Source organism: Vagococcus allomyrinae, from assembly GCF_017829975.1.
Taxonomy (GTDB): Bacteria; Bacillota; Bacilli; order Lactobacillales; family Vagococcaceae; genus Vagococcus_D; species Vagococcus_D allomyrinae.
Map to the genome: position 1 here is coordinate 115,343 of NZ_JAEEGA010000006.1, position 115,343 is coordinate 230,685.

Genomic DNA, 115,343 nt, shown 5'->3' on the forward strand with positions numbered 1-115,343 from the left:
CCTTTCAAGCGAACTGTGGTCCGTGGCTAAAACGAATTGAAATGGATGTTGCTTATTGGCAAGTAGTGTTGGCAGGAAATAATACTGAGCTGAAAAGGAAAGCGAAAGAGTTGGCCGACTATCCTCATCGCTTAGGAACAGATCTGGTTCAAAAGTACGTGGAGTATTGGCAGCTATTGGCAGAATGATGAACTAAGCTAGACAGCGATTAGAATAGAGAACCCGTTTTATCCTTTCCTATATAGCAAAAAAGAGCAGCGTGATATCTGCTCTTTTTTGCTATTACTGAAGATCACATGATGGATGAGTTTGGGAGAAAAAAGGATTAGGATGTGTAGAAAACTTGATATGACGCTTATTAGAAGTGATTACCTATAATCTGTAGATAAAATTCAATGGTTTATTTCTTATTTTTATAGCGCTTTATTCGTATACTGAGTATGTGAAATTGATTCATTGAGTTTGGTTTAGGAGTAAACGTTTAGCGAGTTTGGTCGAAAGAAGGGCTCCTATCGCAGTCCTTTAGCTTTTTAATCTTCACTGGGTTTAATGTTAAGTTTAGACAGTGACGTTTTAGAACTAAAGGTGAACAAGTGAAGGTTGAACCAATAGGTAAGAGGAGGAATTATATGAAGAAGTTAAAGAAAGCGATGAAGCATAAAGCCCTGTTATTAATGGCTTTGCCAGGGACAATCTGGTTGATTGTTTTTTTCTACATTCCAGTCCTAGGAAATGTAGTGGCTTTCAAAAATTTTAAAATTTCTGAAGGAGGCTTTATTAAAAGTTTAATCGACAGTCCTTGGGTTGGGTTTAAGAACTTTGAGTTCTTATTTAAATCTTCTAATGCTTATATTATCACGCGTAACACCGTGCTTTATAATGTGACATTTATCGTCTTAAATCTGATTGTGGCAGTGATATTTGCGGTTATTTTAAGTCAGCTGCGCTCGAAAAGGTCGATTAAAGTGATTCAAACATCGATGTTGTTACCCTATTTCTTGTCGTGGGTTATCATCAATTTCTTTGTTAATTCATTTTTGAATCCGGAAAAAGGCTTGTTTAATGCCATAATTACGGGAAATGGTGGCGAAGCGATTAGTTGGTATAATGAACCGAAATATTGGCCTTTCATCATCATCTTTATGGGTGTTTGGAAGGGGATTGGCTATAACAGTATCATTTACTTTGCTTCCATTATGGGAATTGACCCAACTTATTATGAGGCGGCAGAAGTTGATGGTGCTAGCAAGTGGCAACAAATTATTCATGTGACAATTCCTCAATTGATTCCCTTGATGACTGTGCTAACAATCTTAGCTGTCGGCAATATTTTTAGAGCAGATTTTGGTCTCTTTTATCAATTGCCTCGTGAATCAGGTGCCTTGTTCGATGTAACCAATGTTTTGGATACTTATATTTTTAGGGGCTTGATGAAGAGTGGGGATATTGGCATGGCTTCAGCGGCCGGCCTATATCAATCGGTAGTCGGGTGTATTTTAGTCGTTGTGACGAATCTAATTGCTAGAAAATACGATGAAAACTCAGCGTTATTCTAAGAGGGGAGACGAACATGAAAAAGAAAAAACAAATTGACTCTGTTAACATCAAAGGGTTTAGTAAGCCAGTGAACATCTTGTTTACGGCGTTAATGGCAATTGTGGCAATTGGATGTGTCTTTCCTTTTCTCTTTGTTATTATCATCTCTTTTACGAGTGAGCAGTCGATTGTCCAAAATGGCTATCAGCTAATACCTTCTGGTTGGAGCTTAGATGGCTATCGCTACTTGTTTGAAATGAAGGAGCAGATTTTACAAGCGCTATTTATCACGGTCTTTGTCACGGTGTTTGGTACCATTGTGAATGTCATCTTTACGTCAACTTATGCGTATGCAATCTCCAGACAGAATTTTCCCTACCGCCGCTTTTTCACCATGTTGGCCTTAGCGTCCATGTTGTTTAGCGCTGGGATGGTTCCAAACTATATTGTGATGACGAATTTGCTGGGATTAAAGGACACGATTTGGGCGTTGATTTTGCCAATGGCCTTGTCGCCTTTTAATATCATTGTCATGCGAACCTTTTATCGACGTTCTGTTCCAGATGCGATTATCGAGGCTGCTCGAATCGATGGGGCAGGTGAGTTAAGAACTTTCTTGCAAATCGTATTACCACTCTCTGTTCCAGGGATTGCTACAATTAGTTTATTTGCAGCCTTGGCTTATTGGAATGATTGGTTTAACGCCTTACTTTATATTCAAAGTGATAATTTAGTTCCCTTGCAATACTTGTTAATGAAGATCCAAGCTAATATTGATTTTATGATGCAAAATACGGCATTAGGTGCTCAAGTAACAGGTGGTATTGGGATTCCGAAAGAAGCGACACGGATGGCCATGGTAGTTATTTCCACATTACCAATTGCGGCTACTTATCCATTTTTCCAAAAGTACTTTGTTGGTGGCTTAACGATCGGCGGAGTCAAAGAATAGGTTATCTGACGACCAGTGTGATAGGAGCGTTTAGCTTCCTATCATGCTCTAGTCTGGTATAATAAAAATCTGAATTAGAAAATCGGAGGGAATGAACGTGAAAAAAACGTTTAAAAAGTTGGTGTTAGCGAGCATGAGTTTGGCTTTAGTTGGTACTTTAGCGGCTTGTGGCGGACTGACCGGGGATAAGCAAAAATCAAAAAAAAGCGACAAAGCGAGTGGTGACACGACGACGTTAACGATGTACCGTGTCGGAGAAAAACCTAAGAATTATGATGAATTGATGGAAGTTGTTAATAAACGCATGAAGGATGAAATTGGTGCTGAGTTAAACATTCAATATATTGGCTGGGGTGATTACCAAAACAAAATGTCGGTGATTACGTCTTCTGGTGAAGATTATGACATCGCTTTCGCTGATAGTTACGTCAGTACGGCGCAAAAGGGTGCTTATAAAGATTTAACGGAACTTGCACCTAAATATGCGAAAGAAACCTATGATAATTTGAACCCAACCTACATTGAAGGGAATAAAGTTGACGGTAAATTATACGCAATTCCGGTTAATGCTAATGTGTTTGCCCAACGAGTGATGACCTTTGATAAAGAATTAGTTGATAAATATGACTTGGATATTTCCAAAGTTAAAACGATTGCTGATTTAGAACCATTATTAAAAGTAATCAAGGAAAATGAGCCGAATGTTTCACCTTTCCCAGCTGGTAAAGATATTCGCATGGGAAATTTTGATTATGTCTACGATGTCAATGTGCCGTTAGGCATTGATCTGGAAGGGGATAAGACTAAAATCATTAACCCTTATGCAGATTCGCCGAGGATGAAACGTGATTTGGCAGATATGCATACATTGTTTGCTAAAAAGTATATCCCACAAGATGCTGCAACCAGTGACGAACTTTATCGTTTAGATGACAAAACATGGTTTGTCCGCGTTGAAACACAAGGACCTTACGATTATGGCGATACGATCTTAACACGAGCCGCTGGTCGCGAATTGGTTTCAGTGCCATTGACAACGCCATTGAAGGACAATGGTCAAATGTTTGTTGCTAACTGGGTGATTTCTAATACTTCTAAAAATGCTGAAAAAGCGTTAGAAGCGATTAATTTGATTAATACGGATCAGGATCTATTGGCTACAATGGTCTTTGGTAAAGAAGGCGAAGGCTGGGAAAAAGTAGGCGATGACCACATGAAGACCTTGCCTGGCTATGATGCAAGTAATAAAGTTATCGGTGGTGCTTGGATGACAGGCGATAACAACAAGATTTTCCTTGATGAAAAGATTACTGATGAGATGGTAGCCGAGCGTGATGAAAAAATTGAAGCGGCTGAACAGTCACCATTACTTGGTTTTAATTTTAACGCAGAAAATGTTAAAACGGAAATCACTAACTTGTCAAACGTAACGGGTCAATACAAAGCTGGCCTAAGTACTGGTACCCTCGATCCAGATAAAGCAATTCCAGAATTTAATGCAAAACTTGAAGAAGCAGGTTTGAAAAAAGTTCAAGAAGAAATGCAAAAACAATTCGATGAGTTTATGAAAGATAAATAATTAGGTCGAATGTGGGCAGAGGCGAATTTCTTTATGAGATTTGCCTTTGTTCTATTCATATTTTTCTGAAATTAATCATGAAAAATGTTATCATACTAAGGGAAAGCAGAGGTGAAATCCTTGATAGAAAGCGGGATTACAGAAGGGATAAACAAATTCTTTTTTATCTTAAAATTAAGTGTTTATTTTTGGGGGATGAGTTTAGTTGGTGTCGTATTTTTAGGTGTTGGCCCAGCTTTTTTAGCGATTATGTCCATCTATCAAGAATTTGGTTGGGACTATAAAGAGATTACTTGGCAAAGGTTATGGCGCCGTTTTAAGGATAATTTTGTATTGGGTAATAAACTGCTGTACACCTATGGAGGGGTTAGCTTATTTCTTTTCTTAAGTCTCTATACGTCAAGCCAATTGACTGGGATGATTTTTTTGATGATTGATTTTATGTTAGTCGCATTACTACTGATGGTACTAGTAGGGGCATTTTTTGCCTTTGCGCTGGTGTCCGTTTACGATATTTCGTTTCAAAATCTGTTGAAGCTATCGTTTATTTTGGTTTTTAAAGAGCTAAAGGCCACATTTTCAATTATTGTGTTTATGGTGTTGCTTATCGTGGTTGGTTATAAAGCGCCTGCCTTACTTTTTTTCGCAGGAATAGGAATAGTGGCTTTCTTTTTAAGTCGTTTAGGGAAAAAATTGGATGAAGGCTTAGTATTTGAGTAGTCTGTAAGCTTTACTGGGGAGTTAGTTATGAAAATAAAAGGAAATTTGATGTACCGTTTACTAAAAATATACTCGATGACCTTGTTGATTATCATCACTATTTTTGCTGTTGGCGTAAGTTGGATTAATAATCGAGAAAGTTCTAAACGGGCGGAACGTTTGGCTCAGAACTCTTTGCTCAGAGTATCAACTTTTGTGGAAGAAAATCAGCAAAAGGCCGTTGAATTGGCGGGAAATATTAGCAACAGTGAGATAGAGTACCAAGGGTTAACGCGTTACTTTGCCATGACAGATGCGGAGTATTTGGACTATACCTTGAACCATAACTATGCTAAAAGCAATTTTACCCATGTTATTCAACAGTTATACCCGACAAATGATGAGATTATTTCTGTTTCTGTGGATTTACTTAGTAATAAAGAACGTTATTTGTCAGATGTTGACAGTCGATATGGGCGTAAAGTAGAACAGTTACCACCAAACGAAGAGATCATGTTTAATGCGCCTTTAAAAGATGTTTGGGCTAAACTAATTGGCAACGTCTATATGACGGTCAATAAGGAACCTTTGACGGAGATGTTAAAGCAGTTGTCAGCGGAATATACCGCCGATGTTTTTTTGATATCGGAACGAAATCAGTTGGTTTACACGAATTCAAAAAATAAAACACTAGTCAGTGAGTTGGAAGAGAAACTTGAAAAAGGCTCAGAGATTGATACCAGCCAATATGAAGGGGAGAACATTGTAGCAGAAACCCAAGTCACTGTCCAAAAATATCACATATTGTCCTTGGTTAATAAAGAACAAGTCAACCAAAGCTCGCGCTTATTTATGTTTTGGATGCTCTTTTTTAGTCTGATGATTGATGGGGTTTTGTTGCTGTTGCTTTATCGGTTATTTAATGGCTACGTCTTTCAGATTGGTGATATATTGGTGACGATCAAACAAGTCTCATCTGGCAATCGTGCCACGAGAATTCCGATTGAGAACAAAAAGGCCGAATTAAAAGATATTTCCCTTGGCATCAATGAAATGTTAGAGAGTCTGGATAATTTTATCAGGGAAAATTATGAGTTAGAGCTACGTCAAAAAGATGCTGATTTCCGAGCACTACAAGCTCAGATCAATCCTCATTTTATGTACAACACTTTAGAATATATTCGGATGTATGCCTTAAGTGAAGGGATGGAGGAGTTATCAGAAGTGGTCTTTTCTTTCGCGTCTATTTTAAGGAATAATATTTCGCAGAAAAAGATGATCACACTTGAAAATGAACTTAAATTTGTCGAGCAGTATGTTTATCTGTATCAGATGCGTTACCCAAAAAGTATTGCGTATTCCTTTAAAATCGATCAGAGCTTAACGGGCTTTGAAATTCCCAAATTTTGTTTACAGCCTCTTGTGGAAAATTATTTTGCCCACGGCATCGATTACACACGATTGGATAATGTCATCAGCGTATATGCCCGTGAAATTGAGACGGGGATTGAAATTGAAATTCGTGATAATGGTCGGGGGATGGATTCGCAGACCTTACAAAAAATTAATGATTATTTGGTTGACCACCAACCTTATGAAAGTCAGTCGATTGGGATTCAAAATGTCAACGAACGCTTAAAAATTATTTTTGGTGAGGACTACTCGATGGTTTATGAAGAGACACCTGGTGGTGGGACGACTGTTCGCATCAGAATTCGACGAAGTTAAGGAAGATCAGGAGGAGGAGACAAGATGTGCAAAGTTTTATTAGTCGATGATGAATACATGATTTTAGCAGGACTAAAGCATTTGATCCCTTGGGAGGAATTGGGAATCGAATTAGTCGGGACCGCGACTAATGGTAAAGAAGCGCTGGATTTTGTCTTGCAAGAACAGGTTGACATTGTCTTGTCTGATATTACGATGCCGCTATTATCAGGCATAGATTTTTTAAGAGAAGCGAAGAAACAGCAGGTAAATATCAAGACGATTTTTTTGTCAGGCTATCAGGAGTTTGAGTTTGTTAAAGAAGGGATGTCTTTGGGTGCGGTCGATTATTTGGTTAAACCTGTGGACCGAAATGAATTGATAGTGGCGCTGAAGAAGGCGATTGCGTTCGTGCAAGAAGAGTCAAATAAACATGATTTTGAGCGCTTGAAATTCGAACAGCGTTTAAAAGATTGGGTTTTTGGCGAAGCGGAGCCGGAGTTGGTAGCGGAATTGGCTCTAAATAAGCGCCAGACTGTCAATGTGTTTGTGGGCCAGTACGAGGAAGGGGAGTTTGAAGCTTATTTGGACAAGCTTGAAAACTGTTATTATTTTTCAGAAGGAGACAAGCAAATTGTCGGTATTTTGCTGGATTATAACAAACAGGAGTTAGAGCAGTTATACCGTCAAATGGCAGAAATATTTCCCAAAGATGTGTTTGTGTTTGCTGGAACATTAAAAGAAACGTACGTGGAAATTAAGAAAAGTTACAATGTGGCAATCTCCTTAAAAGACAGTTACTATTTTTATAATTTGGTACAGGATGGTTGTATTTGGCTGGAATTAACCAATCAATTGGAAGAAATATACTACAATAGTACCGATGATTTGCCTTTTATTTCTAAGAGTGCCCCAGAGTTTAGTTTGCATGAAAAAATCTTGCAGATTATCCATTATTTTCAACGAACGCCAATACCGCCCAATCATGCTAGATACTTTATGTTATTAATTCTATCAGATGCAAGAGCCCATTATGACTTGGAGTTAAAGGGAAGTTATCAGGAAGAAATTGATCAAATTCGTAATATTAATAATATTGATGAAATTACCGCCACCTTTCTTCAGCTTGAAGAAGAAATCAAACATTTACTTTCCCAGCGATCTTACAGTGAGCTAACTCAAAAAGCCATTAATTTGGTTCATCGGGACTATCAACATGATCTGATGCTAAAAGAAATTGCAGAAGCGTTGTATGTTAACCCGATGTATTTGGGACAATTAATTCGCAAAGAGACAGGCCAAACATTTGCTCAATATTTGAATAGTTATCGTATTAAAAAAGCGGAAGAAATGCTGATTAAGTCAGCCAAAACGGTCAATGAAATTGCTTATGCGGTTGGGTATTCGAGCACTGGTTATTTTCATAAAAATTTTAAAGAAGTTTATGGCATTACGCCAAAAGATTTTCGGGAGAAAAACTTATCAATCTAAAAAGAGGACTAGCACGAGCTGGTCCTCTTTTTCTTGAGGAGGAAAGCCGCTAACTTGCTCGCGACTTTAATAGGTATCAAGCTGAGCTGAGTGCTACTATTTTTGGTCGTAGGCAATCTTATGAATGATCGGATACAAAGGAAAGTGCTGCTACCTTGACCAGTATGTTTTGCCTTGTGGAAAGTCAAGGTCTCCCCAAGCGATAGCCGTGCTTTTTAAAGCGGCTTGAAGGTCGGTTAAAATAGCATCGTAGGCGGGTTGTTGTGAAAGGTCAGTCATTTCAAATGGGTCAGTTTGAAGATCGAATAGCTGAGTGTGATTTCCCGATTGTGTGCGATAGTCGATCAATTTATAGCGATCGTTTTTGTAACTACGAATCTTGTCTGTGAAGGCACTGAAAAGGCCATCTCTTACAGGGAGTTGTTTTTGGATGACTGGCATCAGGGATTGCCCCTCAAGGGAGTCAGGGACAGGGAGGCCTACTAGTTCGCAGATTGTAGGGAAAATATCCATCAAATAGACATATTGTTGCCGCTTTTCGCCTTTCGGAAGCCCTGGTCCAGCCATGATTAAAGGAACTCGAATGCTGTGGTCATATAGATTTTGTTTGCCCATTAGCCCGTGTTGTCCGATCGCGATGCCGTTATCACCACAAAAGATAATGATGGTTTCTTCATAAAGCTTTTCGGCTTTTAAGGTCGCGATAATCTTGCCAATGGCATCATCTAAATGACTTATCATGGCGTAATAGTCAGCAAGATGCTGCTGAATCGCTTGTTTCTGTCGCGGATATTTTTCCAGTGATTCATCTCGTTGTTCCCGAACATCAAACTCGAAGGGGTGCTCAGGTAAAAAATTATCGGGCAGAGAGAGGGTTTCGCGTTGATACATCTGTTGATACTTTTCTGGCATTGTTCGTGGATCATGAGGTGCCAGAAAAGAAGTGTACATAAAAAAAGGTTGCTTCTTATTAAGGGAGTGCTTTAAAAAATGAATGGTTTCATCTGCAAATAAATCTGTAGAGTGCTTGCCCAGCTCAATTTGTTCAGCGGGAATCTCGATCACTGTATTGGTGGAGAAAGGATCTTGAGTAAATTTATGCGTGTCGCGATACGCACCTGTTTTGTCGTAACGGTAAGTCGGCACATTCCAGTGATCCCACATGCCACCAAAAAAAATCTGATTGCCATTGGAAAAGCTACGGGCGTATGAGTCTGTTCCATTGTGCCACTTGCCGATGCCACAGGTTTGATACCCTGCATTTTTTAGGGTTTCTCCAAGTAAGGGATGGTTATCTGGGATCGTTTCACCACAATTTTTGAGCTTAAAAAGACTTTGAGAACTGTGAATCATGGCTCTAGAAGGCATACAAACTGCCCCGCTGGTCCCCCCAGGAATATGGGCTTGCTCAAAACTGATGCCTGAAGCGACTAATTCGTCTAAATGAGGGGTTTGAATCTCTTGATTTCCTAAGGCGTGGATGGTGTCAAATCGTTGATCGTCTGTAAGAATAAATAACACATTTTTATTCGTCATATTAGATCTCCTTTAATCGTGATAGGGTAAGCTGATAGGTTTATTTTAGGCCTTAATGGCTTGTTGGGAAAGGTTAAAACTATAGTAGAAATAGCACGAACTATAGATAGAGTTGTATTTTTCTATAAAAGGTAGGAAAAGACCTATAGTTTATTGAATAAAAGTGATAGCGTTTGCTAGTATAATGGTAGTGTGAAGGAGACAATTAAGGGAAAGGAAAGGGACTTGATGACAAAACAACCTAATATTTTATTTATTTTAACGGATCAACAACGGAAAGATACTTTGACTGCTTACGGCGATTTGATCTGCGAAACTCCTGTCTTAGATCAACTGGGAGAGGAGAGTGTGGTATTTGATAATGCTTATGCTAGTTGCCCGATTTGTGCGCCAGCTCGTGCCACGATACAAACAGGGCTATATCCCATGCATCATGGCATGTTAACCAACTCTTATAATTATGGCAACATGATTCAAGAACTACCTAATTCAAGTGAGTTGTTGAGCCACCGGTTAAAGGCCTCGGGGTATCAATTGGGGTATACTGGAAAATGGCATCTTGGGTCAGGAGTGGCTAACTTTAAGGCAGACAGTTATCTTCAGAAGTATCTGGGAGAGATGAATTTTCCTGAAATTACCTTTGATTATTCTGCTACACCTGAAGAAATTGGTTACCAGGGCGATTATTTTCCTGGCCATGGCTTTGGTGGGCATCACTATCCAGAATTTAAGGACTATCTGAAGGAGCGAGGACTGACTCATCAAATTGAGGGGATAATCACAGGGAATTATGGCGGACATCAAGCAGGTGAAGTGACTTCAGGTATTGAATCCACCATTGAGCATTTTTTAGTCGAACGGACAAAAGAGTTACTCTCAGGATTTTCTGAGAAGGAGCCCTGGTATTTTCAATTGAATTTCTGGGGTCCCCATGAGCCTTATTTTGCTCCTACTGAGTTTCTGGATCGATACCGGCAGCGCGACATTCCTCAATGGCAAAACTATCAGGGGGACAGCGATAATAAACCGCGTATTCATGACTTAAAAAGAGCGAATGATCCGACGTGGTCAGTGATGGAACCTTATATTCAACATTATTTTGCAAATACCAGTCACATTGATTATCAGATCGGTCGTTTGCTGACCTATCTTAAAGAGCAAGGGATTTATGACAACACGATTATTATTTTTAGTAGTGACCATGGCGAATCTTTGGGAATTCATAATGGCTTGTGTGATAAGGCAATTTTTATGTATGAAGAAACCTGTAGCATTCCATTGTTGATTAAAGGTGTGGACCAGCACCAGAGTCATCATGTGAAAGAACTGGTCAGCAGTTGTGATTTGTACGCCACGATATTGGAATACAGTGGCTGGGATAGAGGGACGGTTCAGCGAGATGGGTTGTCTCTAGTGCCATTAGTAGCCAATGAACCATGTTTTTGGCGCGAAACAGTTGTGACTGAATGCTCAGGCATTGGGAGTGTCATGTTTTCCCAACGAATGATCCGCAAAGGTGACATTAAATATGTGTTTAATTGTGGCGATATTGATGAGTTATATGATTTGGCCCAAGATCCCTATGAGAAAATTAACCTAATTGATCATGATGAGTTTCAAGGACTATTGACTGAGATGAAGGAGGCTTTAGAAAGCTGGATGTTAGCTCATGATGATAATTTAATTTTTGATTTCCGTTATTTACGGATGAGAGAGTCTTGAAAATAGTAGGAAAAGGCTGGAAATTTTTCCAGCCTTTTTAGCTGTCTGCTCTCAGATCTCATGGGGATAGGCAGAAGAGGGGCAGCCAGTGAACTAACTCCGTCTTAGTCTAATTTATTACTTATTGCTGAATCAGTCATTTAAACTAATGAAAAGACCTGTTATACTGGAAATATCGTGAAAGGAGCATCTTTGTGCCGCATTTATTTCAAGTTAAAGATCTTGCTTATGAAGTAGCAGATAAGGAGATTCTAAAAGATATTCAGTTAATCGTTAATCAGGGGGAGGACGTTGTTATTTCTGGCCCTTCAGGAAGCGGAAAAAGTACGTTGTTAAAACTGCTAGGTTCTTTATTAACACCAACCGCAGGTCAGTTGACTTTCGAGGGGCGGCCTATCAAGGACATCGAACCGACGGAATATCGGAAAGCTGTTTCTTATTGCTTTCAAAATCCTCAACTGTTTGGCGAAACGGTGAAGGACAATTTGGTGTTTCCTTATGAGATTCGTCAACAAACATTCGATGAAGAACGTAGCCTGCTACTATTGGAACAAATTGGACTGTCAGCTGATTTTTTGACTCAACCAATTAATGGTCTTTCAGGTGGTGAAAAGCAACGGGTCGGCTTGATTCGACATCTGCAAATAATGCCTAAAGTCTTATTGTTAGACGAGGTGACCAGCGCTCTGGATCGCCAAAGCAGTCTTGTGGTTAGAGCATTTTTAAAAAAGATTCAAAAGGACCATCAATTAACCTTAATTCGAGTAACCCATGTTCAGGAAGAGATTGAGCAGGCGACTCGTTTGGTGAAGGTTGTCTCTGGGAGGATTGTTGAATGAACACATTGGCGATAAATAATATGACATTAGTTTTGGCGGCTTCTCTGGTGGTCATCTCGTTATTTTTGTCTTATAAGGAGCAGCTAAAATTAGAAAAATCGATTATTGTCAGCGTTGTTCGTGCGGTAGTTCAGTTGACTGTCATAGGCTATGTTTTAAAATATGTGTTTCAAAGTAGTCAATTAGTGCTTGTAATTGCCATGTTTTTGGTGATTTGCTTTAATGCGTCATACAATGCGGCTAAAAAGAATCCCGGGATTCCTAATATATTTCGGACCTCACTGATCGCTATTACCAGTGGCACCTTGGTTACTTTGGCTATTTTGGTTGCCAGTGGCTCCATTCAATTAGTTGCGTCCCAAGTGGTACCAATTACTGGGATGATTGCCAGTAATTCAATGGTAGCCATTGGTTTGTGTTATCGTCATATGACCACCGCTTTTAAAGATCGGCGTCAGCAAGTTCAAGAGCGTTTGGCTTTAGGCGCAAATTTGAAGCAGGCTTCCCGAATTATTGTGCGAGAGAGCATTCGAACAGGAATTACACCTACCTTAGATTCAACTAAAACCATGGGCATTGTCAGTTTGCCGGGGATGATGAGCGGATTGATCTTTGCTGGTGTTGACCCGGTACATGCGATAAAGTACCAGATAATGGTGGTCTTTATGTTGATGTCTACCACTGCGATTGCCTCTGTGATCGCTTGCTACGGTAGTTATCGCGGTTATTTTAATGAGTATGATCAGTTAGTTTAAGAATTGTCGGAGAGATTCAGCTGTCAATGCTTTCTTCTCGCTGTTCTTCATGATATACTAACAAATGGTTAAAATTTTTCTACTATGGTAATAACATAGGGAGAAATCATAAGGAGTCGTCCAATGTAAATATACACATCTTATAAAATAATCCGAATAGCTAGTTAAACCAAAAGATAAATTGATGAAGAGAAGAAGGAGATTAGTGATGAGTCAAACACAACGTGAAGCCGTTGATAGTCGGCGAACATTTGCCATTATATCCCATCCAGATGCGGGGAAAACCACCATTACAGAGCAATTATTGCTTTTTGGAGGGGCCATTCGCCAAGCTGGGACGGTAAAAGGAAAAAAAACAGGTAACTTTGCAAAATCCGATTGGATGGAAATAGAGAAACAAAGAGGCATTTCTGTAACCAGTTCAGTCATGCAATTTGATTACGATAACAAGCGAGTGAATATTTTAGATACGCCGGGTCATGAGGATTTCTCAGAAGATACCTATCGTACCTTAATGGCAGTTGATGCAGCTGTCATGGTAGTAGATAGTGGTAAAGGGATTGAAGCCCAGACCAAGAAATTATTTCAAGTCTGTCGCATGCGCGGCATTCCAATTTTTACGTTTATGAATAAATTAGACCGAGATGGCCGCGAGCCTTTGGATTTGCTAGCGGAATTGGAAGAAGTTTTGGAGATTGAGTCTTATCCAATGAACTGGCCAATTGGCATGGGGAAAGGTCTTGAAGGTCTTTATGATGTTTATCATCAACGGGTGGAGCTTCATCGCCCAGAAAACTACGATGGCGAACGCTTTATTCCTTTAGTCGAGGGGGATATTCCGGCAGATCATCGCTTGCATCAGGACGCTGTTTACAATCAGGCATTGGAAGATGTGGAGTTGTTAGTAGAAGCAGGTAATGAGTTTTCAGAAGAAAAAATCGCTGCCGGTAAATTGACACCTGTCTTTTTTGGTTCAGCTTTGACGAACTTTGGGGTTCAAACGTTTCTGGAGACGTTTTTGCAATTCGCTCCTAAACCCTCGTCTCATGTGACGAAAGATGAGCAGGAAGTTAGTCCTTATGAAGAAGATTTTTCTGGCTTTGTCTTTAAAATTCAAGCGAATATGAATCCAGCTCATCGTGATCGGATCGCCTTTATTCGCATTTGTTCTGGCACCTTTGAGCGTGGCATGGATGTTTTCTTAGAACGAACTGGCAAGAAATTTAAACTAAGTAATTCAACCCAGTTTATGGCAGATACTCGTGAAACAGTAGAAGAAGCGGTGGCTGGTGATATTATTGGGTTATATGATACGGGGAATTATCAAATTGGTGACACGATTTACTCTGGCAAATTGAAGGTTGCTTATGAGGAATTGCCACAGTTCACGCCTGAATTATTTATGAAAGTAACGGCTAAAAATGTTATGAAACAAAAATCATTCCACAAAGGAATGGCTCAGTTAGTTCAAGAGGGGGCAATTCAGCTGTATAAGACAATTGTGACCGAGGATTATATCATTGGTGCAGTTGGACAGTTACAATTTGAAGTGTTCCAACATCGAATGTTAAATGAATACAACACAGAAGTGATTATGACGCCAATGGGAACTAAAACCGCTCGCTGGATTGATCCGAAAGATTTAGATGAGAGCATGAGTTCAAGTCGAAATATTTTAGTGAAAGATCGTTTTGACAATCCTTTATTCTTATTTGAAAATCAGTTTGCCATGCGTTGGTTCTCAGATAAGTATCCCGATGTGGAGTTAAAGGCCTTGCTGTAGGTCGACTAACCGAAGGACCTGATCTTAGTCGTACACCCACCTCAGCTTTTAGAGAGAAAGATGAGTGTGTCTATAGATATGATGTGAAACATGCTTATCAAATGAGCATGTTTCTTTTAATTTTATGTCAAATGTAGATTCAGATAGACCGATTACCAATTTTGACTAAAACCTAGGCAAAATGCATCTGGTTAAAGAGTAATAAGTTGTTTTGTGATTTAGACAATGAGGATTATTTCTTTTTATAGGCTAAAGCAAAGAGCAGGAATACGAGGGAGACAAAATAGTCTGAGAGACCTGTAAAAAAATCTTTATAGAAAGTATCTATTGTTGCGGAGGCAAAGAAACTAATGCTTGCTAAATAGAGGAATAGTCTAGGGAAAGTTGTTTTTTTCATGAGATTCTCCTTTTTCTTTCATTGATACAGATAGATTGCGTCTTAACTTAAACAAGGAGTTATGTTAATCGTTAGGTAAAAAGTAAATACCCCTGCACAACGAATGTAGGGGTAAGATAAAAAATATTGAATAGGAACCTTTAGTTTAACATAGGGAAGAAAAGAGATGATGAAATTATCGTATATGAATAATACCCGTTTTTCGTACGACCGATAATACTATAATCATGGATTAATTGATTAAAACCACATGTATACAGATAGAAAGCAAGGCTCCAATGTATTTTTTTTTTTAGAGTTCACGTTAAGGACAGAACTTAGAATGTGAGTTTGAAACATTCTTTGGAGAATGAGCATCTCGCAATTGGTAGTAGATTTAGTGAGAATAAAGGATTAGTAAACGATAAACAAAATGGCAAGGAATGTTTTTTCTCGCTGGGAGTAAAATAATACCACTAGGTATAGGGGCCTAGTGGTACGGTTTGTAAGTGACAGCCTAGTGTACAGAAATCTTTAAGGGATAGCGTAGTTCAATCTCTATTTATGACAATTGGAGGATTCACATGAAATAGAGTTGGGGTTATTGAACTACAGGTTTAAGATGGCTGTCATCTACTAACCTTTTACCATTATAACAAAAAGCACCCATTAAGTGAACAAGGAGCGAAAATATCGTCTTACTAGATTCCTAGATAATAAATGCTTATGGCCATTAATTTCATAGTTTTGTTCATTTTGAGAAATAAAATCACCATTTCATGGTAAGCTATCATTAGGAAGCGTTGCTGGACTAATCAGCAAGGAACTTTTGATCGATCCAGGTGAGAGAAACTATGTTAAGGAGTTTTGGATATGTCAGAATCAACTATTACAAAAACGGCTTTGAGCGAGTCAGTGATTGAGCTTTGTCAACACAAGCGTTTTGAGAAAATTAGTATTAGCGACATTACTGAAAAATGTGGCTTAAATCGTCAGACCTTTTATTATCATTTTACTGATAAGTACGACTTATTAGCTTGGATCTATCAAGAACGAACATTTAAAGACTTGCGTGGAGATGTTCGGTTAGATAATTGGGAGGCGCAAGTTTGTTTGATGCTTGACAGCATTCAAACCCATCACAACTTTTATCGAAATACTGTCACTGCAGATCCCAATACTTTTGCCGTTGTATTTGGACGTGTGACGACTGCTTTGTTTTTGGAGTTGTTTGCTCGGTTGGATAAGAATGGCTTAGTAAGCATGGCAGATCGTCGATTTTATGCTAAATTCTTTTCTTATGGTTGTAGTGGCGTCGTGATAGAGTGGATACAAGATGGGGCTAGAGTGAGTGCAGACAGTATTGGCCATCAATTGTTTCGCTTAGCGAAAGACACTGAACGTCTAGCGAATGCACGGTTTGAAGAAGAATTGGCTGAAGGGCTTTTCTCAAGGGAATAGGATTAGGCGGGATTCCCTTTTTAGACAATTAGCCGATTTTGTCGTAAGTTTAGACAGTTAGCACCCCTTGTATAGAGACAGTTCCCCCTTTCCTCAGTATAGTAAGAGTATCAAATCAAGGAAAGAGGTAACCACATGAAACACACTAAATGGAAATACCTTACTTTAGGGGCTGCGTCAGCTGGTGCAGCTGTATATTCTGTCAAAAAGGCCTCAGAAAAACAGGTAATCAAGCGTCAGATAAAGGCTGAAGAAGAAGTTAAGACGCGCTATTATGGTGATCGCCAAGTGTACTTTATCGGGGGTGGGTTAGGGAGTCTCGCCGGAGCGGCTTATTTAATTCGTGATGCAAACTTTGATGGTAAACATATTCATATTCTTGAAGGAATGGATATTTTAGGTGGTAGTAATGATGGGTCTGGTACGATGACAGATGGCTTTTTATGTCGTGGTGGTCGGATGTTAAATGAAGAGACCTATGAAAATTTTTGGGATATTTTTGCTTCAATACCATCACTTGAGTTTCCAAATCAAAGTGTGACGGAAGAAATTTTGAATTTTGATCACTTGCATCCGACTCATGCTCAGGCTCGTTTAGTGGATGCCGATGGAAATATTTTAGCGGCTCATTCGCTGGGATTTGACAACAACGATCGTCTTAAGATGACCAAATTGCTGGCTACACCTGAAGAAAAGTTAGATGGTATGCGAATTAATGACTGGTTTGATGAGCATTTCTTTGAGACTAACTTTTGGTATATGTGGCAGACAACGTTTGCTTTTCAAAAATGGAGTAGTCTGTTTGAACTACGTCGCTACATGAATCGCATGATTTTAGAGTTTAGCCGGATTGATACCCTGGAAGGGGTGACGCGAACCCGTTACAATCAGTATGAAAGTTTGATTTTGCCGATTAAGGCCTTTTTAGAAAAGCATCAAGTAAACTTTGAAACGAATGCAACAGTGGATGATATAGCGTTTAAAGATGGTAAAGGAATTACTGCCACAAAATTATTTTTTAAAGATGGTCGCGAGCTTGAATTAGCAAAGGACGATGTGGTCATGATGACCAACGCCTGTATGACAGATAGTACAACGGAAGGGGACTGGTCAACACCAGCACCAAAACCAGAAGAACGTCCGATTTCTGGCGAGTTGTGGTATAAAATTTCCAAGAAAAAAGATAATCTGGGAAATCCAGAGCCTTTCTTTGGTCATGAAGACGAAACGAATTGGCAGAGTTTTACTGTTACTTGCCGTGGCGACAGACTACTCAAGAAGATCGAAGCGTTCTCTGGCAATATTCCAGGGAGTGGCGCGTTGATGACTTTGCGAGATTCAAATTGGTTGATGAGCACTGTGGTGGCGGCGCAACCCCATTTTAAAACTCAAACATTGGATACGACTATTTTCTGGGGATACGGTTTGTATCCAGATAAAATTGGCGATTATGTTAAAAAGCCAATGAAAGAATGTACAGGTGAGGAGATTCTTTATGAGTGGGTCTGTCAAATGCATTGGCAGGAAGAATGGGATGAGCTTAAGAAGGATATCGTCAATGTGATTCCTTGCTACATGCCTTATATCGATGCCCAATTCCAACCGCGAGCTATGGTAGATCGTCCTCAAGTTGTACCTGAAGGAAGTACTAATTTTGCGATGATTAGTCAATTTGTGGAAATCCCTAAGGACATGGTCTTTACAGAAGAATATTCTGTGAGAGCAGCGCGGATAGCTGTTTATGAATTGTTCAATATCGATAAAGAAATCTGCCCAGTGACACCTTACAATCGAGACCCAAAAGTCTTGGCGAAAGCAGCTGAAACTATGTTTAGATAAGTTAAAAGCCCTTGCGATTTTGGCAAGGGCTTTTTGATGGTCAGAAGCATTTAGAGCAGGGCTCCAGCCCCCTACTTAAGGCTTGTTCCATAGAGGCTTGTGTGTAAGTGCCATTGCCACATTTTCTTGCATGATATTTTGCGCCAGTCGGTGTGACATACACCATTTCCGTGATGCCACTACCTTCTTGAGTGCCACCAGTTTCTGCTAAAGAGCTAATCTGGGCCTCTGCTTGAGCTTGACGTGCGACTTCTTGCTCAGCTGCTAGAATGGTTGCATTGACATTATCTAAACGTGTAGCAAGGTTGCCAGTTTCATCAGGGACAGCAGCAATGGCAAGTTTAGCTGCTTCATAATGATTTTTTGTTGGTTGACTTTCAGCAACAGCCAGAGCAGTTTCGGCTTCTTTGGTTTTTTCCGCTTTTTCTGTCGCCAATTGAATGGTTTGTTTAACTTTTTCCAACCGCTTTTCAAAGTCACTTTTTTCAGATGTGAGAGATTGAACAAGGGTGAAGGCTTTGTCATAATTTTCTTGAACAGGTGTTGTCTCAGCCATTACCACGGCTGTTTCGGCTGCGGCTATTTCTTTGGCTCTTTTTTCTTTTTCAGCCTGTTCTTTTGCTTCGGAGGCTAATCGTTTTTCTTCCTTAGCAAGGTGCTTAACAAAAGCTTGGGACGGTTTAATTGTGACTGTTTTGCTTTGTTTTTCATTTTTATACTGAGTGGTAAGAATGATTTTTTTGGCGATATCTTCAGTCAGTTGCACATCGTAACTAAAGCGGCCCTTATCAGTTGGAATAATCGAGCCATCGATGGTCAGCTCTGCTTGATTGTTAACTTTACCTTCAATCAGAGCTAAACCGGCTTCATTTGTTTCGACTGTGTCATCAGTGATGCTGAGAGTAGCGGTGCCACAGGCAGTTAAGAAAATCACGCTTGCGCCAATCAGCAGAGTGCTAAGAATTTTTTGGGTTTTAGAACGGTTATTGCCAATAGTGTCACCAATTATCCGAATTACCCCTAGAATAAAGTGTATAACAGGAATCTTTTTCATTAAATCTCCTCCAATATGTTAGTTAGTGATACATATTGGTTGATTATATACTTTATTCTTGGTAAAAGGAAGAAATTATACTATAGTTGTGTTTATCATGCTTTTTAACTCGTTAAAAAAACTATAACTAATTTATCTAATAAGGGACGTTCGTTATTTTATTGTTCAAGAAAAGAAGAGATTTTCTGCATGTTTAATAAGCTAGTTTTAAGTTCTGGAAGTCTGTTAAGAGGTGCTCCATTTTTTGTGGCTAGTCAAACAAATATGGCGAATATTTTCGTACTCAATTTTTTCATTGTTGACATAAATCCCCAGAGAGTCATATCCACAAATTTTGCCAGCAATATCTGGCTTGTAGTGGCCTTCTTGGTCGACTTCTTCTTTTTGAATAGAGATAGGCAAGTCTTTGATAATCGCTGTTTCTATTAGTTGACTGATTATCTCTGGCGACTGAGGTTCTTTTTGGGGAATCGTCTGGATTTCCGTTAATTTCAGTTTTTCCATAATGGCGGTGTGTTCTGATAAATAAAAGCCAGCCCACTTTTTCATGCCGCGATCATGATAGTTATCAAAAAAATGCTCGTTCATTGTAGCCCCTCCAATCCGCCGGCATGGCCGCCGACTAAACTGCTGCGGGCGACAGCGGTCCCACCGGGTAATAATGAGTTAGCGTGAAGTAACGCAGTGTAACCGTATCTTTGACGGATAGTGTCGACTAAGGAATCTAATCGCTGATTACCAAGTTGCTCTTCAGGCTCATGAAAAAGGTCCAGCTGAATATCAGTATGATAGACTAATTTTGAATAGGAAAGCCCTAAATGGCGAAGTGTTTGACCACGCCAGTGCTTATGAAATAAAATCAGGCAATAATTTGCCAATTCGAGACTTTGATTTGTCATGGGGATCTTCATTTGTCGTGAAAAATGTCGTTGCCCATCTGGGTCTTCCTGAGCAAAACCAACAAAAAGATGAATGCATTCTGTTTGGCAATGGTGCTTTCTTAAACGAGCTGCGACTTGGTCTGCCATTTCACGAATGACAACTTCAATGTCTTCTCGGTTAGTGTAATCTTCCATTAGCACTTGGGAGTTATTATAAGATTTTTCAATCGGGTTGTATCGCTCTGATAAGCGACTGCGATCGACTCCCCAGGCATGTGCCCATAATTGTTCGCCTAGCATCCCGAGTCGCTCTTTCATTCGGGACTGCTCCGTTTTGGCTAGTTCATAAACTGAGGTAATCCCCATTTTATGTAGAGTTTTAGCTGTCCGCTGTCCGATTCCCCACATATCGGTCATCGGGGAAATTTTCCAAAGGGTTTCCGGCACGTCTTCGTAGCGCCATGTGGCGATAAAGTCTAGATTGTGCTTGGCTTCGATGTCTAAAGCAACTTTAGCCAACAAGGGATTGTCGCCAATACCGATGGTGCAATAAAGTTGTGTTTCTGATAAAATCGTTTCTTTTATTAGCTTTGCGACATCGTACACAGTTTTACCAAAAAGATGGTAACTTTCAGTAATATCAATAAAAAATTCATCAACTGAATAACAATAAAAATCTTCATCGGCAGCAAAGCGGCGAATGATTTCTGCTATTTCCATGTTCTTTTTTATGTAGAGTGCCATCCGTGGTGGGACAATCAGTAAATCAGAGTGATTAGGGACATCAAATTTTCGTGTGACATTGGATATCCCTAAACGTTCCTTGGCAGCTGGAGAGGAGGCTAAAACAAGCCCTCCTGTATTTTCAGCATTACTCATGACGACTAACATGGTGTCAAGTGGTGGTAAGTGACGCTCGACACATTCAATCGAGGCGTAAAAGCTTTTCATGTCAATACATAGGATATCTCGTCGAGGTTCTTTATCGTAGCGTTGATCATTCATTTGTTTACCTCCAATTTATACTCATCTGTCTCTATTATACGAACGTATGTTCCAGAAGTAAAGTGATAATCTCTTTATTTTTTTTGCGAGGAGACTTTAAAATATGGTAAACTCAGTTAAAGAAGCGTGAAAGGGTGACTGTGGTGAGACAAGAACGAAGTAAATTCTCGGAACAGCGATGGTAAATGGGCAAAGCTGACCCGAGTAAGAACATTTTGTCCAGTCGTTGTTCCATTCTATTTTATTGAATAAAATTGAAGGGAATGAAACAGATGCTGTCAAAAGAACACGCGATAAACAGGTGGCAACTAGAAGAAAAGCAGGGCTTTACAGGATGGGACTTTTCTCATTTAAATGGACGTTGGGAAGTGAGTGAAACGCCTTGGAACGTGGCTGAAATAGTGAAAGGCTCTCTCCGGCCGACAGATGAGTTGTTGGATATGGGGACAGGTGGTGGAGAATTTTTATTGAGTTTGGCACATCCCTTTAATCAAACGGCCGTGACGGAAGGCTGGTTGCCGAATTATGAGTTACTTCGGAGACGTCTTGTTCCTTTAGGGGTTCAAGTACAACTGGTTGGGGAAGATGATCAGTTACATTTTCCAGATGCTAAATTTGATCTGGTGTTTAATCGTCACGAGTCATTTGATGAAAGAGAGGTTTGGCGGGTATTAAAGCCAGGGGGGCTGTTTATTACTCAACAAGTCGGAGCGGGTAATAATCGACGCTTACGTCAATTGATCAATTCGAATAAGACCATGATGTTTTCTGAGGTTAATTTAACTCATATGAGTGAAGCTCTTTGTCAACAAGGTTTTGAGTTACTGATGTCTGAGAAAGTGACCTTACCTTTTGCTTTTTTGGATGTAGGGGCTTTTGTTTATTATGCTAAAGTGATACCATGGGAGTTTCCTAATTTTACAGTTGAAACTCATGTTGAGATTTTGTGGCAATTGGAACGAGAAGTTAGAGAAACCGGTAAAATAGCCAGTTCAGAGGAGCGTTTTTTGCTGGTGGCTAAAAAGAAAAAATAAGTCAATAAAAGACGAGAAATAGTTGATTTCTCGTCTTTTGTTGACTCATCAAAATTGATGATTTATGCTTCTGCCACTTTTTCAGCTTTTGAAGGTATTGGGATGGATATCTCAACAATGCCATCTAGCTTGATAATACTTAAAGAATCTTTGTCATTAGGATCCTTGACTAAACGTCTCAGAACGGTTTCTACTTCATCTTTTTTTATGTTGCGTTGTTTATTTGTAATCAGAATTTCTTTATGAGTAGGGGCTTCTGTATAGATGACGGAGGATTTCCCAAGGGTAAATACTTTAATAAAATTCGCATCGGTATTTTCTAATTGTTTATTAACTAAATCGGGATAGCTGTTGGTTACGTCAATCAGTTTCATGTCTCTCACCTCACATATTCAATTTACAATCGGAACACTTAAGGTTAAGCTTTCTGATTCTATTAAGATTGTCTTAAAGATAGTATAACGCTTTTGTGACAATAATTCAAAGATATCTGCCTCTTTTTTTTACGAAAAAAGCGCTTTTTTTATTGTTAAAATGGAATTTAAGAGAATTAATCGTAATATCGAAATAACTTGTGAGGCTAGCGGCTTGCCATGAGTTGATTATCTAACGATTTCCTGGAGAACTTCACAAATTAAGACGTTATCAAAAAAAGTGGCAACTACAAGCCCCTAGGTGTTTGCAGTTGCCACTTTATTGAGTGGTGACGATTAGCCAGTGACGTCTTCCGTAATGATGATGGTTTCTTCTTGAAGAACGGCGATATTTCCCTCATCGTCAATGACGGCTTGTAGCTCTTTAACCGTTGGATTGTCTAGATAGAACTCGGCGATATTGTCTTCCAGTTGTTCTTGAATGACCCGACGAAGTGGGCGGGCACCCATAGCAGGATCATAGCCTAAATCAACTAGTTTCTCTTTAACCGCTTGGGTTACATTGATGTGGAGATGTTGGTCGGCTAACATTCTGTTAACTTCATTTAACATTAAATCAACAATGGTTAAGAGACTTTCTTTTGTAAGGGACTGGAATTCAATAATTCCGTCAAAACGGTTAAGGAATTCTGGTTTGAAATATTGATCTAAACGATCTAGTATGGCCGTGGATTTGTCTTCACGACTTGCACCAAAGCCGACGTTTGCTTCAACATTACTGGTGCCAGCATTGCTGGTCATGATGATCAAAGTGTCTTTAAAGCTGACTGTCCGACCTTGAGAATCAGTTAGCCGGCCATCTTCGAGAATTTGTAGGAACATGTGTAGCACATCGGGATGAGCTTTTTCGACTTCATCTAAGAGAATTAAACTATAAGGGTTCCGGCGAACTTGCTCGGTAAGCTGTCCAGCTTCATCGTAACCGACATAACCTGGAGGGGCACCGATTAGTTTTGCCACGCTGTGTTTTTCCATAAATTCACTCATATCAAATCGAATCATGGTCTCAGCAGAACCAAACATTTCCAGCGCTAATTGTTTAGCCAATTCTGTTTTACCGACTCCAGTTGGTCCGACGAATAGGAAGGAACCGATTGGTCGATTCTTTTTGTTGAGACCAACACGATTGCGGCGAATCGCTTTGGCAACTTTGTCAACGGCTTCGTTCTGGCCGATAACATGTTGACGCAAATCTTCAGCTAAGCTCTTCAACTGAGTTTGTTCTTTTTCTTTTAATTCACCGACTGGAATGCCCGTTTGCATTTCAACCACTTTTTCCATATCTTTTTCTGTAACGATTGGCATGTCTTCGTCACTGACTTGTTTTTCTTTCAGAGCCGTTAACTTAGCAACTTGATCACGATAGTAAGCAGCTTTTTCGTAGTCTTCTTCGACTGAAGCCACTTGTTTTTGTTTTTCTGCTTCTTGGAGTCGTTCTTCAATAACTTTTGGATCCATGGTCTGGATTGTTAAATTCTTTTTAGAACCAGTTTCATCCAATAAGTCGATGGCCTTGTCTGGCAAGAAGCGATCTTGGATGTAGCGGCTTGATAACGTGACGGCGCTATTAATGGCTTCGTCGGTATATTTGACATGGTGATAATCTTCGTAACGTTTCTGAATGCCTTGTAAAATTTTAATGGTTTCTTCTTGCGTCGGTTCGCTGACTTGAACGGGTTGTAAACGGCGTTCCAAAGCAGCGTCTTTTTCGATAATGCGGTATTCGTTGAGTGTTGTTGCGCCAACCATCTGCAGCTCACCACGGGCAAGGGCGGGTTTTAAGATATTACCAGCATCCATGTTGCCATCTCCGGCACTACCTGCACCAACTAATTCATGTACTTCATCGATAAAGAGAATGATTCGTTTATCATTTTGAACCTCGGCCATCAATTGTTGCATCCGTTCTTCAAATTGGCCACGTATTCCCGTTCCTTGAACTAAGGAAACCACATCGAGTTGAATCACTTCTTTGTCAGCTAGTTTTTGCGGAATATCACCACTGGCAATCATCAAAGCTAAGCCCTCGGCAACAGCGGTTTTACCTACACCAGGCTCACCGATTAATACCGGATTGTTTTTTGTCCGGCGGTTAAGAATTTCAATGACGCGAGTAATTTCTTTATCGCGACCAATAACAGGGTCTATTTTCCCGGCTCTCGCTTGTTCTGTCAGGTTTAAACCATATTCATCTAAGAGCGTTCGTTTGCCACCTTGAGGTCCTCTTGGCGGCATGCCAGCACCGCCTTGTTGAGGCGTTAATCGGCTTGTTTCTTGTGCTCCCATTTGTTGAGAGAGGGCGCGGAACCAGTCATCGATTGAACTAAATCCGTAGGGATCCTGGTTGGCTGCCATTTTATGTTGACCTTGTTGTTGTGCTTTTAGTTCTTGGTAACAACTTTGGCAGTAATCTAATTGTTTGCGTTCGCCACCAACATTTGCATAGAGATGAATGGAGGCTTCATTTTTTTGACATTTTTGGCATAACATATCTTGCTCACATCCTTTGAGTAGTTGTCTGACTAAAGTTGACTTTAAATTAATTAGCCCCTAACTAGTCAGTAATAGTTAGTGAAAATAAGGTTGACCTATTTTGACCTTTGTTTTATTATAACATTTTTTAGAGGACAATCAAGAAATGTGATTGGATATCTGTCAAAAAAATGGTTGAACTCACTTTTTCAGAAAATGCGAGGAGGTAAAGGGAAGCTGAAATCATTATTCTGGGGAATAATGCTAAATTTTGATTATAAAATAACCATATATGTGCTAAACTAAGAGGTGTAACGGGGGAGATATTGCTTTTGTCTAAACGAACAATTGGCAATAGGGATTTAGGCGCAAAGTTAAGCGATGTAACAGTTTTTTTATCAGGAGGTGAAAAATATGATTGTAAATCCTTATGAAGAACAGTTGAAGCAGCTGGTTCTTGGTGACCTTCAGGAGGTAATTGTGGAGCAGGCAGATTTTCTTGTTTTTCGTGAGGCGTGGTTGGCTCATCCACAGAGAAAAGAGATTGTTGGAGAAGCGGGATTAAACGGTCGAATTGTTTACAGATTTCTGAAAGAAATGTAAAAATATGAAAATATTACGTGAAACTTAGTCAAAGAATATAAAAATGTTGTAACTATGCCAAAAAAATGGTAATCTTTACAATTGAAAGGGTAAATAATTAAAGTTCTAATTTTAGTCCATGAAAGACTTTAAGTAAAACCCTCGATTAAACAAAAACATACTCAAAGGAGAACGATTCTTATGGAAAAAAAAGATTTTCACATTGTAGCTGATACAGGGATTCACGCGCGTCCTGCAACTTTACTGGTTCAAACTGCTAGCAAATTTAACTCTGATATTAACTTGGAGTATAAAGGCAAATCAGTAAACTTAAAATCAATTATGGGTGTTATGTCTCTTGGTGTAGGCCAAGGTGCTGACGTCACTATTTCAATCGAAGGTGCTGATGAAACAGAAGCTTTAGCAGCTATCGTTGAAACAATGACAAAAGAAGGCTTGTCTGAATAATGGCGATGCTAAAAGGGATTGCGGCAAGTGATGGTGTTGCGATTGCAAAAGCATATTTGTTGATGCAGCCTGATTTGTCATTTTCCAAAAAGACAGTTGAAGATTCTGATGGGGAATTAGCTCGTTTAAACGATGCTTTAGCTAAATCAACGGAAGAATTGCAAGCAATTCGTAATAAAGCAGCTGAAACATTAGGTGAAGAAGAAGCACAAGTCTTTGACGCTCACTTAATGGTGTTGTCTGATCCAGAAATGATCGGCAGCATTGAAACAAGTATTCGCGATAAAAAAACGAATGCTGAGGCTGGTTTAACAGAAGTTACAGATATGTTCATTGGGATGTTTGAAGCCATGGAAGATAATCCTTACATGCAAGAACGTGCCGCAGACATTAAAGACGTCACTAAACGTGTTTTAAGCCACTTGTTGGGTGTGAAATTACCAAACCCGTCAATGATTGATGAAGAAGTTGTTGTCGTCGCTCATGACTTAACACCAAGTGATACAGCACAATTAGATCGTCGTTTTGTGAAAGCATTTGTTACCGATATTGGTGGACGTACGTCTCACTCAGCTATCATGGCTCGTTCTCTTGAAATTCCAGCGATTGTTGGAACCATGGATATTACGGCTAAGGTTGCTGAAGGGGATATCCTTGCTGTAAATGGTATCGATGGCGAAGTTTTTATTCATCCAACAGATGAACAAAAACAAGCTGTTGACGCGAAAGGCGCTGAGTTTGCTGCACAAAAAGCAGAATGGGAAAAGCTGAAACATGCTGAAACTGTCACTACTGATGGCAAACACATTGAACTTGCGGCCAACATCGGCACACCAAAAGATCTTGACGGTGTAAGAAATAATGGTGCGGAGGCGATCGGTTTATACCGGACAGAATTCCTATACATGGACTCACCAGATTTCCCAACGGAAGAAGATCAGTACAAAGCCTACAAAGCAGTTTTAGAAGGCATGGATGGTAAACCTGTTGTCGTTCGGACAATGGACATCGGTGGCGACAAAGAATTGCCTTACTTAACATTACCACACGAAATGAACCCATTCTTGGGCTACCGTGCGATTCGTATTTGTTTGGCTGAAGATGAAATGTTCCGTACGCAGTTACGGGCGCTTTTACGTGCCTCAGTACATGGACCGCTTCGCATCATGTTCCCAATGATTGCCACGTTGCAAGAGTTTAGAGAAGCGAAAGCTCTCTTGGAAGATGAAAAAGCTAAATTAACGGCAGAAGGCATTGCTGTATCAGATGAAATTCAAGTCGGTATCATGATCGAGATTCCAGCTGCGGCTGTGATTGCAGACAAATTCGCTAAAGAAGTTGACTTCTTCAGCGTTGGTACTAACGATTTGATTCAATACACAATGGCTGCTGACCGAATGAATGAGCGCGTTTCTTACTTGTACCAACCATACAACCCGGCTATCTTGCGTTTACTTAAAAACGTCATTGATGCAGCTCACGCTGAAGGCAAATGGGCTGGTATGTGTGGTGAAATGGCTGGGGATCAAACAGCTGTGCCACTGCTAGTTGGTTTAGGTCTAGATGAGTTTTCAATGAGTGCCACAAGCATCTTGAAAACACGTAGCTTAATGAAACGTTTAGATACAACTAAAATGGCGGAATTGGCTGAAAAAGCAATCAACGATTGTGATACGGCAGATGAAGTTGTTGCTCTAGTTGAACAGTATACTAAATAATATAACTGAAACCCCCAGTGATTGCGATCGCTGGGGGTTTTTGCTTAGATGGAGGAATTAGCATCGAACTGAAGGTATTGTATTTAGAAGATGATGTAACCATCGCAAGTGTCACGATGGAATACATGAAGATGAAAGGGTATCTTGTGACTCACGCGAGTGATGGGGAGGGGGCTTTAACCCTATTGAAAGAATCAGAGTTTGATCTGGCAATATTGGACATTATGGTGCCAGGAATCAGCGGCTTGGAGATATTGGCTTATCTTCATCAACAAGAGTTTTCGCCCCCGGTTATTATGCTCTCTGCTTTAGAAGATGAAGGAACTCAGATCAACGCCTTTAATTTGTTCGCAGATGATTACATTACGAAGCCTTTTTCACCGATTTTATTATTAAAGCGGATGGAAGCTGTTCTACGGCGAAAGCAAGTGCCTAAAGAGCGTGGGACAACGAAAGGGATCGAACTTCGAGAGTTGTCTTATGAGGTTTGGTTTAATGATCAATCGTTGCAGTTTACGGTAACAGAATATTTACTTTTTCAATTATTGTATCAGCATCCGACTCAAGTTTTTACAAGAGAGCAGTTGTTGACCCAGGTTTTTGCAGATGATTATTATCCAAATGATCGAATTATTGACGCTCATATTAAAAATATTCGCAAAAAGCTACCAGAAAATCTGATAAAAACGGTCATTGGTTTAGGTTATCAATATGACCCTCGTTGATTCATCTGAAATTCACGAACGATTCATGGAGTAAGTGTATATTTGTTATGAGGAAGGTGAGGTATGACTATTAGGAAACGCTTATTTTTTTATAGTTTTGGCGTAGTTGGTTTAGCAGCGTTGCTAATCCTGCTCTATTTTATGTTGATGTTGTCTCAGCTGTATGCAAAACAGATTGAAACAGATCGAGTGAATACATTGAAGTCAATTCAAGTGTTGCAATTATCTGGTGATGATCAGCAGATTAGTCAGGCTCTCAATCAATTTGAAACCCCGAATAGCATTGCAAGTATGACATTGATAGAAGGTTCGTCTAAAATCGTCATTAATCTCGCCTATTCGACGATTGAGTTGGATGTCACTGATCCTGATTTGCAAGGATTGGTCAAAGAGTTGTACGACTTGATAGCTGACATACAAAATCTAACGGAAAAAGAACTTGATGCTCAGGTGGCTGACTTGATTGAACGAGGCAAAGCATTGCTGACTCAAAAGGAGTTGCTACAAAAATGGGATTCAGACTTAATCACGCTTAAGGTCAAGGATACGAATCAGAACTATCAAGAGGTGTTTCAAGTAGAGGGAGGAGCTAACGTTCATCGAGTAACAGATCAACAATTCATTGTGGAGGCCAAGGTCTCTGATAATCATAATAGGTATTCGACTTATCTTGGCTTAACGAGTGAGCAGAAAAAGCTTCACCTTGTGATGGCGGCCGCCATGACGCCTAAAATGACGCAATTAAATCAGGTGATTTATGGGAGTTTGCCGATGATTGTGACCGTACTTTTGGTAATTATTAGTTTAGCCACAGGGATTCTTGCTTATCTCCTAATTAGGCCTTTAAAGAAAGTTTCCAATCTGATGGAGGACATGAAGAAGGGCCGTTATGAGTTGACTGAGGTAAGCGAAGGTGTTCGGGATGAGTATCAACAACTGGAAGCTGATTTAGTGGCTCTATATGCCACCTTGGAACATCAAAAGAGCCAGTTGGCTACGCAGAATCAGCGCCAAGGAGTATTTTTAAAAGCCTCGTCGCATCAATTAAAAACGCCCGTGACGGGAGCGTTATTACTTGTGGAAGGGATGATTGGAGAAGTCGGTAAGTATCGAGAAACCGCGCGCTATTTGCCTGAGGTTAAAGAGACGTTACGTTCGATGGAGCAGATTATCAACGAAATTTTGCTGATTGATCAACGAGTTAAAGCAGAGCCACAACTGGTTTCAGTGACATTAGCGGCGATGGTCCAACCTTTGATAGCGCAGCAAGCTGTTTTGTTTGAGAAAAAAAGCCTAGAGCTTAAAAGCGACATTGATCCTGAAATGCTAATCAATACAGACCCTATTTATTTTGAGCAGATAGTTGAAAACCTACTGAGTAATGCTTGTAACTATACGGATAGCCAGCAAAAAATTAGAATTTACACCAAAGCATCTAAGTTGATAATTGAAAATGATGGCTGTCAATTAGATGAAACGTGGTTAGAAAAATTATTTGAGCCTTTCGTTAGACCGCCTCAAAAGAGGAAGGGGCATGGACTGGGGTTATATTTGGTGGCCCAGTATGCAGAGCTTTTAGGTTTGCGTGTTACGCTTGCCAACAGTAATCGAAACAGTGTCGTTGCGACTATCCATTTCTGACGTTATCGCAAAGGATAAAACTTTTTCTATATCGTAGTTTGGCTCCAGTTTCACGACCCGTTCAGCTTTTCTGATGATTCACAGCAACTTCATCTGAGATTCACATGATGATGAGAGACTGATATTAGAAAGAGGGGGAATGGTATATGTTAACAATCAAAAAATTATCAGTGACTTTTGGTCAAAACGTTGCACTGGAGATAGATCAGGAAATCAGGTTTGAAGAAAATGACCGCATCGGCATTATCGGCTCAAATGGTGCAGGAAAATCGACTTTAATCAATAGCTTGTTGGGGATTGTTCCTTATAAAGGTGACATCCAAACCAATCTTACACCGCGAGATATGGCGGTTCACCTACAAGAAAATAGTTATTCGAATAATGTGTCAGTCAAATTAATTATGGAGACTATTTTGGGAACTAAGCTTAAGGCAAACAAGGAGCTTCAAGAACTTATTGCTTATTTTGATTTTGACAAGTGTTTGGCCAAGCGTTTCAATAAATTATCAGGCGGTCAGAAACAACGCTTGACATTAATTTTAGTGATGTTGCAAAAGGCAGACTTAACCTTTTTTGATGAAGTGTCCTCTGGTCTGGATTTTGAAACACGGCAAATATTGATGACTAAGTTGACAAATTGGTACAGTCAACGCTCTGGTACCTTGTGTGTGGTGTCTCACTATTACGATGAGTTAGAGAAATTGACGAATAAGTTATTGCTTTTAGATAAGGGACGGGTCGTAGCGTTTGGAAGGTTGGAAGAGTTATTTAGTCAGTACTGTGGCTACTCAGTTATTACAGTGGAAGACACGCCTGTCACCAAAACTTTTTTTGGTGAGTATCGTCAATTGAAGGCTCCTTCGCAGGTGTTGGCTTTGGCTTGTCACAATCAGGAAGATGAGCGTAAAATTGTCAATCTCTGCATTCAATCGAACATTAATTACAAACGACGTAACAATGACATTGAGATTATGACGTTGAATGCTAAAGGTTCTGAGGAGGTGTCTCATGGGTAAGTCAACATTTAAAGGGTTGTTAAAATATGAAGCAATCAACACCATGACTAATTTTTTCACGCCATTTTTTGGTATTGTGTTTCCGATGTTGATGGGAACATTGTTAGTGGCGACCATCACGAAGACGGTGCCGGATTCTCAACAAGCTAGTGTAGGAACCAGTGTTGCCATTGTAACGTCTTTGATTATTCCAATGTCGATTATGTTGGTTAGTTTTCCCGCTCTCTTTAGTCAAGAAGCCGAACAGGGTGTGTTGGCAAGAATGGAATTGTTTAATTTTCGTGAGCGTGATATCTTACTGGCCAAAATCGTTATTCATTATTTGGTTATCACCTGTTCTGCTATTTTATATGGTGCTGTCATGGTTTGGGTGAATCATATTTTACTGCCTAAATTAAGTTCTTTTTTGATTTTTATCTTTTGTTATTATCTATTGGCTACCTTATTATTTGTGTTTGCTTATTCGGTTGGTGCTTTGCTGAAAAAGTTTGGGACAACTTACGCTATTACGATGACGGTTTATTTTGCCCTGATGGGAATGTCTGGCATGATGGGTGTTCAACCTGATCAATTGCCTGTCTGGGGGCAAAAAATTGCTTATGCCCTGCCAATGGCACACATTAACACTGATTTCATTAAATATTGGGTCACGGGGTTTAGTGGGTATAATTTTATGCCCTTAGTTCAATCCTTTATTTTTATGGGGGCACTAGTTTCGTTATGTTATCTGTTGAGCTGGTATCGACGAAAACGAAGCTTAGGCGCTAAATAAACTGAGTCAAGCTGGGCTAGATGTTGATCTGGCCTTTTTTGGGTGTCTTCTTGATATCGGCCTGTGGACTGATGGCAAGTCGCTGGTTTCATGCCATAATTAGGAAGGAATGGAGTGGTTTGGTGCTGATTATTAGTTGTTTATTTGTCATTTTGATCGTTTGTTTGTTATTACAGCAATCACGAAAACCTTCTGGGCTGCTAGGGAGGTGGATGATGGCTCTCTGGAATCGAGTCTATCAGCCGATGGTTAAATGGAGTTTAAGGGGTGCTGATTTAGCTAATCCTCAAAGAGTGTTGGATATTGGCGTAGGAAATGGCCTCTCTACTAGCTATTTAAGCCAATTATTTCCAGACGCGACCTGTCTGGGCGTTGACTATGCGCCGGAAGCAGTTAAAGTGGCTTTAAAACGCAAAAGTGAAAAGCTTGATTTTCAAGTAGCTGACGTTACTATGTTGCCCTTTAAATCAGCTGAATTTGGACTGATAACAGCTTTTCAAACGCATTTTCATTGGCATGACGTAAGAAAAGGCCTGATCGAGTGCTACCGCGTCTTAGCAGTAGGTGGTCAATTGGTGATAGCTTGTGAAAAGAATAAAGTTGCTTATTATTTAAAAGAACAAGCCGATCATCAGGATGCCTGCTCTTTTTTTGAATCCCTTGGGTTTGTCAATGTTGTCATTAAAGAACAAGGACCTTGGATTGCTTATTACGGGCAAAAGATATAAGGGTTTGCTAAGAATTGTTACTATTTTTTTGCTATTTGTTTAATTATGGTATAATGTCTCAAGAAGAAAACTTATTGCTATCAGGCATTTTCTGAGTGTAGTCTTGGCACCTCAAAGTTGGCTAAAAGTCTTAAGTTGAGGTTTGTCACATAAATAATGGTCTATATAGCTCCTATTAAATAATGACGATCAATCGTTAAACTTCCAGCTAAAAAGAAGCTGAAAGCACCACTCTCTGCTCGTCATTATGTTGATAATCCAATGGAACTATATGTTCGGATTATTTTACGGGATGTATATAGAGATTATTCGTTGGTGAATCTATGAGAGTTGTAAAAGTTGTATGGAGGAAAGAACAGTGAAAATTGGTTTTTTTACGGATACATATTTTCCGCAAATAAGTGGTGTGGCCACATCCATCAAAACGTTAAAAGATGAATTAGAAAAAAATGGCCACGAAGTGATTATATTCACAACATCTGATCCGAATGCTGAAGATGAACAGGGAATTGTGCGGATGCCCAGCATTCCCTTTATTTCGTTTAAAGATCGTCGTGTGGTAGTTAGTGGCATGATCGATGCTTATGAAACGGCTAAAAGTCATCATTTGGATATTATTCACACTCATACGGAATTTGGGACAGGTTGGTTAGGAAAGTATATAGCTAAGCAATTAGGAATTCCCACGGTTCACACGTATCATACGATGTATGAGGATTATTTACATTACATCGCCCATGGCAAGTTGATCAGGCCTTATCATGTTAAGCAGGCCTCGCGAGCTTTTTGTCGTAATTTGAGTGGTGTCGTCTGCCCGAGTGAACGGGTGGTGGAAAAGCTACGTCAATATCAAATACATGCCCCGATGGCGATTATTCCAACAGGCGTTAACTTACGCAAGTTCGCAACTGATTTTTCGGAAATGCCTCTGTCTATTCGAGAAGAGCATGGCTTGACGGAAGACAATGTCCTCTTGTTGTCTTTGAGTCGCTTATCTTTTGAAAAAAACATTCAAGCTATTATTCAAGGAATGCCTATTATTTTAAACGCTGTGCCAACTGCAAAGTTACTAATCGTTGGCAAAGGCCCTTATTTGAAAGAATTACAAGAGTTAGTTTCGGAGTTAGCTATTGAACAAGCTGTGGTGTTTGTCGGCGAAGTTTTAAATCAGCAAGTAGGTCGTTACTACCGAGAAGTGGATTATTTTGTGAATGCTTCAGATTCTGAATCACAAGGTTTAACGTATATTGAAGCACTGGCGTCTTCCACTAAAATAGTGGCCAAGGGGAACGATTATTTGGATCAGCTAATTGTTGATCCAGCTCTAGGTCAGACCTTTGAAACAGATGATGACTTTGCGGAAACCTTTATTAGTTATCATCATCAGGAAGTTGTGGATCAACCAGCTGTTCGTCAGGAAAAACTGTACGAAATTTCCAGTGAGAATTTTGCTAAAAAAATCGAGCACTTTTATCAGGACGCTCAATCTTATTATCAAGTTTTTATTGAAGAAGAAGAGGATGAGCGCGCCCATTTGCCTTTGCGTTTGTTTAAAAAGAAAGAATAAATTCTGATGGAGGATCCTTAATGACGAAAAAGAATCGCATTTATCTATATGTTGCCTTGTTAATTGGGGGTGGCGTTTTATTTAACGAGTTGCGAAAAATAAGTATCGCTGACCTCTTGCAGGAACTGACAGAATTAAAATTTTCTTGGCTCTTAGTGGCCATCGGTTGCATGTTGTTGCACTGGTCGATTGAAGGGAAAATTATTCAAGGCCTTTTAAAACGTCAGCAAGGTGATTTTAGTTTTAAAAATGCGGTTAGAATTCCATTGATCGAGCATCTTTTTAACGCGATTACCCCTTTTTCATCAGGTGGACAACCAGCTCAATTGTTAGCTTTGGTTAAATCTGGCGTTGATCCTGGCGTAAGTGGTTCAGTTTGCTTGATGAAGTTTGTCGTTTATCAAGTTATGATTGTGTTGAATTTTGTGGCCTGTATTATTTTTGGTTTTCGTCTGATTTCCCACGAGTTAGCCGAACTTTCTTATTTTGTTATGTTGGGGTTTTTGATTAATGTGGTGGTGGTCGTCAGTTTGTTGATGCTGATGTACTGTTATCCCATGACTAACGCCATTGTTAAATTCGTAATGGGGATTATTAAGAAATTTGTTCGGGGGCCTCGAGGAGAAGCTCTTGAGTTGTCTGTATTTGAGAAAATGACGAATTTTTATGAAGAGAGTCAGTATATGCGTCGTGAAAAAAGTGTTATGCGCCGAACCTTTGCCTTGACTTTTGCTCAGTTGGTTTGCTACTACGTAGTTCCTTATTTTATCTTGCTGAGTTTAGGTGTCAGTCAAGTGGATGTGTTACAGATCGTCATTTTTCACGCCTTTATCATTTTAATCATCTCCCTCTTTCCCGTTCCTGGTGGGACTGGTGGGGCTGAATACAGCTTTACCCTGTTGTTTGGCAGTTTTATTGCTGTCACGAGTAAATTGGTGGTGGCGATCGTTTTATGGCGAATTGTGACTCATTATATTGGTATCTTATTAGGAATGCTTGCTCTGTTTGTTGAACCTGATTTACCGAAAGCCAAAATAGCTCTTGTAAAAAAATCAGCACCGGAATTAATGTAAGACAGCTAAGCTCTTTAAGTGTTAGACTATTTTCTAACCTTAGAGAGCTTTTCTGGCTTTTTTTATTGGTAATGAAAGAGAGGAAGAGTATAATAGGTTTATGAGTAGTAGTGTGTTAGGGCTACGGCCGTAGGTGAGACAGTCATCGGCTGAGATCCTGATCAAAAGTGTTAAACAAGGAGGATTTGTCTATGAAAACAATTGGATTTATTGGAACAGGTGTTATGGGAGCTTCTGTCGTTAAGCATTTGCTAAAGGCTGGTTATGAACTGAATGTTTATAATCGTACTAAGACCAAAACAGACGCATTGATAGCTCTAGGAGCTGTTTGGCAAGAGAACCCTCGAGAAGTCGCTGCTAAAAGTGAGGTGGTTTTTACCATGGTTGGCTATCCGTCTGACGTGGAAGAAACATACTATGGTCCTCTTGGCATTTTTTCTACTGATGTGACAGGCAAGGTCTTGGTCGATATGACAACGAGTACCCCCTCATTGGCGATTAAAATCGCTGATACGGCCCGCGAAAAAGGGATTACTAGTTTGGATGCTCCAGTATCAGGTGGTGACTTAGGCGCTCAGAATGGCACATTAACAACGATGGTTGGTGGTGATCGCAACAGTTATGAGCAACTTGTCCCAATTTTTGAGGTTTTTAGTGCGAAAGTCAATCATCAAGGAGCGGCTGGCGCCGGCCAACATACGAAGATGGCCAATCAAATTATGATTGCGGGCACGATGACAGGAATGACGGAGCTTTTAGTGTATGCTGAAAAGGCTGGTTTAGAATTGGCAAAAGTTCTGGATACTGTTGGTGGTGGTAGTGCAGCAAATTGGTCTTTGACGAATTATGGTCCACGAATTCTTCGAGAGGATTTTAGTCCTGGTTTTTTTGCAAAGCACTTTCTCAAGGATTTGAAAATTGCTTTAGATGAGTCGGCAAGAATGGGAATAGCGCTGCCTGCGACTGAAAGAGCGAAAGAACTTTATGAAAAGCTGACAGAACAGGGCTTTGAGAATGATGGAACGCAAGCGTTGATTAAGCTGTGGTGGCCGACTGGAAAGCCTCAAGATTAAAATTCAATTAAGAGTTAGAAAAAATTAAAAAAAAACTGAAAAATATGGTTATTTTCGGTGCATATACTAACGTAGTCTGATACAATGTAACAGAAAGTGAAATTGAAGGAGGCTTGCCCTATGAAACATTCACAATTGGTTGCGATTATCAAAAGATTGGAAGCCATGATTGAAGCGTCTGCGACTGATAAAGAAATTCAAGTTCGCCGTTTCGAACGTGAAGGAAATGAACGATGTATTGTTACTTATGACTCAGCAAACGAGATGTTTGAATTAACGGAATCTGATACCCAACAAGTATATCAGTTTGATGATATTGATTTAGTTGCGATAGAGATTTATGAGTTACTACAAGCCTAATAAGGACATAAACCAACTCAAGAAGATAATTTATCTTCTTGAGTTTTTATATACCTGATAATCGGTTATGTCTCGTGAAGTAAGAGTGGCTATGGTAAAATGGGTTAAAGGGCCAAAAAGTAATTTGTGGTCATTGATGAGGAAAAGGAGAAAATTATGACAAGTAAAAGGTGGATAGCAATTGGCATCGCGTTAGGGTTGTTCTTACTTTGGATGCTGGTGCCTTCAGCAAACGAAGAGGTGTCAGTTGACGAATTATTAGGAACTAACGGAATAACAGAGGAAGTCGTAAGTCAGAGAGGGGAAGAAAAGATTGCTTTACTGGAGATAGATGGTACGATTGCCGCTAGTTCTGGTGACTCATTGTTCGCTTCTGCTGGTTATAATCACCAATTTTTTATGGCACAATTAGATGAGATTGCCAATGATGAGTTGGTCAAGGGGATTTTGTTAGAAGTTAATTCTCCAGGTGGTGGGGTTTATGAAAGTGCTGAAATTGCTAGAGCTATTAAAGCCATTCAAGAAGATCGTGAGATTCCCTTTTACGTTTCCATGAAAAATATGGCAGCTAGTGGTGGTTATTATGTTTCGGCCAGTGCAGATAAGATCTATGCAGCTGACGAGACCATGACCGGGTCGATTGGTGTGATTATGTCTGGGCTTAATATGTCGGGATTGATGGATAAGCTGGGAATTTCTGATGAGACGGTTAAGAGTGGTGAATTGAAAGATGTTGGGTCGACAACTCGTAAGTGGACAGAAAAAGATCGTCAAGTGTTACAGGAGATGATTGATAGTTCTTATGGCAGATTTGTTGATATTGTGGCGGAAGGACGTCATATGCCGGAAGAAAAGGTTCGTGAGATTGCTGATGGTCGGATTTACGATGGCGTTCAAGCTAAGGAAAATGGGTTAGTGGATGAGCTTGGCTTTCCTGAAGATGCTATGGCGGCTTTACAATCGGAGAATCGCTTAAAAAACGCTTCTATTATCCAATATCAACTGCCTCGCTCATTTGCTGATACGTTTGCCAGTTCGTGGTTAGGTACCAGGGTTAACGGACTTTTAGGGCAAAAGAACACGCAAGCAGACGCTTTATCAAAAGTTCTTAATAGTTTTAGTTCTGAAGAAGCACCACGAATGATGTATTTATACGGAGGTGAGTAATATGACGGAACAAAAGTATGTGGAAGATCCCCAAGAAGAAAAGGAACAACCAGAAAAGGTCGACTTTCCTTCGGAAGATAACTTGGCGGAGTGGCAGGCTGAAAAAATGGCACGGGAGTCACAGAATGAACGTCAGGAGCTACCTGAAACGGATGGCACTTCAGCAGAACGTGATGAACCTAAGCCCTTGCCTAAGAAAGTTGAAAAGAATGCGGCAGATTTTTTAATACAAAACAGAGGGAAACGTGAAGAACAGCAATATAGTCAAGCGGAAAAAGCGGACAATCAAAAGAGTTGGCAACGATTTATTGAGCCGCCTCAGCGTCAACGAGCTTATCATCATTTTCCCCATTATTTTTACGCTGGTTTTTGGATTAGGGCATTTGCTTTTTTGGTTGATATCTTGTGTATTAGTTTAATTTCCAGTATATTACTGAATGGTATTTTAAGTTTTGTCGGATTAAAAGCAGGTGGAAATTTGACGCCTTACGGTTTGTTAAGTTTGGCGATTTACTTGGGTTACTTTGTTTTGATGACTAAGTTTACTAATGGCCAGACCATAGGGAAAATGATTTTTGGGATTCAAGTGGTCTGCTTTAAAGAGGAAAATCTCAGTTGGGCAACCGTCTTAGTTCGTGAAGGGGCATGCCGTTTTATTTTGAAATCAGGTTTAGGTTTAATAGGCTATCTACCAGCTGCTTTTACGCCTACTAAACAACACCTAGGGGATTTTTTGAGTGATACAAGTGTGGTTACGTTAAATAGTATTAAGGCGTATAACGGTGTTAAGTTTTAGAAAACAGATCGAGGATGTGATGAAGTGAATGAGCCAATTGACTTTCCGTTGAATTTTGACCGTTACATGGAGATGGGGCAACTTGCTTTGGCTGACGGGTTGTTAGATGAGGCCTTATTAAACTTCGAAAATGCTTATAATTTACAAGAGGATTTTCAAGCCAATCGTTCCCTTGTGTCGGTTTTAATGGCTCGAAGTGAGTTTTTTGAAGCGAAGAAGATTGCTGATGAAATGAAAGCTGATTATCTAGGAGATGCCGAGAATTTTCTACTCTACCTGACTCTGTTGGCTGGAACTCAATTTTTTATACAAGGACGAAAATTAGTGAGACATTCTGACTTTTCAGATGATGTTAAAGAAAGCTGTTTAGCGGAGTTGGAACAAGGGGAGCATTTTTTTCGCAAGTTCCAAAGGAGAGAATTAGTTGAACGACAAGCTTTAGCTCTAGAGTTGAGTTGCGCTTCATTTTACCAACAAGGGAAGCAGTTACGGGCTTTGGAACGCTTGCCTCAAACAGAGTATATAGAGATTGCTAAAAAATTGATTGATGAGGCTGATTTGCCTTTGTTGTTAAATAATGGGTTGATTGAAACCTTGGTTGAGCTAGGGTGTCAGGTAACAGTTGACAGTCAAACGATCAATGGCCGTCAAACGATTAATTTGGCTGAGTTAATGCCGATCAATCAGCAGAAAAGTTATCTCGCCTGCTTGAAACAGCTTCAACTTCAACTGGAAAATAATGACTCTGAATTGAGTCAATCTTTGCGCGAGGAATTGCGTTTACAATTTATTCTGTTATATCCTCTAGGAGATCAGCTTATCAACGATCCTGGGACTTGGATTGAGCTTTTTTTGGCCAGTTATTTTGATAATGAGCTTAAAGAGGATCATGAAATGGCCTATTTGGATCTTCAAAGACGGCTTAGACAGGAACTTGCTTCTTTGGTTATTTAAACCGAGTATTAATCCAAGGAAATCGGGGATAAATGTTTACAAGTAAAGGTTGATAGTGTATTATTGTAAGGTATGCAATTGATAGAATGATTAAAATTAGATATTCTGGAGGGAATTATTAGATGACAGCCAAGTGGGAAAAGAAAGGCACCAATGATGGTGTATTAACATTTGAAATCGACAAAGATACTGTTGCAAAAGAATTAACAACAACTTTTAATAAAGTGAAGAAAAACCTTAGTGCACCAGGTTTCCGTAAAGGAAAAATTTCTCGTCAGCTATTTAACAAAATGTATGGCGAAGCGTCACTATATGAAGATACTTTAAATGCATTATTACCTAAAGCTTATGATGCTGCGGTTATCGAAGCTGGGATCGATCCAGTTGCTCAACCTAAAATTGACATTGAAAGCATGGAAGCTAACTCTGATTGGGTTATTACGGCTGAAGTTATCGTTAAACCTGAAGTTAAATTAGGTGAATATAAAAATCTAACAGTTGAAAAGCAAGATCGCGAAGTCACTGAAGAAGAAGTAGAAGCAGCGATTAAAGCTAAGCAAGAATCTTTAGCTGAATTAGTGATTAAAGAAACAGAACCTGCTGTTAACGGTGACACAGTGGTGATCGATTATAAAGGAATGAAAGACGGCGTGGCCTTCGATGGCGGAACGGCTGATAATCATTCGTTAGAATTAGGTTCTAACTCATTCATCCCAGGTTTTGAAGAACAATTAGTTGGAGCCAAAGCTGGTGATGAAGTAGAAGTTAAAGTAACCTTCCCAGAAGAATATCATTCAGAAGACTTAGCGGGTGCGGAAGCAATCTTTGAAGTGAAAGTTCATGAAGTAAAAGGGAAAGAATTACCTGAACTTGATGATGAATTTGCTAAAGACGCGGATGAAGAAGTTGAAACATTAGCTGAATTGAAAGAAAAAATCCGTAAAGAGCTAGAAGAAAGTAAAGAAAAGGCTGCTGAAGAAGCCGTACATGAGTTAGCTATGCAGCAAGCAGTTGCCAATGCGGAAATCGTTGATTTACCACATGAAATGGTTCATGATGAAGTTCACCGCTCAATGGATGAATTCTTAAATAACATGCAACGTCAAGGGATTGCGCCTGACATGTACTATCAATTAACGGGTACAACAGAAGCTGATCTACATACTCAATTTGAAGGTGAAGCTGAAACTCGCGTGAAGACAAACCTAGTGATTGAAGCAGTTTCAAAAGTTGAAGACTTTGAAGCAACTGATGAAGACATTCAAAAAGAGCTTGAAACATTAGCTGAATCTTACAACATGGAAATTGATGCAGTTCGCAAAGTGTTAACAGATGATATGTTAAAACACGACATTGTGCTGAAAAAAGCCTTAGACGTTATTACGGAAACGGCTAAAGAAGCTTAATTTAGGCTGGAAACGTAAAAGAGCGAAGGATTTCCTTTGCTCTTTTAGTCTCTTTAATCAATATTATTCACAAGATAGCGATTAGTGTGTTAAGATAAGTAAAATTGCTAAAAATTGTAAAAAGAGGACCTTATTTAAGGAACCTTTTTACGCAACCTATTAGGAGGGTTATTATGTACGATAATACGGACGATAATGGTTCGGTTCGTTGCTCATTCTGTGGGAAATCTCAAGAAGAAGTTAAAAAAATCGTAGCTGGACCAGGAGTCTACATTTGTAATGAGTGTATTGATTTGTGTAAAGATATTATTGATGAAGAGTTTCATGAAGATGCTGTTCACGATTTCTTAGATGTTCCTAAACCAAACGAGATTTTGAATGCTCTGGATGAGTATGTCATTGGTCAAGATCGTGCCAAGAAAGTTCTTTCAGTGGCCGTTTATAATCATTATAAGCGAGTCGGCAATATGGAAGAAGTCGAAGATGGTGTTGAATTACAAAAGAGTAATATCTGTTTAATTGGGCCTACGGGCTCTGGGAAGACCTTTTTAGCTCAAACATTGGCTAGGACATTAAATGTGCCATTCGCCATTGCAGATGCTACAAGCTTAACGGAAGCAGGTTATGTGGGAGAAGATGTGGAGAACATCCTCTTGAAATTACTTCAATCAGCAGATTTTAATGTTGAACGTGCTGAAAAGGGAATTATCTATATTGATGAAATTGATAAGATTGCTCGTAAGAGTGAAAATGTGTCAATTACTCGTGATGTTTCTGGTGAAGGGGTTCAACAAGCTTTACTGAAAATTTTAGAGGGAACAGTTGCCAGCGTGCCACCTCAAGGTGGGCGTAAACATCCGCAACAGGAGTTTATTCAAATCGATACGACGAATATTCTCTTTATCGTTGGTGGTGCGTTTGATGGCATTGAAAACATTGTCAAAGAACGTTTAGGCGATAAAGTGATTGGTTTTGGTAAATCTAATTCTAAATTAGATGACAACAAGAGTTTGATGCAGGAAATTATTCCTGAAGACTTGTTGAAATTCGGTTTGATTCCAGAGTTTATTGGCCGATTACCGGTAACCGCGGCGTTGGAAAAATTAACAGTAGACGATTTAGTTAGAATTTTAACTGAGCCTAAAAATGCTTTGGTGAAGCAGTATAAAAAATTACTTGCTTTGGACCATGCTGATTTAGAGTTTCAAACGGAAGCTTTACAGGCGATTGCCAATCAGGCGATCGAACGAAACACTGGAGCTCGTGGGTTGCGTTCTATTATTGAGCATATCATGATGGCATCATGTATGAAATTCCGATGCGCGAAGATATCCAAAAGGTTATCGTCACAGAAGATACCGTTAAAAATGACGCCAATCCAACCTTGGTTTTGGAAGATGATAAAAAAGTGAGTTAGTTAATTAATCAACACAAGTGCGAACTTTGTGTTGGTTTTTTTCTTTAGAGAAAGTTTCGATACAGTTATTTTGAGGGAAGTGTTAGGCTTGACCTAACATCTCAGCTATAGGGAAGACTGGCATGAGTTGCTAATTTGTAATATTAATCGTCTAGTTAGTTAGCTTGAATTATGGTAAAATGAATAGTGGAATAGTAGCAGATCGATTAAGATGACTCGTGAGATTGGGGCATTGCGACAGTCGGAGTAGGGAGTGGAAAGATGAAAGTACACAATGCAGAAATATTAATTAGTGCGGTTTCGCCTAAACAATACCCAGAAACAGATCTGCCGGAAATCGCGTTAGCGGGACGGTCAAATGTTGGGAAGTCATCATTTATTAATACCTTGATTAACCGGAAAAATTTAGCGCGGACATCAAGTAAACCGGGAAAAACACAGACGTTGAATTTTTATTTAATTGAAGATATTTTTCGTTTTGTAGATGTTCCTGGTTATGGATATGCGAAGGTATCCAAAACGGAGCGGGCTAAATGGGGGGAAATGATTGAAACCTATTTGACACAGCGCAATCAGCTAAGAGCAGTGATTTGTGTGGTTGATTTAAGACATAAGCCTAGTGTTGAAGATATTCAAATGTATCAATTTTTAAAGTTTTATCAAATCCCTGCGATTGTGGTGGCAACGAAAGCAGATAAGATCGCTCGTGGCAAATGGAATAAGCACGAGTCGATAGTTAAAAAAGCTTTAGAATTTGATAAAAGTGACGCTTTTGTGTTATTTTCTTCCGAAACCAAGATGGGGAAAGAAGAAGCTTGGAAGGCCATTGAGTTATATTTAGAATTAGAAAATGACTAGAGTAGAGGGATGAGTTACATGGATTTTAATCAGTATCAATCGTTAGCTAATCGAACGCTTTATGGAAGTGAACAAGTGTTGACTAATTGTGCCCTAGGTTTAGCAAGTGAAACTGGCGAGGTGCTAGAAGTTATTCAGAAGTATACGTTTGAGAATCATCAGCTGGACCGAGACGAACTAGTTAAGGAAATGGGCGATGTCTTGTGGTATTTATCCCAAATTGCTGAATGGGCTGATATTTCTTTTGAGGAAGTAGCAGCCACTAATATCGAAATGTTAAAGAATCGCTATCCAGATAGTTATAAGATATCTTCTAATGGGTAACAACTAAAAAAACACTTGTGTATGGCGTTGGCATAGGCAAGTGTTTTTTTGAGGGAGTTTGGTAGTGGAATCAGACCATTTTTTTTTAACGAACTAAAAAGACTTGGTAGCCCTCGTAGGAGCAGCTGTCAAGTCTTTCCTGATATCGATTAAGCCAGTTTCTTTTTTAAGAACCAATATACCACTAAACTTGTCACAATGGTTAGCAAGCCAATCAAACTGGTAAAGTAGTTAGAGACGCTACCGGCTTTTGGAAGAATCCCAGTAGTTTGTTTATTTGTGATTGCTTTTTTCTTTTTTAGATTGGTTGAGCCGGTCACTTTACTTGTAGAATTACTGCTATTAAGAGTAGTCGTTGCCTTTGATTCGTTAGTCGCTGTCCCTGGATCTGAGCTAGTTGATTGTGTGGACATATTATCTTCCGTATCGCCATCTACTGCAGTTTTAGCGTTAGACTGTTTGGAAGTGTCGATAGGCTCCTGGCTGATGACAGTGGCCTTTGTAGGCGTCGTTTCAGTTATCCCAGACTCTTTGCTGACAGACGTGGAGGATGAGGGAGACGGGATCTTGACATACCTGATAGGAAAGGTATAGTCGGTTGTTAAGATATCCACTTCTTTAACGAGCATAATATCGGAAACTTGGTATCCAGAAATAGCTTTAACGTCGACTAAGATAGTTGTACCAAGTTTATCTGTTACAGACTTTTTAGGGCTGATTTCTTCATTAGTGTCGACATCGATGTAGGTAAATGTGATAGTCGCCATATCTTCTGAAACTGGTGGAGTTTCACCAGAGGGTTCAGTTGTTGAAGGGGGTGTATTAGTTGATTCAGTATTTTCTTCAGCCGAAGTCGTATCTGTGAAAAAGCCAAAGAGACTGATTGCTGTTAGTAACGTAAAAACTAAACGTTTCATTATAGCTCCTCCTTGAATGAAAAGTGTTTCAAATCGTTCGATCTTTATTTGATAACAATGAGTATTCTTTACATCCATATTATACGATAACAAAATAACAGGTAGATTACAAATTTATGAACTTTAATTGCAGGAATATCTTAATTTTTTCTGATTATTTTTTTGAGAAAGGATTTTGATGAAGAGACTAGGCAAGTTGCCCATAAATATCCTGACAAAATGGTCATTCTGCAAATGAGGAATTAATTGAGGTATGCTACACTTATTATAAGAAAAAGAGTAATTTGTCTGAGGAGGCACCTTAATGAAAGTTGAAAAAAAAGCGTTTGGTTCGGCGGGATCAACGTTGTATGTTATTGAAAATGATAACGGTTTAATTTTAGAGGTCACAGATTTTGGTGCTAGAGTTGTCAGGTTGTTAGTGCCAACAAAATCCGGGGAACTAACTAATATTGTCCTTGGTTTTGCTGATGAAGAAAGTTATCGTGAGCATGATACGTATTTTGGTGCGACGATTGGTCGTGTTGCTGGGCGACTCGCTAAAGGCCAGTTCAAAGGTCACAGTGCTGTTCAACATTTTGATCAAAATGAAGGGTTAAACACCTTACATGGTGGGGCTGACAGTTTCGAAGTTAAACGCTGGCAGACGGATATTATTGAAACGTCTTCCGATGTGAAAGTAGTTTTTTCCTATACAAGTCCTGATGGCGAAAATGGCTTTAAAGGGAACTTGAGTGCTAAGGTGACCTATACGTTTAGCAACGAAAATGAATGGCGCTTGGATTATGAAGGAGAAACGGATCACGAAACACTGTATAATCCGACGAATCATGTTTATTTTAATTTGTCTGGTAGTTTAGCGCAACCGATTGATAATCATTCATTGTATGTGGCAGCGGAACATTATGGTGTGATTGATGATGAGAGTTTACCCACAGGTGAATTAAGAGCTGTCACAGGCACAGCTTTTGATTTTACAGCTCAGCCTGGTCGAGTGTTAAAAGATGGTTTTAGTCAAAGCGATCAACAGGTTGCCCTAGTATCCGGCTACGATCATCCTTTCTTGTTAGCAGCTCCGAGTTTACTACAAACTCAAGTGAGGCTGACAGAGCCCCAAACGGGAATTAGCTTAGAGATGAGGACAACATCTCCTGCAGTTGTGATTTATACGACTAACATTGGCCAGAAACAATTCACGATGTTTGGTGAAACAGTCAGTCATCATAGTGGAATTACTTTGGAAACACAGGTTTTACCTGATGCGGTCAATCATGAGGGATTCGGTAATATAGTGTTGAATCCAGGAGAAACGTTTAAAGCAACGACTATTTTTTCAATTTACTAAAACGACCGAGAGGGGGAATGTGTCCCGCTCTCGGTTGTTTTTATCAGGGAAATGTTGGGAGACTCAAAGGGCGCAGTTGTTGTTCTAAGTGATCAATTTCTTGTTGTAATTGCTGGCCTATGTTGGTATCTTTGACTTTTTTTCGCGTCAGCACACGGTCAACCACCCGCTTGGCTGAAATGATGTCAGTAAAGTCTTCGATAGCAGCTTCCTTTGAAACGAATGGTTGATGGGCAACCAACTGCATGCCGTATGAGTTATAGATTAAAGTATAGCCGGCGATTCCTGTAGTACCTTGGTAGGGTTTGGAGAAGCCACCATCGATAACAATCATCTTCCCTTTTGCTTTGATGGGATTTTCCCCCTTAATTTCTTTGACAGGTGTGTGGCCATTGATGATGTGGCTATCAATATCGGTTAAGCCGAATTCATTGAGTATTGCTTGACAGACTTCAAGGCGATTGCGTTGTTCATAGTAGCTGTTTTTAATTTCTTTGTGGGTGTGTTTATCAGCAATAAAGTAACGTTCAAAGGTAGTCATTTCATTTTTTCCAAATAAAGATGAGCATTCGCCAGTCCATAAATACCAAATTAAATCAGTGGCCAAATCGTCAGTGGTGTTCAAATCATGATAGCTTGTTCGCAGAGCTTTTTCGAAGGTGTCGAGCAAGGCTTTCCCTTTTAAAACCTGCTGATTAATGGTAAAGGATTTAAAACTGCCATCGGAATTCAAAGGAATACACCCGTGGATTAACAAGTTGTTGTTGTAACAGAGATACATGCTCCCTTTTTCCATTAAAAAATCAATATGACGTTTCAATTTTTCTGACGCTTGAAAGGCGTGAATTAACTGAGAAATAATTTTTTGTTCCTCACTATTCAAGGCTTCTGGCTGCTGAGGGTCAATCGTTTGAAAGCATGTCTGATTAAGGGGATATGTTTCCCCTTTGAGCAAGATGGTTTGCTGTTGGTAATCAATTTTATCTAGTAGCAATCGGTGGGACATGTTAAACTCTGGACGACGCTTGATTAATTGCGCCTCTAGCTTAAACTGAATGATCGCAGTGGCTTGTTGGATCTGGCTCAATTGTCGTTGTTCCTTGGTTGTGAGGTCTAGGGCGTCTCCCTTAGGACGAAATTCGGCCTTATCTTCATAAAAGGTTTCAGCAAAGTTTTGCAAGGGGCGTAAGTTAATTCCGTAAACATCTTCTAAAATGGCCAGATTATTGTATCGAGCAGAAATGCGAATCACATTCATCAGGCAAAGGGGAGAACCGGCATAAGCACCAATCCATGTGATATCGTGGTTTCCCCATTGGATATCAAGAGAATGGTAGCTGATTAAGTCATCGATGATCCGATCAGGAGCTGGTCCTCGATCGTAAATATCACCGACCACGTGAAGGTGATCAACGATTAAGCGTTGGATGGTATAACTTAAACCAGTTATCATGGCTGGGCCTTGATCTAGTCGAATTACTTCGTTGATAATTTCGTTAAAATAGTCTTTTTTATTGTGGTCGTCTTGTTTTCGATAAAGTAATTCTTCTGTGATGTAAACAAATTTTTTCGGCAAAGCTTTTCGAACTTTAGATCGGCTGTATTTAGTTGCAACGAAATGAATGAGATCAATTAGTTGTAAAATAGTTAAACCATACCAATCATCGAGCTGGGCTGGATTCGTCTCTTCTTGTTTTTTCTTTAGAAGCATCTCTTCTGGATAATAAATCAGGAACGTCAGTGTTTCACGAGCTGCAGAGGGAAGCTGTTGATTGAAACACAAGTTGATTTTTTCTTTAAGACTACCGGAAGCATTCCTTAAAACATGCTGAAATGCATCATGTTCACCATGAAGATCGCTGATAAAATGTTCAGTTCCTTTCGGTAAATTCATAATGGCTTTTAAATTGATAAGCTCGGCCATGATATCAGCGCTGTTTTCAGGGAAGTTTTTTGTTGTTTTTGCCATAGGTCACCTCATGTATACCAATTATACTTATTATGGTCTATCATAGTTCTTTCAGAGGGGAATGTCAACGGTACCAATTTTTTTATTTCTCGCTTTTAGGGAATGGTTGTCAGTTTGCTAATTGATTATTAGGCAAGAAATAAGTATAATGTGGTGTTAGTGATGGTAAAATATGTGGTTTTTACCAGATGATGAGAACAAGGAGAGCGAATGTCGTGCGAAATAGAATGATGAAAATGCCGGTAGTAAAAGAAGAAATTGTAGAATTCATGCGAAGAAAGCAGAAGCAGTTGTCTGGCCCATTAGGGGACCTGCAAAAGCAAGCAACTGAGGCTAATGTTCCGATCATTCCTCATGAAACTGTCGTTTTTCTCCAGTTTTTATTAGGTCAATTAAAGCCTCAATATATTTTGGAAATCGGAACGGCTATTGGTTTCTCAGCTAGTTTAATGACTGAATACCTTGAAGAAGCAGGACATGTCACCACTATTGATCGCTTTGATGTGATGATTGAAAAAGCTAAAAAAAACTTTGATTCTCTAGGTGTTTCAGATAAAGTGACATTACTAGAAGGTCAGGCGGCGGATATCTTGCCAAACTTAACAGGTCCTTATGATTTTATTTTTATGGACAGTGCTAAATCAAAATATATTGAATTTTTGCCTGAATGTTTACGTTTGTTAAAAGTAGGTGGGGTTTTGATGATTGATGACGTGTTGCAGGGGGGAACAATTCTAGAACCACTTGAAGACATTGATCGGAGTCAAAGAGCGATTCACCGCAAGTTAAACGAATTATTTGATGTTGTGTTAACTCATGCAGATTTGACAACTAGCCTTGTTCCTTTGGGAGACGGTGTCTTATTAATTACCAAGGATAAAGAGTTAATCGATTTAGACAGTGGCCGCTCTTCATAAGAAGGCGGTTTTTGTGTTAATTACACAAGTATCTGTCTCTTTAATGACGGATAGAATGAGATGTTAAGACGGATATCGTGAAAAATAAGTCAGAAGTTAGTTTGATTTTTTTTTGACAATTAATGAGGAAAAGACTTAGCAAAATCATTAAATAGAGATGTACTATCAAAATTTAATAAAAATTTAACAATAATTTATTTGGCAGTGATGATCGGCAAAATAGAGTTCAATAAATAGGTCTATAGTAAAAATAGAGCAAAAAAAAGGAGCTCACAAGAAATTATTTTTCTTGTGAGCTTCTTTTTTTCTTTGACGTCGCAGGAGGGATTCGAACCCCCGACCGTCCGCTTAGAAGGCGGATGCTCTATCCGGCTGAGCTACTGCGACATTTTTTACCGCAACAAAACTATTATATTCAATAAATAACGCAAAGTCAATAACTATTTTTTTAACACAGTGTAAAAAAATAGAAATGATAAAAAAAACGTTCTAATAAAAAAGAAGACGTTGATACAATGCTGTTTTGGGCCGTTAATGTACGGAGAAACCTATTTTTGTGCTATTGTCATGCTTTCTTTTAGCTAGACAAACAAAAAAAATCAAGATATACTAATTTTGTTGGGAAATATGCTGGGGAATGCAATTAAACAACACAAAATATGGGAAGAGGTAAAGATAATGGGGAAAATCGATCCACGAGTAATAAAAACTAGAAGTAAGTTGAAAAAGGCTTTTTTAACATTACTATCTACACACAAATTAACAGAAATGAATGTTAAGGATTTAACACAGACTGCTGATGTCACAAGAGGAACGTTCTATCTACATTACAAAGATAAAGAAACATTTATCAAAATTATGATGGAAGAATTAATTAACGAGTACTTTGACACTGTTATCTTCAACGTTGCTTTAGATGATGATAAGGAAGAGTTGCAGCCAGTTTTATCTTTAGTTCATACTTTCGAATATGTTGGTGAGCGACCAGATTTCTTTACAGTGTTACTTAAAGAAAATGATGCTTTAGTATACCAGACAGCGTTCAGTAACCAATTGTTTGCTTATATTCAACAACACCAAGCAAAAAATTCAGACCTAAGTGAGAGTAAAGTTCCTAAAGAGTTATTGATGAGTTTCTTGACATATGGTCTATTAGGTTACATTGATAGTTGGTTGGTTAATGGCAAGATTTATGCAAACCACTTTATGGCAACAAATTTACAAAAAATGTTAGATTCAGCTTTGATTAAAGAAGCTGGTTTGGAAAGCTTTTTTGTAACTGATGCAACTGAAGTAGAAAATGTTGTGAGATAATTAGAATTTTTTATAAGAGAAGCCGTTGTCGATATTATGATTGACTTGGCTTCTCTTTTTTGGTATGATACTAATGTTGTAATTGTGGCACCACAGCTACAACCGCACGAAATAAGTAATTAAGAACAAAGGAATTTGTCGCTTATGCCGGCGAGTCTAAGTAAATTATAAGGAGGTGCTTAACAGCATGTACGCAATTGTTAAAACAGGTGGTAAGCAAGTAAAAGTAGAAGTAGGCCAAGCGATTTACATCGAAAAATTAGATGTAGAAGCAGGTGGCAAAGTAGTATTTGACGAAGTGATTTTAGTTGGTGGCGAGTCTACAAAAGTCGGAACTCCAACAATCGCTGGGGCAACTGTTGAAGGAACTGTTGAGAAACAGGGAAAACAAAAGAAAGTTGTTACATTTAAATACAAACCTAAAAAACATACTCACCGTAAACAAGGTCACCGTCAACCATATACTAAAGTAATGATTGATGCGATCAACGCATAGTTTTAACTAACTGAAAGAAGGCATGAGAATGATTAAAGGTGCGTTTAAGCGAGCTGAGGATGGCCGTGTTATTTCATTTGAAATAAGTGGGCACTCACAAGCTGGTCCTTATGGCAATGATATTGTCTGTGCTGCTGTTTCCGCATTGACGTTTAATACGGTTAATTCGGTTGAAGCTCTGGCAGGATTTACTCCGATTTTGGATGTGGATCATGAAACAGAAGGGTATCTCTATTTTGAAATACTGACAGATATTAGCCAAGAACAATCTAACATTGCTCAAATTCTATTAGAAAGCTTATTGCTTGGTTTACAGAGTATTCAAAGTGAACACTCAGACTTTATTCAAATTGAAACTGTAACAACTACTTAAGGAGGTGCAACCAAATGTTGAAAATGAATTTACAATTTTTCGCGACGAAAAAAGGTGGTGGTTCTACTGCCAATGGTCGTGATTCACAATCAAAACGTCTAGGTTCTAAAAGAGCTGATGGCCAAACTGTCACAGGTGGTTCTATTTTGTACCGTCAACGCGGAACAAAAATTTACCCAGGTGCTAATGTTGGTAGAGGTGGAGACGATACATTATACGCTAAGATCGATGGCGTGGTACGTTTCGAACGTAAAGGACGCGACAAAAAACAAGTGTCTGTTTACCCAGTAGCGCAATAATTAACACAAACGTTTAGGCTAATCTCTTGGTGCTCAAGGGGTTAGCCTTTTTGGTTTTAAAAAAAATAATGAAATGGTGTGGCTGAATGAAAATTAGAGCAGCGAAAGATGAAGACTTGGATGAATTGCGCAGTATTTATTATGAGTCACGTCTAAGTCATTTTACTTGGACGGAAAGTGGTCAAGTTTCTTTAATAGATTATGATCAAGCGACGGTAGATGAACGAATCTTATTGATTGAAGAGAAAGGAGCGATTATGGCTTTTATTTCGGTTTACGAACCAGACTGTTTTATCCATCTATTGTTTGTGAAACCAGGGTATGAAGGTAAAGGGTTAGGCAGCAGGTTGCTAGCTGAGGTAATAAATGAAAGCAGACGGCCGTTGTCATTAAAATGTATAAGCAAAAATCAACAGGCTCGGTCGTTTTATGAAAGTCATGGTTTCAGTGTTGTTGGGGAAGGGCTTGATGTGCATGATGGGCCATATGTTGTTATGGAGAAAAAATAAGGACGTCTGCTCTTTTTGTTTAGGATTAATCAGTGTCAGCAGGACATCATTTGAATCGGAGTTAAGGGGTAGAAGAGCTGTCCATAAGATGAGCTTAACAAATCCTTTTTGGTGAAATAGCTAATAAATCAGGGGCTTTGGTTTAACTAATAAGCGTTCTTTGTTATAATTAAGTGGATGTTAGCAAAGAAAGAGGGTTACTAAATGATTAATCGCATTGAAAAAATAAGAAGTAAATTGATAGAGGGTGACTTACCAGCTATTTTGATTACAAGTGAGTTCAATTTACGCTATGCAACTGGTTTTACTGGAACGACAGGGTTGGCTGTCATTACTTTAGAGAAGGCTTATTTTGTCACAGACTTTCGTTACACAGATCAAGCCGCTAAGCAGTGTCAAGGCTATCAAATTGTTCAAAATACTGGGCCGATTTATGATGAAGTGGCGAAGATAGTAGAAACTGATGGCTTGACTGGTATTGCTTTTGAGGAAGACCACGTCTCTTATGGGACTCATAGTGTGATAGAAGAGTTAATTGCCGCAGAGCTAGTGCCGGTATCAGGTTTAATTGAGGAATTGCGTGAAGTGAAGGAGTCGGGAGAAGTTGCGATTATTCGCAAGGCTTGTGAAATTGCTGATGCCGCTTTTGCCCATATTTTAACGTATATTAAACCGGGAATGACTGAAATTCAAGTTGCAACTGAGTTAGATTTTCATATGCGTTCGCTAGGAGCTTCAGGTATTTCATTTGAAACAATTGTCGCCAGCGGGTTACGTTCAGCGATGCCTCACGGAGTGGCAAGTGATAAGGTAATTGAACCGGGAGACATGATTACACTTGATTTTGGTTGCTATTATAACGGTTACGTCTCTGATATGACGCGGACGATTGCCTTGGGTGATCCTGGTGAAAAAATGAAAGAGATTTATCAATTAGTTTTAGATGCCCAATTGAAAGTGCTGGAAGCGGCTAAACCTGGGATTTCAGGGGTGGAGTTAGATCAAGTGGCGCGCGGCTATTTTGAAGAAAAAGGTCATGGAGCGGCATTCGGTCATTCGACTGGCCATGGCATTGGGTTGGAGATTCACGAAGGCCCGAATGTGTCTCGTTTAGCCGAAAAACGTTTTGTTCCAGGTAATGTGATTACGAACGAACCTGGGTTGTACTATTCTGAAATTGGCGGCGTAAGAATAGAAGACGACCTGTTAGTAACAGAGTCTGGTGTTGAGGTTCTAACTCACTCACCGAAAGAATTGATCGTGTTATAAATCAGTCTAAAACAGTGAGTATTGTAGCGGTTGTTTGATCTTTCTAATGACAAAAGAGGTCATTTAGTGATAAACTGTAGACGAGTCCATATAATAGGAGGAAACTGATGATTTCTGTAAATGATTTTAAAACGGGATTAACAATCGAATTCGACGGAGGCATTTGGCGTGTGGTTGATTTCCAACATGTTAAGCCTGGAAAAGGAGCAGCGTTTGTTCGTTCTAAACTAAAAAATCTCCGTAACGGTTCGGTTCAAGAAAAAACCTTTCGGGCAGGTGAAAAAGTTGCCAAAGCTCAAATAGATAATCGTAAGATGCAATACTTGTATGAAAGTGGTGGAAACCATGTGTTTATGGACACAGAAAACTACGAACAAGTCGAATTGCCAACCGAGCAGATTAAGGATGAATTGAAGTTTTTACTGGAAAATAGTTTGTGTAATATTATCATGTACGGAGAAGAAACCATTGGTGTTTCCTTACCGAATACAGTCGAACTAAAGGTCGCTGAAACGGATCCTGGAATCCGTGGAGATACGTCTTCTGGTGGGTCTAAACCGGCTACAATGGAAACAGGGCTAGTTGTTCAAGTTCCGTTCTTTGTTAATGCAGATGATGTGTTAGTGATTAACACAGCGGATGGTTCTTACGTCTCACGAGCATAATAGGGATGGCTGTTTTGAGCTAATTGTTTTATAATGGTAACAGCTATTAAGAAGGAGGGGTTCAAATGACTGAAGAAACAACATTTGTAATTGAAAATGGTCAAGAAAATATGGGTGGCGAAATTGTAATTGCCCCTGAAGTCATTGAAGTAATTATCGGAATTGCCGCATCTAAAGTATCAGGTGTTTATGGCATGCGTGGCGATCTGGCTTCGAATGTCAATGAACTATTAGGAAGGGCAGCTCATGGTAAAGGCGTTCACTTGAAGAATGATGATAACGGCTTAAAAGTTGAGTTATACTGTTATTTGAATTATGGCGTCTCAGTGCCGAAAGTTGCGTTAAATATGCAAGAGAAGGTGAAACAACAAGTTCTGTACATGACGGATATCGAATTAGCAGAAGTCAATATTCATGTAGTGGGTGTTGTTCCTGAAAAATTAGCTAGCCCGAGTTTAGAAGAATTATTTGATTCAGAAGAGGATGAATAGAGTGGAATTAACTCGTCACGAAATAAGAGAAAAAGCTTTGCAGTCATTGTATCCCTTTGACTTTAATCAAGATATTACGAAGGAAGACGCCATCAGCTATGCCTTTGAATATAACAACGCTGAATTTGTGAGCGAAGATGGAGAGTCCTTTATCCCAGGCTATTTGGACACACTGGTAACAGGTGTTTGCCAACAGCGTGAGGAGCTGGACCAATTAATTCAGAAGAATCTGAAAAAGTGGACATTAGCAAGAATTGCGAAACCTGATTTGATTATCTTGCGAATTGCGATTTACGAGATGCTTTATGTCGATGAAATACCTGCTAAGGTTGCCTTGAACGAAGCTCTTGAGCTAACTAAAAAATACAGTGACGATGATTCCCGTAAATTTGTGAATGGTGTCTTATCGAATATTGTGCCAACCTTAAACTCAGAGAAATAGTTCGCTATTTCTTTGAGTTTTTTCTTTAGTGGTTTGGAGTGGAATCTTTCGTCAAAAATTAATCTATGCTAGAATATAGGCAGTGAAAAAAATAGAAAAGAGGCGTTACTAATGGTGGGGAAAATTATTGATGGCCGTGCATTGGCTGATAAAATGCAACTGGGGATGGCGGCTGAAGTGGCTGAGATGTCAATTAAACCTGGTTTAGTCGTGATTATTGTTGGTGAAAATCCAGCAAGTCAGACGTATGTTCGTAATAAAGAATTAACGGCTAAAAAAATTGGGTTGCACTCTGTAGTAGAACGCTTACCTGAAGAGGTGTCAGAGGCGGAATTAATTGAGGTTGTGTCTAATTATAATCAAAATGACTTGTTTCACGGTATTTTGGTTCAACTCCCTTTACCTGGTCATATAGATGAAGAAAAGGTTTTGTTAGCAATTACGCCTGAAAAAGATGTGGATGGTTTTCATCCGATTAATGTTGGGAAATTATTTAGCGGGCAGGCAGGCTTAATCCCTTGTACTCCTTACGGCATCATGAAGATGCTGGAAGCTTATGATGTGGAGCTTGAAGGGAAAGAGGCTGTTGTGGTTGGCAGAAGTAACATCGTTGGGAAACCGATGGCTCAATTGTTATTAGATAAAAATGCGACTGTGACAATCACTCATTCACGGACCATTGATTTACCAGCTGTCACGCGACGAGCTGATGTTTTAGTGGTGGCGATTGGTCGAGGTCATTTTATCCGGGCTGAACACATTAAACCGGGAGCAGTCGTGATTGATGTGGGGATGAACCGTAGCGCTGAAGGGAAATTGATTGGAGATGTGGCATTTGATGAAGTGATCGAGGTGGCTAGTTTAGTGACGCCAGTGCCAAAGGGTGTTGGACCGATGACGATCACCATGTTGATGGAGCAAACTATTGCTAACGCACGAAAAATACAGTAACGGACTAATAGGATAAGCAGTAGCAGAATGATAAAAAAAGGAGATGAGTGACCTGGAACAACAGTATTTAACAGTCACAGCTCTGACAAAATATTTGAAACGTAAATTTGAAGCTGATCCGTATTTGGAGCGGGTATACTTGACTGGTGAAATATCTAATTTCCGCATGCGGGCAAACGCTCATCAATATTTTAGTTTGAAAGATGAACAAGCCAAGATTGCGGCTATCATGTTTAAAGGGGCTTTTCAAAAATTGAAGTTCGCGCCTAAAGAGGGCATGAAAGTATTGGTTGTCGGGCGGATTTCATTGTATGAAGCCAGTGGTAATTATCAGATTTACGTGGAACATATGGAACCAGATGGTGTTGGGGCACTTTATCAAGCGTTAGCTGAAATGAAGGAGAAATTGTCTAAAGAGGGCTTATTTACGGGTGCTAAACAAGCGCTGGTTCAGTATCCTCAAAAAATTGCAGTGATTACCAGTCCCAGTGGGGCGGTTATTCGTGATATTATCACCACTGTTCAACGGAGATATCCGATTGCTCAATTAATTCTCTATCCTACTTTAGTTCAAGGTGAGAAAGCGGCAGATGATGTTTGCCGTAATATTGCCCGAGTGGAAGCGCGAGGGGACATTGACACCTTAATCGTGGCGAGAGGTGGTGGTTCTATTGAAGATCTCTGGCCATTTAATGAAGAACGGGTGGCTCGGGCTATTTTTGAGGCGAAAACACCGATTATTTCATCAGTTGGCCATGAAACGGATGTTACCATTGCTGATCTAGTAGCAGATGTGCGTGCGGCAACGCCAACAGCAGCAGCTGAATTGGCAGTCCCTGTTTTAAATGATGAGTTAATAAAAATTAAAGAGCGAGAAAACCGTTTGGTTAAGAGTTATTCTTATCAAGTGACGCGTCAAAAACAACGCCTACAACATGTGATGAATTCCTTTATTTTTAAGCAACCGGAGCGGTTGTATGAAGGGTTTTCTGTTAAGCTTGACTTGTTGACGAGGAAATTTCAACAAAATAGTCAGCAGTTGGTGGCAGCTAAAAAGGATCAGTTTCAAAACTTAGATCACCGTTTGAAATTGGTGACACCGATTAATCGAGTGGCTAATCAATCTCAACAATTAGAGATGTTACGGCAACACTTGACCAGTGAGATGTTGCAATTAATCAAAGAAAAAAATAAACAATTTGGGCAATTGGCCCAGTCATTGGATTTGTTAAGTCCGTTGAAAACCATGGGACGCGGGTATACTTATGTCACAGATGGCGAGCAATTGGTCGCATCTGTAAAGCAACTGTTGCCTGATAAGGACTTGACCTTACATTTTGTTGATGGTGAGGCGGACCTGGTGGTTAAGGAAATTCGAGTAAATGAGAGTGAGGAAATAAATGACTAAAGAAGCGATGACGTTTGAAGAATCGATGATGGCGCTAGAGGTAATAGTAAAAGAGTTAGAACAGGGAGAAGTGCCGTTGGAAACTGCTTTGGAGCAGTTTCAAAAAGGGATCGAGTTGAGTAAAATTTGTCAAGAGACGTTAACAAAGGCAGAAAAAACTTTAACAAAAATTATGACGGAAAACGATGAGGAAGTCGTCTTTGATGAAAGTGAGTCTTAATGATGGGGGACAGCTTGTTAAGCTTTGGAAAAATTCACATACCAAAATTAGATCGAGAAATTGATCAATTTATTAAGTCGCAGGCTACAGAAGCTCATTTGCTAGACAGTATGAGCTATTCGTTGGCTGCAGGTGGAAAAAAATTGCGTCCACTGTTGTTGTTGGGGACGATTGCTTTTTTTAATGGTCAGATTACGAGAGGTGCCTACCAGGTAGCTGGAGCCTTAGAAATGATTCATACGTATTCTTTGATTCACGATGACTTACCAGCGATGGATAATGATGAGTTGCGTCGAGGAAAACCGACGAATCACATTGTTTATGGTGAAGGTCTAGCGATATTAGCTGGTGATGGTTTATTGACCGAAGCGTTTCACCTTGTGGCTGAAGCAGAACTAGCGGCTGAGCTTAAAGTGAGTTTGCTTCAGCGTTTGGCGAGGTACGCTGGTACGCAAGGCATGATAGGCGGACAAGTAGCCGATATCGAAGGGGAGTCTCAACAGCTGGATTTACCTGCGTTGCAATCAGTCCATCGCCGTAAAACAGGGGCTTTGATAAAATTCGCTGTCGAAGCGGGTTTATTAATCAGTCATCAGGAGCAACAAATAAGTGATCAGATGCAGATTTATGCTGAAAACTTCGGAATTGCCTTTCAAATTAAGGATGACTTGTTAGATGTCATTGGGGATGAAACTGTCATTGGTAAAAAAACTGGTATGGACCAAGCCTTAAACAAAAGTACTTATACCTCCTTATTAGGTGTCGAGGGTGCCAAAGTGGCTTTGGAGGACCATTGTCAAGTGGCGATGTCGGCTTTGGAAGAAGTTAAGTTGGAATTGAAAATTACTCAAGAGACAAGTTTATTAGCGGAATTGATTCAGACATTAATGGTTTAAGTGAAAGTGAGACTTATGAAAAAAGAACGAGTAGATGTCCTTGTATATAATCAAGGTTTAAGTGAGACCCGAGAAAAAGCCAAACGAGCGGTTATGGCTGGTTTAGTTTATGATACAAATAATCAACGAATGGATAAACCGGGAGAAAAGATTCCTGAAGACACTCAACTTCATTTGAAGGGGGAAGGGCTTAAATATGTTTCTCGTGGTGGCTTGAAGCTGGAAAAAGCGATTAAGGTCTTTCAGATTGAACTGGCTGATAAAATTTTATTGGATATCGGTTCTTCAACTGGTGGCTTTACAGATGTTGCCTTGCAAAATGGAGCTAAAATGAGTTACGCTTTAGATGTTGGCTACAATCAATTAGCTTGGAAATTGCGGCAAGATGAGCGGGTCGTTGTGATGGAGCGAACTAATTTCAGGTATGCTAAACCAGAAGATTTTACTGAGGGTTTACCTGATATCTCGTCAATTGATGTGTCGTTTATTTCGCTGCGGTTAATCTTGCCTGTTTTAAAGACGATTCTAAAACTAGGTGGAGAAGTGGTGGCGCTAATTAAACCTCAGTTTGAAGCTGGCAAAGAGCTAGTCGGTAAAAATGGCGTTATTCGTGAACCGAAAATTCATCGTCAGGTGTTAGAGAGTATGTTATCTTTTATGGCAGAAGAAGGGTATCAAATCGTTGGTGTTGATTTTTCTCCTATTAAAGGGGGCGAAGGCAACATCGAGTTTTTGGCTTATTTGAAATGGAATGAAGAGCCTATGTCGGCAATAGATATTGAACAAATTAGTCAAAGTGTGGTTGAATCTGCACATCGTGAATTGAAAGTGAAAGTGGCGAAATAGTTGTCAATCGAACGTGTGATAGTTAGTATGTGCTTTTGAAATGATTGATGTCTGTTTCATGGCATAGTCAGATGGTGAGCGTTAGCGGACATTCATCGTAAGGTGAAGTAGGAGGTAATTTATGAAAAAGACTGATCGTCAACGGCTGATAAAACAGTTGTTAAAAGAGCATCGTATTCAGAAACAAGAGGAATTTGTCGATTTGTTGATCGAACGTGGTATAGATGTGACTCAAGCGACTATATCTCGTGATATTAAAGAAATGCAGTTGATTAAAGTTAGCAATGAAGATGGGTCGTTTCACTACAGTTTATCGAACCAAAAACCTGAGGTAGATGATCAAAAGCTGAGTAAGATGCTTGATGCCAGTCTGGTAAGTTTAAGTATTATGGATAAAATGGTGGTTATTAAGACGATTCCTGGTAGTGGTGCCGCTTTGGGACAGCTGATTGAAAAATTGTATGAGAAGTTGTTGTTTACAAGTTTAGCAACGGATGATAAGGTCTTAATGATTTTTAGGGAAGAAAATCAAGCCATCGAGATTCACCAACAATTAAATGTAATTATTTACGAGAGGTGAAAATAATGTTACAAGAATTATCCATTCAAAATTTTGCGATTATCTCTGCTTTAGATGTGTCCTTTGGTGAAGGGATGACCGTTTTGACGGGGGAGACTGGGGCTGGTAAATCGATTATTATTGATGCCGTGGGCTTGTTAGTTGGCGGACGTGGGTCGACAGACTATATTCGTCAAGGTGCTTCTAAATGCGTTTTAGAAGGACAATTTAGTGTTGTTTCAGACTCTCCTTTGGTTGCTCTGCTGAATGATTTGGCTGTTGATTTTGAAGATGATACGGTGATTATCTCTCGGGAAATTTCTAAAAGTGGTAAAAATGCGTGTCGAGTGAATGGGCGTCTCATTAATACGACGACTTTACGTGATATTGGCAGCTACTTGGTGGACATTCACGGTCAAAATGAGCATCAAGAATTAATGCATGCTGAGACTCATTTAGGTTTATTAGATCAGTATGGCCAGCAGCAGATAAAGGCATTAAAAAGTCGGTATGAGGCAGCTTACGCTAGGTATCGAGAGACGCTAGCCAAAGTTAGAAATAAACAGAAGCATGAAAAGGAATTTGCGCAACGAATTGACATGCTACAATTTCAATGTGAAGAAATCGAGGCGGCAGAACTTAAAGTCGGTGAAGAAGCTCAGTTGATGGAGGAGCGTCACCGCCTGAATAATTTTCAAAAGATAGCGGATGGTTTGACTAACAGTTATGAGGCCTTAACAGGCGGAGAGGTCAGTAGTTTAGATCAAATTGGTTTTGCGATGAATGAACTGATTGAGATTGAAGGCATAGATTCAGAATATTTAGAAGTGTCTGAGGCGGTCAAGAGTAGCTATTATCAACTTCAAGAGGCTGTTTCTGGGGTCTCGCGAATGATTGACACTTTGGAAATGGACGAAACGCGAATAGATGAAGTTGAATTTCGTTTGGATACTATCCGTCAATTAAAACGTAAATATGGCGAATCTGAGGAGCAGATTTTGGCTTATTTTGCGGATATTTCGTCTGAGCTGATGGAGTCGATTGAAGGCGAGAATCAGAGTGAGAAGTTGGAAACCAAGCTGAGTGAACAGGAAAAAACTGTCAAGGGATTGGCTGATGAGCTGACGATTTTAAGGTCAGAGATTGCTAAAGACTTAGAAGCGGCAATTGTTAAACAGTTGAAAGAGTTATACATGGAGAAGACGGTTTTTGAGGTCAAAATTGAAAAAGAACTGAGTTTTAATGAAACTGGACAAGATAAAGTGGAATTTTTTATTACCACCAATCCTGGCGAACCTTTAAAACCACTGGTAAAAGTGGTTTCTGGTGGGGAGTTGTCTCGTATTATGTTGGCTCTTAAAACCATTTTCTCTCAAACTTATGGTGTCACGAGTATTGTTTTTGATGAAGTCGACACCGGGGTAAGTGGTCGTGTGGCTCAAGCGATTGCCAATAAGATACATCAAGTCGCTGAGCGCTCTCAAGTTCTTTGTATCACTCATTTGCCACAAGTTGCGGCGGCGGCTGACACACAATATTTTATCGAAAAACAAGTTAAAAATAAACGAACTGAGACGTTTCTGAAACGGTTGAGTGAGGAAGAACGTGTCTTAGAAGTAGCTCGCATGTTGTCTGGTGATGCGATCACTCCGTTGACTAAGGAACACGCAAGAGAGTTGTTGGCTTTGGCGAGAAGAAATTGATCTGGCGGTTGATGAGTTAAGTTAGATGTGACGAGATGATAGCGAAATAAAAGAGTTAAGTCAAAATTTTGACTTAACTCTTTTTAGATAACTGCCATTACGCCGCCTAAGATTGCTGCACCCAGAATGGCGATTAGCATAACCCAAACAACGACTTTAGTAACTTTTGAAAAAGTATTGGTTTTTTTACTGCTCACAGGAAGACACTCCTTTTTTATTCAATGCTATAAGTGTACACCTTTTATGTGAAGGTTCGCAAGTTAAAATTAAAAAAACTTTTTCTTTTTTAATATCCAGAATGTGATTAAACTGAAAAGGATTGTCAAAATCACGAGCCACCAGAAAGCGTTTTTTTCTTGTGCAAAAGGAAGTTCTACGTTCATGCCGTAAACGCCACCGATGATTGTTGGAATTGTTAGCACTATTGTGATAACAGTTAAGACTTTCATCACGATGTTCATATTATTAGAAACTATTGCGGAAAACAAATTTCCGAGTTGAGACAGCAGTTCTGCTTGAATTTTAGCAGACGCCAGTGCTTGCTTGGTTTCAATCATAATATCGTAAAGTGCGGTCATGCTATCTTTACTGGTCATCATAATCGTCGATTCGTAAGCTTTTTCGATGACGATTAAATTTTGTTCTAAGGCGGAATCGAAGTAGACGAGGCTTTTTTGCATATCCATCAGTTGGAAAAGCTGCTTGTTTTCGGTTGATTTTTGTAGTTCGCTTTCCAAGCCATCAGTTTCTGTTTTGATGGCTTTGATGTAATAATTAAATAAGTCGGAAAAATGCCATGCCAATTGAATGGCTAGTTTTTCTTTAGTGTCAATTTTAGAAAGGAATGCTTTTCCTTTTAGGAGGTTAGCCCCTAATTCCAAAGTGTCATTACAGCTGGTAATCACTTTGTCCCGTGTGATGATAATACTGAATGGTAAAGCTTCAATCTGTTTAAAGCCGCTGGGGCTCATCACGATTTTGGGGTACTGTAGCAAAAGTAATAAGGGGCGGTCTAGTAAGGGTTGTTTAAAGCCCTCATAACGAGAGATTTCCTGATTATCAAGGACAGCTGAAAGATAATCGTGAGGAAAGTGATAGCGTTTGGTAAAGCGTTCGATGTCTTCACTTGTCGGCTTTTCAATGTGAATCCAATTGGCCGAGAGCTCATCGTTTGCTTTATTAATTTGGCTGTCGTCGCTGATAGAAAAATAATTGATCACTGAGTGTCATCCTTTCGAGTCGTGCTTAGTCTCTTAAAGTTTACACAAATAACACAAGACAAGCAACTTTCAATTGCCATAACCCATTTTTTTGATTATAATTATTAATTGGTCTTACTACTGAACTGTAGTAAAGAGACTCGAACGAAGAGACTGACTGTTATGATTATTACATGCTTTCGTAACAAATGACGTTTAAAGACAATGGAACTTAAACTGACTGACATACGTATGTAAACTAAACAGTGTATAGTTACTCTAGTAGTTGGAGAACAGAAAGGATTAATTAAATGAAGCTACCAGTTATAATGGTTTTTTGGTATGTTTTCCCAATTATTTTGCTATTTGCGTGTAATTTTATCGTGCAGTCATTAGCATTAGTTAAAAAATACAAATTGAAATCACCAGATTTAGCGACGCCACTTTTGTTGATGGGGATTCACGCTATTTCGGTTGATACCTTTAAAGTGTCGGCGGTACCTTATCTGCTTATTTTGATTTTTCTGTTAGGTATTGGGATTGCAGTGAGTCACGCCTATTATTATGGTGATATTCAGTATAAACGATATTTTAAAATGTTTTGGCGAATAGTCTTTTTACTTACTTTGATATTATACATTCTTTTGACAATTTTAAACATTATCCAATATGTGTAGGCATGTAAAATAAAAAAGCGACGTAGACTATTCTATGTCGCTTTTTCTATTTTTTAGGGAAAATCCCCCACTAGGCCCCCACTTTTACTTAAAAAAAGCCAAGGACTAATTTATTTTTGGGGAAGTCAGTCGTATCAAGGGGTTAACGGATCTTTTAGCTTAGTCTTGCTCGAACATTTATTTCGTATATTTGGGGTTTAGTAAAAAAATGAAAAAAAATTAGCTAGGTTGTGGTAGAAAGTGGGGGAATGTGGTAGACTGAATATACTAAGTGGGTAAATGAGGTAGTCTATCATGTTAATGGGTGAATTCAAACATAATATAGATGCAAAAGGTCGCTTGATCATGCCTTCAAAGTTTCGTGATAAACTTGGTGAAAAGTTTGTTGTGACAAGAGGGATGGACGGCTGTTTATTTGGTTATCCTCAAAGTGAGTGGGAAGTTTTGGAAGAAAAGCTTAAAGAAATGCCTTTGGCGAAGAAAGACGCTCGGACATTTGTTCGTTTCTTTTATTCAGCGGCAACAGAATGCGAAATTGATAAGCAAGGTCGCATCAATATCCCCCAAACACTTAGAACTCATGCAAACTTAGAAAAAGAATGTGTCGTCATTGGAGTCTCCAACCGGATTGAAATCTGGAGTCAAGACAAGTGGGATGACTTCTCAGATGAAGCAGAAGCTAATTTTGATGAATTAGCAGAAACAATGATTGATTTCGGGTTATAAGAAAGTAGAGGAATTATGGGATGACTGAAGAATTTCGCCACACAACAGTCCTACTACATGAGACTGTTGATCAATTAAAGATAAAACCCACTGGTATCTATGTTGATTGTACCTTAGGTGGTGGGGGGCATAGTGCCTATTTGCTATCACAGTTAGCGGAATCGGGTCATTTATATGCTTTCGATCAAGATCAAACAGCGATTGACCATGCTCGGGAAAGCTTGAAGGAATATTATGACAAAGGTATGGTTACCTTTATAAAAGCGAATTTTAGGGAACTAAAAGATAAATTAGCTCAACTGGATGTAACAGAGGTTGACGGCGTCTTATATGATTTAGGCGTCTCCTCTCCTCAGCTAGATGAAGCGGAACGGGGCTTTAGTTATCATCAGGATGCCCCTTTGGATATGCGAATGGACACGGAAGCTGAATTGACAGCTCGTGAATTGATTAATACCTATGATTATCATGAATTGGTTAAAATTTTCTATCGTTATGGCGAAGAGAAGTTTTCTAAGCAAATTGCTCGTGAAATCGAAAAGCGCCGACAGGAGAAACCAATTGAAACCACAGGTGAGTTGGTTGAGTTGATTAAAGATGTGATTCCAGCACCGGCGAGACGTAAAGGCGGACATCCAGCAAAACGAATTTTTCAAGCTGTACGGATTGCTGTCAATGATGAATTAACCGTCGTGGAAGAATCTTTAGAACAGGCAATTGAATTATTGGCACCTGATGGACGGATTAGTGTTATCACTTTCCATTCATTAGAGGATCGAATTGTTAAGACGATCTTTAAAGAATACAGTCAGCCGAAAGAAACACCGCCTGGCTTACCCGTCATTCCTGACGAATTTCAACCAATTTTATCAATAGTAAATCGCAAACCGATTCTTCCCTCAGAAGAAGAGTTAGCTGATAATAACCGCGCGAGAAGCGCAAAATTAAGGGTGGCTGAAAAAAAAGCGCCTTGAAAGGAAGGGGAAGAACAGGTGGCAGAATTAAAAGAGATTGAAGAATACGATGTTAGTATTCCGCAAGAAGTAGAACCGATAGCAGTTGCAGCGCCAGAAGAGCCTGTCTTAACCTATCCTAAAAAAAGGTTACAAAATATTTCTAGAATCGAGAAGTTTATTGTTGCCTTATTTATCTTAGCTTTTGTCACGATGGCTGTCTTAACAGTTAAGTTAACGACCACTATCTCCCGAGGAGAAGAAGAAATTGCCGTTATCCAAGGTGATATTGATCGTAAGACAGATCAAATCAGCAAACTCGAACAAGAAAAAAATGAGTTGTCACGAGCAGACCGCATAAAAAAAGCGGCTGAAGAAGCTGGTTTAGAAGTTAAAGATGAAAATATAAGGAATGTGAAAAAATGAATTGGCAAAAATGGCAGAAATATATTCGAAGCAAAGGGTTAGAGCCAAGAACCAATCGGAAAAAATTTGGCTCCATCCTTTTTGGGGCAACTATTGTTGTCTTTTTTCTGTTCATCTTTCGTTTTACCTACATCATTGGCTTTGGAAAAGTCGGCGATACTTCCTTAGATATTAAAACTCAACAATTGTATCAAGGAAGTAGCGTAGTCAAGGCAAAGCGAGGTTCCATTTATGATCGTAACGGGGTTGCCATTGCAGAAGACGCTACTTCCTATTCGTTATACGCTGTCTTGGATAAAACCTACCTAGGTCTATTGGATCCTAAAACGCAAAAACAAGAAATTTTATATGCTGAAAGCGAGAACTTTGATAAGATTGCCGATATATTAAATAAATACCTTAAAATCAAAAAGGCCGATGGTTTAAAGCAGTTGAATCAGAAAAAAAATGCTGACGGCTTTGATATTAAACGGGTTGAATTTGGTAAGGAAGGAAAAGGCATTTCTTTAGAGACTAAGGATAATATCGAGGCTGAATTGAAAAAGGAAGGCATTAAAGGGGTTTACTTTGATGCTCATCCCGCCCGAATCTATCCAAACGGTGTTTATTCACCTTACTTAATTGGTTACACAGCCTTGGCTGATGACAGTGATGAAAGCAAAGGGTTGCTCGGCCAAATGGGCATTGAAAAAATGTATAACAAAGAACTTAATGGACAAGATGGTGAAGTGAGCTTCCAGAGAGACAGCCGAGGCAATCCTTTACCAGGGACAATAAATGAATTAAAGAAAGCCAAAGACGGTATTTCGATTTACACGACATTGGACGATTCCTTGCAGTCTTTATTAGAAAGTAAATTAACAGAATCGATGGAAAAATATGGTGCAGAAGATATTACAGCTATGTTAGTTGAAGCCAAGACAGGCAATATCTTAGCTGCTTCTCAACGACCTGCGTTTAACCCAGAAACTTTAGAAGGCCTGGATAAGGAAGGCGCTCAGTGGCAGAATTTACTCGTGGAGCAACCTTATGAACCTGGTTCAACGATGAAAGTTTTTACTGTGGCAGCAGCAATCGAAACTGGAAATTTTAATCCCAATGCGACTTTTCAAACGGGAAAGATCAAAGTAGATGACAAGTGGATTAATGACCATATTCGTGAAGGGGTAGGAACCATTACTTATCGTCAAGCAGTGGCTTGGTCGAGTAATGTCGGAATGGTTCATCTGCAACAAGCCATGGATATGAAGTGGATTGATTACTTAAATCGTTTTGGTTTTGGCAAGAGTACCAATTCTGGTTTGCCGCCAGCAGAACATGATGGCTTTATTCGAACGGATACGACAGTTGACCGAGCGATGACTTCCTATGGTCAAGCAATTTCGGTCACTCCTTTTCAAATGGTTCAAGGATTTACTGCAATTGCGAATGGCGGTAAAATGATGAAACCAAACTTCATCAGCAAGGTTGTTAACGCTGATGGAACTGAAACGACGATTCAACCAGAAGTTGTTGGTCAACCGATTACCGAAAATACTGCTAAACAAGTTTTAGACATGATGACGGATGTCGTGGAAGATCAAGAATATGGTACGGGTAAAACCTATAAGTTAGAAAACTATCGTGTTTCAGCCAAAACTGGGACTGCGGAAATTGCGGAAGAACAAGGGTATTTACTTGACGAGTATTTATACTCTGCAGTGCAGATTGCACCAACTGAAAATCCAGAATATATCATGTATGTCACTATGCGTAAACCCACCAAAACAGCTGGTGTTCAGCCGGCTGTGATGATATCGGAGATCTCTAATACGGTATTAGAACGAGCCTTGAACATAGATGCGAGTAACCGAAGTGTTGACGCAAGTAATAAATAGTAAATGAAGCAAGCGCTTGGCGCTTGCTTTCATCGCTAATTTTTAGGAGATAATAACGAATGGAATGGACTAAAGTATTTTTACCAATTGCGCTAAGTTTTGCGTTGACTGTCACAATTATGCCTTTTTTTATCGGCTATTTTCAAATGAAAAAACAGGGGCAGTCTATCCGAGACGATGGACCTACTTGGCATAATAATAAAGCTGGCACACCAACCATGGGAGGGTTAGTTTTTCTAATTGCAATTGTCTTAGCATCACTGGTTTTTGCTATTTGGCAGAAATCATTGACTGCTTCTTTTACTATTGTGATCTTCATCCTTGTCCTTTATGGAGGACTGGGCTTTTTGGATGATTTTATCAAGATTTTTAAGAAACGCAACATGGGGTTGAATTCACTTCAGAAATTGATTGGTCAGATTGTTGGGGCAGTTGTCTTTTATCTGGTTTTTCGTAATGAAGGGTTCACCAATACGTTAACCTTGCCAATCATTGGCGATTTGAATTTAGGGCTGTTATATGGCGTGTTTGTCTTACTGTGGTTAGTTGGTTTTTCAAACGCAGTCAATTTAACAGATGGATTGGATGGTTTGGTGTCAGGTTTAGGCATGATTTCTTTTGGTACATATGCCATTATTGCTTGGAATCAGCAACAATATGATATTTTAATCATTTGTTTGACAACCATGGGCGGACTTTTAGGCTTTTTCTTGTTTAATAAGAAACCGGCTAAGATTTTTATGGGTGATGTCGGCTCCTTGGCATTAGGTGGTATGTTGGCGGCTATTTCAATTTTGCTTCACCAAGAATGGACACTGTTGTTAATCGGATTGGTATACGTTATCGAAACAGCTAGTGTTATGCTACAAGTGACCTCGTTTAAATTAAGAGGAAAACGAATATTTAAAATGGCTCCCATTCATCATCACTTTGAGATGTCTGGTTGGAGTGAGTGGAAAGTTGATATTGTTTTTTGGATAATAGGATTGGTCATGTCAGTAATAACTTTAACGATTTTATACTAGGGGGAAGTCCCCTTTAATAAGGAGAAAATACCGAGATGAAAACTGTCACAACATATGAAAATAAGAAAATTTTAGTATTGGGGTTAGCGAGAAGTGGCGTTAGTGCAGCTCGTTTGTTGCATCAACTAGGTGCGCTTGTCACCGTTAATGATGCGAAAGATTTTGATGAGAACCCTGATGCACGAGAATTGCTTTCAATGGGAATTCGTGTTGTGACAGGTGGACATCCAGCTGACTTGATGGACGAAGAATTTGTCTTGGTTGTTAAAAATCCCGGTATCCCTTATTCTAATCCTATTCTCGAAAAAGCAATGGCAAAAGGAATTGCCATTATCACAGAGGTTGAGTTGGCTTACCAAATCGCCGAGGCTAAGATTGTTGCCATAACTGGTACCAATGGTAAGACTACTACTACAACGATGATTGGAGAATTGCTCAATCAAGGACTTGATCAGGGGCAGGCTTACTTAGCTGGCAATATTGGCTTACCTGCCAGTTCGGTAGCTCAACAAGCTGGGGCAGACGATGTCATGGTAACAGAACTATCCAGTTTTCAATTGATGGGTATCATAGAATTTCATCCACACATTGCAGTTATGACAAATCTGTACGAAGCTCACCTTGATTACCATGGTAGTCGAGAAGAGTATGTAAAAGCGAAATGGAACATTCAAAAAAATATGACCAAAGATGATTACTTAATATTAAATGGTAATCAACCGGAACTAGTTGAATTAAGTAAGGCCACTCAAGCGACTGTCATCTTTTTTAAAACGACAGGTGATGTTATGGCAAACGCCTATTTAGATAAGGGGCAACTGTGTTATAATGGTGAGTCGCTTATGGCCGCTAACGAAGTTGGCGTGCCAGGTGAGCATAATATTGAAAATGCCCTTGCAGCGACGATTGTTGCCAAGCTGTTAGGTGTTTCCAACGCTTCAATTGGCGACACATTGCGGCACTTTGGCGGAGTTGAGCATCGCACAGAGTATGTTGGCGAGTTTGCTGGCCGTAAGTTTTATAACGATTCGAAGGCAACCAACATATTGGCGACAGAAAAAGCGTTGAGTGGGTTTGAAAATCCCCAAACGATTCTTTTAGCAGGTGGACTTGATCGTGGGAATGAATTCGATGATTTGGTGCCCTCAATAAAGGACTTGAAAGCAATTATCTTGTATGGTGAAAGTCAGGCTAAGCTAAAAAAAGCTGCAGAAGCTGCGGGGATTGCCCAAATTAAATTAGTCGAGACACTTCAGGAAGCCGTGTTGGAAAGTTGGACGCTAAGTCAGTCAGGAGATAACATATTATTGTCGCCGGCCTGTGCTAGTTGGGATCAATTTAAGAATTTTGAAAGCCGTGGTACTACTTTCAAAGAAGCAGTTAAGCAAATAAATGATAAGAAGTGAGAATGATATGAGAGTATTAGTATCAGGTGGCGGAACAGGTGGCCATATTTATCCGGCAGTTTCCTTAGTTAAACACATTAAAGAAAAACATCCTGAGGCTGAATTTCTTTATGTTGGAACGAACCGCGGATTAGAAAGCAAAATTGTACCAAAAGAGGGGATTCCATTTAAAACGATTCAGATACAAGGGTTTCGTCGTTCATTGTCCTTCGAAAATGTTAAAACAGCTTATCTTTTTATGAAAAGTATCAGTGACTCAAAAAAAATCATTCGCGATTTTAAACCGGATGTTGTCATGGGAACCGGTGGATATGTTTGTGCGGCGGTAGTCTATGCGGCCTATAAAGAAGGCATTCCAACCTTGATTCACGAGCAAAATAGTGTACCAGGAGTGACGAATAAGTTTTTAGCGAAATATGTCAATAAAGTTGCGATTTGTTTTCCTGATGCTGCTCAGTATTTTCCAAGTAACAAAATTGAATTAACGGGTAATCCAAGAGGACAAGAAGTTGCTAAAATTGAAAAATCCGCTATTTTAGAAGATTATGGGTTGAAATCTGATCTGCCGACTGTGCTAATTTTTGGTGGTAGTCAAGGAGCATTATCGTTGACTAATGCATTAATTGAGGGATTAGCAGAGTTGAGCAAACGGGAATATCAGGTGCTGTGTGCAACGGGAGAACGCTATTTTGAACAAGTTCAATCCGCTATGACAGCAGCTGGTATATCGTCTCCTAATCTAGTGGTGAGACCCTATATTGATAATATGGAGCTAGTTTTGAAAAATATTGATCTAGTCGTCAGTCGTGCAGGTGCTACAACCATCGCGGAAATTACGGCTTTAGGTTTGCCATCCTTGTTAATTCCTAGTCCAAATGTGACCAATGATCATCAGACAAAAAATGCCATGAGTTTAGTCTCAATTGGGGCTGCGGAGTTATTGAAAGATAGTGAGTTGTCTGGCCTTTCATTGGTTCGTGAACTGGACGCTATCATGTTAAATGATCAGCGCCGAGAATCAATGGCTGAAGCGTCATTAGCAGAAGGAATTCCTGATGCAACAGATCGCTTACTAGCAGTCGTGGAAGAGATAATATAATAGTAGGAGGTAAGCATCATGGGAAAAGACGATCAAGATATCAATAAGCCATCTGAGTCAAAAGACACAGAGATGCTTACACCTTGGCAAAAAGAGAATTTGAAATATTTAGAACACGTTGGCGATCAACCTCGTTGGAAAACGACGGAAGAGCCAAACGTGATAAAAGCTGAAGAAACTGAAAAAAATGTTGATAAAAAAGATCAACCGGCTGAAGGCTCTGAAGACATTGAGGTAATAGAAGAGCCTGCTAAAGAGGGAACCAAAGATGGACCAACGCTAGAAACGGTAAAAGATCTTCCTAAATCGAAGTCGTTTGCCGACAAGTTGCCAAAAATGAAAGAAGCAAGACAAAAGCGTTTGAAAAGACGATTAACTTTACTTATTAGTGTTTTCGGAATAGGGGCTATCGGCACGATGTATTACGTGTCACCTCTTAGTAAGCTTAATAAGATTGAAATTGTTGGCAACGAGCTGGTGACTTCAGAGGCAATTGCAGCTTCGACTAAATTGACGGGCAAGGAATTTATTTGGACAGCCTACTTCAACAATGAGTTGATTCCCAGAATAAAAAAAGAAAATCCGCGAATTAAAGATGTCGACATTCGATTGAGCCGACTGAATAATTTAAAAGTAACAGTCACAGAGTATGCAGAAGTCGCTTATGCGAAAGAAAATCAGACGATTCATGCGGTCCTTGAAAATGGTACTATTTTGAGAGAACCAACGGAAATTAAAAATGAAACATTTCCCGTCTTAATAGATTTTAAAGAAGGAGATAACTTAAATTATTTGATGGCTAGTTTTTCAAAGATTAATCCGGAAGTAATGGCTAACATCAAGGAAATAAAAAGTACTCCATCAAGTTCCAATGCGTATTTAATGACCATGACCATGAAAGATGGTAATCAAATTATCGCTTCAACCCGTGATTACCAAGACAAGATTAATTATTATCCTCAAGTTATTGCGGACAATCCTAGCAAAGGAATTGTCGATATGGAAGCTGGGATTTTCTTTACCACTTTTGAGTCAATTGAAGCAGAAAAAAAAGCGGCCCAAGCTGAAAAAGAACGCTTGGATTGGGAAAAACAAGTTGAAGAAGAGAATAATCAAAATAATTAATGAATTATTATGTATTCTCCTTTTGTAAAGTCTACTATTTATGGTAGAATTGTATGAAGATGGATTATTTTGTAATTTTGATTAAATAATATGAAATTAACATGAAACTAAACAGTATTGAATAGCAATTTAAAATAGGAGGGAATACCTTTCATGGCAAAAACAGGAATTTATGTTGGCCTTGATATCGGAACAACGTCAGTTAAAGTTGTTGTGGCTGAATATATCGAAGGTCAAATTAATATTATTGGTGTCGGAAATGCTAAGGCGGAAGGATTAAGTCGTGGTATCGTGATTGATATCGACAAAGCCGTGGACTCAATTAAGCGGGCCATTAGTCAAGCAGAAGAAAAATCTGGCATTAAAATTAGAAAAGTCAACGTTGGCTTACCGGCTAACTTATTAGAAGTTGAAAAATGTGAAGGCATGATCGCCGTTAATACAGAATCAAAAGAAATTACAGATGAGGATGTTCGCAATGTGGCTTCAGCGGCTATTGTTCGTTCAACGCCCCCAGAACGTCAAATCATCACATTGATTCCTCAAGAATTTAAAGTTGACGGTTTTGATGGCATTAAGGACCCTCGTGGTATGATCGGGGTTCGTCTTGATATGAATGGGGTCGTCTTTACAGGACCTAAAACTATTGTACATAACATTCGTAAATGTGTTGAGAAAGCAGGCTTGCAATTAGCTGAACTTGTCATTACGCCGTTGGCTTTGACTGAATCAATCCTGTCAGATGGGGAAAAAGACTTTGGGACAATCGTCATAGATATGGGTGGCGGTCAAACGACGACTGCGGTCATGTATGAAAATGATTTGAAGTTCACCTATGTGGAACAAGAAGGTGGCGAATTCGTTACCAAAGATATCTCTGTCGTGTTAAACACATCGTTGAACAATGCGGAGGCACTGAAGATAAATTATGGTGATGCTTACCCAGAAAGAACGTCTTCTCATGAAGAGTTTCCAGTGGATGTGATTGGCCAAAAAGAACCGATCAAAGTGGATGAACGTTATTTATCTGAAATTATTGAAGCTCGCATGGAACAAATCTTAGCGAAATCAAAAGCAGCCTTGGAAGAAATTGATGCGTTAACCTTACCTGGTGGGGTCATTCTTACTGGTGGTAACGCAAGTATTCCCGGTATTGTTGAACTGGCTGCCGATGTTTTTGGTACTCATGTGAAATTGCATGTACCTAACCATATGGGCCTAAGAAACCCAATTTTCTCCAATGCGATTAGCATTGTTGAATATGGTTCACAGTTAAATGATATCTACCATATTTCAAAAGCAGCCGTTATTGGTGGTAGACTTTCTGTTAGTCAAACGAATGATGACGTTCGTTATGAAGCACCCCAACAAGTTGAGCAAGAAATTACTCAACAGCCGGTGGTTTATGATGATTACGAAGAAGAAGAACCGAAAGGCAAAAATGTCAAGAGCAAGTTAACAGATTTTATTTCTAACATTTTTGACTAAAACCCAAATAGGAGGACTATAACGAGATGGAATTTTCAATTGATAATAACATTGATAGTGGTGCAATAATAAAAGTAATCGGAGTCGGTGGTGGTGGCGGAAACGCTGTAAACCGTATGATCGATGAAAATGTTAAAGGCGTCGAGTTTATCGTTGCCAACACAGATGTCCAGGCATTAAAAGACAGTAAAGCTGAAACAGTCATTCAATTAGGCCCAAAGTACACTCGTGGTCTTGGAGCGGGTTCTCAACCAGAAGTCGGTCAAAAAGCGGCGGAAGAAAGTGAATCATTTTTAGCTGATGCTTTAAGTGGTGCAGACATGGTCTTTATCACTGCTGGTATGGGCGGTGGAACTGGAACTGGTGCGGCCCCAGAAGTGGCTCGTATCGCCAAACAAATGGGCGCTTTAACAGTTGGAGTGGTGACACGACCGTTCAGTTTTGAAGGACCAAAGCGTGGCCGTTATGCTGCTGAAGGGATTTCACAATTAAAGGAAAATGTTGACACATTACTGATTATTTCCAACAACCGTTTATTGGAAATTGTTGATAAAAAGACGCCTATCCTTGAAGCGTTTAGAGAAGCAGATAATGTCTTGCGCCAAGGGGTTCAAGGTATCTCTGATTTGATTACCGCACCTGGTTATGTTAACTTGGACTTTGCTGATGTGAAGACTGTCATGGAAAACCAAGGAACTGCTTTGATGGGGATCGGCTCAGCCAGTGGTGAGGATCGTGTGATTCAAGCGACTAAACAAGCGATTTCTTCTCCGCTTTTAGAAACATCTATTGATGGAGCTGAACAAGTTCTATTGAATATTACTGGTGGGTTGGACATGACCTTGTTTGAAGCACAAGATGCGTCTGATATCGTGACAAGTGCTGCTAATAGCGACGTTAATATTATCTTGGGTACGTCAATTAATGAAGACCTGAAAGATGAAATTATCGTGACGGTAATTGCAACAGGGATTGACCCAACAAAAAACGAAAAAAAAAAGAGCGGCCGCAACGTCGTTAGACAAGCCTCGCAACAAACAACGCAACAACACACTCAATCGCAAGTGGTAGCACCTGCTCCACGCCCAACGATTGATTTAGAGCCGGTTAAAGCTGAACCAGAAGCAGACAGTGCTTTTGGCGATTGGGATATTCGTCGTGAACCTAGCCAGCGTGGTAACGTTGAGCCAGCCTCATTCGACAAGCTTGAGAAAAAAGAATTTGAGAGTTTCTCAAAAGAGCCAATTGACAAAGATGATGATGATGAATTAAATACACCTGCATTTTTCCGCAGAAAAAGATAGGAGCTACTTGCATGCTTGAAGACAACATTAATCAAATAAAAACAACTGTTTCTCAAGCATGTCAAAAGGTTCAGCGTAAGACAGACTCAGTTAAAGTGATTGCCGTGACAAAGTCGGTTACGAGTGAGGAAGCTGAAAAGCTTATTCCTTTTGGGTTTACTGATTTTGGGGAAAATCGAACAGATCACTTGCTTGAGAAACAAGCTGCTTTAAAAGACTATGACATTACTTGGCACCTAATAGGACGTTTGCAACGGCGTAAAGTAAAAGACGTGATTAATCAAGTGGATTACTTCCATGCCTTAGAGAACGAACGATTGGCAGCTGAGATTGAAAAACGGGCAGAACATGTTATCAAGTGTTTTGTTCAAGTCAATGTGTCTCAAGAAGAGGCAAAACAAGGTGTCTTATTAGACGAAACAAACGATTTTATTGAAGCTTTAGCTAAGTATCCGCTGATCGAGGTGGTCGGGTTGATGACCATGGCACCTTTCGATGGGACGGAAACAGAAATAGAGGAGTATTTTACTCAGCTAGCCATTAAAAGGGATGAAATAATGGCATTGAATTGGGAACATGCCCCTTGCAAGGAGTTAAGTATGGGGATGACTCAAGATTTTGAAATTGCCATTAAAGCAGGCGCTACACATGTTAGGATTGGGACTGCTTTTTTCAAAGACTAGAAAATAAGAAGGATGAGTAGAATGAATATGTCGACAACAGCTGAAAAAATACAAAAGTTTTTCGGATTGAATGATAGTGACGACTACGAAGAGTCGTATACTGCTGAACCCGCACATGTTGAACAACCAGAACCACGATATTCTAGCCCAAACCGTTCATATTTTCAAGATGAAGGAACAGCAGAGAATACCCGATTCAGACAAGCACCTGTGCAACCGCAAAAGCAGCAACCAATCAAACAACCCACTCGTGAATTACCGGAGGAGCCTTCATTGGAGAACGTGAGGATTCCTCAGAAAGTTGTTCAAATGAGTAAGAAAGAAAGTTCATCTCAACAAAGTTCAATAGGAGAAGAAAAAGTGAAGAAAATTTCAATACTAGAACCGAGAACTTATACCGAATCTAAAAATATCGCAAAGTGTGTTTTTAGAAATGAAATTGTGATTGTTAATTTTCATTTGGTAGAAGAATCTCAGGCTCGCAGAATTGTCGATTTCTTAACTGGTGCAGTTTATGCGCTAGATGGAGATATCCAACGATTAGGTGATGAAATCTTCATCTTAACACCTCCTAATACTGAGATTGATAGTGCAACTGCTAAGAGCTTACTAAGTACCCAATTTAGGGATTATTAGAAGGACGTGGTTTTTTGATTATTTATAATTTAATTAATTTTATTTCTTATGCAGCTAATATTTATATTGGTCTTCTCGCAATTTATGCGTTATTGTCATGGTTTCCGGGAGCTTATGACTCGGCGATTGGTCGCCTTATTTCCAGAATCTGTGAACCCTATTTAAGTTTATTTGATCGGTTTAACTTAAATATTGGCGGGATTGGCTTTTCGATTATTATTGCCATTTTTGTTTTGAGAATGGGCGTTACAATTTTAGGCAGACTACTATTGACCCTTGCTTATTAATCAATAAGAATATCATTGAAAGGATGTGTGTCTGTGAATGTAAATGTTTATCAACATTTTCGTAAAGATGAACATCCTTTTGTTGATATGATAGGAGGATGGATCGAGCAGGTTGAAAGTCAATATGCTCCTCATCTAACTGATTTTTTAGATCCTAGACAAGCATTTATACTAGAATCAATTGTAAGAAGCGATAGTGAGTTACTTTTTTCTTTTTATGGCGGCTATGAAAGCGCCGAAAGACGACGGGCATTAATCTACCCTGATTATTATCAACCAACAGTTGATGAGTACGATACTGTCTTATTTGAGATTCATTATCCGACTAAATTCGGCAAGTTATCTCATGGAAAGATTCTTGGTACGTTACTGAATATTGGGATACGGCGAGAGTTTTTTGGAGATATTATTTCTGATGGTGAACGTTGGCAGTTTTTTGTTAATAAGGAGATTGCCCACTTCGTAGAGGCTCAGTTAACAAAGATTGGTTCGTTTACCATTCGCCTTGAAGAAGTTAACTATACAGAGGTCCTTAGACCAAAAGATAGCTGGGAAATTGAACAGACAACCGTTAGTTCGATGCGGTTGGATACAGTCATTTCTTCCGTGTTTAATATCTCTCGGCAACGAGCTAAAACACTGGTTGAAAGTGGTAAGGTAAAGGTGAATTGGGTGGAGAGTGTGCGCCCGGACTTTATGCTAGCGTTATTGGATATTATTTCAATACGTGGGTTTGGTCGAATTCAAGTACGAGAGATTAACGGTCAAACAAAAAAAGAAAAACACCGATTACAAATAGGTGTTCTAAGAAAATAACGCAGAGGTGAGAAAGTATGGCTTTAAGTCCATTAGATATTAAGAATAAGAGCTTCCCGACGAAAATGAGAGGCTATAATCAAGAAGAAGTTGATGATTTTTTAGATCAAATCATTAACGATTATGAAGATGTTTTACGTGAAAAAAGGGAATTGGAAAAGGGATTAAAACATGCTGAAGAGAAATTAACCTATTTCAATGAACTAAAAGATGCGTTAAATCAATCAATTATTGTGGCTCAAGACACAGCAGATAAGTTAAAAGACAGTGCCACACGTGAATCTGATGTGATGGTCACAACGGCCAGTGCTGATGCTAAGAGTATTATTAGCCAAGCTAAGGCTGAAGCTGAATCAACGATAAATGCGGCTAATATTAGAGCTAAAGAAGTCATGGATTCAGCGACGACTCGGGCTAGCCAGTTAGCTCATGAAACAGATGACTTAAAGAAAAAAACTAGAGAGTTTCATCGTAGTCTGGCGTTGTTACTTGAATCGCAATTGGAAATCGTCAAAAGTAAAGATTGGGATGAATTATTGAAACCTTTCTCAACTTATGTTGATGAAACGCAACATTCGGCTGTTAGAGATTTGCTTGACAATGAGCATCTTGACAAACAAAAGGCTGCTAATGTAGAATTAGAGGGCAATACTCAAGCAATTGATCTGGAAAAAATCAGCAAGGCCGCTGATGAACTTTTGGCTGCTGATTTAAGCACAACGATTGCTACAAGTGAAAAGCCTGAACGTCGTGAGCGTCGTAGAGATTAACAATGAAACAAAAAACAATCAAATGATTCTTAAAGCGAACCGATGACGGTGTGAGATCGGTAGACCCTCTTTGATTGAATTATCCTTCATTGCCTTTAATTGTGAACTTAAGTAGCAATTGACGAGTCATTCTCGTTACGAATGAATAGAGGGAATTTAACATGTTTAGTGTTAAGTTCTAAATCTGGGTGGTAACACGAGTACTTCGTCCCTATTATGGGAGAAGTACTTTTTTTGTACGCTAGTCATGGGTAGCGCTACTAATCATGTTTATTTAGCCAAAATAATCAAGTATAAAAAAGAGGAGAGAAGACAGTTATGAAGATGAAAGAAACGTTGCAATTGGGAAAAACTGATTTTCCAATGCGTGGCAATTTGCCTATTAGAGAGGAAGAATGGCAAAAAGAGTGGGAAGAAAAGCAAATTTATGAAAAACGTCAAAAGCTTAATGAAGGGAAACCGAGTTTTATTTTGCATGATGGTCCTCCATACGCAAATGGCAATATTCATCTTGGACATGCTTTAAACAAGATTAGCAAGGACATCATTGTTCGGTCTAAATCCATGTCAGGATTTCGTGCTCCCTATGTTCCTGGCTGGGATACGCATGGTCTGCCAATTGAACAAGTTTTAACCAATAAAGGCGTCAACCGTAAAGAAATGTCTCGTGCTGAGTATTTGAAGAAATGTGAAGAGTATGCGTTGACACAAGTTGACACACAACGAGCAGACTTTAAACGTTTAGGAGTAGCTGGTGAATGGGATAACCCTTATGTCACATTAACTCCTGATTATGAAGCGGCACAAATTCGAGTATTTGGAAAAATGGCAGAAAAGGGTTATATCTACAAAGGCTTAAAACCGATCTATTGGTCACCTTCTAGTGAATCCTCTTTAGCAGAGGCTGAAATTGAATATAAAGATGTTAAGTCTGCGTCTATTTACGTCGCATTTCCAGTTAAGGATGGTAAAGGCAAGCTAGAGTCTGATACATCATTTGTTATTTGGACGACGACTCCTTGGACATTACCGGCTAACTTGGGTATTTCTGTAAATCCAGACTATAAATATTTAGTGGTTGAGGCGGATGGTAAAAAGTTTGTCGTGGCGAAAGACTTATTGGCAACTGTTAAAGAAGCCATCGGTTGGGAAGCCGTTGAAACGTTAGCAGAAATCGCTGGAGCAGACTTAGAAAATATGACGGCACAACATCCTTTTTACGACCGTGATTCATTAGTGATGTTAGGTGATCATGTGACATTGGACGCTGGTACGGGCTTAGTACATACAGCTCCTGGACATGGTGAAGATGATTATTTAGTGGGCAAACGTTATAACTTGGAAATTTTATCCCCTGTTGATAATCGTGGTATCTTTACAGCGGAAGCGCCTGGATTTGAAGGGATCTTTTATGATAAAGCTAATCCGATGATCACCGAGTTGTTAGAAGAAAAAGGCGCCTTATTGAAGTTAGATTTCTTTACTCATAGTTACCCTCATGATTGGCGCACAAAGAAACCGGTTATCTTCCGAGCAACGCCACAGTGGTTTGCTTCAATTGATAAATTCCGTGAAAACATCTTATCTGAAGTTGAGAAAGTAGAGTGGATTTTACCTTGGGGCAAAACCCGTCTTTATAATATGGTTCGTGATCGCGGCGATTGGGTTATTTCTCGTCAACGTGCCTGGGGTGTGCCATTGCCAATTTTTTATGCCGAAAATGGCGAACCGATTTTGACACCAGAAACGATTGAACATGTGGCTGATATTTTTGCAAAAGAAGGTTCTCGTGTTTGGTTTGAACGTGAAGCGAAGGAATTATTGCCATTAGGGTTTACGCATGAAGGCAGTCCAAATGGCCAGTTTACTAAGGAAAATGACATTATGGATGTTTGGTTTGATTCCGGTTCTTCTCATGAAGCGGTTCTACGTGGGCGTGATAACTTAAGTTTCCCGGCGGATATGTACTTAGAGGGTTCTGACCAATATCGTGGCTGGTTTAACTCAAGTATTACAACGAGTGTGGCAATCAATGGTGTGGCCCCGTATAAAGCCGTATTATCTCAAGGTTTTACTTTGGACCCACAAGGTCGCAAACAAAGTAAATCACTTGGTAATACAATTGAGCCTGGTAAAGTTATGAAACAGATGGGAGCTGACATCTTACGTCTCTGGGTTGCGAGTGTTGATTATGAATCGGATGTCCGTGTGGATATGAATACCTTGAATCAGATCTCTGAGGTTTACCGTAAAATCAGAAATACGATGCGCTTCTTATTAGCCAATACGACTGACTTTATTCCAGCAGAACACGGGATCAAGTACGATGATTTACGTTCGGTTGATAAATACATGATGGTTCGCTTGAATCAGGTGACGAAGCAAATTCGTGAAAAAGGGTATGACAAATATTCCTTCTCAACTATTTATAAAACGGTGGTGAATTTCTGTACGAACGATTTGTCGTCATTCTACTTGGATTTTGCTAAAGATGTGGTTTATATTGAAGCAGAAGATAACGCAGAACGCCGCTGTATGCAAACTGTTTTTTATGAAACATTAGTTACGCTGACAAAATTGTTAACACCAATCTTACCACATACGTCTGAAGAAATTTGGAGTCATTTAAAAGAGGAAGAAGAGTATGTCCAATTAGCTGAATTACCTGGCTATCAGGAATTTCCAAATCAAGCTGAATTAATGGACATGTGGGACGCTTTTATGGATTTGAGAGACAATGCGCTTAAAACTCTAGAAGAAGCCCGAAATGAGAAATTGATTGGTAAATCTTTTGAAGCCAAACTGACTATTTTCCCAAGCGAGCCAGTTAAGGTCTTGATTAATGCCTTGGATGCGAAACTGGATCAATTGTTGATTGTTTCTCAAGTGGCTGTCACTGCCGTAGGGACGGAAGTGCCAGCAGGGGCCCATAGCTTTAACGATATGGCTATTTTAGTTGAAAAGGCAACTGGAGAAACCTGTGACCGTTGTCGTGCTGTCAAAGCGGATGTTGGCAGTCATGAAAAATTGCCAACATTGTGTCATCGTTGTGCGGAAATTGTTGAAGCTAATTTTCCAGAGGCAGTTGCTGAAGGATTCGAATAGACAAAAAAATAAGACCTGAGCGAATTTTCGTTCAGGTCTTATTTGGGGTGTTAGAGTTTTCCGTGCTCACGATACCATTCGTCCGGATGCCAAATCCATTCGAAGCCATCTCTTGACAAGAGATCAAAGGCACATTGTGGCCCCATAGTACCGCTAGGGTAATTAGGGAAGTCAGGTGTTTCTTTGTCCCAGGCATGTCTAATCACGTCCACAATACGCCATGATTGAGCAACTTCATCCCAGTGAGTAAAGTTAGTCCCATCGCCTTGGAGGCAGTCTAAGATCAATTTCTCGTAAGCCTCAGGGCTATTGTCCAAAGACTCTGCAGAATGACGGTAGTCCAATTTAATCGGATCGATATTAAAACCAGATCCAATCTCTTTGCCGTTTAGCGTCAATTGGAAGCCTTCAGTCGGTTGAATATAAATAGTTAAAATATTACGGGGGATATCTTCAGCGTCACAAGCATTTTCACTTGGATCACGGAAGACATTAATCGGTGTTGGTTTAAAGACGACATTAATTCGAGTGCCCTTTTCGGTTAATTGTTTACCTGTTCGAATGTAAAAAGGAACGCCACGCCATCTGAAATTATCAACAACCAATTTACCAGCCACAAACGTTTCGGTTTGAGACTCTGGCTCTACATTTGTTTCGTCACGATAGCTGATAAATGATTTGCCGTCTAATTGACCGGGGCCGTACTGACCTCGAACAAAATTTTTCATGGCTTCTTTTTCGGAGTAGACACGAATTGAATTTAGGGCCTTCACTTTTTCTTCTCGGATAGTTTTTTCAGAGAAGATGGCGGGAGGCTCCATGACGAGAAGTGAGACAACTTGCAAGATATGGTTTTGTACCATGTCTTTTAAGGCACCACTTTTATCATAATAACCACCACGTTCTTCAACGCCGAGTGATTCAGATAAAGTAACTTGAATATTATCAATGTATTTGTTGTTCCATAAGGATTCAAAGATATTATTGCCAAAGCGAACGGCTGAAATGTTTTGAATCATTTCTTTGCCTAAGTAATGATCAATCCGGAAAATTTGATCTTCTTCAAACACAGCCCGAATCTCGTTATTTAACTTTTCAGCAGATTGATAATCTGTCCCAAATGGCTTCTCAATAATTAATCGATTAAAGCCATTTTCTGTGATGATTTGTTCAGATTTTAAATGTTCAGTGATAACACCAAAAAAATTAGGAGCCATGGCTAAATAAAAGATTCGATTGTTATCTAATTGATACTTGCGATCTAATTCAGTCGCTAATACCTTAAGATTATGATAGTGTTCGGTGTCTGTCACATTATGAGCTTGATAATAGAAATGGCTTGTAAAATCAGCTAATTCTTTTTCTGTAGGCTCTAATTCTTGAATAGTTCCTCGAACGATGTCTCGATAGTACTCGTGACTCCATTCGCGACGAGCTGTTCCAATAACAGCGAAACGTTCTTTTAAGAAACCTTTTCTAAATAGGCGAAACAAAGATGGGTATAGTTTTCGTTGTGCTAAGTCGCCAGTTCCTCCGAAAATCGTAAATAATGCGATTTGTTCATTTGACATAGATATCGCCGCCTCACTTTCTGAAAATAAGTAAATTTGAAACTTTCATAAGTTAATTGAAAATTTGTAAAATTATTACATTAGGTATATTTTACTGGTTTAGTTGAGTCAAAGCAAGGATAAACGATCTTATCTGCTGCTATTTATTTTAAGAGGGAATAAATAACAGAAAAAAGAAAAACCTCGAAGATCGAGGTTACTGTTCACTAACAAAAATATTATGAGCTGCCTTAAAACTGACATGAAATTTTTGGCCATCATCATTGATGAGGGTAAGTGGGCCTTCATAAGCCCCAATTGTTTTAACTGTAACGAGGGCATGAATACCGAGATTAATACTTGCTAAATAGTCAAGGAGTTCCGTTTCATCGATGACTCGTTCAATTCGAATACGTTGATTGACTGTGACTTCACTTAAGGATTTTAATTTTTGTTCTTGAATTGGTTGATTATTTCCAGGAATAACACCACCATGAGGACAAACTTTTGGAAAATCGAGGTATTCCTCTAGACGATTAGCCAGTTCTTCAGACGTGACATGTTCCAAGACTTCGGCTTCCACATGGACTTCATTCCAAGCGTAATTCAAATGGTTGACGAGGAATACTTCCCACAGTCGGTGTTTTCTAACAAGCGTGCTAGCATGCTGCAAACCAGCATCTGTCAATTGCACACCTTGATAGGGGGAATGTTTGACAAAGCCATCTTTTTCTAGCTTAGAGATCATTTCACTCACAGAAGCAGCGGAGACATTTAAGCCAGCTACAATTGATTTATTATTTATTTTTTTATCATAGCCACCTAATTCAAATATTAGTTTTAGGTAGTCTTCTTTATTGGGAGTCATAGTACTTGGCCTCACTTTCATTATCTATTCTATCAGATTTTACGCATCTCTCGCAATCTTAATGACAAGAACTTCGACATGAAAACGAATCCATTTGAGATTGTTTGGACTTTTGTAGGTTAGTTGCTAACTTAATAGTTTGAAAGTTTAACCGATTATGGATATAAGGATTATGTCAAAGCTATTAATCGTAGAGAAGTCAGAGATAAGCTGATCTGTTGTTTAGCAGATAATAGCGGGTCACTTTCTCGACTAAAAGTAAGTGGAGGGATGATTAGTTGAAATCGACAACAAGGAAGAAGAACGTCACTAAGTGTCACTATCTTGATTTGTCTGGACAAGTTTTTGGTGAATTATGTGTAAAGAGGGCTACTGAGGAGCGAAAAGAAGGCACAGTTGTTTGGTTATGCGAGTGTTCTTGTGGAAAACAAGTAAAACTTTCAAGGAGGCAGTTAATACGAGGATATCGTGTTGATTGTGGCCATATTAAGTTGGCTTCCTTAAATATTCGTCAACAGGTGTTTGGTAAATTGAAAGTCATCCAACCAATGACTGAACTAGGCAATCAGACAAAATGGCTGTGTCAATGTGACTGTGGGAATCAAACAATTGTCTATTATTATAATTTACGAAATGGCCATACTCAGAGTTGTGGTTGTTTAAAAGCTGTCTCACCCCTTACGATTGTCAATGGGACAGCGATCGAATTAATTAAGTCAACCACTGTAAATAGTAATAATACCAGTGGTTTTCGAGGTGTCAGCCGTTGTCATAATAGTTCGAAATGGCGAGCGGACATTACTTTCAAAGGTGAACAATTCCATTTGGGAAATTTCGAGACTCGTGAAGCTGCTCATGAAGCTCGTCAAGCAGCAGAAAAGCATTTTTATTCCCCCTTGCTTTCCCAATATGATAATCTCCCTAAGTTTTAATCAATGGAAGAGTGTTTGGGGCTCATCAACAAGCTGGGACATAAAGTCGTTTTGGTCCCAGTACTACGCAAGCTTTGAAACCTCAACACTCTTCGATGTCTTTTATTTCTCAGACGATCAATTGCAAGAATAACGGCTAGCATTTTAATGCGTAGAAATTGAGGACTCTACAGTTCGCTAGGATTTCGTCAATTGCTAAAGGCTGAAGCGATAAGTATTGCCGTTATTTTTATTGCTTTAGCAATTAAAGACAAGAGACATCGAAGTGAAGGTCGAAGTAATTAGACTTTTGCAGCATGTCTATTGCACAAGGCTCGTTAAAGTACTGGAGGCTAGGACTTTTGTCCAACCTCTTGATTACATCGTCTGAAGGCGGATGTCAAACTCATCTTGAATGGCGTAGAGATAGACTAAATTCTCTCGGTTTACTCTGGCAACCTCTTGCCATTCATTGACATGACTAAAATAAGCAATCGCAATCATTTGAATGCTACAGAGCATCGGGAAAATGGCTTGCCTTTCTTCCTCTGTTAAAGGCTCTTCTTGATGGTAGCCGGTAATTAATTCTTGAAAAAGTTGAGGCCATTGTCGATAGTGACTTGGTTTCGTTAAATGTGATAAAATCGCTGTTCCCATATAGCAAAGATCGAAAAGTCGTTGACTTTTGACACTAATATCAAAATCAATAAATCCTGAGACTTTTGTTCCTGAATAAAGAATGTTCCCTGGATTCGGGTCTCGGTGAATAACTTGTTGAGGGAGTCTGGGAAATAGTGTGTTCACCTTTGATAAAAGAGCGTCAGCAAAACCACTGGGCAAATCGAGTTGCCATTGAAGGGCAACTTTAGTTGTTTCTGGCAAAGCCCAGTTTTCAAGAGTTGTGATTAAATCATAGGTGTCAATCAAATCCGATGAGAGAGAGCCTAATACTCGATGAAGCTTAGCCAAGGCTCGGCCTTGCTCATTTGCGTAGAGTGTCATTTTTTCTGAAAAAAGAGCAGTCATTGTTAATGGCTCGCCCACTAAACTTTTCATTAAGATAAAATCACCGGCGTCTAATTGTAAAATGGGACACTCTTTGTTAGTTAAATAGATCTCTTGACTGGCAATGCCTTCATTAATCAGTCCGGCGCAAATACGAGCGTGTTTGTCCAGTTCATCATACTGTCCTTTCTTTAAGATATAGTCGTGATTAATCACCCAAACTTGATGGCGAATGTGTTCGGTGTCCAAAGGAGTAATACTTGTAATAGCAGGAAACGTCCAATTGGTTGTAATGAGCTTGATTAATTCTGTTTTTGTATACATGACTTGTCCTCTTTCTAAAATATTTGGACAAACCGGTTTGTCGATGGAATGGATCTTAAGGTAGACTTTTGGACCGCACCCGTAGACTTGAGTGAATGCTCGATAAAAGCCTGAATAGCTTTGAAAACCATAATCGAGAGCAGCTTGTTGTTTTGGCTGGCCTTGAGAAATGTCATATAAAGTGTGACAAAGTTTGCGTTGGCGGATATAAGTAGCTAACGTACTGCCAGTAATTTCTTTGAACAGGCGAGCGAAGTGGAAGGGAGAGTAATGGTACCTCTCGGCTAATTCCGTAACTGTCCAATGACTTTTTAAATGAGTTTCAATATAGTTAACACAATCTGCGATAATGCGTTCCATAATGTTGACCTCCACGTGTTAGTTATAGTATAGCCTATAATAAAAAGCAAATGATGTCGAAAATTGCTAAATGTGTCCATCCGTAACCTAATTCAGTGGAATTTTTTGTTCGATTGTCAAAGAAGGCTTAGTTTTGCTAGTGATTTTCAATTTATTTATGATATAGTATTAAGTATTGAACTGAAGATAGGGTGACTAAGATGGCAACTAAATTTACGGAAAAACATGAAATTCAATTTTACGAATGCGATGTGACAGGTAAACTGACTTTACCAATGCTTCTTAATATCGTCATTAAAACCTCTGAATCACAAAGTGAAGCCTTGGGCAGAGGGTCTGATTTTGTTAATAGTCTTGGTTTAGGCTGGGTCATTACTCAGCATGAGATGACGATTACTCGCTTACCTAAAACAGAAGAGCTAGTATCAGTCACAACGGAGGCCACATCATATAACAAGTATTTTTGTTACCGCAATTTCTGGATTCACGATGAAAGTGGCCAGGAATGCGTTGCGATTAGTTCAACGTTTGTGTTAATGGACTTAACCACACGCAAGATGACAAGTGTGCCGTTAGATATTATTGAGGCTTATGATTGCGAAAAAATTACTAAGATTTTGCGAGGAACGAAAATTAGTTCTTTAGAAGATGATTCAGATGCTAGAGAGTATCGAGTTCGTTTTTCCGACATTGATGGCAATAAACATGTCAATAATTCCCGTTATCTGGATTGGATGGTTGATAGTTTGGCTTATAAATTTTTAACCAGCCATGAACCAACTTTTGTAAATATTCGTTTTGATAAGGAACTAGCCTATGGCAACAGTGTGACAAGTCATTGGCAAGAGGCCTCAGGAGAACAACTGATTAGTAAGCATCGCATTAAGTTGGACGGAACACTTTGTGCAGAAGCCAATATTAGCTGGCGCAGCATGTAGCCCACCCCTTAGTTAGGAGAATACTCTTAATTAAGGGGTTTTTCTTTACGCAATCTTAACACCTGGAGGCTTTTTCTTAACACTATCTTTATTAAAAAGTTGTTATGCTAGGGATAGATAAAGCTCCGATACAAGACAATCAGTTACCAATGTATTTGGGGCTATATCTAGAGTTTGAATAGAGGGGTAAAGATAATGAATGGAATTATTGTTGTATGTGGATTTATGGCATTGTTGTTGTTGTGCTATTTAATTTATGTCTTATTTTGGGGGGATTTAAAATGATCTCAATTATTTTTTATAATGTTTTGTTCTTCGTGGTGCTGATCGGATTAGGCATTCCTTTGGGAAAATATTGCTATAAGGTTATGACTGGGCAAAAAGTTTGGCTCGATCGCTTAGTAAAGCCAGTGGAAAAGGTGACCTATCGCTTAATTGGTCAAGAAAGTCAGAAGAAGATGACCGCTAAAACTTATGGGGTGGCAGTTATCGCCTTTAGCTTTTTTAGTTTTTTAGCAGTCTTTCTTATTATGTTACTGCAAGGATTATTGCCTTTAAACCCTGCTCAATTAAAGGGGACAAGTTTAAGTTTAGCGTTTAATACAGCCCTGAGCTTTACGACCAATACAAACTGGCAGGCTTATTCAGGTGAGACGACTTTATCGACCTTTAGTCAAATCTTTGGATTAACCGTTCAAAATTTTGTCTCCGCAGCAATAGGTATTTCTGTTCTATTCGTGTTATTAAGAGGATTTATGGCGAAAAAACAAAAAGAAATCGGCAATTTTTGGCAAGATTTAACCAAGTCAACTCTCTATATTTTATTACCAATCTCGATCGTCATTGCGTTGTTTTTAGTCTCTCAAGGTGTTGTTCAAAGTTTTTCGGGACCTATCGTCTATGATTCGCTGGAAAAAGGTGTAAAAAGTTGGCTTTATTTAGGAACAGCTGCTAGTCAAGTCGCGATTAAGCAGTTGGGAACAAATGGTGGGGGATATTTTGGTAGCAACTCGGCCCATCCTTTTGAAAACCCGACCGTTTTAAGTAACTTTGTTGAGAATATCAGTATCTTGTTGATTCCTATGGCGTTACTAATTGCTTTTGGCTATTTTGTAAAAGATCATAAACAAGGACGAACACTTTTTATCGTCACGATGATTATTTTTGTCTTAGCGTTAGTTGGCGTGACTCTTAGCGAGTTACATACAAGTCCTGAATTTGCAGAGTTGATCAATATGGGCAATTTGGAAGGGAAAGAGACACGGTTTGGTGTTGGTTGGTCAGCGCTTTGGGCTGTCAGCACAACAGCTGCTTCCAATGGTTCGGTCAATGGCATGATGGACAGTTTCACCCCGTTAGGAGGGATGATTCCCATGTTTTTAATGCAGTTAGGCGAAATTGTTTTTGGTGGTGCCGGTAGTGGCTTATACGGGCTAATTGCGTTTTTAATTTTGACAGTTTTTATTGCAGGACTTTTAGTGGGGCGTACGCCGGAATATTTAGGGAAAAAAATTGAACCCTTTGATATGAAAATGGTATGCTTGGTGGTCTTGACACCCCCTTTAATGACTCTCTTGGGGACGATGAGTTTTGTGCTCTGGCCACAAGCAGAAAGCATGCTGACTAACAGTGGCGCTCATGGCTTTTCAGAAATTCTGTATGCCTTCTCGTCATTGGCCAATAATAATGGTAGTGCATTTGCTGGTTTGCAGGCAGATACGTCTTTCTTAAATGTAGTCGGTGGCTTGACGATGCTGGTGGTGCGTTTTATTCCGATGATAGCTGTAATTTTCTTGGGTGAGAATTTAGCCAAAAAGAAAACGGTGGCCATTAGTGAAGGGACGTTATCAACGACCAATGGGACCTTTGTTGGCATGTTGTTTTGTGTCATTATTTTAGTCGGTGCTTTAAGTTTTTTACCTGCTTTAGCCTTAGGTCCAATTGCTGACTTTTTAACAATGAAATAAGAAAGAGGAGTGGAGTTTAACGTGAATGAAGAACTGTCACAAACAACTATTTTTAAAGATGCGCTAAAACAATCAGTTGTCAAATTAGCACCAAAAACCCAGTTGGAGAATCCAGTAATGTTTGTTGTTTATTTAGGGGCAATCTTAACTACGGTTCTTTACTTTTTAAGTTTTGCAGGAATTCGTGACACGGCTTCTTGGTTTGTTTTTACCATTACAATTATATTATGGCTCACTATTTTGTTTGCTAATTTTGCTGAAGCAATCGCAGAAGGTCGCGGACGGGCTCAAGCAGACAGCTTAAAGAGTGCTCGTAAAGAAGTGACGGCCAAACGGATTAAAGTCAAAGAAAATCCGTTAGATTTTCAAGAAATCAGTTCAACTGACTTGAAACGTGGCGATCTGGTTTACGTGGTTGCGGGTGAACAAATTCCGATGGATGGCGATGTAGTAGAAGGCGCAGCTTCAGTAGACGAGAGTGCTATTACTGGCGAATCAGCTCCTGTTATTCGTGAATCAGGCGGCGATCGCAGCGCCGTGACTGGCGGGACAACGTTAGTGTCTGACGAGTTAATCATTAAAGTGACAGCTGAAAGTGGCGAAAGTTTCTTGGATAAAATGATCGCTATGGTAGAAGGCTCTTCACGGAAAAAAACACCAAATGAAATCTCATTGCAAATTTTATTAATTACCTTAACGCTGATTTTTTTAGTAGTGTCGGCTACTTTATTGCCATATACGGCATTTTCCAGTCAGTTAGCAGGAGCTGGTAAGCCATTGTCATTAACGACCATTATTGCCTTGCTTGTTTGTTTGGCACCGACGACGATCGGGGCGCTACTGTCTTCCATCGGTATTGCTGGCATGAGTCGTTTGAATAAGGCCAATGTCTTGGCCATGAGTGGACGGGCAATTGAAGCGGCAGGTGATGTGGATATTTTGATGTTGGATAAAACTGGAACAATTACGCTGGGAAATCGAAAGGCTAGCGAATTTCTACCAGTCCGAGGCGCATCAGAAAAAGATTTAGCGGATGCTGCCCAATTATCGTCCATGGCGGATGAAACAGCTGAGGGACGGAGTATTGTTATATTAGCAAAAGAGTTATTTGATATTCGAGCTCGCAACTTTAAGGAGACCAATGCTAAGTTTATTGAATTTTCCGCTAAAACCAGAATGAGTGGGATTGATTACCAAGGAGATGAGATTCGCAAGGGAGCAGCTGATGCGATTAAACAATACGTGTTAGCCAACGGCTCAATCTATCCAGAAGAATGCGATAAACTGGTTGCTAAAATTGCGACTCTTGGTGGCACACCACTGGTCGTTGCCAAAAATTTTCAAGTTCTTGGTGTGATTTATTTAAAGGATATAGTGAAATCAGGCGTAAAAGAACGTTTCGAAGACTTGCGTCGAATGGGAATTAAGACGATTATGATCACAGGTGATAACCCGATGACCGCAGCGGCTATAGCCGCTGAAGCTGGAGTGGACGACTTCTTAGCAGAGGCGACACCAGAAGCTAAATTGGAATTAATTCGTCATTACCAACAGGAAGGCCATTTAGTAGCCATGACAGGTGACGGCACCAATGATGCCCCAGCATTAGCTCAAGCTGATGTGGCGGTCGCCATGAATACTGGGACTCAAGCTGCCAAAGAAGCAGGTAATATGATCGATTTAGATTCGAGCCCGACCAAGTTAATCGATGTGGTTAGGATTGGCAAACAGCTACTCATGACCCGCGGTGCCTTAACCACGTTTAGTATTGCTAATGATGTGGCAAAATATTTTGCCATCATACCGGTTTTATTCTTTGGCATATATCCTCAATTGAATCAGTTGAACATAATGAATTTAACGAGTCCGACTAGTGCGATATTATCAGCGATTATTTATAATGCTTTGATTATCGTTGCATTGATACCTTTGTCGTTAAAAGGGGTGGCTTACAAAGAATTACCGGCCAGCAAAATGTTACGTCATAATTTGCTTGTTTATGGATTAGGTGGGTTGATTGCCCCGTTTATTGCAATTAAATTAATCGATATGGGGTTAACTGTTATGGGTTTAATTTAGGCGGACTGATTAACGGATCGTTTAGACGATAAAAAGGAGAATAGGCAGATGAAACAAATCAAACAATCTTGGTTAGTGAGCTTAAAAATGTTAGGGATTATGACGGTCATTTGTGGTGGCTTTTATACTTTTTTGGTTACAGGAATGGCTCAAGTTATTTTTCCAGATCAGGCCAATGGAAGTGTTATCGAAGCAAGTGATCAGACTGGTCAAAAAAGAATCGTGGGTTCGAATTTAATTGGACAATCGTTTATGGGTGCTGGTTTTTTACATGGGAGACCAGAAAACGAAGCGAGCAATTTATCTCCTGTTAGTGAGGAGCAACGTGATTTAGTGATGACTCGGATAACGGAAATAAAAAAAACAAATCCACAAGGGAAAGAGATTCCCAGTGAGTTAGTTTTAGCATCAGGGAGTGGACTTGATCCAGAAATAAGCTTAGCAGGAGCCGAATTTCAAGTTGAACGAATTGCGACTGCTCGTCAGCTTGAGCCACTGGAAGTTAAAAAAGTGATTGAAAAGCATACAAGTGGTCACGTATTTGGTAAAATAGGAATTGCTAGGGTGAATGTTTTAGGTGTGAATCTAGAATTAGAGGGATATAAGATTAAATAAGTAGGTGATAAGCTTTAGCTTTAGGGCTAAAGGTTATTGTTGATTTTTCTGGGAGGGATAAGTGTGAAGGACGAACAACGACCAAATCCGGATATTCTATTAATGAAGTATCGGGAAAATGGGCAATCACGTGGGTCATTAAAAGTCTTTTTTGGTTATGCAGCCGGGGTTGGGAAGACCTATAGCATGTTACGGGAAGCTTGGGAGCAAAAAGATGGAGGGCGTGATGTAGTTGTTGGTTATGTGGAGCCCCATGCTCGTCCAGAAACACTTGCGCTGTTAGATGGATTGGAACAACTGCCAGTTAAAGAAATGAGTTATCGTCAAATGACCCTAGCTGAATTTGATCTTGATCAAAGCCTTTTTAGACAACCAGAATTAATTTTAGTTGATGAATTAGCCCATACCAATGTAACGGGGTCTCGTAATCGTAAACGTTATCAGGATATACAGGAGTTATTACGAGCGGGAATTGATGTGTATACGACAATGAATGTTCAGCACATGGAAAGCTTAAATGATATTGTAGAGTCGATTACGGGTGTTCATGTAAGTGAGACTGTCCCGGATAGTTTTTTTGAAGAAGCTCTAATCAAATTAATTGATGTAGAACCTAAGGAATTGATAGGTCGTTTGGCAGCAGGAAAAATTTATCAGCCTGAGAATGCTAAACGTGCCATGGCGCATTTTTTTACAGAAGAAAATTTAAGTTTACTACGAGAAATTGCCATTCGTAAAACGGCTGACCATATTGGCTTGGACAATCGCCCGGAAGCGATGCCGATGAAAAAGAAAGTCCAGGGGAAATTATTGGTTTATTTAGGACCTCAAGCTCGCGGTGGTTTCGAAAAATGCCTGCGTTGGACTGCTCGTTTAGCAACGGCTTTACGATTGGACTGGGTGGCTCTAGCCATCCAAGATGAGGAAGGTGATGCTGTTCTTCAGAGACAATTAAATGAAAGTTTTGAATTAGCTGAAAAATTAGGTGCAGAAACATTGACGTTAAATTCAGATGATCCACTGTCAACCTTGATTCACTATGCAAAAATAACGGGAATTTCCGATATTGTTATCGGTAAAAACCAACAAAAAAAGTGGGTTAGACCTATTTTTCGTAAAGAACTGGAAGATGTCTTAATTAGTGAACTAGCTGACGTAGACATTCATATCATTCCATACCTAGAAGAAAGACCAAAACAATCATTACAAGGGGCAAAAAGGAACTGGCAATTAAAGAACTGGTTGTCTACTAGGGATCTGTTTAAAAGCGGAATGTTACTTGTGGCAGGGACACTCTTTTCTGAACTTTTTCTTTACTGGGGATTAGGTGATCAAAATGTGATCATCGTGTATTTGTTTACGGTGCTGGTAATTTCGCGAGTGACCGCAGGGTATGTCTATGGAGCGTTGTCTTCAATCGTTAGCGTATTGTTATTTAATTGGTTTTTTGTAGAACCGTTGTTTTCGCTGACCGTTTACAAAGCGGGGTATCCAATTACCCTAATCATCATGTTAAGTGTGGCGTTAATTACCAGCAATATGATGATTCGCGTCAAAAAACAAGCCGTTGAATCCATTGAAAAAGAACACCGGATGGAAGTGATTTATGAGTTGAACCAACACTTGTTGGGGAGCGAAAACCTGGCTGACATTGTCTCTTTGACAACTGGTTACTTAGGGCGAATGCTTGAGAAAACCATTATCTTTTACACGGAAAAGCCTGAAAGTTTAAATGCTAGTTATGAGGTTCAACTGTATCAGTCTCAGGATGTTGACCGCTTGACATCTGAGGACGAAAGAGGCGTGGCTAATTGGGTTTTTAATAATGGAAAAGTGGCTGGTTTTGGCAGTGATACCTTAATGGGTGCAAATGGCTATTATTTACCTATTATGTCAAACGGACAAGTCTTGGGAGTCATTGGGATTCTCAGTAAAAAGGAAAGTCCCCTAAGCCACGAAAATCATAATTTCCTGAAGCTAATTACATCACAGCTTTCCTTGGCTTTGGAAGGTCAACAGTTAGCAGATAAGCAACAGCGAATTATGATTGAAAATGAAAAAGAAAAAATGCGGGGAAACTTATTACGAGCAATTTCCCATGATTTACGAACGCCATTAACGGGCATCTTAGGGGCTAGTTCTGCCATGCTGGAAAATAAGGGGAAGCTCTCTGCTGAATTGGAAATTCAGTTATTAAATGATATTAAAGAGGACTCTGAGTGGTTGATTCGAATGGTTGAAAATCTGTTATCTGTGACTCGGATTGATGAAGGAACGATGCGGGTGAAAAAGGTACCAGAAGCTGTTGAAGAAATTGTTGGCGCAGCAGTCAATCGAATACGAAAACGATTTAAGCACCAAACAATTAAGGTTGTGGCGCCATCAGAGCTATTATTGGTTCCTATGGACGGTAAGTTGATTGAGCAAGTATTGATTAATCTGTTGGAGAATGGCATTAAACATTCTGGGACAATTGAAGCCATCGAGGTGACTGTGGAAAGCAAAGAAAATGAGGCTGTTTTTACTGTTAGCGATCACGGGTTAGGCTTATCTGAGATGACTTTGGAAAAACTGCAAAATAATTTTCAAGGAGAGCCGCTAATTCCGGTGGATAATAAACGAGGGTTGGGCATTGGGTTATCGATTTGCCAGACAATAGTGGCGGCCCATGGGGGCAATTTAACGGGCGAAAATAATCCCCAAGGTGGTGCTGTTTTAAGGTTTAGCTTGCCTTTAAGAGAGGATGGATAGAAATGACACAAGGACTAGTGTTAGTGATTGAAGATGATTCAGGGATTAAAAATTTTATGACCGCAGTCTTAAAAGGAGCGGACTATCAGGTTCAGACAGCTGAAAACGGCACTACCGGATTATCTTTAGCAGCTACTTGGTCACCAGACTTAATTATTTTAGACTTAGGCTTGCCAGATATGGATGGGTTAGAAGTTTTAACTACAATCCGAACCTGGTCCGAAGTTCCTGTATTGATTGTGTCTGCCAGGGGAAATGAGCAAGAAAAAGTTGCTGGTCTTGATGCAGGTGCCGATGACTATATCACCAAACCATTTGGAACGTCTGAGTTATTGGCACGAATTCGGACAGCATTACGTCATCGAAAAAAAATTGATGCTCCCCTCAATTTTTTTCGAACGGGTGAGTTAACCATAGATTTGGAACGTCGACAGGTCAAAATGGGCGCCATAGAGGTTCATTTGACACCGACTGAATACAAAATATTAACATTATTTGCCCAGCATCATGGAAAGGTTCTTACTCATGATGTGATCATGAAGGCCGTTTGGGGCCCGTATGTCAATGAGAATCAAGCACTGCGAGTGAATATGTCAAACATAAGACGCAAGTTAGAAGCAAATCCTGCTGATCCTCACTATATTTTGACAGAGGTAGGAATAGGGTATCGTTTAGCTGAACGTTGATAGCTAATGCACTTAAAATCAAGCGTGAATTTGCCGATTTTAGGTGTTTTTTTGTTATGAAAAACAAACTTTTATTAAAAAAATATAAAAACGGTTTCTTTACTACGATGGCTAGGGCTGAAAGCGATGAGAAAATGCGTAAACACGCCATTTTCAGACTGTCAAAGTTGAATTTTTATGGGTAATAGCCCATACTGGTAAAGTAAGCAACATTTTATTTCAATACAGAAAAGTGCCGATATGCTTGTTTTAGCGAGGCCTTATGTCAATTTCTAATCTTAAACAATAAGGTCGCCATGTCAAATTGCATTTGAAATGAGTGTTTCGGTCAGAGTGAGGAGTGGAAAAGTGTGATTGAATTTAAAAATGTTACAAAGGTCTTTAAGGGTGGTAAAAAGGCCGTCGATAATGTGAATATTTCCTTTGAAAAAGGGGAGTTTGTGTGTTTTATCGGAACCAGTGGGAGTGGTAAAACGACAACCATGAGAATGCTAAATCGGATGATTGAACCAACAAGTGGCCAAATATTAATCGATGGCAAGGACATTTCTAAGCAAGACCCAGTCCAGTTGCGTCGAGGAATTGGTTATGTCATTCAAAATATTGGCTTAATGCCTCATATGACCATTCGAGAAAATATTGTGATGGTGCCTAAATTATTAAAATGGCCTGAAGAAGAACGGAATCGAATTGCCGAAAAATTTATTGATTTGGTAGAGTTACCTCGAGAAATGTTGGATCGTTATCCAAGCCAACTGTCTGGTGGGCAACAACAACGGATCGGCGTTGTCCGAGCATTAGCGGCAGATCAGGATTTGATTTTGATGGATGAACCTTTTGGCGCGTTAGATCCAATCACGCGAGAGTCCCTTCAAGATTTGGTTAAAGAATTGCAAGAAAAGATGGGGAAAACGATTGTGTTTGTGACTCATGACATGGATGAGGCGATTAAATTAGCCAATCGGATTTTGATTATGGATGATGGCAAAGCCATTCAATTTGACACACCAAGCAGTATATTGAAGAACCCAGCCAATGAATTTGTCGAAAATCTTATTGGTGAAGAGCGCTTAATGCAAGCCAGGCAGGAAGAAACAACCGTGGAGCAAGTCATGCTGCGAGCTGCCATTTCGATTACACCTGAAAAATCAATTTCAGAAGCGATTAAATTGATGCGTGAAAAACGGGTTGACACGCTGTTAGTTGTTGATGGTACCGGAGTGCTAAAAGGGTTTATCGATGTGGAAGATATTAATCGCAATCGCCGCTCAGCAACGAGCGTCGGTGACATCATTCACCATGAAGTTTTCTTTGTCCGCAAAGATTCCTATTTAAGAGATACGTTACAGCGGATTTTGAAACGGGGCTTGAAATATGTACCGGTTGTAGATGATCAGAAACGTCTGGTCGGAATCGTGACTCGTTCTTCTTTAGTGGACATCGTTTATGATGTTGTCTGGGGCGATGAGGATTATTTAGAAACAGCAATTGAGGACAAAACTAGCGGTCAGGAGGGAGCATAATTATGGATGCTTTCTTGCAAGAATATGGGCGTGAACTAGTTGTCAAAACGGGTGAACATATTACCGTGTCAGCTATCGCTTTATTTTTAGGCGTAGTCGTGGCAGTTCCTTTAGGTATTTTGTTAACACGAACACCTAAAATATCAGGGATCGTTATTGGGATTGCCAGTTTATTACAGACCATTCCTTCCTTAGCCTTATTGGCCCTAATGGTGCCATTTCTAGGTGTTGGCAAGGTTCCAGCTATTGTGGCGTTGTTTATCTATTCCCTTCTGCCAATTTTACGTAATACATTTATTGGGATGGACGGTGTTAATCCTGACTTAAAAGATGCTGCTAAAGGCATGGGAATGACGAATTTTCAATCGATTGTTCAAGTGGAGATCCCTGCTGCTTTGCCGACCATTATGGCTGGGGTTAAATTATCTGCTGTTTATGTGATTGCTTGGGCTACTCTGGCGTCTTACATTGGCGGTGGCGGCTTAGGTGACTTAATCTTTAGTGGGTTAAACAATTACTTGCCTAATCTTATTATAGGTGGGACAATTCCAGTTACTATCTTGGCGTTGTTAACGGATTTTATTTTTACAAAGCTGGAAGATAAACTGACTCCACTTGTTGAAAGGAGTGAGTAATATGATGAGAAAAAAAATTGGCGTAATGATGGTAACTCTGGTTGTAACACTGATGCTAAGTTCGTGTTCATTACCTGGACTACCAAGTGGCAATAGTAAGGAGACTATTTCTGTTGGCAGTATGTCCACGTCTGAATCACAGATTTTAGCTGGAATGGTTAAAGAAATGGTGGAGCATTATACAGATATTAAGGTCAATATGGTTAATAATTTAGGTTCCTCAACAGTCATGCATCAAGCGATGCTAAATGGTGATGTCAGCATATCGGCTTCTCGATATACCGGGACCGACTTAAGTGGGGCTTTAAAGCTACAACCGGAAAAGGATCCAGATAAGGCCTTAAAAATTGTTCAAGATGAATTTAAGAGTCGCTTTGACCAAAAATGGTATCCCTCTTATGGTTTTGCTAATACCTACGCTTTTATGGTTAAAAAGGAAACGGCTGAAAAGTATAACTTGAAAAAAATAAGTGACTTGAAAAATGTGGCATCGGAGTTAACGGCTGGTGTTGATACCTCTTGGTTAGACCGTAAAGGTGATGGCTACAAAGGGTTTGTCGCGGACTATGGTTTTGATTTTAGTAAAGTGTTCCCTATGCAGATTGGGCTGGTTTATGATGCGGTGAACGCTGGTAAAATGGATGTTGTTTTAGGCTATTCGACAGATGGTCGGATTGCTAGCTATGATTTAGTTGTCTTAGAGGATGACCAACACTTCTTTCCGCCCTATGATTGCTCAATCGTTGTTGGCGAAGCACTGTTGAAAAAAGTCCCTGAGCTGGATGGTATCTTGGCGAAACTATCAGGTAAAATTGACACTAAAACGATGCAGAAACTAAATTTTGAAGTAGATGATAATTTATTAGAGCCTGAAATTGTCGCTCAACGCTTTTTACAAGAGCATCGCTATTTTAGTGAAGAGGGGGAAAATAAGTAATGAAAGACTTAAATGTACTTCAACAATTTTTCTACTACTTTAATGAAAATGGCAGTTATGTTCTTAGTCAGTTTAGCCGTCACTTTTTAATTTCAGCTTATGGTGTCTTGTTCGCTGCCATCGTTGGGATCCCTTTGGGAATACTAATTGCTCGGAAACGGAAATTATCCCGATGGGTGATTAACGCAGCGAATGTGATTCAAACAGTCCCTTCCCTCGCCATGTTGTCAATCCTGATGCTGGGATTGGGATTAGGGGTTAATACAGTTATCGTAACCGTCTTTCTTTATTCTCTTTTACCAATCATTTCAAATACCTATACAGGCATGATACAAGTCGATTCGACTGTTTTAGATGTTGGCAAAGGAATGGGAATGACTCGCTTTGAGTTGTTATTTCAAGTGGAGTTACCACTTTCCATCTCGGTCATAATGGCAGGGATTCGCAATGCGTTAGTTGTGGCTATCGGAATTACTGCCATCGGCTCCTTTGTAGGGGCTGGTGGATTGGGTGACATCATCATCAGAGGAACGAATGCCACTGATGGAACAGCTTTAATTTTAGTCGGAGCTTTACCTACGGCCTTAATGGCAATCGCCGTTGATGGGTTTCTAGGGATGCTAGAACGTCGATTAGACCCAGCTTCAAAAGTTACTAAGAAGAGTTAAGACGGCTGGAGACAGATTGTTATAATGGCAATAGTGGGGAAAAACCTGTTAGTGGGTTTTTCTCTTTTTTTTCTAAAGATAACAAAAAAGTAATTGCAATTTACTGATTGTTAGTGTATTTTTAGCTATAACCAAAAAGGTGTTTACGGGAGGAAGAGGAAAATGAGAGAATTTCAAAAATCAATGAAATTAGAAGGTGTTAGTTACGACGTGCGTGGTCCTGTTCTGGAAGAAGCAGATCGAATGATTGAAGAAGGGATCAGTATTTTGAAGTTGAATACTGGGAATCCTGCTCCATTTGGTTTTGATGCTCCAAATGAAATTGTTAGAGACTTGATTATGAATGTTCGCGATTCTGAAGGTTATTCTGATTCGAAAGGAATCTTCTCTGCCCGTAAAGCGATTGAACAATACTGTCAGTTACGCGGTTTTCCCAATGTGTCAATTAATGACATCTATACTGGTAATGGGGTTAGCGAGCTAATTACCATGAGTATGCAAGGACTACTTAACAATGGCGATGAAGTGTTAATTCCTATGCCAGATTATCCTTTGTGGACGGCATCAGTCTCTTTAGCTGGGGGGACGCCTGTTCATTACATCTGTGATGAGCTAGCTGAGTGGAACCCTGATTTAGAGGATATAAGAAAAAAAGTGACTTCTAGAACCAAAGCGATTGTGGTTATTAATCCAAACAATCCAACAGGGGCCTTGTATCCGAGAGAAATACTGGAAGGGATCGCTCAAATTGCCCGAGAAAATAACTTGATTATCTACTCTGATGAAATTTATGATCGCCTTGTCATGGATGGGTTAACGCATATACCGATGGCTACCGTCGCACCAGACCTATTTGTTGTCAGTTTTAATGGCTTGTCTAAATCTCATCGGGTTGCTGGCTTCCGTTGTGGTTGGATGGTTCTAAGTGGGGAAAAACGACACGTTAAAGGGTATATCGAAGGGCTTAATATGCTAGCCTCAATGAGACTCTGCTCAAATGTGCTATCACAACAAATTATTCAAACGGCTTTAGGTGGCTACCAAAGTGCGGATGAGTTGTTGTTACCTGGAGGTCGCATTTACGAGCAGCGCGAGTTTATCTGGAGAGCTCTAAATGAGATTCCTGGAATTACAGCAGTGAAGCCAAAGGCAGCTTTTTATATTTTCCCGAAAATAGATACCAAAAAATTTAACATTCATAATGATGAACAATTTGTTTTGGATTTTTTGCATAAACACCATATTTTGATGGTTCATGGTGGTGGCTTTAACTGGTCAGAACCAGATCACTTCCGTGTTGTTTATTTACCGAAAGTAGAAGATCTGAAAGAGATGACGTCAAGCATGACTGATTTTCTAAGTAATTATCGACAAGCTTAATAAGAAAAGCTTCGCGAATCGTTGCCATTTTTCTTATTGCTTCACTTTGATGTTCTTGTCTCCATGGATTAAACCGCTAGAACATCGGCAGTACTCAGTGTTTGTTGAGATCGAAGCCTTGCGTAGTGTTTAGGCCAAGGTCATTTATCTAGTGGTTAATAAGCTAGACGCCGATTAGAGTATAGAGAAAGTTTTATACTTTCCCATAGTCTGATTAGCTTCCCAAAAGGTCGTTTTTGTCAAAATAAGTAAAAAAACTAATTTTATAAATGCTGCTATTAAAGAGTTTATAGGTAGTGTTTTTTATAAATTTTGTTATTTAATACCTTTTTGAGGATCAGTCATAGTCTAAAAAAAGACATAAAACTACTAACTGATAAGTTAGTAGTTTTTTTTGAACCTTAATTCACATATTAAGATATGCAACTATTTTTCGAAAATTGTTGATAAATTGAAAAAAAAGGATTAAAATGTGAATTAGCATATTGAAAAAAAGAGGTGTCAAAGTGTACGATTTTGGGTCGGTTATTAAAAAAATGCGGAAAGAGCGCCATTTTACGCAAAAGATGTTGGCGGAAAGTATTTGTTCCCAAAGTGTCTTAAGCCGTATTGAAAACAACGAAGAAGTACCGAATGTAGTGGTCATGCAACAATTATGTAGGCGATTGGAAGTTTCAATTGATCAAGTTTTAAATCAAGATTCAAATACGATTAAAAAAAATAATGAATGGTTGGATTTAATGACCTATTATTATCAAATAAAGCAATTTAATGAGCTAAATAAACTAGTTAGTCAAGAATATATTGTCAAGCAGTTATATTCTGATGAGGAACGGCAAAAGCATCTTTATTATTGCGCTATGTGTCTGTATCACTTAAAAGGAAATTTAGAAGGTACGTTGGAATTATTGCAAAAAAGTTTAAATTACACGTATACAACGAAGAAAAAAGTGGTTTCAGATATAGAAATATTGTTATTGAGCGAATTAGCGCGCGTTTATTTTGAATTAGGTCAAGGGGAGTTAGGTGACTTTTACTTTAAGAAAAGTGTGGCATTATTTTATACCGTTCCTGATGAGCGTTGCCAAGTCGAATTAACGAAAATATTTTATAACGCTGCCGCTGCTTGTATTGAAGTGTCCAATTATGATTTAGCGATGGAATTGATTGATCAAGGTATTTCTTGGTCTCGTAAAAAAAATAGCTATTACTTTTTAGAAGAACTATTGATGCTTAAAGGAATTATTTTGGAGGATCACAATCAATTGGATGAAGCCATTCGCTTTGTTGAAATGGCGGAAATGTTAAAAGAAATTGCGACAAGCAAAGAGTTATTATTTAAATAATGGTATACACCAATCTTGACTTTTCTTCTGAAAGAGCGTAATTTAGATAGTATAAAAGAAGGATATCACTCTGGCTATGAATAGATAATAGTGAGAGTTATATAGAAAGAAGGATTAAGATGACAGCTTATATTAAAGCAGACAAATTCTTTTTAAAAAGTGGGGTAGTTGGTCCTGGCTATTTAGAAATAACAGCAGGTTTGTTTGGCAATGTTGTTGCGGAAATACCGGAAAATGCAGAAGTGACGGATTATAGTGGTAAATGGATTGCTCCTGGCTTAGTTGATACGCATATTCATGGGTATCTGAATCATGACGTGATGGATGCTGATGCAGACGGGCTAAAAGTGATGTCAGAAGGGCTCCTTTCATGTGGTGTGACCTCTTATTTACCGACAACCTTAACATCATCTCGTGAGCTGCTAACGAAAGTTGCTAAAACAATTGGAGATACATATCAAGAGGTTCAGGGAGCAAAAATTCAAGGCATTTATTTTGAAGGCCCATTTTTCACTGAGAAATACAAAGGGGCACAAAATCCTGGGTATTTTTTGGACCCTAGTTTAGAGGTGTTTAATGAGTGGCAGGAAGCCTCTGGTGGTATTATTAAAAAAATCGCCTTGGCACCGGAGCGTGAAGGTGTCACAGAATTTGTTGAAACTGTGACGAAACAAGGGGTTGTCGTCGCGTTGGGGCATAGCGATGCAACTTTAGTTGAAGCGCAAAAAGCAGTCGAAGCAGGGGCGAGCGTTTTTGTTCATGCTTTTAATGGGATGCGTGGTCTTCATCATCGAGAACCAGGAATGGTTGGGGCGACTATGACATTGCATGACGTCTATGCTGAGTTGATTTGTGATGGACACCACGTTCACAAAAATGCTATGGATGTGTTAGTCAAGACCAAGGGGCATGATCATATTGCATTAATTACCGATTGTATGATGGCTGGCGGTATGCCTGATGGTAATTATATGTTGGGTGAATTCCCCGTTGTCGTTGCCGAAGGAACTGCTCGTTTAGAATCAGGAAATTTAGCTGGCAGCATCTTAAAATTAAAAGAAGCCTTAAAAAATGTGGTTGATTGGGGGATGGCTACGCCAGAGCAAGCAGTGATGATGGCAAGCTTGATTCCTGCTGTAAGTTGTAATATTGATGATAAATGTGGCATGATAGCAAAAGGACGAGATGCTGATTTTATCGTTTTAACCGATAAAATGGAATTAGAAGCCACTTACTTAGACGGTAAATGTCGTTACGAAGCATAAAAAGCTGTAAAAGAAGCCTATTGAGGGTTTCTTTTTTTTTTGTTCTTAATCAGTAAACGTTTTATTTGTTTTTGGTGAGAATTTAGTGAACTTAAAATGAAAAAATGATTGAATTCCCCTTACTTTTGACGTATGATAAAAACTATATGATTAAGGGGGATTTTATATGAAAAAGAAAAAAATGATAAGTTCAGTGATTATTTTATCATCTGTTTTACTGTTAGGAGCTTGTGGCAGTAAAGATAAGGAAACAAGCAGTAGCTCGAAAAAAGAGAGTTCTGTTGCAGAGCAGGTTGTCAGCTTTGGCATACCACAAGAAGTTGCATCACTTGATCCGGCAACCGCAACTGATAAGGTTAGTTTCGGTTTGTTGAACCAGATTTATGAAGGTTTTTATCGAATGGACAAAGATAATCAACCGATTCCAGCAGGAGCTAAAGAATTAGCAGAGAAAAGTGATGACGGATTAACATACACCCTAACCTTAAGAGACGATGCCACATGGTCAAATGGTGACCCTGTTATCGCGGCAGATTACGTCTATGCATGGCAACGAGTTGCTGATCCAGCAACAGGATCGGAATACGCTTACCTACTTGAACCAGTTAAAAATGCTGCTGACGTAATCAAGGGTGACAAAAAGGCAAATGAATTGGGTATTGAGGCGGTCAGCGACACTGAAGTGAAAATTACCCTAGAGGTAGCTACGCCTTATTTTGAATCTTTGTTGGCCTTTCCAACCTTTTTCCCATTAAATCAAAAGTCTGTTGAAGAGTTTGGCAAGGAATTTGCGAGTAGTAGCGAAACATCTGTCTACAATGGCGCCTTTGTTTTAAGTGAGTTTGACGGTGTTGGTTCAGATCTCCAATGGTCATATTTGAAAAATGAAGATTATTGGGATGCTAAAAATGTGAAAATATCGAAAGTCAATGCTCAGGTTGTCAAAGAAGCCTCAACGGCGTTAAATTTATTTGAAGATGGCCAGTTGGATGATGTGATTATTACCGGTGAATTAGCTCAACAGTACCGTGCTGATGATAATTACGTGACGGAATCCGATGGTCGAACCATTTATGTTGATGTGAATAAAGAAAGTGACACTCAGCCTTTTGATAATGTGAATTTACGGAAAGCCTTGTCTTATGCGCTTGATGGCGAGGCCATCGTTAATAATGTTTTAGGCGATGGGTCAACAGTTTCAACCGGGATCGTCCCACGGGAACTGGCAACAAATCCAGTGACTAAAAAAGATTTTGTTGAGGATTCTGGTGTTTATAAACAGTTTGATGAAGAAAAAGCCAAAGACTACTTTGAAAAGGCTAAAAAAGAATTAAATGTTGAAACTGTGACTTTTGATATTATGACAGACGACAATGATTCTACTAAAAAGATCGCTGAATATATGCAAGGTGCATATAAAGATGTATTGGGAATTAAGACCACTGTGACACCTGTGACAAAACCAATCCGTCTTGATCGGACAAGTGCTGGCGATTACGATATGGTGTTAACTGGTTGGGGAGCTGATTACAACGATCCTGGATCATTCTTAGATCTTTTTGTTACTGGAAATCCTTATAACCGTGGCCGTTACGCAAATCCGGCTTATGATGAGCTGATTAAAGAAGCGTCAATCAAAAATGGCAATGATTTAGAGGCTAGATGGCAAAATTATTTAGATGCCGAAAAATTATTGTTGGAAACAGACGCAGGTATTATTCCAGTCTATCAAGTTGTGGAAGGCCATTTACGTAATCCTAAAATGAAAGGTTACGTTTCTCATACTGCAGGTGCTTCTTATGATTACAAAGATATGTATTTGGAAGATTAAATGATTAAAAAAGCAACTCCTTGACCAATAGGTTGAGGAGTTGCTTTTCTATTTAAAGAAGCGTGACAAAAAGCCCTTTTTATGTTCAGTTGTTCCTTCATCCTCAGTTGGAATGATGATCGCTTCATCTTCTCCTTCAGGTAAAGTGGCGGTTGGTAAGATTGTCGAGTTTAATTGCTGCTCTTCGTAGTCAACAAAAAAATCAATCAGTGGCAGTTCAAAAACTTCGATATCTGATGTCACTAAACTCTTAGGGATGACATAGGTTCGCTGGTCATTGGCTAAGATAAAATCACCGTCAATCGTCATTGCGACAACTTTAGTTGCCGGGTCAAAATAATCAGGGGAGAGGGTGATGTCGGATTGAAGTTCCACGACATTGGTGTTGAAAATCCGAACGATTCGCTCTTGATCAAGTAGGAAGTAATCGTCGTATTGGAAAATACGTCGATCATCGAAGTGCTTGATAAAGGTATCGACGGTTTTATCTTTTAACAGATGCTGTAACGTCACAAAAACTTGCTGCATAAGAGGACCTCCTATTTTAGGTTTAAGATACTAACATTAAAGTTAATTGTACCACTTTTTTCGATACTTTGGGCTTCCATGTGGATTTCCTTTGGCATTAGGTCACTTTCATTATAGATCGGTGTTACTCGGTAACGGACTGTCTCACCGCTGTCAACAGCCTGGCGAATTTGGTTTTCAAATTCGGTCATCATTGGGCTGTTGACTGGTGTTTGATAGAGTGTCACTAAATTTTGGCGATCATCACCACTACCACCAAATTGTCGTCCGATGAGATGGCCTCTTGAATGACCGTGGGGTTCGAGTCCGGAAATAAATCCTGGAGGACGAACATCTCGGTTAGCCTTGGTTCCCGTATTAATCATTTTTTTAGTGATTAAGGCATTGGCTTCTGTTGGTCGCTCCAATCCATCTAGTTTACCATAGGTAATCCATCCAGTACTAGAAGGCGTTAGTTCTTCTTGAGTAAAAGTTGCTAGGCCGTGGTCAATGGGCCCAGGATTTTCACCAGTTTCTGACGCTGGTTTTTGATTAGGGTATTTTTCAACCGTTTTAGGAGTTTCGACCCCAAAGTAATCTTGTAATATTTCGGGCACCTGAATGCCAAGAGCACCTAGAAATAGTAATCCCAAAATAATAATGGTCGTGATTGTTGGATTAAGCTTTGGTGTGTTCTTTTTTCTTTTCGCCATTATTTCCTACTTTCTGTTGTTGGCTATTTATCAATGGGAATTTTCTTACGAAAACAGTAGTTCCCATCAATTTTTCCATCAATAGGTATTATACGAAATTTTGGAGAAGAACTCAAAGAAAACTTCCAAGGAATAATTCAAAGATTTTTCATAGGTTGAAAAGTAAACTATGTTAAAATAGAACATGTATGTGATTTGGCTGAGAAGTTTGTTATTAAGTATCTAATAGTGAATAAGTTTAAATGATTAGATTAAGATAAAGTGACTAAAAAAAACGTGACAGGACGTTTTCGTGATCGGTTTTAAAAGATCAGGATAAAGGACTTGATAAGCAAGTGGAGAAGCGATTTGCAGTAAATAACCTTCCATTACAGCAAATACTAAATGCTAAAGACCTTAGCGTTGAAAGAGCGAACCGATAAGAAAGAGGAGTGTGGCGCAGTGAGCTATGTTGAGTTATCAGGTGTTTTTAAACGGTATAAGATGGGAGAAACAACCATTACTGCTAATAATGATATTAATTTTTCTATCGAAAAAGGTGAATTTGTTGTTATTTTAGGACCAAGTGGTGCTGGTAAGTCTACAGTTTTAAATATTTTAGGTGGTATGGATACTTGTGATGAAGGGCAAATAATGGTTGATGGAACAGATATTGCCCAGTTTAATGATCGCAAATTAACGACTTACCGCCGCTTAGATGTCGGTTTTGTTTTTCAGTTTTACAATTTAGTTCCTAATTTAACGGCGAAAGAAAATGTCGAATTGGCTTCACAGATCTCTCCCAATGCCTTAGATGTTGATTATGTGTTGCAGCAAGTTGGCTTGGAAGAACGGAAGGTGAACTTCCCGGCTCAATTATCTGGTGGAGAGCAGCAGCGTGTGGCAATTGCGAGAGCTCTCGCAAAAAATCCTAAACTTTTGCTTTGTGATGAGCCAACTGGCGCACTGGATTATGAAACAGGTAAACAGATTTTGAAACTATTGCAAGATAGTTGTCGTAATACGGGAACCACGGTCATTGTTATTACCCATAATTCAGCTATCGCACCGATGGCCGACCGGGTCATTAGGATTAATGATGCACGTGTTAGAAGTGTGGAACTTAATCCAGAACCAATTTCAGTGGAAAATATTGAGTGGTAGGACGTGAAAGAATGAAGAAGAGAGCTTTGCGCAAATCAATCATGCGAGAAATATTTCAGTCAAAAGCGCGTTTCCTTTCGATACTCGGGATAATCTTACTTGGAGTTTGTTTTTATGCAGGAATTAAAGCGACGGGGCCAGTGATGATCGAGTCAGCTGACCGCTACTTTACTGAAAAGAATTTGATGGATGGAAAAATCATTTCAACGATGGGAATCACAGAGACCGATTTAGATCTGTTAGAAAAGGATCAAGCAGTCGAGGTCGTTCAACCGGGATACAGTCAAGATATTAACATGGTTAGTGACAATCGAGTGGTTCGTTTTTATTCCTTGCCAGAAAAAAAGAAGCATAATCTTAACGAATTTAAAGTGATTAAAGGACATTTGCCAGAGAAAAAGGGTGAAATCGCACTGGATAGTTTGGCAGAGCTATATGGTGAATATAAACTTGGTGATACGTTAACAATTCAGGGGGATAAAGAGTCTCTTGATAATTTTAATCAAACAGAGTATCAAGTGGTTGGGTTTGTGAATTCGCCGATGTTTATTGAAAATATGACTCGGGGGAATACTCAAGTGGGCAAAGGTTCCATTGATTATTTTGCCGTTATCCCAGAAGCAAATTTTGATATGGAAACCTATACGGAGGTTTATTTTACGTATAAAGGGACGCGTGACTTGCAAGCCTATTCTACGGCTTATAATAAAGAAGTGGCGGCCGGGATTAAGGGTGTTAAGAAAAATTTTAAAACGCGACCGGCTGACCGCTTGGCCGAAATAAAAAAAGAAGCAGCAGAGCCAATTACTCAGGCTAAAAAAGAACTAGCTGATGGCGAGAAACAGTTAAAAAAAGCCCAAAGTGAACTGGAAAAGGGACGCGCTGACTTAGATCAGGGACAAGTCGATTTAGCGAATGCCGAGGTCCTTTATCAACAAGAAATTGCAAATGGTGAAGCGAAATTAGCTAGTAGTTCTCAAGAGCTCAGCAATGGTCAGGCTGAATTAGCCGTTCAAGAACAGAATTTAGGGGCAGCTCAACAAACCCTAGCTACGTCGAAAGCGCAATTGGATCAAGCAGAGCAACAAATGCGGGCACAAGGGATTGAGCCTTGGATGGAGATTGCCACACTTCAAGGCCAAATCTCTAATTTGCAACAGTTCGCTGGTTATTTGACTAGCATAGCGAACGATATGGTCGCAACTGCGACTGACACGCCGGATGGTGAGGTAATACCAGCTGATAAATTGAGTCAATGGAGTGGCTCTCTGGTTAACTCTTATGTGGATTTAAGTCAAATTTCTACTGCTATTATGGCTGTTTCTGGGGTACCGATGACGCCGGAAACACGGCCAATGATTATAGGTGTTGCGCCTCAGTTGAGTCAAGCTGCTGCTGGAATTGCCAGTCAAACTGGGCCATTAGAGCAATTGATTAATACGTTAGTCCCTCTCCAGCAAGGTTATGCAGAATACCAGTCAGGTTTAGCTCAGTATCAAGCGGGTGTTGCTCAGCTTGAAGCCGCACGAATTCAGCTTGCTGAAGGTCAAGTGAGTTTAAATCAAGGGTATGCGCAGTTGGAGCAAGCTAAAATTGAAGGTCAGGCACAGCTTGCTGAGGGGCGTCAGAAATTGATTGATGCAGAAGCCAAAATTAAAGATGGTGAAGCATCTCTCACAACTGAATCAGCAAAACTTGCTGATGGGAAAAAAGAATTGGCTGAAAAAGAAAAGGCGTTGGCTGATTTAAAGGAACCCGATTATTTCTATCTTGATCGGGAAGACAATCCTGGGTATTCTGAATATCACGAGAATTCAAAACGTATTTCTTCAATTGCAACTGTTTTCCCAGTGTTTTTCTTTATGATTGCGGCGCTAGTTAGTTTGACAACCATGACCAGAATGGTCGATGAAAAGCGTGGTGAGATCGGTGCCTTAAAAGCGTTAGGTTATACCAATTGGGAAATTTCGCAAAAGTACATTGTTTACGCCACTGCCGCTAGTTTAATCGGTAGTATACTAGGCTTGTTAATTGGTTTTAATGTTTTTCCGCGAGTGATTATCGATGCGTATGGCTCTCTCTATAATTTGCCGTCAGCGGGAACGGTTTATTATGCCAGTTATTCAATCCAATCAATTATCGTTGCCTTAATGTGTACGTTAATTTCGTCAATGGTTGTTTTACGATATGATTTATTCAGCACACCGGCTACCTTAATGAGACCCAAAGCACCAAAGGCTGGTCAGCGGATATTTTTAGAGCGATTAACTTTTATTTGGAAGCGACTGAGCTTTAATCATAAGGTAACAGCACGCAACTTATTCCGCTATAAACAGCGGATGTTTATGACAGTTTTTGGGATTGCTGGCTGTATGGCGTTGATTATTACCGGATTTGGCGTTCGTGATTCTATCTCCGATGTGGTGTCCATTCAATTTAGTAAGTTGTGGCACTATCAAGGAATTGTGACGTATAATGATGAGGCAACGAAAGAAGAAACGGCTGCTTATGAAGCTGACGTTAAAAATGTACCTGGCTTGGACAAGCGATTGGTGTTGTCGCAACAATTCATGCGGGTCATGGAAAAAGGGAAAACAACTCAGACGGTTACCCTTGATGTTCCCAAAGAGACTAAATATCTGGCTGATTTTGTTCTGTTTAACGATCGAAAATCAGGTGAGGTGTATAAATTAACGGATCAAGGGGCTATTATTAATGAGAAGCTAGCTAAGATGTTTAAACTGAAAGTCGGAGACACTTTCGAATTGACAGACAGCGATAATCGTAAATTTCCAGTTAAAATAGCGAATATTGTTGAAAATTATGCCATGCATTTTGTTTATATGACACCTAGTTATTATCAGCAAGTTTTTGAAAAAGAACCAGAATACAATTCAGAATTATTGTTGTTTGATGATAAACCGTCAAGCAAAGAAGAAGACAAGATATCTGCAAGCTTGATGGAAAATGAGCAAGTTGTGAATGTTAGTTTCCTGAGTCAAACGAGTAAAGCGATGGACGATACGATTGATAGTTTGACTATTGTTGTTTGGGTGTTGATTATTTCAGCGGGTACGTTGGCGTTTATCGTGTTGTATAACTTAACCAATATCAACGTATCAGAACGGATTCGTGAATTATCGACGATTAAGGTTCTAGGGTTCTATAATAATGAAGTGACGATGTATGTCTATCGTGAGAATAATATTTTGACGGTACTGGGGATTTTAATCGGCTGTGTTGCGGGGAAACTGTTGCATGGCTTCGTACTGGAAACGGCTGAAGTTGATATGCTGATGTTTTCCCCGACGATTCACGGAATGAGTTATCTGTATTCGGCCCTCTTAACTCTTTTATTTTCATTAATTGTCATGTGGGTGATGCATCGTAAATTGCGAAATGTGGACATGATTGAAGCGTTAAAATCAACAGAATAGTGAAAAGGACGATTCCCATGGTGGGAGTCGTCCTTTTTTTTTGAGCCGTTTACTGCAACTTTGCGATTAAGCAATGACCTTGAGTTCTTTTGCTTTTAAGACAGCTTCTTTGCTGTTGTTAACCCCTAATTTTTGATAAGCCAAGTTGACGTGAGCGCGGATGGTATTAATTGACAAACCTGTTATTTCAACTATTTCATTAAATTTATGACCAGCCGCCAATAGTTCGACCATTTTCAGTTGTTGTTTTGATAAACGGACTGATTCGGTGGAGAGAGGTGGTAATATCCCCGAGCGTTTTAATGAAACTTGAGTTGCTGCAAGGATAATTTCATTTAAATAATGTTGAAACTCTTTTGATGGCGCGTTGAATTGGCTAAGTTGATTTTTCAATTTTTTTAAAATCGGTAAAATTGCTGCCCCTTCGTCTGCAAAAATTCGAATAAAATGGAATGGTAGGCTTTTATTGAGAGTTTCTTCGATTATTTTGATGGCTTGTTTTTGATTGCCAAGTCGCCAGTAAATGATGCCTTGCAAAACCATTACTTCTGCTTCATCAGCTGGCCGTTTAAATTCTTGAGTGTAACGGAGGAGACGTTCTGTCAATAGAATGGCTTCATGTCGATTATCCAATAGAATGTGTGCCCTAATGGTTGTTAAGTGTTGGTAGAGTTTATAGACTTCGATTTGCGAGAATTCTGTTACATAGTAACTGTCTAGCCAGGCCTTTGCTTTCTTTTTATCTCCTTCCCATATGGCCAGTCGAGAAGTGAAGGCAGAAAAGTTAGGGTATAAATAATAGTTATTGGTTTCTTTTAACCAGTGCTTTAGTGTATCTTTTCGTTCTTGAAAGTAGATGCCTTCCTCTTTTAAATAGTGAAGCTGAAGTAAATGCATAGAGATGGAAAAATAGAATTCTGGCGTGGAGTTTTCGTCAACTTTAGCATAAGCTTGATAAATGAATTGTGAAGCAGTCAAGATATCGTTGCGTTCAAGCTGCAGACCGCCATAAACACAATCAAGTGTTGCAGTAGCCTGATCCTGTAACAGTTCTTCGAAATGGGGACGAACTGCTATGAAAGTGGCTTCATCAGATAATTCAGAATAATCGAGTAAGCCGCGGTGTAGAAATGGTAGTTGGAGAGTGAGAGAGAGTTCTTTATTCGTCTCAGGTTTCACTGGTTGTTCAGGCAAGCTGAAAACATTTGAGATGGAAATAATCTTTTCCAACAAACTTTGCCGTGGGTCAAGACCTAAAATTAAAATTATTTCTGGTATAAAAGAAGGCGCTGCTATGGCAATTTTTTCGAATTGCAATAAAAGTTGGTCAACGTGTTGCGTCATTTTTATTCCTTGGCCTGTTAAGTAATAGTACCATGCAGGAATAATATGAAAGACCGGCTCTCGCTCATAGATGGAGAGAGGTAGATTTTGTGCTTGAAATTTGAGGACGGTATCCACATATTCCTCAATACTGGTCTTGTAATTAACGTATTGAGTATCATTCATCAGACTAGCAACCATTAAATCTTCATCAAGACTATTGATAGCGGCTTGTCTGGCGTTAAAGATATCACCAACTTCTAGATAGTAACGAGTCAATAGTTGATAAAGTGACGAAACATTGAGATGCTGGGCTGATTGAAGTTTACAACTCAAAAAATCTTGAAAAAGTTGATGAAAACGATATGTATTTTCATTAGTTTGATGAATCAGCATACTTTGGGAAGACAGCTCTGCTAACAATGCCTCGCTGTCAGCATTTCCAGTTATTAGTCGCGCAATGGCTGGTGTGATCTCATTGACAGTTGATAGTTTTAGTAAAAAATCCTGAGTGCTTGCAGGCCATTTATCCCACATTTGCCGCTCAATAAACATGGCCAGACGGTTGCTTTGATTTAAGGGGGCGGTCAATAGAACCGGATTGGCTGCTAAAGATTGAATGGCGATCGGCCAACCATCTGTTTGTGAGAAAATGGTGGTGATTTCTTCATTAGAAGCCTTTTTTCCTATTAACTGGTAAAAATTGAGAATTTCCTCCTTGGTGAATGCCAAGTCACTGGCTGTTAGTTTAAGAATCTTATCCGAACTATAATGTTCTTCTATTTCCAAAGGCAAGGCCGCTCGACTGAGCAGGATAATCTTTGTTGACAATGATAGGCGTTTTAACACAAAAGGAAGTGACTTTAATATTTTAGGATTGGTAATAAAATGGAAATCATCTAGAACCATCGTGTAAGGTTGTTCTTCTGTCTTAAAAGCTGAAAGGGCTAGAATCATAAATTCAACAGGCGATGAGGGAAAGTCAGAATGATTGACGATATTTGCTAGAGCATGATTATCAGATTGAGCGCCTAAAAGTGCTTGGCTACAAAGTTTATAAAACAAGGTAGGCAGGTTGTCATATTCATCTAATGACACCCATAAAACAGGCTCTTTCCGATGATTTAGCCAATGGACAGTTGAACTCGTTTTTCCGTAGCCACCAGGGGCTTGAAAATGAATAATACGTTTATCATCTGCATCATTGAGCGAGCGGATAATATGGTGACGGGGTAAAAAATTAGTTGGTAATGTTTCGAACAGTAGTTTTTCATTTTGTATATACTTTTTATCCATCTTATAACTACCTCCCTGTAGTATAAACATGTGTGTCATTAGCTTTGGAAACAAAGCATCTTGTTATGATGAATTATATCTAACTTATTAAAAAAAGAACACATTTTTGAATCATAAAAACTGCATAAAGTGTATTATAGGGATGTTTTTAAAGTGAAAACCTCACCTTTTTTCTAAAAAAATAACGTTAAATAACGAATTGTCAGACTATTGTGAAAATAATAATTAAGCGAAACCTAACTGTCAGGTGATTGTGAGAGTTAGGTCTTTTTTTTACACTTAGGGTAGTTATCGTCAGAGAAGGCGAGCTTAACTAACAGTAGCCGGTACAAGTACACAGGAGAATGGAGTGAAGAAGATGAAGAGACAAGTCAATCTCATGGTGAAACTGTTGGTCATGTTGACATTGACACTACAATTAATGCCTTTCAGTGTGGTAGCCGAAACTTTGGCACAAACTCCAACAGCTGCGACGACTGAAAATGTGGAGGGGATTGAACAATTAAAAGGAGTAGAATTACAAAGCTATTTAGCAACGTTGACTGAGGTTGAACGTCATCAGATTGAAGCAGAGTTAACCGAGGAACAATTAAGTAGTTTAGCGGCGTTGAAGGAAACGACTGGCGAGCAAACAGATGGGGATCAGGGCGTTATTAATGAGGTGAGCCAAGATTCTGAGCAACTTCCTGTGCTAAGTGACAGTCAACCCACTAGTGACATCCAAACCTTTGACACGAGTTCATCACAAGTTGAAACAAGCACAAGTGATGCGAGTCAAGGTGAAGAACCTTATATAGGTGCTGCGGCCAATTTTTTAAGCGCTGGCCCTTTATCTACAACCTTGGCTGCTGCAGATACTAATTTAGTCTTAAACAAAACAGCTACGTATAATGAGGCTCAAAAAGCAGTTGATTTTCAATTGGAAGCTTATGCGAAGGGGGAAGTTGTCACAAGTAGCTCTCAAGTGGATGTGGTTTTTGTCTTAGATGTGTCTTTAAGTATGGACGACACTTTTTCAAATAAAGTGACGAAATTGGCTGCATTAAAAACAGCGGTAACCAATTTTGCAGATTCAATGAAAGAGTCACAAACAAAACTGGGAACAGGTCAATATCATACTATGCGACTTGTAACTTATGCCAGAAATGCTGCGACCTATCCAACCACATATAGAACGGATAATAGCGCAAATGTGACCAACTTTAAAAATACGGTTAATGGGTTATCGACTGCTAGCGCAACTAGGCAGGATAGAGGTCTTGCAAATGCTGAAGAAGTCGTTATATCAAATAAAAAGGTCCCTAATCGTAACGCCAATCAAGTTGTTATATTGTTTACTGATGGTGAGCCGGCCGATAATAACGCGACTGTCTCGCAAATTGCCGGTGGGGCGGTCAATACGGCTAGGCGAATCAAGCAGGAATTAGGCGCCACAATTTATAGTATTGGGATCCAGAACAATGCTAATCCAACGATTGTCGGGTCGCAAGATGTCCCTAATAGTATGCTAAATGGAATTTCCAGTAACTATCCTAAAGCAACAGTTTCTAATATTAATAATTATCAGGGGACGCTCTTTTTAGATAGTGTTAACCCCAAAGGAGCGAACTATTATCTAACGACAACAACTGCTGGTGGTTTATCAAGCATTTTCCAATCGATTGCCACTGAAATTGGTAAAATTGACAACCTAACCATTCGGGATGTGCTAACGGAAGAGCCTTTCTTTTCCAGTTCAACGACTGCAATTGACTTAAGCACGGTAAAAGTTTACAAGGCTTGGACTTATGCTCCCTCTTTAGTACCGATTTCCAATGCAGTGGTGGCATATGGAATCAATACGAAAACAGTGGATGTCAAAAATGTTAATTTAGATCCCGTTATTTTTAATGGCAGTACGCCAACGGAAGCCACCAAAAACAATAAAGTGATTATTCGCTTTTCGGTTAAAGTTCAAGAAGACTTTATGGGAGGCAATCAGGTTATCACGAATGAAGGGATTTCAGGAGCGTATACCACAAGTGATGGTGTCGAGCAATTGGTGAAAGTATTTGATATCCCGAAAGTTAATATTCCGCTGAAAGATGCTGGCATTAAGGCCAAAGATCAAAAAATCTATTTAGGCAATAGCGCTCAAGTTGGTAATTTTTATACCAATCTTGCAAAACTCAATGGTAAAAACAATCGCTATGTTAATGTGACGTATAAAATAGAAAAAGGCGCCAGTGTTTTAGCTGAAAAAACTATTCCAGCAGGAACCGCTTTTCAAGATGCGCTGTTTGATTCTATTCGAA

General features: G+C 39.5%; 102 protein-coding genes, 1 tRNA gene, 1 pseudogene and 1 other annotated feature (2 of these 105 running past the window's edge). Of the genes and pseudogenes, 86 read left to right on the forward strand and 18 right to left on the reverse strand.

Annotated elements, in window-relative coordinates:
- The 7 genes from I6N95_RS10600 to I6N95_RS10630 form a co-directional block, all read left to right on the forward strand.
- Positions 1–188: the 3' portion of a protein O-GlcNAcase gene (locus tag I6N95_RS10600; RefSeq protein WP_209527420.1), read on the forward strand. Its footprint begins 1,465 nt before the window's first position; only the last 188 of its 1,653 coding nucleotides appear in the window; its start codon lies off the left edge, out of view; it ends in the stop codon at positions 186–188.
- Between the two features lie 441 nt (positions 189–629).
- Entirely contained in the window at positions 630–1,556 is a 927-nt protein-coding gene (locus I6N95_RS10605) for an ABC transporter permease (RefSeq protein ID WP_209527422.1), read from the forward strand.
- Between the two features lie 14 nt (positions 1,557–1,570).
- Positions 1,571–2,488 carry a carbohydrate ABC transporter permease gene (locus tag I6N95_RS10610; protein WP_209527424.1) on the forward strand — a complete coding sequence of 306 codons (918 nt, stop codon included), beginning with the start codon at positions 1,571–1,573 and terminating at the stop codon, positions 2,486–2,488.
- A gap of 133 nt (positions 2,489–2,621) precedes the next feature.
- The gene (locus I6N95_RS10615; protein ID WP_347340552.1) at positions 2,622–4,067 is read left to right on the forward strand and encodes an ABC transporter substrate-binding protein; all 1,446 of its coding nucleotides are present in this window, start codon (positions 2,622–2,624) and stop codon (positions 4,065–4,067) included.
- 111 nt (positions 4,068–4,178) lie between these two features.
- Positions 4,179–4,787 (forward strand): DUF624 domain-containing protein, encoded by a 609-nt coding sequence (locus tag I6N95_RS10620; RefSeq protein ID WP_209527428.1) that lies wholly within the window; start codon positions 4,179–4,181, stop codon positions 4,785–4,787.
- Between the two features lie 27 nt (positions 4,788–4,814).
- Positions 4,815–6,494 (forward strand): sensor histidine kinase, encoded by a 1,680-nt coding sequence (locus I6N95_RS10625; protein WP_209527430.1) that lies wholly within the window; start codon positions 4,815–4,817, stop codon positions 6,492–6,494.
- A gap of 24 nt (positions 6,495–6,518) precedes the next feature.
- Positions 6,519–7,964 carry a response regulator transcription factor gene (locus tag I6N95_RS10630; protein ID WP_209527432.1) on the forward strand — a complete coding sequence of 482 codons (1,446 nt, stop codon included), beginning with the start codon at positions 6,519–6,521 and terminating at the stop codon, positions 7,962–7,964.
- Positions 7,965–8,114: 150 nt separating this feature from the next.
- Here the strand turns inward: I6N95_RS10630 and I6N95_RS10635 are convergent, their stop codons facing one another.
- Positions 8,115–9,500 (reverse strand): sulfatase family protein, encoded by a 1,386-nt coding sequence (locus I6N95_RS10635; protein ID WP_209527434.1) that lies wholly within the window; start codon positions 9,498–9,500, stop codon positions 8,115–8,117.
- A 228-nt stretch (positions 9,501–9,728) separates the two neighbouring features.
- On the opposite strand from I6N95_RS10635, the gene I6N95_RS10640 reads away from it, so the two are divergent.
- The 4 genes from I6N95_RS10640 (at position 9,729) to I6N95_RS10655 (ending at position 14,599) form a co-directional block, all read left to right on the forward strand.
- On the forward strand, positions 9,729–11,222 hold the full coding sequence (locus I6N95_RS10640) for a sulfatase-like hydrolase/transferase (protein ID WP_209527436.1): 1,494 nt from the start codon (positions 9,729–9,731) through the stop codon (positions 11,220–11,222).
- Positions 11,223–11,416: 194 nt separating this feature from the next.
- A complete protein-coding gene (locus I6N95_RS10645) occupies positions 11,417–12,061 on the forward strand; it encodes an ABC transporter ATP-binding protein (RefSeq protein ID WP_209527439.1) in 645 nt (214 codons plus the stop codon).
- Positions 12,058–12,816 carry an ABC transporter permease gene (locus tag I6N95_RS10650; protein ID WP_209527440.1) on the forward strand — a complete coding sequence of 253 codons (759 nt, stop codon included), beginning with the start codon at positions 12,058–12,060 and terminating at the stop codon, positions 12,814–12,816. Before I6N95_RS10645 ends, I6N95_RS10650 begins: the two co-directional genes overlap by 4 nt.
- Positions 12,817–13,024: 208 nt before the next feature.
- Complete coding sequence (locus I6N95_RS10655; protein ID WP_209527442.1) at positions 13,025–14,599, forward strand: peptide chain release factor 3; 1,575 nt, start codon at positions 13,025–13,027, stop codon at positions 14,597–14,599.
- 232 nt (positions 14,600–14,831) lie between these two features.
- Here the strand turns inward: I6N95_RS10655 and I6N95_RS10660 are convergent, their stop codons facing one another.
- Entirely contained in the window at positions 14,832–14,996 is a 165-nt protein-coding gene (locus tag I6N95_RS10660; protein ID WP_209527443.1) for a hypothetical protein, read from the reverse strand.
- 852 nt (positions 14,997–15,848) lie between these two features.
- On the opposite strand from I6N95_RS10660, the gene I6N95_RS10665 reads away from it, so the two are divergent.
- Both I6N95_RS10665 and I6N95_RS10670 read left to right on the forward strand, forming a co-directional pair.
- Positions 15,849–16,436, forward strand: coding sequence for a TetR/AcrR family transcriptional regulator C-terminal domain-containing protein (locus I6N95_RS10665; RefSeq protein ID WP_209527445.1), 588 nt, complete (start codon positions 15,849–15,851; stop codon positions 16,434–16,436).
- 135 nt (positions 16,437–16,571) lie between these two features.
- A complete protein-coding gene (locus I6N95_RS10670; RefSeq protein WP_209527447.1) occupies positions 16,572–18,275 on the forward strand; it encodes an oleate hydratase in 1,704 nt (567 codons plus the stop codon).
- Positions 18,276–18,315: 40 nt separating this feature from the next.
- Here I6N95_RS10670 and I6N95_RS10675 read toward each other — a convergent pair whose 3' ends face one another.
- From I6N95_RS10675 to I6N95_RS10685, 3 genes are all read right to left on the reverse strand, one after another.
- Positions 18,316–19,329, reverse strand: coding sequence for a hypothetical protein (locus I6N95_RS10675; RefSeq protein ID WP_209527449.1), 1,014 nt, complete (start codon positions 19,327–19,329; stop codon positions 18,316–18,318).
- Between the two features lie 225 nt (positions 19,330–19,554).
- Positions 19,555–19,917, reverse strand: a complete 363-nt coding sequence (locus I6N95_RS10680; protein ID WP_209527451.1) for a hypothetical protein — start codon at positions 19,915–19,917, stop codon at positions 19,555–19,557.
- A complete protein-coding gene (locus tag I6N95_RS10685; RefSeq protein ID WP_209527453.1) occupies positions 19,914–21,215 on the reverse strand; it encodes a Y-family DNA polymerase in 1,302 nt (433 codons plus the stop codon). Before I6N95_RS10685 ends, I6N95_RS10680 begins: the two co-directional genes overlap by 4 nt.
- A gap of 272 nt (positions 21,216–21,487) precedes the next feature.
- Here I6N95_RS10685 and I6N95_RS10690 point away from each other — a divergent pair, with 272 nt between their 5' ends.
- The gene (locus I6N95_RS10690; protein ID WP_209527454.1) at positions 21,488–22,249 is read left to right on the forward strand and encodes a class I SAM-dependent methyltransferase; all 762 of its coding nucleotides are present in this window, start codon (positions 21,488–21,490) and stop codon (positions 22,247–22,249) included.
- 62 nt (positions 22,250–22,311) lie between these two features.
- On the opposite strand, the gene I6N95_RS10695 is transcribed toward I6N95_RS10690, so the two are convergent.
- Together I6N95_RS10695 and I6N95_RS10700 are read right to left on the reverse strand one after the other, a co-directional pair.
- Positions 22,312–22,623, reverse strand: coding sequence for a DUF1827 family protein (locus tag I6N95_RS10695; RefSeq protein WP_209527456.1), 312 nt, complete (start codon positions 22,621–22,623; stop codon positions 22,312–22,314).
- A 336-nt stretch (positions 22,624–22,959) separates the two neighbouring features.
- Positions 22,960–25,173, reverse strand: coding sequence for an ATP-dependent Clp protease ATP-binding subunit (locus I6N95_RS10700; protein ID WP_209527458.1), 2,214 nt, complete (start codon positions 25,171–25,173; stop codon positions 22,960–22,962).
- Between the two features lie 396 nt (positions 25,174–25,569).
- On the opposite strand from I6N95_RS10700, the gene I6N95_RS10705 reads away from it, so the two are divergent.
- The 19 genes and pseudogenes from I6N95_RS10705 (at position 25,570) to I6N95_RS10795 (ending at position 43,800) form a co-directional block, all read left to right on the forward strand.
- Complete coding sequence (locus I6N95_RS10705) at positions 25,570–25,758, forward strand: hypothetical protein (RefSeq protein ID WP_209527460.1); 189 nt, start codon at positions 25,570–25,572, stop codon at positions 25,756–25,758.
- A gap of 180 nt (positions 25,759–25,938) precedes the next feature.
- The gene (locus tag I6N95_RS10710) at positions 25,939–26,205 is read left to right on the forward strand and encodes a phosphocarrier protein HPr (protein WP_209527462.1); all 267 of its coding nucleotides are present in this window, start codon (positions 25,939–25,941) and stop codon (positions 26,203–26,205) included.
- On the forward strand, positions 26,202–27,923 hold the full coding sequence (ptsP, locus tag I6N95_RS10715) for a phosphoenolpyruvate--protein phosphotransferase (protein WP_209527751.1): 1,722 nt from the start codon (positions 26,202–26,204) through the stop codon (positions 27,921–27,923). Before I6N95_RS10710 ends, ptsP begins: the two co-directional genes overlap by 4 nt.
- A 77-nt stretch (positions 27,924–28,000) precedes the next feature.
- Positions 28,001–28,648 carry a response regulator transcription factor gene (locus I6N95_RS10720; protein WP_245249395.1) on the forward strand — a complete coding sequence of 216 codons (648 nt, stop codon included), beginning with the start codon at positions 28,001–28,003 and terminating at the stop codon, positions 28,646–28,648.
- Positions 28,649–28,711: 63 nt separating this feature from the next.
- On the forward strand, positions 28,712–30,289 hold the full coding sequence (locus I6N95_RS10725; protein ID WP_209527464.1) for a sensor histidine kinase: 1,578 nt from the start codon (positions 28,712–28,714) through the stop codon (positions 30,287–30,289).
- A 146-nt stretch (positions 30,290–30,435) separates the two neighbouring features.
- Positions 30,436–31,305: an ATP-binding cassette domain-containing protein gene (locus I6N95_RS10730; RefSeq protein WP_209527466.1), complete on the forward strand. Its 870-nt coding sequence runs from the start codon at positions 30,436–30,438 to the stop codon at positions 31,303–31,305.
- Complete coding sequence (locus tag I6N95_RS10735; protein ID WP_209527468.1) at positions 31,298–32,077, forward strand: ABC transporter permease; 780 nt, start codon at positions 31,298–31,300, stop codon at positions 32,075–32,077. Before I6N95_RS10730 ends, I6N95_RS10735 begins: the two co-directional genes overlap by 8 nt.
- A gap of 215 nt (positions 32,078–32,292) precedes the next feature.
- On the forward strand, positions 32,293–32,805 hold the full coding sequence (locus I6N95_RS10740) for a methyltransferase domain-containing protein (RefSeq protein ID WP_209527471.1): 513 nt from the start codon (positions 32,293–32,295) through the stop codon (positions 32,803–32,805).
- Between the two features lie 358 nt (positions 32,806–33,163).
- Entirely contained in the window at positions 33,164–34,372 is a 1,209-nt protein-coding gene (locus tag I6N95_RS10745; protein WP_209527473.1) for a glycosyltransferase, read from the forward strand.
- Between the two features lie 20 nt (positions 34,373–34,392).
- The gene (locus I6N95_RS10750; protein ID WP_209527475.1) at positions 34,393–35,445 is read left to right on the forward strand and encodes a lysylphosphatidylglycerol synthase transmembrane domain-containing protein; all 1,053 of its coding nucleotides are present in this window, start codon (positions 34,393–34,395) and stop codon (positions 35,443–35,445) included.
- A 185-nt stretch (positions 35,446–35,630) separates the two neighbouring features.
- The gene (locus I6N95_RS10755; protein ID WP_283808961.1) at positions 35,631–36,518 is read left to right on the forward strand and encodes an NAD(P)-dependent oxidoreductase; all 888 of its coding nucleotides are present in this window, start codon (positions 35,631–35,633) and stop codon (positions 36,516–36,518) included.
- 120 nt (positions 36,519–36,638) lie between these two features.
- A complete protein-coding gene (locus I6N95_RS10760) occupies positions 36,639–36,878 on the forward strand; it encodes a YkuJ family protein (RefSeq protein ID WP_209527479.1) in 240 nt (79 codons plus the stop codon).
- 156 nt (positions 36,879–37,034) lie between these two features.
- Positions 37,035–38,045, forward strand: coding sequence for a signal peptide peptidase SppA (gene sppA, locus I6N95_RS10765; protein WP_209527481.1), 1,011 nt, complete (start codon positions 37,035–37,037; stop codon positions 38,043–38,045).
- Position 38,046: 1 nt separating this feature from the next.
- Positions 38,047–38,841: an RDD family protein gene (locus I6N95_RS10770; RefSeq protein WP_245249396.1), complete on the forward strand. Its 795-nt coding sequence runs from the start codon at positions 38,047–38,049 to the stop codon at positions 38,839–38,841.
- A 24-nt stretch (positions 38,842–38,865) separates the two neighbouring features.
- A complete protein-coding gene (locus I6N95_RS10775) occupies positions 38,866–39,795 on the forward strand; it encodes a hypothetical protein (RefSeq protein WP_209527483.1) in 930 nt (309 codons plus the stop codon).
- A 122-nt stretch (positions 39,796–39,917) separates the two neighbouring features.
- A complete protein-coding gene (gene tig, locus I6N95_RS10780; protein WP_209527486.1) occupies positions 39,918–41,201 on the forward strand; it encodes a trigger factor in 1,284 nt (427 codons plus the stop codon).
- Between the two features lie 173 nt (positions 41,202–41,374).
- Positions 41,375–42,618 (forward strand): annotated as a pseudogene (gene clpX, locus I6N95_RS10785) (ATP-dependent Clp protease ATP-binding subunit ClpX).
- A 261-nt stretch (positions 42,619–42,879) separates the two neighbouring features.
- Positions 42,880–43,476 (forward strand): ribosome biogenesis GTP-binding protein YihA/YsxC, encoded by a 597-nt coding sequence (yihA, locus tag I6N95_RS10790; RefSeq protein ID WP_209527488.1) that lies wholly within the window; start codon positions 42,880–42,882, stop codon positions 43,474–43,476.
- An 18-nt stretch (positions 43,477–43,494) separates the two neighbouring features.
- Positions 43,495–43,800 carry a nucleoside triphosphate pyrophosphohydrolase family protein gene (locus tag I6N95_RS10795; protein ID WP_209527760.1) on the forward strand — a complete coding sequence of 102 codons (306 nt, stop codon included), beginning with the start codon at positions 43,495–43,497 and terminating at the stop codon, positions 43,798–43,800.
- A 149-nt stretch (positions 43,801–43,949) separates the two neighbouring features.
- On the opposite strand, the gene I6N95_RS10800 is transcribed toward I6N95_RS10795, so the two are convergent.
- On the reverse strand, positions 43,950–44,717 hold the full coding sequence (locus tag I6N95_RS10800; RefSeq protein ID WP_209527490.1) for an LPXTG cell wall anchor domain-containing protein: 768 nt from the start codon (positions 44,715–44,717) through the stop codon (positions 43,950–43,952).
- A gap of 304 nt (positions 44,718–45,021) precedes the next feature.
- Here I6N95_RS10800 and I6N95_RS10805 point away from each other — a divergent pair, with 304 nt between their 5' ends.
- Positions 45,022–46,062: an aldose epimerase family protein gene (locus I6N95_RS10805; protein WP_209527492.1), complete on the forward strand. Its 1,041-nt coding sequence runs from the start codon at positions 45,022–45,024 to the stop codon at positions 46,060–46,062.
- 43 nt (positions 46,063–46,105) lie between these two features.
- On the opposite strand, the gene I6N95_RS10810 is transcribed toward I6N95_RS10805, so the two are convergent.
- Positions 46,106–48,031, reverse strand: coding sequence for a fructose-1,6-bisphosphatase (locus I6N95_RS10810; RefSeq protein ID WP_209527494.1), 1,926 nt, complete (start codon positions 48,029–48,031; stop codon positions 46,106–46,108).
- A gap of 215 nt (positions 48,032–48,246) precedes the next feature.
- On the opposite strand from I6N95_RS10810, the gene I6N95_RS10815 reads away from it, so the two are divergent.
- Positions 48,247–48,948, forward strand: a complete 702-nt coding sequence (locus I6N95_RS10815; protein WP_347340546.1) for an O-methyltransferase — start codon at positions 48,247–48,249, stop codon at positions 48,946–48,948.
- Between the two features lie 313 nt (positions 48,949–49,261).
- On the opposite strand, the gene I6N95_RS10820 is transcribed toward I6N95_RS10815, so the two are convergent.
- A tRNA-Arg gene (locus I6N95_RS10820) sits at positions 49,262–49,335 on the reverse strand.
- 291 nt (positions 49,336–49,626) lie between these two features.
- Between I6N95_RS10820 and I6N95_RS10825 the strand changes: the two genes are divergently transcribed.
- The 16 genes from I6N95_RS10825 (at position 49,627) to recN (ending at position 61,389) form a co-directional block, all read left to right on the forward strand.
- The gene (locus I6N95_RS10825; protein ID WP_209527498.1) at positions 49,627–50,262 is read left to right on the forward strand and encodes a TetR/AcrR family transcriptional regulator; all 636 of its coding nucleotides are present in this window, start codon (positions 49,627–49,629) and stop codon (positions 50,260–50,262) included.
- Positions 50,263–50,352: 90 nt separating this feature from the next.
- Positions 50,353–50,430: a sequence feature (ribosomal protein L21 leader region), on the forward strand.
- A gap of 19 nt (positions 50,431–50,449) precedes the next feature.
- Positions 50,450–50,758 carry a 50S ribosomal protein L21 gene (rplU, locus tag I6N95_RS10830; RefSeq protein WP_209527501.1) on the forward strand — a complete coding sequence of 103 codons (309 nt, stop codon included), beginning with the start codon at positions 50,450–50,452 and terminating at the stop codon, positions 50,756–50,758.
- A 28-nt stretch (positions 50,759–50,786) separates the two neighbouring features.
- Positions 50,787–51,131: a ribosomal-processing cysteine protease Prp gene (locus I6N95_RS10835; protein WP_209527503.1), complete on the forward strand. Its 345-nt coding sequence runs from the start codon at positions 50,787–50,789 to the stop codon at positions 51,129–51,131.
- A 14-nt stretch (positions 51,132–51,145) separates the two neighbouring features.
- Positions 51,146–51,430: a 50S ribosomal protein L27 gene (rpmA, locus tag I6N95_RS10840; protein ID WP_209527505.1), complete on the forward strand. Its 285-nt coding sequence runs from the start codon at positions 51,146–51,148 to the stop codon at positions 51,428–51,430.
- 86 nt (positions 51,431–51,516) lie between these two features.
- On the forward strand, positions 51,517–51,939 hold the full coding sequence (locus tag I6N95_RS10845) for a GNAT family N-acetyltransferase (RefSeq protein WP_209527506.1): 423 nt from the start codon (positions 51,517–51,519) through the stop codon (positions 51,937–51,939).
- 204 nt (positions 51,940–52,143) lie between these two features.
- Complete coding sequence (locus tag I6N95_RS10850; protein ID WP_209527508.1) at positions 52,144–53,208, forward strand: M24 family metallopeptidase; 1,065 nt, start codon at positions 52,144–52,146, stop codon at positions 53,206–53,208.
- Between the two features lie 107 nt (positions 53,209–53,315).
- Positions 53,316–53,873, forward strand: coding sequence for an elongation factor P (gene efp, locus I6N95_RS10855; RefSeq protein WP_209527510.1), 558 nt, complete (start codon positions 53,316–53,318; stop codon positions 53,871–53,873).
- Between the two features lie 65 nt (positions 53,874–53,938).
- Complete coding sequence (locus I6N95_RS10860; RefSeq protein WP_209527512.1) at positions 53,939–54,364, forward strand: Asp23/Gls24 family envelope stress response protein; 426 nt, start codon at positions 53,939–53,941, stop codon at positions 54,362–54,364.
- Positions 54,357–54,806, forward strand: a complete 450-nt coding sequence (gene nusB / locus I6N95_RS10865) for a transcription antitermination factor NusB (RefSeq protein WP_209527514.1) — start codon at positions 54,357–54,359, stop codon at positions 54,804–54,806. Before I6N95_RS10860 ends, nusB begins: the two co-directional genes overlap by 8 nt.
- 114 nt (positions 54,807–54,920) lie before the next feature.
- The gene (locus I6N95_RS10870; RefSeq protein WP_209527764.1) at positions 54,921–55,757 is read left to right on the forward strand and encodes a bifunctional methylenetetrahydrofolate dehydrogenase/methenyltetrahydrofolate cyclohydrolase; all 837 of its coding nucleotides are present in this window, start codon (positions 54,921–54,923) and stop codon (positions 55,755–55,757) included.
- A gap of 52 nt (positions 55,758–55,809) precedes the next feature.
- Positions 55,810–57,165 carry an exodeoxyribonuclease VII large subunit gene (gene xseA / locus I6N95_RS10875; protein WP_209527767.1) on the forward strand — a complete coding sequence of 452 codons (1,356 nt, stop codon included), beginning with the start codon at positions 55,810–55,812 and terminating at the stop codon, positions 57,163–57,165.
- Positions 57,158–57,385 (forward strand): exodeoxyribonuclease VII small subunit, encoded by a 228-nt coding sequence (locus I6N95_RS10880; protein ID WP_209527516.1) that lies wholly within the window; start codon positions 57,158–57,160, stop codon positions 57,383–57,385. The genes xseA and I6N95_RS10880 overlap by 8 nt, the downstream gene beginning before the upstream one ends.
- Positions 57,386–57,387: 2 nt before the next feature.
- On the forward strand, positions 57,388–58,281 hold the full coding sequence (locus tag I6N95_RS10885; RefSeq protein ID WP_209527518.1) for a polyprenyl synthetase family protein: 894 nt from the start codon (positions 57,388–57,390) through the stop codon (positions 58,279–58,281).
- A 15-nt stretch (positions 58,282–58,296) separates the two neighbouring features.
- Positions 58,297–59,127: a TlyA family RNA methyltransferase gene (locus I6N95_RS10890; protein WP_209527520.1), complete on the forward strand. Its 831-nt coding sequence runs from the start codon at positions 58,297–58,299 to the stop codon at positions 59,125–59,127.
- Positions 59,128–59,248: 121 nt separating this feature from the next.
- Positions 59,249–59,707, forward strand: coding sequence for an arginine repressor (locus I6N95_RS10895; protein ID WP_209527522.1), 459 nt, complete (start codon positions 59,249–59,251; stop codon positions 59,705–59,707).
- Positions 59,708–59,712: 5 nt separating this feature from the next.
- Positions 59,713–61,389, forward strand: a complete 1,677-nt coding sequence (gene recN / locus I6N95_RS10900; protein WP_209527524.1) for a DNA repair protein RecN — start codon at positions 59,713–59,715, stop codon at positions 61,387–61,389.
- 83 nt (positions 61,390–61,472) lie between these two features.
- Here the strand turns inward: recN and I6N95_RS10905 are convergent, their stop codons facing one another.
- Both I6N95_RS10905 and I6N95_RS10910 read right to left on the reverse strand, forming a co-directional pair.
- On the reverse strand, positions 61,473–61,586 hold the full coding sequence (locus I6N95_RS10905; protein ID WP_209527527.1) for a DUF4044 domain-containing protein: 114 nt from the start codon (positions 61,584–61,586) through the stop codon (positions 61,473–61,475).
- Positions 61,587–61,655: 69 nt separating this feature from the next.
- Complete coding sequence (locus I6N95_RS10910; protein ID WP_209527529.1) at positions 61,656–62,609, reverse strand: magnesium transporter CorA family protein; 954 nt, start codon at positions 62,607–62,609, stop codon at positions 61,656–61,658.
- A gap of 290 nt (positions 62,610–62,899) precedes the next feature.
- Here I6N95_RS10910 and I6N95_RS10915 point away from each other — a divergent pair, with 290 nt between their 5' ends.
- The 17 genes from I6N95_RS10915 to ileS all read left to right on the forward strand — a co-directional run bounded on the left by I6N95_RS10915 (position 62,900) and on the right by ileS (position 80,991).
- A complete protein-coding gene (locus tag I6N95_RS10915) occupies positions 62,900–63,265 on the forward strand; it encodes a DUF3397 domain-containing protein (RefSeq protein WP_209527531.1) in 366 nt (121 codons plus the stop codon).
- 294 nt (positions 63,266–63,559) lie between these two features.
- Positions 63,560–63,991, forward strand: coding sequence for a division/cell wall cluster transcriptional repressor MraZ (mraZ, locus tag I6N95_RS10920; RefSeq protein WP_209527533.1), 432 nt, complete (start codon positions 63,560–63,562; stop codon positions 63,989–63,991).
- Between the two features lie 20 nt (positions 63,992–64,011).
- Positions 64,012–64,965: a 16S rRNA (cytosine(1402)-N(4))-methyltransferase RsmH gene (gene rsmH, locus I6N95_RS10925; RefSeq protein ID WP_209527535.1), complete on the forward strand. Its 954-nt coding sequence runs from the start codon at positions 64,012–64,014 to the stop codon at positions 64,963–64,965.
- Positions 64,966–64,983: 18 nt separating this feature from the next.
- Entirely contained in the window at positions 64,984–65,370 is a 387-nt protein-coding gene (gene ftsL / locus I6N95_RS27705) for a cell division protein FtsL (RefSeq protein ID WP_209527537.1), read from the forward strand.
- Complete coding sequence (locus tag I6N95_RS10935) at positions 65,367–67,247, forward strand: penicillin-binding transpeptidase domain-containing protein (RefSeq protein WP_209527539.1); 1,881 nt, start codon at positions 65,367–65,369, stop codon at positions 67,245–67,247. Before ftsL ends, I6N95_RS10935 begins: the two co-directional genes overlap by 4 nt.
- 59 nt (positions 67,248–67,306) lie before the next feature.
- Entirely contained in the window at positions 67,307–68,272 is a 966-nt protein-coding gene (gene mraY / locus I6N95_RS10940) for a phospho-N-acetylmuramoyl-pentapeptide-transferase (protein WP_209527541.1), read from the forward strand.
- Positions 68,273–68,307: 35 nt separating this feature from the next.
- Positions 68,308–69,678, forward strand: a complete 1,371-nt coding sequence (gene murD, locus I6N95_RS10945) for a UDP-N-acetylmuramoyl-L-alanine--D-glutamate ligase (protein WP_209527543.1) — start codon at positions 68,308–68,310, stop codon at positions 69,676–69,678.
- 7 nt (positions 69,679–69,685) lie between these two features.
- Complete coding sequence (murG, locus tag I6N95_RS10950) at positions 69,686–70,777, forward strand: undecaprenyldiphospho-muramoylpentapeptide beta-N-acetylglucosaminyltransferase (protein ID WP_209527545.1); 1,092 nt, start codon at positions 69,686–69,688, stop codon at positions 70,775–70,777.
- A gap of 18 nt (positions 70,778–70,795) precedes the next feature.
- Positions 70,796–71,902 carry a cell division protein FtsQ/DivIB gene (locus I6N95_RS10955; protein ID WP_209527548.1) on the forward strand — a complete coding sequence of 369 codons (1,107 nt, stop codon included), beginning with the start codon at positions 70,796–70,798 and terminating at the stop codon, positions 71,900–71,902.
- 153 nt (positions 71,903–72,055) lie between these two features.
- Positions 72,056–73,390 (forward strand): cell division protein FtsA, encoded by a 1,335-nt coding sequence (gene ftsA / locus I6N95_RS10960; RefSeq protein WP_209527550.1) that lies wholly within the window; start codon positions 72,056–72,058, stop codon positions 73,388–73,390.
- Positions 73,391–73,416: 26 nt separating this feature from the next.
- Complete coding sequence (gene ftsZ, locus I6N95_RS10965; RefSeq protein WP_209527552.1) at positions 73,417–74,694, forward strand: cell division protein FtsZ; 1,278 nt, start codon at positions 73,417–73,419, stop codon at positions 74,692–74,694.
- Positions 74,695–74,705: 11 nt separating this feature from the next.
- Positions 74,706–75,377, forward strand: a complete 672-nt coding sequence (locus I6N95_RS10970) for a YggS family pyridoxal phosphate-dependent enzyme (RefSeq protein WP_209527554.1) — start codon at positions 74,706–74,708, stop codon at positions 75,375–75,377.
- Between the two features lie 21 nt (positions 75,378–75,398).
- Positions 75,399–76,013 carry a cell division protein SepF gene (locus I6N95_RS10975; RefSeq protein ID WP_209527556.1) on the forward strand — a complete coding sequence of 205 codons (615 nt, stop codon included), beginning with the start codon at positions 75,399–75,401 and terminating at the stop codon, positions 76,011–76,013.
- Between the two features lie 14 nt (positions 76,014–76,027).
- Positions 76,028–76,300, forward strand: a complete 273-nt coding sequence (locus I6N95_RS10980) for a YggT family protein (RefSeq protein WP_209527558.1) — start codon at positions 76,028–76,030, stop codon at positions 76,298–76,300.
- 33 nt (positions 76,301–76,333) lie between these two features.
- Positions 76,334–77,116, forward strand: a complete 783-nt coding sequence (locus I6N95_RS10985) for a YlmH family RNA-binding protein (protein ID WP_209527560.1) — start codon at positions 76,334–76,336, stop codon at positions 77,114–77,116.
- 17 nt (positions 77,117–77,133) lie between these two features.
- On the forward strand, positions 77,134–77,886 hold the full coding sequence (locus I6N95_RS10990; RefSeq protein WP_209527562.1) for a DivIVA domain-containing protein: 753 nt from the start codon (positions 77,134–77,136) through the stop codon (positions 77,884–77,886).
- A gap of 318 nt (positions 77,887–78,204) precedes the next feature.
- Positions 78,205–80,991 carry an isoleucine--tRNA ligase gene (gene ileS / locus I6N95_RS10995; RefSeq protein WP_209527564.1) on the forward strand — a complete coding sequence of 929 codons (2,787 nt, stop codon included), beginning with the start codon at positions 78,205–78,207 and terminating at the stop codon, positions 80,989–80,991.
- Between the two features lie 50 nt (positions 80,992–81,041).
- Here the strand turns inward: ileS and zwf are convergent, their stop codons facing one another.
- Together zwf and I6N95_RS11005 are read right to left on the reverse strand one after the other, a co-directional pair.
- Complete coding sequence (gene zwf, locus I6N95_RS11000) at positions 81,042–82,562, reverse strand: glucose-6-phosphate dehydrogenase (protein WP_209527566.1); 1,521 nt, start codon at positions 82,560–82,562, stop codon at positions 81,042–81,044.
- A gap of 196 nt (positions 82,563–82,758) precedes the next feature.
- Positions 82,759–83,409, reverse strand: a complete 651-nt coding sequence (locus tag I6N95_RS11005) for a metal-dependent transcriptional regulator (protein WP_209527568.1) — start codon at positions 83,407–83,409, stop codon at positions 82,759–82,761.
- A 278-nt stretch (positions 83,410–83,687) separates the two neighbouring features.
- Between I6N95_RS11005 and I6N95_RS11010 the strand changes: the two genes are divergently transcribed.
- Positions 83,688–84,341: an AP2/ERF family transcription factor gene (locus I6N95_RS11010; RefSeq protein ID WP_209527569.1), complete on the forward strand. Its 654-nt coding sequence runs from the start codon at positions 83,688–83,690 to the stop codon at positions 84,339–84,341.
- A gap of 357 nt (positions 84,342–84,698) precedes the next feature.
- Here the strand turns inward: I6N95_RS11010 and I6N95_RS11015 are convergent, their stop codons facing one another.
- The gene (locus I6N95_RS11015) at positions 84,699–86,009 is read right to left on the reverse strand and encodes a helix-turn-helix domain-containing protein (protein ID WP_209527571.1); all 1,311 of its coding nucleotides are present in this window, start codon (positions 86,007–86,009) and stop codon (positions 84,699–84,701) included.
- A 200-nt stretch (positions 86,010–86,209) separates the two neighbouring features.
- Here I6N95_RS11015 and I6N95_RS11020 point away from each other — a divergent pair, with 200 nt between their 5' ends.
- The 14 genes from I6N95_RS11020 (at position 86,210) to I6N95_RS11085 (ending at position 104,630) form a co-directional block, all read left to right on the forward strand.
- On the forward strand, positions 86,210–86,947 hold the full coding sequence (locus I6N95_RS11020; protein WP_209527573.1) for an acyl-[acyl-carrier-protein] thioesterase: 738 nt from the start codon (positions 86,210–86,212) through the stop codon (positions 86,945–86,947).
- A 281-nt stretch (positions 86,948–87,228) separates the two neighbouring features.
- On the forward strand, positions 87,229–88,914 hold the full coding sequence (gene kdpA / locus I6N95_RS11025) for a potassium-transporting ATPase subunit KdpA (protein ID WP_209527575.1): 1,686 nt from the start codon (positions 87,229–87,231) through the stop codon (positions 88,912–88,914).
- Between the two features lie 21 nt (positions 88,915–88,935).
- Entirely contained in the window at positions 88,936–90,993 is a 2,058-nt protein-coding gene (gene kdpB, locus I6N95_RS11030; RefSeq protein ID WP_209527578.1) for a potassium-transporting ATPase subunit KdpB, read from the forward strand.
- Positions 90,994–91,041: 48 nt separating this feature from the next.
- Positions 91,042–91,608 carry a potassium-transporting ATPase subunit C gene (locus I6N95_RS11035; protein WP_209527580.1) on the forward strand — a complete coding sequence of 189 codons (567 nt, stop codon included), beginning with the start codon at positions 91,042–91,044 and terminating at the stop codon, positions 91,606–91,608.
- Positions 91,609–91,671: 63 nt separating this feature from the next.
- Positions 91,672–94,359: a DUF4118 domain-containing protein gene (locus I6N95_RS11040; protein WP_347340547.1), complete on the forward strand. Its 2,688-nt coding sequence runs from the start codon at positions 91,672–91,674 to the stop codon at positions 94,357–94,359.
- A 2-nt stretch (positions 94,360–94,361) separates the two neighbouring features.
- Positions 94,362–95,045: a response regulator gene (locus I6N95_RS11045; protein WP_209527582.1), complete on the forward strand. Its 684-nt coding sequence runs from the start codon at positions 94,362–94,364 to the stop codon at positions 95,043–95,045.
- 350 nt (positions 95,046–95,395) lie between these two features.
- Positions 95,396–96,568 carry a betaine/proline/choline family ABC transporter ATP-binding protein gene (locus I6N95_RS11050; RefSeq protein WP_209527584.1) on the forward strand — a complete coding sequence of 391 codons (1,173 nt, stop codon included), beginning with the start codon at positions 95,396–95,398 and terminating at the stop codon, positions 96,566–96,568.
- Between the two features lie 2 nt (positions 96,569–96,570).
- Positions 96,571–97,203: an ABC transporter permease gene (locus I6N95_RS11055; RefSeq protein WP_209527585.1), complete on the forward strand. Its 633-nt coding sequence runs from the start codon at positions 96,571–96,573 to the stop codon at positions 97,201–97,203.
- 1 nt (position 97,204) lies between these two features.
- On the forward strand, positions 97,205–98,140 hold the full coding sequence (locus I6N95_RS11060; RefSeq protein WP_209527587.1) for an osmoprotectant ABC transporter substrate-binding protein: 936 nt from the start codon (positions 97,205–97,207) through the stop codon (positions 98,138–98,140).
- A complete protein-coding gene (locus I6N95_RS11065) occupies positions 98,140–98,808 on the forward strand; it encodes an ABC transporter permease (protein WP_209527589.1) in 669 nt (222 codons plus the stop codon). Before I6N95_RS11060 ends, I6N95_RS11065 begins: the two co-directional genes overlap by 1 nt.
- 162 nt (positions 98,809–98,970) lie before the next feature.
- A complete protein-coding gene (locus I6N95_RS11070; RefSeq protein WP_209527590.1) occupies positions 98,971–100,188 on the forward strand; it encodes a pyridoxal phosphate-dependent aminotransferase in 1,218 nt (405 codons plus the stop codon).
- 506 nt (positions 100,189–100,694) lie between these two features.
- Complete coding sequence (locus tag I6N95_RS11075) at positions 100,695–101,534, forward strand: helix-turn-helix domain-containing protein (RefSeq protein WP_209527592.1); 840 nt, start codon at positions 100,695–100,697, stop codon at positions 101,532–101,534.
- Between the two features lie 119 nt (positions 101,535–101,653).
- The gene (gene nagA / locus I6N95_RS11080) at positions 101,654–102,799 is read left to right on the forward strand and encodes an N-acetylglucosamine-6-phosphate deacetylase (protein ID WP_209527594.1); all 1,146 of its coding nucleotides are present in this window, start codon (positions 101,654–101,656) and stop codon (positions 102,797–102,799) included.
- Between the two features lie 166 nt (positions 102,800–102,965).
- Positions 102,966–104,630, forward strand: a complete 1,665-nt coding sequence (locus I6N95_RS11085; RefSeq protein ID WP_209527596.1) for a peptide ABC transporter substrate-binding protein — start codon at positions 102,966–102,968, stop codon at positions 104,628–104,630.
- 48 nt (positions 104,631–104,678) lie between these two features.
- Here I6N95_RS11085 and I6N95_RS11090 read toward each other — a convergent pair whose 3' ends face one another.
- Entirely contained in the window at positions 104,679–105,158 is a 480-nt protein-coding gene (locus I6N95_RS11090; protein ID WP_209527598.1) for a hypothetical protein, read from the reverse strand.
- 11 nt (positions 105,159–105,169) lie between these two features.
- Positions 105,170–105,850 (reverse strand): DNA/RNA non-specific endonuclease, encoded by a 681-nt coding sequence (locus I6N95_RS11095; RefSeq protein ID WP_209527600.1) that lies wholly within the window; start codon positions 105,848–105,850, stop codon positions 105,170–105,172.
- 483 nt (positions 105,851–106,333) lie between these two features.
- On the opposite strand from I6N95_RS11095, the gene I6N95_RS11100 reads away from it, so the two are divergent.
- On the forward strand, positions 106,334–106,993 hold the full coding sequence (locus I6N95_RS11100; protein ID WP_430727536.1) for an ABC transporter ATP-binding protein: 660 nt from the start codon (positions 106,334–106,336) through the stop codon (positions 106,991–106,993).
- 11 nt (positions 106,994–107,004) lie between these two features.
- Positions 107,005–110,430 carry an FtsX-like permease family protein gene (locus I6N95_RS11105; protein WP_209527602.1) on the forward strand — a complete coding sequence of 1,142 codons (3,426 nt, stop codon included), beginning with the start codon at positions 107,005–107,007 and terminating at the stop codon, positions 110,428–110,430.
- 66 nt (positions 110,431–110,496) lie between these two features.
- Here I6N95_RS11105 and I6N95_RS11110 read toward each other — a convergent pair whose 3' ends face one another.
- Complete coding sequence (locus I6N95_RS11110; protein WP_209527604.1) at positions 110,497–113,049, reverse strand: winged helix-turn-helix domain-containing protein; 2,553 nt, start codon at positions 113,047–113,049, stop codon at positions 110,497–110,499.
- A gap of 358 nt (positions 113,050–113,407) precedes the next feature.
- Between I6N95_RS11110 and I6N95_RS11115 the strand changes: the two genes are divergently transcribed.
- Positions 113,408–115,343 carry the 5' portion of a vWA domain-containing protein gene (locus I6N95_RS11115; RefSeq protein ID WP_245249431.1) on the forward strand. It continues 1,094 nt past the right edge of the window, so the window shows 1,936 of its 3,030 coding nt (coding positions 1–1,936); it begins with the start codon at positions 113,408–113,410; its stop codon lies off the right edge, out of view.

Excerpts from the sequence above, each read along its gene's own strand:
- I6N95_RS10605 (WP_209527422.1), top strand. The coding sequence starts at position 630 with ATGAAGAAGTTAAAGAAAGCGATGAAGCATAAAGCCCTGTTATTAATG.
- I6N95_RS10610 (WP_209527424.1), top strand. The coding sequence starts at position 1,571 with ATGAAAAAGAAAAAACAAATTGACTCTGTTAACATCAAAGGGTTTAGT.
- I6N95_RS10615 (WP_347340552.1), top strand. The coding sequence starts at position 2,622 with ATGAGTTTGGCTTTAGTTGGTACTTTAGCGGCTTGTGGCGGACTGACC.
- I6N95_RS10625 (WP_209527430.1), top strand. The coding sequence starts at position 4,815 with ATGAAAATAAAAGGAAATTTGATGTACCGTTTACTAAAAATATACTCG.
- I6N95_RS10630 (WP_209527432.1), top strand. The coding sequence starts at position 6,519 with ATGTGCAAAGTTTTATTAGTCGATGATGAATACATGATTTTAGCAGGA.
- I6N95_RS10635 (WP_209527434.1), bottom strand. The coding sequence starts at position 9,500 with ATGACGAATAAAAATGTGTTATTTATTCTTACAGACGATCAACGATTT.
- I6N95_RS10640 (WP_209527436.1), top strand. The coding sequence starts at position 9,729 with ATGACAAAACAACCTAATATTTTATTTATTTTAACGGATCAACAACGG.
- I6N95_RS10650 (WP_209527440.1), top strand. The coding sequence starts at position 12,058 with ATGAACACATTGGCGATAAATAATATGACATTAGTTTTGGCGGCTTCT.
- I6N95_RS10655 (WP_209527442.1), top strand. The coding sequence starts at position 13,025 with ATGAGTCAAACACAACGTGAAGCCGTTGATAGTCGGCGAACATTTGCC.
- I6N95_RS10660 (WP_209527443.1), bottom strand. The coding sequence starts at position 14,996 with ATGAAAAAAACAACTTTCCCTAGACTATTCCTCTATTTAGCAAGCATT.
- I6N95_RS10665 (WP_209527445.1), top strand. The coding sequence starts at position 15,849 with ATGTCAGAATCAACTATTACAAAAACGGCTTTGAGCGAGTCAGTGATT.
- I6N95_RS10670 (WP_209527447.1), top strand. The coding sequence starts at position 16,572 with ATGAAACACACTAAATGGAAATACCTTACTTTAGGGGCTGCGTCAGCT.
- I6N95_RS10675 (WP_209527449.1), bottom strand. The coding sequence starts at position 19,329 with ATGAAAAAGATTCCTGTTATACACTTTATTCTAGGGGTAATTCGGATA.
- I6N95_RS10680 (WP_209527451.1), bottom strand. The coding sequence starts at position 19,917 with ATGAACGAGCATTTTTTTGATAACTATCATGATCGCGGCATGAAAAAG.
- I6N95_RS10685 (WP_209527453.1), bottom strand. The coding sequence starts at position 21,215 with ATGAATGATCAACGCTACGATAAAGAACCTCGACGAGATATCCTATGT.
- I6N95_RS10690 (WP_209527454.1), top strand. The coding sequence starts at position 21,488 with ATGCTGTCAAAAGAACACGCGATAAACAGGTGGCAACTAGAAGAAAAG.
- I6N95_RS10695 (WP_209527456.1), bottom strand. The coding sequence starts at position 22,623 with ATGAAACTGATTGACGTAACCAACAGCTATCCCGATTTAGTTAATAAA.
- I6N95_RS10700 (WP_209527458.1), bottom strand. The coding sequence starts at position 25,173 with ATGTTATGCCAAAAATGTCAAAAAAATGAAGCCTCCATTCATCTCTAT.
- I6N95_RS10705 (WP_209527460.1), top strand. The coding sequence starts at position 25,570 with ATGATTGTAAATCCTTATGAAGAACAGTTGAAGCAGCTGGTTCTTGGT.
- I6N95_RS10710 (WP_209527462.1), top strand. The coding sequence starts at position 25,939 with ATGGAAAAAAAAGATTTTCACATTGTAGCTGATACAGGGATTCACGCG.
- I6N95_RS10725 (WP_209527464.1), top strand. The coding sequence starts at position 28,712 with ATGACTATTAGGAAACGCTTATTTTTTTATAGTTTTGGCGTAGTTGGT.
- I6N95_RS10730 (WP_209527466.1), top strand. The coding sequence starts at position 30,436 with ATGTTAACAATCAAAAAATTATCAGTGACTTTTGGTCAAAACGTTGCA.
- I6N95_RS10735 (WP_209527468.1), top strand. The coding sequence starts at position 31,298 with ATGGGTAAGTCAACATTTAAAGGGTTGTTAAAATATGAAGCAATCAAC.
- I6N95_RS10740 (WP_209527471.1), top strand. The coding sequence starts at position 32,293 with ATGGCTCTCTGGAATCGAGTCTATCAGCCGATGGTTAAATGGAGTTTA.
- I6N95_RS10750 (WP_209527475.1), top strand. The coding sequence starts at position 34,393 with ATGACGAAAAAGAATCGCATTTATCTATATGTTGCCTTGTTAATTGGG.
- I6N95_RS10760 (WP_209527479.1), top strand. The coding sequence starts at position 36,639 with ATGAAACATTCACAATTGGTTGCGATTATCAAAAGATTGGAAGCCATG.
- sppA (WP_209527481.1), top strand. The coding sequence starts at position 37,035 with ATGACAAGTAAAAGGTGGATAGCAATTGGCATCGCGTTAGGGTTGTTC.
- I6N95_RS10770 (WP_245249396.1), top strand. The coding sequence starts at position 38,047 with ATGACGGAACAAAAGTATGTGGAAGATCCCCAAGAAGAAAAGGAACAA.
- tig (WP_209527486.1), top strand. The coding sequence starts at position 39,918 with ATGACAGCCAAGTGGGAAAAGAAAGGCACCAATGATGGTGTATTAACA.
- yihA (WP_209527488.1), top strand. The coding sequence starts at position 42,880 with ATGAAAGTACACAATGCAGAAATATTAATTAGTGCGGTTTCGCCTAAA.
- I6N95_RS10795 (WP_209527760.1), top strand. The coding sequence starts at position 43,495 with ATGGATTTTAATCAGTATCAATCGTTAGCTAATCGAACGCTTTATGGA.
- I6N95_RS10800 (WP_209527490.1), bottom strand. The coding sequence starts at position 44,717 with ATGAAACGTTTAGTTTTTACGTTACTAACAGCAATCAGTCTCTTTGGC.
- I6N95_RS10805 (WP_209527492.1), top strand. The coding sequence starts at position 45,022 with ATGAAAGTTGAAAAAAAAGCGTTTGGTTCGGCGGGATCAACGTTGTAT.
- I6N95_RS10810 (WP_209527494.1), bottom strand. The coding sequence starts at position 48,031 with ATGGCAAAAACAACAAAAAACTTCCCTGAAAACAGCGCTGATATCATG.
- I6N95_RS10825 (WP_209527498.1), top strand. The coding sequence starts at position 49,627 with ATGGGGAAAATCGATCCACGAGTAATAAAAACTAGAAGTAAGTTGAAA.
- rplU (WP_209527501.1), top strand. The coding sequence starts at position 50,450 with ATGTACGCAATTGTTAAAACAGGTGGTAAGCAAGTAAAAGTAGAAGTA.
- I6N95_RS10835 (WP_209527503.1), top strand. The coding sequence starts at position 50,787 with ATGATTAAAGGTGCGTTTAAGCGAGCTGAGGATGGCCGTGTTATTTCA.
- rpmA (WP_209527505.1), top strand. The coding sequence starts at position 51,146 with ATGTTGAAAATGAATTTACAATTTTTCGCGACGAAAAAAGGTGGTGGT.
- I6N95_RS10845 (WP_209527506.1), top strand. The coding sequence starts at position 51,517 with ATGAAAATTAGAGCAGCGAAAGATGAAGACTTGGATGAATTGCGCAGT.
- I6N95_RS10850 (WP_209527508.1), top strand. The coding sequence starts at position 52,144 with ATGATTAATCGCATTGAAAAAATAAGAAGTAAATTGATAGAGGGTGAC.
- efp (WP_209527510.1), top strand. The coding sequence starts at position 53,316 with ATGATTTCTGTAAATGATTTTAAAACGGGATTAACAATCGAATTCGAC.
- I6N95_RS10860 (WP_209527512.1), top strand. The coding sequence starts at position 53,939 with ATGACTGAAGAAACAACATTTGTAATTGAAAATGGTCAAGAAAATATG.
- nusB (WP_209527514.1), top strand. The coding sequence starts at position 54,357 with ATGAATAGAGTGGAATTAACTCGTCACGAAATAAGAGAAAAAGCTTTG.
- I6N95_RS10880 (WP_209527516.1), top strand. The coding sequence starts at position 57,158 with ATGACTAAAGAAGCGATGACGTTTGAAGAATCGATGATGGCGCTAGAG.
- I6N95_RS10885 (WP_209527518.1), top strand. The coding sequence starts at position 57,388 with ATGGGGGACAGCTTGTTAAGCTTTGGAAAAATTCACATACCAAAATTA.
- I6N95_RS10890 (WP_209527520.1), top strand. The coding sequence starts at position 58,297 with ATGAAAAAAGAACGAGTAGATGTCCTTGTATATAATCAAGGTTTAAGT.
- I6N95_RS10895 (WP_209527522.1), top strand. The coding sequence starts at position 59,249 with ATGAAAAAGACTGATCGTCAACGGCTGATAAAACAGTTGTTAAAAGAG.
- recN (WP_209527524.1), top strand. The coding sequence starts at position 59,713 with ATGTTACAAGAATTATCCATTCAAAATTTTGCGATTATCTCTGCTTTA.
- I6N95_RS10915 (WP_209527531.1), top strand. The coding sequence starts at position 62,900 with ATGAAGCTACCAGTTATAATGGTTTTTTGGTATGTTTTCCCAATTATT.
- mraZ (WP_209527533.1), top strand. The coding sequence starts at position 63,560 with ATGTTAATGGGTGAATTCAAACATAATATAGATGCAAAAGGTCGCTTG.
- rsmH (WP_209527535.1), top strand. The coding sequence starts at position 64,012 with ATGACTGAAGAATTTCGCCACACAACAGTCCTACTACATGAGACTGTT.
- I6N95_RS10935 (WP_209527539.1), top strand. The coding sequence starts at position 65,367 with ATGAATTGGCAAAAATGGCAGAAATATATTCGAAGCAAAGGGTTAGAG.
- mraY (WP_209527541.1), top strand. The coding sequence starts at position 67,307 with ATGGAATGGACTAAAGTATTTTTACCAATTGCGCTAAGTTTTGCGTTG.
- murD (WP_209527543.1), top strand. The coding sequence starts at position 68,308 with ATGAAAACTGTCACAACATATGAAAATAAGAAAATTTTAGTATTGGGG.
- murG (WP_209527545.1), top strand. The coding sequence starts at position 69,686 with ATGAGAGTATTAGTATCAGGTGGCGGAACAGGTGGCCATATTTATCCG.
- I6N95_RS10955 (WP_209527548.1), top strand. The coding sequence starts at position 70,796 with ATGGGAAAAGACGATCAAGATATCAATAAGCCATCTGAGTCAAAAGAC.
- ftsA (WP_209527550.1), top strand. The coding sequence starts at position 72,056 with ATGGCAAAAACAGGAATTTATGTTGGCCTTGATATCGGAACAACGTCA.
- ftsZ (WP_209527552.1), top strand. The coding sequence starts at position 73,417 with ATGGAATTTTCAATTGATAATAACATTGATAGTGGTGCAATAATAAAA.
- I6N95_RS10970 (WP_209527554.1), top strand. The coding sequence starts at position 74,706 with ATGCTTGAAGACAACATTAATCAAATAAAAACAACTGTTTCTCAAGCA.
- I6N95_RS10975 (WP_209527556.1), top strand. The coding sequence starts at position 75,399 with ATGAATATGTCGACAACAGCTGAAAAAATACAAAAGTTTTTCGGATTG.
- I6N95_RS10990 (WP_209527562.1), top strand. The coding sequence starts at position 77,134 with ATGGCTTTAAGTCCATTAGATATTAAGAATAAGAGCTTCCCGACGAAA.
- ileS (WP_209527564.1), top strand. The coding sequence starts at position 78,205 with ATGAAGATGAAAGAAACGTTGCAATTGGGAAAAACTGATTTTCCAATG.
- zwf (WP_209527566.1), bottom strand. The coding sequence starts at position 82,562 with ATGTCAAATGAACAAATCGCATTATTTACGATTTTCGGAGGAACTGGC.
- I6N95_RS11005 (WP_209527568.1), bottom strand. The coding sequence starts at position 83,409 with ATGACTCCCAATAAAGAAGACTACCTAAAACTAATATTTGAATTAGGT.
- I6N95_RS11015 (WP_209527571.1), bottom strand. The coding sequence starts at position 86,009 with ATGGAACGCATTATCGCAGATTGTGTTAACTATATTGAAACTCATTTA.
- I6N95_RS11020 (WP_209527573.1), top strand. The coding sequence starts at position 86,210 with ATGGCAACTAAATTTACGGAAAAACATGAAATTCAATTTTACGAATGC.
- kdpA (WP_209527575.1), top strand. The coding sequence starts at position 87,229 with ATGATCTCAATTATTTTTTATAATGTTTTGTTCTTCGTGGTGCTGATC.
- I6N95_RS11035 (WP_209527580.1), top strand. The coding sequence starts at position 91,042 with ATGAAACAAATCAAACAATCTTGGTTAGTGAGCTTAAAAATGTTAGGG.
- I6N95_RS11045 (WP_209527582.1), top strand. The coding sequence starts at position 94,362 with ATGACACAAGGACTAGTGTTAGTGATTGAAGATGATTCAGGGATTAAA.
- I6N95_RS11055 (WP_209527585.1), top strand. The coding sequence starts at position 96,571 with ATGGATGCTTTCTTGCAAGAATATGGGCGTGAACTAGTTGTCAAAACG.
- I6N95_RS11060 (WP_209527587.1), top strand. The coding sequence starts at position 97,205 with ATGATGAGAAAAAAAATTGGCGTAATGATGGTAACTCTGGTTGTAACA.
- I6N95_RS11065 (WP_209527589.1), top strand. The coding sequence starts at position 98,140 with ATGAAAGACTTAAATGTACTTCAACAATTTTTCTACTACTTTAATGAA.
- I6N95_RS11070 (WP_209527590.1), top strand. The coding sequence starts at position 98,971 with ATGAGAGAATTTCAAAAATCAATGAAATTAGAAGGTGTTAGTTACGAC.
- nagA (WP_209527594.1), top strand. The coding sequence starts at position 101,654 with ATGACAGCTTATATTAAAGCAGACAAATTCTTTTTAAAAAGTGGGGTA.
- I6N95_RS11085 (WP_209527596.1), top strand. The coding sequence starts at position 102,966 with ATGAAAAAGAAAAAAATGATAAGTTCAGTGATTATTTTATCATCTGTT.
- I6N95_RS11090 (WP_209527598.1), bottom strand. The coding sequence starts at position 105,158 with ATGCAGCAAGTTTTTGTGACGTTACAGCATCTGTTAAAAGATAAAACC.
- I6N95_RS11095 (WP_209527600.1), bottom strand. The coding sequence starts at position 105,850 with ATGGCGAAAAGAAAAAAGAACACACCAAAGCTTAATCCAACAATCACG.
- I6N95_RS11100 (WP_430727536.1), top strand. The coding sequence starts at position 106,334 with ATGGGAGAAACAACCATTACTGCTAATAATGATATTAATTTTTCTATC.
- I6N95_RS11105 (WP_209527602.1), top strand. The coding sequence starts at position 107,005 with ATGAAGAAGAGAGCTTTGCGCAAATCAATCATGCGAGAAATATTTCAG.
- I6N95_RS11110 (WP_209527604.1), bottom strand. The coding sequence starts at position 113,049 with ATGGATAAAAAGTATATACAAAATGAAAAACTACTGTTCGAAACATTA.